The organism is Affinirhizobium straminoryzae (assembly GCF_007004135.1).
Classification (GTDB): Bacteria; Pseudomonadota; Alphaproteobacteria; order Rhizobiales; family Rhizobiaceae; genus Neorhizobium; species Neorhizobium straminoryzae.
The window spans coordinates 1-106,427 of the sequence record NZ_VJMG01000078.1; the positions used below are offsets into that span (position 1 = coordinate 1).

A 106,427-nucleotide genomic window follows, 5' to 3' on the forward strand; every position below is an offset into this window, starting at 1 on the left:
TCCGAGATCGAGGAAGACAGTGACGCGACGGTGCAACTCGGCGACAATGTGACGCTCGATGCCGCCGGGGTGTTGAATCTCCAGGCCGAAAACCTCGGCTGGTCGGTCTCCAACGTCGTCGGTATCGCGCTGGGCGCGGTCGCAGCCGGCTATGTCCATTCCTATGCCGAAAGCTATGGTGACGCGACGGTCAAGGCTGGCAACAATCATGTGCTGAAGGGCAGTGCGGTGGAAATCTCCGCGCTGATCGGTGAGCTGCAGTCCGTGGGTCGCCTGTCCGGCGCGGCAACGCTTGCGACTATTGCCGGCGACCGCGGTGCTGTTCGCACGGCGCTGGAATTCCTGGGGCTTGCGCGCACCACCTATCGCCGTGCCGAAAGCTTCGCCCTTGCCGCAGCGGGCGGTCTGGGCGCTGCCCAAGGCAGCAATATTGCCGCCAAAACCGGCAATGATGCCCTGATCGACTTCGGTTACGGTCAGATTGCGGCCCGCAACGGAGATGTGGACATCACCACCGAAAACCAGGTGGCGCTGCAGTCCAAGATTATCGGCATCACCGTCGGCGCCCTGTCGCTCGGCGCCCATGTGGCACAGTCGACAAACCGGAACAGCAGCCGAATCGCGCTTGGCTCCTCGATCAGCGCGCAGGACATCTCCATTCTCGCCAATAGCGACACCCGTGCGACCTCGCAGAGCTTCGCCGTTGCCGGTGGTGTCTACACGGCCGGCATTTCGATGGCCAAGGTCACTGATGTCGGTGCAACGACGATCGAACTGCGCGATCTCGGCGCGACGCCGACCGGCGACGACATCCGGGCGACCGGAACCATCGTCATCAAGGCCGATCACGAGCGCCACTTCGACGGCAAGATGAACTCCTTCGGCGTCGGCCTTATCGGTGGCGGCTCCGGCAGCAATGACTATGATGTCCGCGGCATTGCCACGGTCGATATCGGCGACAACAGAAAGATCGTCTCCAAGACCTATGACGACCAGAGCAACGGGGAAAAAATCCAGATCCTGGCGCGGAATGCGATTGCCAAGGACCTGTTCGGCGGCAGCAATGTCAATCTGAAGGCCTATGGCGCAATCGCGATTGCCGACGTGGATTCCGACGTGACGGTGAAGACGGACACCGGCGTTTCCATCGGCCGCAACACACAGATCTACTCGGCAGGCGATCTGACGATCAAGTCGATGGCCAATGTGAGCGGCGATGACGTGATCACCGTGGATGCAGCGGGCGCTGCGGCCGCTGCCACCGGCAAGACAAACTTCACCCATTCTGGCATCTCGGGAGATCGCGCGCAGTCTTATGTGAACGTCGGCAATGCGGCATCGCTGTTTGCCGGCGAGCGTCTGGAAGCCTCTGCCGTCACCGATACCAAGATGTCCACGTCTGGCGACGGTTCGGCCTATGGTGCCGGGGCGACATTGCGGGTGGATTCCGTTACCGCATCGACCTCCGACAACGTCGTGACGATTGGCGAAAATGCCCTCGTGAAAAGCTACGGGGACGTGTTCCTCGGGGCCGGCGAGGACTATGTGGACGCCAACGATACCTCTGCCCTGGCAGGGGACCGCCTGGTCGGCTACCGCATCAACAGCAATGATGTGGCCTCCTCGGTCATTTCCATCATCGGGGCTGCCATCGGCATTCCGCGTGACAATATCTCGCGCGCGACGAGCGACCAGAACAATATCCTGGCCATCGCCAGCGGTGGCAAGGTCCAGTCCGGCGAGGACATTCATGCCGCAGCGTCTGATGACAAGCGTGGCGGTGCCACCGCCTATATCGATGTCCGCAACTACTCGGCCACCAGCTTCCTGACAGCCTTCATGGACATCAAGGGTGTTGGCAAGACGAACAAGGCGGGTGTCGTCAATCTTGGCGGCACGCTGGAAACCGGCGTTGACCGGGTGCGGTGGGTTTCCATCGATGGCACGGACATGAATTCCGTGACCGGCAAGGGCTATAACTGGCGCAAGGCCGTCAGCAGGTCCGGCAATACGTGGAACGTCAATTACGAGGCACCGCTCGGCGATGTCGTCCTGCGCACCGGTGTGAACCGCGGCGGTCTCATCGGCGGCGGCAGCATCGTCACGCCGCGCGATGCGGATCTGCGGGTGGTCAATACCTCGTCCGATGCGCTGGCCATCACCGGCCTGTCCATCCCCTATCTGGTGGGCGGCAAGGTGTATGTGAACGGCACGCAGGTGAAGCAGAATGGTTCTGCGCTTCTCGGCGCGGTCCGCTACACCCTTCCGACTGCGGATGCAGTGCTGTCTGTGGTCAACACCAATGCAAGCGGACCTGATCTCACCGTCAAGGGCCAGATCAGCAACCTTGGCGGTTCTGTGACGCTCGCCAATGTCTATGGCTCGGTTGCACTGCAGTCGCGTGTCCAGGCGGCAGATCTGACCATTCTGGCCGGGCGCGATTTCCGGATCGACACCGACAAGGACATCAACCTCGGCAATGACCCGATCAGCGAATTCAGCGACCTCGCCAATTCCTACAACAACACCCAGACGGCTGATAATGCCAATGTGGCGCTGTCATCGGCAGGTACGCCGCAGGGTGCTGCCGGTTCGATCGAGGCGCTCGGCAACATCTATGTCAAGGCCGACGGGGTCAACATCAACGGGACAATCCGTTCCGGTGTGAGCGGCCGGGATACGACCGTGACGCAGGCGCAGGTGGACGCGGCCCTGGCGAGTGCCCAGAAGACCCGCTATGCCCAGACCAAGAGCGAATCCGACCGGTATTACCAGCTGACAGGTGGCTTGGGCTTTGATCCGCTGACGGCAACGCGCGACCAACTGGCCGGCATTTCGATCGATGACCTGTCCACCATCCCGCTGTTCTACGACTATGCGACCAACCGCATCGTTGCGAAGAACCTGCAGGCGGAAGGCGGCAGCATCATCATCGAGGGGCGCATTGCCAGCACCGGCCGCGGCAAGGTGGAGGCGCTGGACGGCTTCGCCCGCTTCGACATCACCAACCAGTCGACGAGCGCGCTGGAACTGCGTGACATCGATACCGGTAACGGCGTGGAAGGTACGATCGTCTTCAACGATCATAACTACCAGACCGCCAACAGCAGCTATCTGCAGACCCGCTGGGCACGCATCGGCAGCGACATCGTCAAGTACGAGAACACTTCGAACGAACTGACCAATGGCGTTGCCATGACCGTGGCAGATACCGGCGCTGCCGCGGCCACCTATGATCCGCTGGCCAACCAACGGTACAAGTGGACCGTGAAGGCCGACTACTACGATCTGCAGCAGTTCTACTCGCACCACGAGGACAAGAGCGACGGCGAAAGCGATGTGAACGGCATCATCAGCAACCAGAACGGAGCCCCCTGGACCTCTGCCGATTACGCTGCGATCCGAAAGACACTGACCACCCGGACGAGCGGCGATGGATGGGAGCGCTATGGCGATGATCACATTAGCTGGTCCACCCCGAACTTCGGGACAGCGCCGGTCGGTTCACTGACGATCGACAGTTCCGACACCTCTGATTTCCACTACACGCGCGAAGTAACTGAGACGGGGCGCGAGGTGCAGAACTTCAAGAGCGAGACGGTCTGTGAGACGCGGATTCTCGGCATCTGCGCCGACTGGGAAGTTCGTCCGAAGATGGACTATCGCATCTATTACCACAGCGATCAGACCTACTCGGTGAAGGCGGACAAGACGATCAATATCGGCTTCTTCGGCGAGAACACCGGTCGCATCGCAGTACAGAGCCAGGGTGATGTGCTGGTCGGAGGCAAAGTTCGCAACATCTCGGGCGAAACGTTGCTGACCAGTGAGCAGGGTGGCATCTACACGGCCAACAATGATGGCCAGAAGGGTGTTCTGCTTGCCAACAACATCACGCTCAATGCCAAGATCAGCATTGGCAGCTCAGCAACCGACACGTTCCAGATCGAACAGACGGGTGACAATGCCCTCGTGAATGCGAAGGCTCCGAACCTCTATCTCGAAGAGGTTGCTGGTAACCTGCGCCTCGGCCAGATCACTGTCGATGCGGCAAAGACCGCCAATGGTGGCGACCTGACGCTGGTATCCCGTGGCAATCTCGATTTCCGTGCCTCGAACATGGGCTCGGTGGTCAAGGGCGGCCGTATCGAACTCGAAAGCAAGACGGGCAAGATCCTCACCAATGTTGCCGATAATGGCCTTGACGTGGATACCGACGCGGCCGGCGGCGGCACCCTGTCCGTCAAGACGAAAGATGCTGATGCCGTCACTATCCGGGAAGTCTCGGGTGATCTGCGGGTCGATACGATCGACGTGGCCGGCGATCTCACGCTGCTGGTCAATGGCGATCTTCTGAACGGCCAGACAACGACCACTGACCTTGCCACGCGCGATGCTGCCTTTGCCGACTATCTCGACAGTCGCGGCATCGGCTCGGCCAGCTATACCCAGGCACAGACCGAACTGGTCAACGATGCCAAGGCCAAGCAGATGACCGATATGTATCAGGCCTACTGGAAGATGCGGGGTGCAGGCCGCACGACCAGTGCTACCAATGGCGCAAGCCTGATGCGGGTGGCCACCACAGAAGCAGTGAGCGCTGTTGCGCCCTATGATCCGGACTTCGTCTATCATGTCTCGGCGGAAGATCGCACGGCCTTGAAGTCCAACGGTCTTTCGGATGCCGATATCGCGTCCTATGAGGCAAAGCAGACAGCCTTCTATCACGACGCCCACGACAAGCTCGGGGCTGCGGCCGAAGGAACGTATGACCCCAACTTCGTCTACACGCTGACCGACGCCGAGCGCACCGCCAATACGGCTGGCCTCACCATCAACCGTGAGGCCGTTCTTTCTGCGGTCAATGCGGAAGTGGTCGGCGGTAATGCCAGTGGGTCGAACCAGAGCAGCAACATCCAGGCCGGCAGCCTCGATATCGATGTTTCCGGAACCATTGGTGAAGCGAGCAACGGTTTCAGTGTCAACGGCAGCGGCGACAAGACGGTTTCCGTGGCGGACATGCAGCGCATGCGTACGGCCGCGGTTGGGGACGTGCATTACAATGCTGATGGCTCGATCACCGTTACCAACCATGACGGCGTGTCGATCAACACTGACGGCACTGTCAACGTGAATGCCGGTCAGGACGCCTTCCTGCAGAGCCAGACTGATCTGAAGGTGAAGACAATCTCCGTCGGCAACACGTTGCAGCTCAACACCTCCGGCAGCCTGCTGAACGCCAACGACGACGGCACGGCCAACGTCACGGGTCGCAACCTGGTGCTGTCGAGTGCCGGCGAGAATCTCGGTACGTCCGACAAGCGCTTTGTGACCGACGCAACCGATGACGGCTATGTACAATTGCGGACCGATGGCTCGGCCTATCTTTCGGAAAAGACCGGCGACCTGCGCCTGCAGGATGCGGCCGGCCCGACGCTGGACCTTCAGGCCAATGACGGCCGCATCGTCGATGCCTTCAATGATAATGGGGTCGAAATCAACGGCGACAACGTCAAGCTTTACGCTCGCGATGGCATCGGCACGCAAGGGGCTGACCTCGACGTGACGACCCGCGCAAAGGGTTCGATCGAGGTGCAGACGCCCGGCGATTCCTACATGTACGCTCCGGATCTTCCGGTGCAGGTGAAGGAGGCGGTTGTTGGCGGTCTCTCCAAGATCGTATCGGCAAGCCAGATCCTGGTCGAGGCGGGCAAGACCTTCTCGGCGAGCGTCATCGACTGGTACGCGCCCGACGACGTGATCTTCGGCCAGAACAGCAAGATCGTTTCCCGCGATGGCACGGCGAAGATCCGCACCGATGCCGATCTGGTGATGGGCAAAGGCTCCACCATCGATGCTGCTGGCAATGCCATCGACATCGGCGCCGCAGGCAATGTGGTGCTGGGCAACCTTGTCAGCCAGAAGGGTGGCAACGACGTCATCGTCGTCAATGCCGGCGGCTCGATCAACGGCAATGGCGACGGCCTGAAGGATATCGATGTCTCCGACGATACGGCAGGCGTCACGCTTTCGGCCCATGGCGGCATTGGTGGCGACACGGCAGTATCGACCAATCTGGCCCGCCTGACCTTTACCAACACCGATGGCGGCGACGTCGCAATCGAAAACAGCCGCAGCATGACGCTGGAAGGCGGTACGGTCGGGGCTGGATCGTCGATGAGCGTCTCCACGGCCGGCAATCTGCTGACGCAATCCGCCACTGCGGTCGACGGTGACATCGCGCTCTCTGCCGATGCGACGCTGACGCAGGCTCAGAATGCCGTCATCGACGCTGGCGTCGGTTCGATCGCGATCACCGCCGGTACGGATGCCGTTCTCAATCGCATCCGTACCGCCGGGAACGGCAACATTGCCATCGCTGCCTTGACCGGCCAGATCAGCCTGAACAAGGAAGTCAGCACCGCCGAAGGCAATATCAGCGTCACTGCTGATACGGACCTGACGCTGGCAGATGCAGGCCATGTGACGGCCGCCGGTGCAGGCAACATCTCCCTGTCGGCAACGAATGGGGCGCTTACCCAGGGTGTGCTTGCCATTGTCAATGGCGGTACGGGATCAGTCTCGCTGGCAGCGGGTACGGATGCCGTCCTGAACCGGATTCTGACAGCCGGCAACGGCAATATCGACATTACCGCCCGGACGGGCCGCGTTGACCTGAACAAGGAGGTCAGCACCGCGGAGGGCGATATCGGCGTCACCGCCGATACGAATCTGACGCTGGCAGATGCTGCCCATGTGACTGCTAGCGGAGCCGGCGATATCGCGCTGTCGGCAACGAATGGCACGCTCACCCAGGGTGCCCTTGCCATCATCAACGGCGGCACGGGATCGGTCACACTTTCGGCCGGTACGGATGCCGTGCTGAACCGGATCCTGACAGCCGGCAACGGCAATATCGACATTGCCGCCCGGACGGGCCGCGTTGACCTGAACAAAGAGGTCAGCACCGCTGAAGGCGACATCGGCGTGACCGCCGATACGAACCTGACGCTGGCAGACGCTGCCAATGTAACGGCCGCCGGTGCAGGCAGCATCCGCCTGGACGCAACCACGGGGCAGTTCACCCAGGCGATCGGTGCGCTGATCGACGGCGGAACGGGCGATGTCGATATCCTCGCGGGCATTGATGCCCTCGTTCAGCGGGTCCGTACCGCCGGAAACGGTGATCTCGGCATCCGCAGCCGTCAGGGCAACGCCTATCTGCAGAACGATCTTGATACCGCCGAGGGATCGATCGGTGTGCTTGCCCAGCACAACGTGTTCATCGCGGCAACCTCGGATATCACGGCAGTTGGGGAAGGTGACATCAGGATCCGTGCGGTTGAAGACAACGTCATCCAGACGCAAGGGGCATGGATCGATGGCGGGCGTGGCCAGGTTCGTGTGGATGCAGGCTTCAACGTGGTGCTGCGTGATGTCCGCTCCACCTATCCGTCGCGCTATCGGATCATGGCGACGGCCGGCAACTACCTTGATGATGGCGGCAATGCTCATCGCAACGTGCTCGATACCGAGATGCGCAATGCCCGCATCGATGTCGCGGCGCTGCTGCCGGTGGTGCCGGACGCGGGCCTCTACCTGCGTGCGCTTCGCGCCCTGCAGGAGAGCCGGACCGGCATCGTCAATCTTGCCGAGAGCGTGATCGCCGATGCGGTTGAGCGCGACGAGAACGGAGCCATCATCCTGGCACCCGGGAACTAAACAACAGCGGGAGGCAGCAATCTGTGGAACCACAGCACTTGCCCTCCCGCAGCAATGACCTTCGTGCCACAAGCGAACCGAAGACTATTTCCAGAAGTGAGGATGTCGTGTCCAAGAATGCAATTCGTTTGAACTCTCTGATCTCCACCTTTGCCGCCTGCCTGGCGCTTGGCTTTGCTATGCCTCTGGTGGCAGAGGCCGCCGGCACCGGCGACAAGCCGAAGGCTCCGGAAGCCGCAGCACCGGCAACGCCTGCGGCAACTGCCGCTGCACAGCCTGCCGATGCCTCCCAGAAAGCGAAGGATGGCACCGCTGCTTCGGCGCAAAAGGGCAAGGATGGCGCCGCGGCTGCGCCGGGAGAGGTTCAGAGCGGACCAAAGGTGACCGTTCAGCAGCATGGCGACTGGCTGCTGGAATGCTATGACCCGGCGATCAACAATGTGAACTGCCAGATCAAGCAGCGGATCGCTCAGAAGGACACCGATCGCAACATTCTGGTGATGAGCATTGCCTTCGATCCGAAAGCCAAGAGCAATGTCATCCAGTACGTGCTGCCGCTGGACTTCCTGCTGACGCCGGGCGTCTCGGTCGAGGTCGGCAGCTATCAGACCACCGCCGGCGTCAACCGCTGCTCGGTACAGGGCTGCTTCGTTGAAGGCACCACCGACGACGGCTTCATCAAGGCCATGCAGGGCGCCAAGGACGGCGGTCGCGTCGTGATCGTGTCGCGCACCGGCCAAAAGGTCGGGATCGGTTTCTCGGTCATCGGCTTCTCCATGGCCTATGACGAGATGGTCAAGGAAAATACGCGCATGGCAGCGCAGCAGCCGAAGGGCTGAGGCCGTCGCGGGCGGCGTATGCCGCCTGTCGCCGGCAAGACAGACTGGGGAGGCCCGCGGTGGGTCTCCCCTGCGGAATTTCGGGGGTTCAGGTGCGGTCGGTTCGGGACATACAACGCGGCGGATATCGCGAGCGCAACAGGGGACAACAGATCGGGATAGCCACGGATGCCGGACAGGGCAGGGCCGTGCCCGCGCGTCTGATGCGGGCGGGCGCCATGCTTTTCGGCCTGTCCTGCGGTCTGGTGGCGGTTCCGGCCGGCGCGGCGCCGGCGCTTCCGACGGTGCCTGCCACCACCGATGCCGACATCAACAATCCGCGTGCCGTCAGCGATTTCGAGCAGCGTGAGCGCCAGCGCGCCCTGGAGCGCGCCACCGACCAGCAGCCGGTCGCCCCGAGCGCGCCAGGCCAGGAGGAGGTGGCCGTGCCGAAAGGCGCCGAGCGCGCCAGCTTCGTGCTGAAGGATGTCGCGTTCAACGACAGCCGCGTCTTCACCAAGACCGATCTCGACGCAATCGTCGCGCCCTATCTGAACCGCAAGATCTCCGTCGCGGACCTGTTCCGCCTGACGGCGAAGATCAACGCCACCTATCGCGAGCGGGGCTACATTACCGCCCAGGCTGTCTTGGTGCCGCAGCAGATCGCCGGCGGCCATGTCCGTATCCAGCTGGTGGAAGGCACGATCGGCGCCGTCGAGGTGTCGGGCAACAAGAAGGTTCGCTCCGACGTGGTGATCGACCATGTCGAGGTGCTGCCGGGCAGCATTCCCACCATCCAGCTGATCGAGCGGCGGCTGGCCGCGGTGAACCAGAACCGCAAGTTCCAGGTCACGGCCGGGCTGAAGCCCGGCAAGGAGACCGGCACCACGGATTTGCAATTGCAGGTGACGGGCGAGCCAAAACCGTTCAGCGGCACCGTCTATCTCAACAACCAGGGCACCCGCGACAGCGGTCGCTATACGCTCGGCGCCACCGCCAGCCTCTACTCGCCGTTCGGCTATGACGAGACGATTTCCGCCGGCCTGACCACGTCCGTCAGCGACATGAGCAACATGCTGCAGGATTTCGACGTCGGTTCCTATTTCTTCGACGCCGACCTGCCGATGCCGGTGGGCAATGGCGGGCTGCGCCTGCTCTATTCCCATTCGGATTCCAAGGTTCTGGAAGGCAGCTTCGCCTCGCTCGGCGTGCTGGGTCGCGGCGATCTCGTCAGCCTCACCTACACGCAGCCTTTCTACACCACGCCGACCTGGAACTTCTCGACCGTCAGCGGCGGCCAGTGGAGCAACACCCACAGCGAAGTCAGCACCGTCGATACCGACACGCTGTCGTTTCGCGTGTTCGGCGGTGTGAAGGGGCAGGCGACCTTCCCCACCACCGGCACCTATATCGAAACCGAACTCCGCCTCATCCAGTCCTGGGTCGATACGAAGGGGCTCAGCGGCCATGATCGCGATACGATCACCCGCATGGTCGGCAGCGCCACGCTGTTCCAGTCGATGGGCGACGGCCTCAGCCTGATGATGCGGGCCGGCGGCCAGTATACCCCGGAAAAGCGCCTGCCCTCCGGCGAACTCTGGTATCTTGGCGGCGTCAGCACGCTTCCCGCCTATGAGCTTTCGTCGCTATCGGGTGACAACGGCCTCTATCTTGCCAACCAGATCCGCTACAGTTCCGACTATTACAACAGCGGCATGCAGCAGGCGTTGGGCATTCCCTTCTCCTCCGGCATCCGTGCCTTCATCGACGTGGGTGCCGTGTTCGACGATTATCTGCGCGGCGAATCCAGCAGCTTCTATTCGGATGCGGGCTTTGGACTGGATTTCGACATTGGTGGACATCTGAGCGGCGACCTTTCGGTGGCCTGGGCAATCGATCCGAAGATGAACAGCAATATCAAGGTCGACAGCCCGCGCTTCCTCTTCACGCTCACCACCAGTTTCTGACGGACTGCCTGCCGTCCACAGGTGGTGGCACGATGCTCGATGTATCGATGTTGAGGGAGATGTTCGAAAAAGCGTCTGAACCCCGGATCAAGAAGGACTGCCGTGACGTTGGCCATGAAGGAAAACGGCTACTCGCGGCGCCGGCCTTGCGGGCTATATCGATCTGTGCGCTTTCCGCTATCGATCGACACGATGAGATTATGTCGCGCTCGGCTCTCGTGAAGTCGTAGGCGCTCTCGACAGTTTTTTCAGGGATTGCGCCTGCTTACTTCAATCCGGTTATGTTTCGGCGAAGCACTCCTGAAAAGTTCGTCAGTCCGCCTTGATGAAGCGCGTCGACGAACGCCTCAACCGATGGGATTGTCTTACGCAGATTATGCCTCGCACTTCTGACACTTGGTATTAGAGCGCGACTGGCGGATTAGCGGCCATAAGTCTCGATCAGGTCCTCTGTGTCCTCGGCTAGCGCTTCCATCGCCGTCTGCCGTTTGTCGAGCTTCGACTTCAACGCGAGCACCTCCTTGAGGAGGGCGCGGCGGTGTTTGCCGACGTAGCGGAATGGCAGGTCGCCCCGGTCCATGCGCAAGACCACGAGCAGGCGCGAGATGCCGAGAATGGGTGAGGCTTCGCTCGGGCTCAGTTCCTCGTCCTCGGCCAGCACGGCAACCCCCTCTCCGCTCAGCATGTGCGCCAGAAGGGCTTCAACAGCCGCGGCGGCCGAGGGTGGGATCGGGAACGTCTGCTCCTTGCCATCTGCATCACGAACCTGGAGTTCCAGACTGTCGCCGGCTACCAGCTTTGGTAGGGGTGGCTATCTGTCGGTCGCGATCTGACAGTCTGGCGATATGAACAATCTTGCGGGCCATGACGATTTCCTTCGTCGCAATATGGCGAACAAGGCCTTTAACTGCAATAACTGAAAGTGCGGATTGATTGCGATGGTGGTGATGAGGGCGATTCTTCGGAACGCTGGTTCGATTCCCATCAAAGGCAATGAAAAGTAAGCTATTAGTTCCTGGCACAAGGAAGTGCCACCGCGCCTTTGAAAAGCGCGGTGGTGTCGTTATTGCTCAGACCGGAATGGGGTTCTCGACCAGCGACTGATTGAAGCCGTGAACAAACGCATGTTCGCCGCTACCCGGATTGTCGCGAAGGGCCTGGATCTCGTCGACAATGACTTCCGGTGCGTCGGTGGCAAGCTTGGCCATCGTCTTCTCGATGAAGATATCGAGCGGCATGGCACGGGGATCGCCGCTCTTCTTGATGAGATCCGTGTCGACCCATGGCGGCGCGATTTCCTGGACGCGGACCGAGGTGTCGCGCAACTGGAAGCGCTGCGAGAGCGCATAGGAATGCAGCGCCGCCTTGCTGGCCGAATAGACAGCCGTCGATGCGAGCGGCACATAGGCGAGCACGGACGTGTTGTGGATGATCGTTGCGGCCGGCTGGCTCTTCAGATGGTCGATCAGCGCCGATGTCAGACGGATCGGCCCCAGCAGGTTGGTCTCGATGATCCGGCGGGAGACCTCGTCGTCGATCTTCGCTCCAGCGTCGTCGAACGGCATGATGCCGGCATTGTTGATCAGCACGTTCAGCGTCGGATAGTCCTTGACCAGGCGTGCAGCCACGCGCTCGATATCGGCGGCATCGGCAATATCCAGTTCGACACCATCAATGCCGGGATTGGCGGCAGAGACTTCGTCCAGCAGGGCCTTGCGACGGCCTGCGACGATCACCTTGTTGCCGCGGGCATGCAGGGCTTCCGCCAGCGCCCGGCCGATGCCGGATGTGCCGCCGGTAATGAAAATGGTGTTTCCGGTGATGTTCATGGTCATGACTCCTTGGTCGGGCGGGCATACGGGCCGCGCCGCGTTTCGTGGTGATTTCAGCGATGTTTGAAGGATTTCGCTGGGAGGATGCCGGCGGGAGAGCAGCCCTCCCGGCCGGTTGACGGCGTCAGGCGACGCGTTCGACCTTGGGGAAGTCGAGTGTCGTTCCGACGATGTTGTTCACGCTATTGGTCAGGATGTTGACGGCGACATGTGCCACCGTTTCCAGGATCTCGGCGTCTGACAGTCCATAGGCACGCGCGGCTTCCAGCGCCGGGGCGGAGGCCTGTCCATGTGTCGCGTTGATCGCAAGCGCGAGGTCGAGAATGGCCTGGATCCTGGGATCGGAGGTGCGTCCCGTCTGGGCGGAGGCGCGATCTTCGGCCGAGACGCCGGCAGCGCGGGCGCCGCCCGTATGGGCTGCGAGGCAATAGTCACAGCCGTTGGCCGCCGCAATCGCAATCGCGATCTGCTCCTGAGCCTGTGGCGTCAGCACGCCGCCGCTCAGGAAGCGCTTGCTTCCGGTGTAAACCTCAAGTGCTGCCGGCGCATGGGCGAGAACGCGGAACAGGTTTGGCACCTTGCCCATTACGGCTTTCGCTCCCGCGAAGATTTCGGCGACATGCGGTGTGACTTCGTCATCCGTCAGGGTGGTGATGGCAGACATGGTCAATCTCCATTCTTGGGTGATATTCGTTGAAAGGGTGGACAGAGGGATTGGCGGATCCGGCCTTTTGCCCGGATCAACCCTCGAGAAAGCGATCGATCTCCTGGGAGAAATCCTCGATCTCCTGGAAGAGAAAGGCGTGACCCGCATTGGGGTACAGCACCAGCTTGGCGTCCGGCGCCTGCTGCGAGAGCACATAGGAGCGGTAGGCCGGGATCATCACGTCATGGGCGCCATTGGCGACCAGGATCGGCAGCCGCAGTTCGTTCACGCGATGCAGCACGCCCGGCCAGCTTGAAATCGCCTTGGCCTGACCCATGAAAGCGAGCGCGGACGTCTTCGGTCCGTAATCCGGCTGCGCGTGGATGCGGGCCAGCGATGCCCGCCCTTGGGCAACGGCGCTTTCCGTTTCAGGATAGAACAGGAAGAGGAAGTCATCGTCGCCGTTCTCGCCCTTGGTCATCACCTGCGGTACCCGCGGATGCTGCTGCGGGCCATCCGTGATGCCTCCGGGGCTGGATCCGGCGACAATCAGGCGGCGCACCAGATGCGGATAATCCAGAGCGAACTGCTGCGCGACAATCCCGCCGAGCGACCAGCCGAGAACATCGACCTTCGAAAGACCAAGTGCTGCCAGAACCTCGACGACGACAGCCGCCATGCCGGCGATTGTTTCAGGAACCTTTCCCTCCGATCTGCCGATACCGGCGCTGTCGAAGCGGATTACCCGTCGATCCCTGGAGATGGCCTGAATGAAGGCCGGATCCCAATCATCCAAGGTGCCGCGAAAACGCTGAAGCAGAAGGAGAGTGATACCGCTCTCGGGGCCATCCTTGCGAACCGCAAGGCGGCCATGGGTGGTATCAATCCACTCCAGATTGGTTGCAGAAGACATGGGCCTTTCCTTCATTTGCCCGCCGGGCTTGTTTCGATGAAAGGAACATAGGCCGATTTTTCTGCGTCTCAAATGACATAAAAACGTCAAATAAGGACAAGCGTTGTCAGCCTGTGGCGATCTTGTCGTCTTCGCCTTCAATGAGCTTCAGGCTGCGACGCAGGCTCTGCGGGGGCTGGCCAAAGAAGCGCAGGAAGGCGCGCCGCATGCGGTCGCGGTCCGCAAAGCCGGTGTCACGGGCGACAATATCGAGGGGATGACGTCCTTCCTCCAGCATGACCTTGGCCGCCTCCAGGCGGAGCCGCTCCACCGCCTTGGCGGGCGATTGCCCGGTTTCCTCGTGAAAGAGGCGGCTGAACTGGCGCGGGCTGAGGCTTGCCACTTCTGCCAGTTCCTCTACCGTCAGCGGATTGCGCAAATGCTCCTTGGCATAAACCAGCGTACGCCGAACGCGATCCGAGCGAGGCTCCAGTTCCAGCAGGGCCGAAAACTGTGACTGTCCCCCGGGCCGCCGGTGATAGACCACAAGCTTGCGCGCGATCTGACGCGAAAGCTCCGCGCCATGATCATCCTCGATCAGCGCGAGCGTCAGGTCTATGGCGGAACTCATGCCGGCAGATGTCCAGATCGACCCGTCCTGAATGAAGATGCGATCCTCATCGACATCGATCTTCGGAAACCGCTCCTGCAGCGTGCGGGCATGTGCCCAATGGGTTGTCGCCTGGCGGCCATCCAGAAGCCCTGCCTCGGCCAGAAGAAAGGCCCCGGTGCAGACCCCGGCGACACGACGTGATTCAGCGCCCGCCGATTTGATATAGTTTCGCAGGGCGGACGATACCGGCTGTGGCATCAGTTCCCCCACCACCATCAGCGTATCCGGAAAGTCACCGAGCGGCTGTGTTTCGATTTTGATGCCCAGCGAGGAGCGGATCGCGCCGCCTTTTTCCGACATCACGGTCAGGCGATAGGCTTCGATCCCAAGCGTCTCATTGGCAAATTCGAAAGCGGTGAGCGCGGCCATGCCCATGACCTGGAAACCGTTTTCCATGATGAAGCCGATGTGACGCATGTCGGATCTCCGAAAAGAGGACGTGTCTTTTTTTGACGGATATATGGCATTTGAGCCGTGCTCGTCCAGCGCTAAGGTTCAGTCATCGAAACAGCAGGGCCGAACGTCCTGCCAGAAGAGGATAGAACAATGACTGACACCAAGGGCACCGTTCTGATCACCGGCGCATCGTCCGGCATCGGCGCCATCTATGCGGACCGCTTCGCAGCCCGCGGCCATGACCTTATTCTCGTGGCGCGCAATCTTGGCCGATTGGCTGATGTTGCAGCTTCGTTGAAGGAAAAGCACGGCGTTCAGGTGAAGACGATCGCCGCCGATCTCGGGTCCGAGCAAGGTCTCAGCGCCGTCGAAGCCGCACTTGCAGAGGACCAGACAATCACGCATCTGGTCAACAATGCCGGCTTCGGCAGCGCCGCCCCGCTGACGGCAGCCGACGTGGGAGACATGCAGGCCATGGTGGCGATCAATGTCACAGCGCCCCTGCGACTGACCTATGCGGCAGTCCCTCGCTTCATCGCCCGTGGCAAGGGCACGATCATCAACATTGCCTCGATCGTTGCCATCGGCCCGGAAATCCTTAACGGTGTCTATGGCGGCACCAAGTCCTTCCTGCTCGCATTCAGCCATTCGCTGCGCAAGGAACTGGTGGGCACGGGCGTCAATGTTCAGGTCGTGCTGCCCGGCGCCACGGGCACAGAGTTCTGGGATGTGGCTGGCCTGCCGGCCAGCAATCTGCCGACGGAATGGGTCATGTCCGCCGCTGACCTCGTCGACGCCGCCCTTCTGGGGCTGGATCGCGGCGAATTCGCCAGCATTCCTTCGCTGGCCGATGCTGCCGAATGGGATGCCTGGGAAGCCGCACGCGCGGTGATGCTGCCGCATCTCTCCAGCCGCACACCAGCTGCCCGTTATCAGCGCTGAACCCGCCATGCTGCATGGTTTCGCGGGATGTGACGCCCCGCGAGACCGTCTCAATATCGGGTTGGTTGCGCCCAAATGGATTCGATGTGGGGCACCGCGCGTCTGAAAGACAAGGGAATGTGAACCTGCATCATCCCACGTTGCCTAGCGTCGCCCGACGGCGTGTCTGTCGCGCCTTTCTCTCCATTTCACGCTGCTACAACTGCCTTTCACGGTTGTTGCGCAGACAGGAAAGTTCGCCCCATGTCCTCTGAACATTCGCCTCCCGCCGCACCTGTGCCGTCGCCCAACGCCGCGCCGGCAAGCGCCTCCATCCTGCCTTCCTATTTCCTGGCGCTCGGTACGTTTGCCATCGGAACCGAAGGCTTCATGATTGCCCCGCTGTTGCCGACCATTGCGCAGGATCTCGGCATGAGCCTGTCTGCCACAGCAACCCTGGTGGTGGTCTTCACGCTGGTGATGTCGCTCAGCTCACCCATCACCACGGTCATGACTGCCAGCCTCAAGCGTCGCAGCACGCTTTTGGCGGCCATGACGCTGTTTGCGGCCGGTAACCTGGTTGCAGCCTTCTCTTCCTCGTTCGCCACCTTGATGGTCGCGCGCATCCTGATGGCCGTGGCATCAGGGCTCTACGTGCCGGGTGCCAATTCGCTGGCCGGCGCCATCGTGCCGGCGGAAAAGCGGGGCAGGGCGCTCGCCATCGTCAGCGGCGGCATGACGATTGCCATTGCGCTTGGCCTGCCATTGGGCGCGCTGGTCGGCCACACCTTTGGTTGGCGCTCCACCTTTCTGGCGGTTGCCGCCATGGGACTTGTCGCGATCCCTGGCATTCTGTCCGGCGTTCAGCGTGATGCGGGATCCCAGATCGCAGTTGCCAAGCTGGCCCAGCGCGTCGGCGTTATCCGCCAGAGGCCTGTCCTGCGCCTGCTCGGCGTTACCCTGTTCTGGTCCATCGGCGCCTACACGGCCTATCCCTATATTGCACCCTATCTGACGCGGGTTCTGGGCTTTGGCCCGGCGGACATCGGCGCGACCGTTTCCATGTGGGGCATTGCGGCTGCGATAGGCGTGACCATTGGCGGCCGGCTGAATGACCGTTTCGGCTCGAACCGGGTGGTGCTGTGGTCGCTCATTTTTCTCGGCGCTTCTTTTGCAACGATGGCCGTCGCCCCGCGGCTCTCTGCGGACTTGGCGCTGGTGCCGGTGCTGGTGGCGATTGCCGTCTGGGGCTTCAGCGTCTGGTCCTTCTTTCCGGCGCAAATGGCCCGACTGATCGCGGCAGGCCCCGTTTCGCAGGCGTCTGTTTCCCTGGCGCTCAATACCTCCACCATGTATCTAGGCTTTTCCATCGGCTCGGCCATGGGGGCCGGTGTGATCGGAACCGGAACGGTCTGGGGCATCGGCGCCATTGCCGCCGTTTCCGAGGCCATCTCGATCTTTCTCGATCGCAGACATATCCGGAAGGGATAGGCCGCGCGCACGCCCTGAAGGAACATGAAAAAATTGAGTGGGAGAGACGACGCAGATTCTATGGCTCTGTTGAAAGAAAATTGCAAAGCCCTGAAATCAGGGAAAACGATACCGTCTCCCCACCATAACCAGCCCTGAACAATCGCCCGGCGACGGCCGCATGCAACCTTGGGCAGCAATGGTGGGGCTTTTCTCGTCAGGAAACGCAGACCGTCTGGAATTCCATTCTATCGCAAGAATTCTTTGCAACAGAGCCGGCGCAATGGCCTGACATAATTCCCAAAGGCAGAACGTTGCCCGTCAATCCGTATTCAGTGAAGGTGATATCGCCGTCACACGTGTTGCTAAGCACGTGTGACGTTTTCTCTCTGCCCAAATCCGATGGCAAGCACCGAAAAGATCAGAAGTCCGGTGCCGACCTGCTGCCAGTAGAAGTTCAGTCCGGACAGAAGCAGGCCATTGGCGACGATGCCGAGCAGCAGGACCCCGAGGGCAGTGCCGGGGATGTTCGGTCGACCGTGTCGATCAAAGGTGGTGCCGATGAAGGTTGCTCCGATGGCGTTCAGCAAGAAGGCATTGCCGGATGACGGGATGTAGACCGTAACCGTCGAGGTCAGAATGAGGCCGACCACGGCCGCGATCAGGGATACCAAGATGTATGTGACCGCGTTTATGCGCGGCAGGCTGAGGCCTGAATATCTCACGACGCTCGCCTGCATCCCAGCGGCGATAACGGAGCGGCCGAAGGCGGTGCGCGCCAGCACGATCCAGCTGGCTGCGAGGATCACGAGTGTGACCAAGATTGGCAAGGGAATATCGGCGATCGTTCCATGCCCCAGAACGCGGAATGCGTCCGGCACACTGTTCGGCGGTAGGTAGACCGGATTGCCGCCATTGGTCAGCAATTGCTGGACGCTGCGCCCGACAAACAGCGTGCCGAGGGTTGCCAGAAAAGGTGAAATGCCGATGCCCGCGATCAGAATTGCGTTGAACAGGCCGACCATGGCCCCGCCTGCCAGGCCACCGACGATGGCAAGCAGAACGGGCTGCCCGGCCAGGACCAGCGAGACGAATGCGAAGCTGGCGAAATCGATGGCGGTACCAACCGAGAGATCGATACCCCCGGCCGAAACGGCGAAGGTCATCGCCACGGCGGCGATCGCCAGAAGCGCGACATTGTTGACGAGCACGCTCAGCAGATTTGCACCCGACAGGAAGCCGGGCGCGATGCTTGCAAACAGGGCGAAGACGAGGACGAGCGCCGCGACAAGAGCGTAGCGACCGATGGTACCGGAGAGTTTTCGGGATGGCCCGACTGCATGGGTGGATTGGGCGGAAGCAGCCATGTCATGCCGCCTCCTTGCGGCCAAGCAGCGTGGTGGCGGAGACGACCAGCAGGATGAGAAGTCCCTGAACGCCGCTGACCAGCGTGCTCGGAATATTGAGCAACTGGAAACCGTTGATCAGGACGCCGACGAAAAGCGCGGAGAGCAGGGTTCCGGTGACGGTCGGAATGAGACGGTTCGAAAAGACGCTGCCGAGCAGGGCGGTCACGACGACCGGCAGCAGCATGTCGCCAGCGCCGGTGGTACTGCCGGAGAGATAGGAAACAGACAGGATGCCGGCGATACCACCGCTGAGCCCGCTTGCGAGGAACGAACCACCGATGAAGGTTTTCACCGGCAGGCCGGCGGCACGCGCCGCCTCGGGAAAGGCACCGACGGCATAGAGCCTCAGACCGAGCGGGGTGGCCTGCACGATCACTGCCACGCTGAGCGTGAAGCCGACGAGGATATAGGCCAGCACCGGAAGGCCGAGCGGACCGCTCGCCGAGAGTGCGGCAAGGAAATCCGTGGCAGCCGGAATGACGGTATTCTGCGTCAGCACCAGTTCAAGTCCCGCCACGACATTCATCACGGCCAGGGTTACCAGCAGCGGCACGATGCCGGCAAGCGTGACGGCTGCGGCATTGACCGCACCGATGGCAAGCCCCGTTGCCAGCGCCCCGGCCACGGCAACAGCATCGCCGTAGCCTGCCTGGATGATCGCGGCATAGACGGCGGCACTCAGGCCCATGTTTGCCGCCAGCGACAGGTCAATGCCCCCGGTCACCACATTGGAGCCGCCGGCAATGATGACAAGGGTCAGGCCTATCGCCAAAACACCCGTAATGGCGGATTGGCCGAGCACGTTGCCGATGTTGCCGATCGTCAGAAAATAAGGTGCCGTCACTGCAAAGATGAGGAAGACGCCGAGAAAGATCGCGAAAGCACCGGCACGCACGGCAAGCATGGCAAGGCTACGGCGCGCCGGCCGTGTCGTCTGCGGATCGGCGTCTGTCGTCTGCCAACGCTCGTACCCGCTCTCAGCTCCAGCGGTCTGGGACGTGGAGGCAGGCGGCACGGGGAAGGAGGGAATTTCAACCGACATGGCGAAGGCTTTCATGGGCGCCGGTCACGTCGGCAAGGATCTGTTCGGAGGAGACTTCTGCCGTTGCGACGGTGCGGGCGATGCGTCCGCGGAAGAAGACAAGCAGGCGATCGGTGATGCCCCGCAGTTCCTCAATGTCCGAGGACAGCACGATGATGCCTGCGCCGCGCTCGGCAAGCTCGCCGATGAGGTGGTAGATTTCGACCTTGGCCCCGATATCAACGCCAACGGTCGGTTCATCGAGCAGGTAGATTTCCGATTGCCGGCTCAGCCATTTCGCAATCGCCACCTTCTGCTGGTTGCCACCCGACAGCGTGCCGACCAGCGCATCGATGCCGTCCGTCTTGATCTGAAGGCGGCGAACGAGATCGTCTGCGCCATGCCGTTCCGCGCGACGGTTGATCAGCCCGCGGGAGAAGCGCTTCAGGCTTGCAAGTGTCGTGTTTTCCAGGACGGAAAGCGACAGGGCAACGCCGTCGCGGCGGCGATCTTCGGGCACGAGGGCAAGACCCCGCGACGCTGCGCCGACAGGATTGGCTGGTACGACGACATCTCCCTTCACGGCAATCGATCCGCCAGTGGCTGTTTCCAGGCCGAAGAGGGTGCGAACGACCTCCTTCGCACCGGATCCGACAAGTCCGGTCATGCCGAGCACCTCGCCGCGGCGCAGTGTGAAGGAGATATCCCGGTAGCTGCCGGCGAGTGTCAGATTCCTGGCCTCCAGGAGAACCTCTCCCGCGGACACCGTCGGCTTGGGATAAAGCTCGGCAATCTCGCGGTTGACCATGAGCGCGCCGATCTCGGCAGCGGATGTTTCGCTGACGGTCAGGGTCGCGACGTCGCGCCCGTTTCTGAGCACTGTCACGGTGTCGCAGAGATCGACAATCTCCCCGAGATAGTGGGAGATATAGAGGATGGTGATGCCTTCGGCGCTCAGGCGCCGGATAAGGCGGAAGAGAAGTTCGGCCTCGCGGCGCACGAGCGCGGCGGTCGGCTCATCGAAGACGAGCACCTTGGGATTGGCGATCAGCGCCCGGGTGATCTGCACGATCTGCTTTTCGGCGGCGGACAGTTCGGCGATCAGGGCGTCGCTCGGAAGACTGAGATCGAAATAGCGTCGCAACGTCTCCTCAGCCTGCCGGCGCATGGCGCGGCGATCGAGAAACGGGGTTCCGGCAATCCGTGGTTCATGTCCCAGAAAGAGCGCCTCGCCGACTGTGAAGCTCGGCACGAGCAGTCTGTCCTGGTGAATGAAGTGGATGCCGAGCGCTTCGGCCAGATGCGGCGTCAGCCGATCCTGCGCGACACCATCGATTTCGATCCGGCCCTCGTCTGCCTGATGCAGGCCGGCAAGCAGCTTGATGAGCGTCGACTTGCCGGCGCCGTTCTGGCCGACGAGGCCATGGACGCTGCCGCGGCGAACTGTAAGGTTCGCCTTCGACAGGGCCTCCGCGCCACCGAAGCGTTTGACGATGTTTTCTAACCGGAGCACCGGCTCTTTCTCTTGTCGGGCCTCTGGCATCGCATCATATCCCTCGAAACAGCATATATTCAGGCCGCCGCCCCTTGCCGGTTCGGCAAGGGGCGGCACGGTCGCTCGGGAGGAGCGGTTCCAGGGCTCAGCCGATGCCAAGCTTTTTCGAGATTTCCTTGACATTCTGCTTGTTGGCGAGGAGCGCCGGCACGTAGGTTTCGCGCGGCAGTTTCTCGCCGGCGAGATAGCGCGCAACGTTGCGGATCGCCACCCGGCCGAGTTCGGCGGGCTGCTGGGCAACGTCGGCCGCGGCCGGCGAAGCAGCATCGGCGACGAGCTGCAGCACTTCCGGGCTGCCATCGACGCCATAGGTCTTGATCTCCGTCCGGCCGGCGGCGACCAGCGCCTGGGTCGCGCCAAGCTGGGGAATGTCCCAGGCCGACCAGATCGCCTTGATCGAACCCTTTTCCGGATACTTCGCGAGGATGGCGGTGATTTGGGTAAATGCATCCTGCACGGTGTTCGGGATCACGTCGCGCAGTTCGGGCTGCACGATCTTCACCTTGGGGAAGTACTTCGTGACGTTGACCAGCTGGTCGTAGCGGATGGCGCAGGGCGTGACGCCATAAAAGCCGTTGAAGACGACGATATTGCCTTCGCCCCCGATATCGGAGACCAGCTGGAGGGCGAGGTCCTTGCCGATGCCCCAGTTGTCGGAGGTGGCATTGTTGATCGAGTTGGCCGAACCGACATCGATGGTGAACACCGGAATACCGGCGTCACGCGCCTTCTTGAGCCAAGGGTCGATCACGGTCAGAGTGCCGAGCAACTGCACAATGGCATCCGGCTTCTGGGCAATCAGTGTCTGCAACTGCGAGACCAGCTTGCCATCATTGCGGCCGGCATCCACAGCAATCGGTTCGCCACCCAGACGCTTCACTTCCTCGATCTGGGCATTGTAGGCATTGAGGTCGAAGAAGTGGTCGGTACCGGCGGTGCTGATGCCAATGCGCTTGCCTTTCAGCGACAGCGCTTCTTCTGCAACCGCGCCGCGCGCCGCCAGCAGATCTGCCGCACCTGCGACGACGCCCGCTGCCGCGGTCAGCTTCAGGAGATTACGGCGATTGACGCCGGTAAACGTGTCAGTGGTCATGATGTCCTCTCGAATTAATATTTTCCATAGAATAAATGGATTTCTTGAGGGCAGGAGGCCGTGTTTTCCAAATTTCGGGTACGAGAGAGAAAAGGGTTGGTGCCGGATGCGACGGGCGTAGTACACGTCGGCCCCCCGTTGGTTCGGACCCGATGGGAGCCGGCGGAACCGCTGATCCGGATCGCCAGGACACCGGGATGCCGTCGGTATGGCCGGGCCTGTTGATCCGCGGCCCAGTCCATCGGGGCTGTATCAACCAGAACGAGATGTTGCAAAATCAGGCCTGCAGGTGGAATGCGCAGAGCGGATTGCGCTCGGCCGGGGATATCATCGATAGCTTGGAGAGGGACGAGATGCGTATATCGGGCTGATCGCATGGCGCCAATTTGTCACTCCCATCATTTGATCACCAGATCCGCAGAATGCATGGCGCCAGGACAGAGATCGGCGGGACCAGTTTATGGCGTCGGGATTGCCCCGGTGAAATGCGGCACCTCATACCCCCGTCGGACCTGCGGTCTTGCGGCGAGGGCGAGATACCAGCGCATCACTTGCGGGAAATCGTTGAGATCGATCTTGTGGCGCTCGTAGCGCGAGACCCAGGGCCAGATGGCGATGTCGGCAATCGAGTATTCATCGACGATATGCTCCCGGCCCGTCAGGCGGGCATCGAGCGTCTCATAGAGGCGCCGGGTTTCCTTGGCGAACACCGCTTCTGCCATGGGTGACTGGCCCGCGTTGTAGGTCAGGAAATAGTGTGCGTGGCCGAGCGTCGGCCCGAAGCCGCCCATCTGCCACATCAGCCATTCGATCACCTCAAGCCGCGCCGGACCCGTTGGGGGCATGAGACGGCCGGTTTTTTCCGCGAGATAGAGAAGGATTGCGCCGGATTCCGAGAGTGTGACGCCCGTGTCGCGGTCGTGGATTGCCGGGATCTTCGATCCGGGATTGATCCTGCGGAATTCCGGCGAGAACTGATCGCCCCTGGTAATGTCTATGGTATGAGCGTGGTAGTCCAGCCCCAATTCTTCCAGCGCAATGGAGATCTTCAGACCGTTCGGGGTGATCCAGGTGTAGAGATCGATCATCGCTCAGTCGAACATCATCTCGTCGACGGGCAGCTTCTGCATCGTGAGGCGGCCTGTCACATCATCCAGACCCGCAAACAGCTCACGAAGCGTTTCAACGAGTGCCTGCACCCTCGCGTCGGTGACGCGATAGACGATCGCCTTGCCTTCCCGGCGCCCTTCGACAATGCCGGCTTCCCGCAATTCGGCCAGTTGCTGCGAGAGCGTCGGCTGGCGAATGCCGAGCTCTTCCTCAAGTGCAGATACCGAGGCTTCTGTTTCCATCAGATAACAGACAAGGGCGAGGCGATTGGCGTTGCCGATCAGCTTCAGGAGCTCGCTGGCCTCGCTGACGCTCCGACAAACCCGATTGGAGACCGGCTTGGTCACTTCACTGCTCCGCATTGATTTACGAAAAAAGTAAAATGTCGGCCGGGAAAATTCAATCAGTCGGAACGAAGCGAGCCACCAAATGCAGGATTTTTTCAAATTCCAGTTTTCCGATAGATTTCTAGTTTCGATTCCGGATCCCGACGAGCACGCTCTTGCTCGCATTCATTTTATAAAAAAGTAGATTGTCCTGCGAAATCGACAGGCAGGATTGATGATGCGCATTGGGGTCCATCCGAACAATTTACATCTAAGGCTCGCCAGTCTTTGGCCGGGCAGCTTTGCGGACTTCGATCCGGAATTCGTCCCCTATGGTGAAGGACGCGATACGGCTTCACTGCTGGAGGGTGGCCATATCCATTTTGGCGGAACCGGCTCCACGCCACCGATCGAAGCCGACGCCAGAGGCCTTGGCGTCTGCTATATTGCGGCATCTGCGCCCCGCCCCGCCAATGGCGCGATTTTTGCCCGGTCTGACAGCGACATCGGATCGGTTGCGGATCTTGTCGGCAAGCGCATCTCCCTGGTGGATGGTTCCTTTCACACATATCTGCTGGCCAGGAGCCTCGAAGGGGAAGGGTTCGGCCTGCCCGATGTTACGAGGGTGGAAAGCGGCGATCTGGATTCTCTCAAGGAGTTGCTGGAGGGGCGGGTCGATGCCTGGGTCGCCATGTCGCCGCGTCTCGAAAAAGTCATCGAGCGCAAGGACCTGCGCCTGATCGTGCGTTGCGGATCCACCATCCCGAACCGCTCGCTGTTCTGGACGCTGCAACGTCATGCGCTCTCGGCGGAGACGATACGCGCCCTCGTCCTTGAACTTGATCGTATCGGCCGCGAAGTGATGGGAGACACCCGCAAGGCTGCCGAATTGCTGGCCGCCGAGGCCGGCAGCGAAGGCGATGCCGCTGCATGGGATCGTGTGCTGCGCTCACGGGATTTCTCGGTGGTGCCGGCCGATGATCCCATCATTGCCGAACAACAGGCAGAGGCCGATACGCTTTATCGGCACGGCCATTTTTCCAATCCGGTCGCCCTGCAGCGGCAGGCAAAGCTGGCATGAGGTGCCTTAGATGAACGTGTTCTGGTATATGTGCGCACCCGATGGTGCCTATCCCTGGCAGCCGGAAGGTTCCCGCAAGGTCGACCTCGGCTATTACAAGCAGCTTGCTCAGGCCTATGATCATCTGGGCTATACGGGTGCTTTGTTTGCGACCGGCGCCCACGACGTATGGGTCCTGGCAGGCGCGCTGCTTTCCCAGACGGAGCGGATGAAGTTTCTCGTCGCGATCCATCCGGGCCTCGTCGCGCCGACATTGCTCGCCAAGATGGCCGCAACTCTGCAGGAGTTTTCACGCGGGCGGCTGCTGATCAACGTCGTGTCCGGCGATGCCAAGATGCTCGGCGCTTATGGCATGACCATGCCGCATGACGAGCGCTACGACATGGCGGATGAATATCTGCAGATCTGGCATCGCCTGTTTGCCGGGGAGAGTGTCTCCCATCAGGGCAAATACTTTCAGACGGATGGTGCCAAGCTGGCGCTGCCGGTTGGCGAAAGCATTGCGCCGCCGCCGCTCTGGTTCGGCGGTTCCTCCGACAAGGCGCTCGAGGTCGCGGCCAGGCATGTCGACACCTACCTTTCCTGGGGCGAGACGCCCGAGCAGATCAAGGCAAAGATTGATGCCGTGAAGGCGAAGGCGGATCGATATGGCCGAAAGCTGGAATACGGCATCCGTCTCTACGTGATCGTGCGTGACACCGACGCGAAGGCATGGGAAGCGGCGGCCGACCTTTACGACCGCATGGACGAAGCGGCGATCGCCGCGAACCAGCGCTTTGTCGGCAGAAGCGATTCCGTCGGCCAGCGGCGCATGACGGCAATGCATGGCGGCTTGAAGCCGGCAAATCTCAGGGATCTCGAGGTCGCGCCGAACCTTTGGGCCGGCATCGGCCTCGTGCGCCCGGGGCCCGGTACGGCGATCGTGGGCTCGCCCGACACCGTGATCCGGACTCTGGAGGCCTATCGCAAGGCCGGCGTCGAGACGTTCATCCTGTCCGGCATGCCGCTTCTGGAAGAAGCCTATCGTTTCGGGGAAAAGGTTCTCCCCCGGCTGGATGTGTCCCGTGATGTGTCGCCGGCCCGCCATTTCACATGGTCGACGCTGTTCGATCGCGATCTCTCTACGGTCAAGAGCGCGTAAGGGAGAGCGATATGAGCCAGCAGGCATCTGCCGCAGCATCCGGCCAGTCTTCCATTGTCGATGGCGCAACGGCAATTTCGTCCGGTGTGGCAGGGCGGCTGCTGACATTGATCGAGACTGTGCTCGGGGCCGTTTCCGCAGTCATCCTCGCTGTCCTGTTGACGGTGGTGCTGGTCAGCGTGACGCTCCGCTATTTCTTCTCGACCGGCTTTATCGGCGCGGAAGACCTCGGCATCTGGATGCATGTGGCGCTCATTGCGCTTGGTGCACCTCTCAGCCTCAACAGCGCACTCGCCATGCGGCTCGATGTCTTCGTCCGCATGCTGCCAGAGCGTTTCGCCCCGGTCACCCAGGCGCTCGGCGATGTGTTCAGCGTCGTGGCCGGGTTGATCATGCTCTTCGGTGGCGGCGAGATCATGCGGATGCTGGGCGGCATCTCGCCGACGCTTGGCATTCCCGAATGGATCCGGTTCGGATTCCTGGGGGCGGCCGGCGGTTTCGTTCTTCTTGTGCTTTTCCTGCGGCGTCTGACCGAAGGCCGTGTCGCAGGCGTGATAATGTCGATCCTGGTCGGTGCAGCGCTCTATTTCGGCGTTCCTGAGATCGGCATCGACACACACTATCCGCCAAGCCTCTTCCTGGCTCTCGTCGCGGCTCTCGGACTTGTTCTGGCCGCGCCCCTGGCGCATGCCTTTCTGGCGGCGGCCTATGTGGCGATCGCCTTCGGCAGCAGCCTGCCCGAGCCGGCGATCGTCTCCACGACCGTCACCGGAATGTCCAAGTTCCTGCTGCTTGCCATTCCCTTCTTCCTTCTGGTCGGCGGATTGCTGACCGCCTCCGGCGTCGCCAACCAGCTTGTGCGGTTTGCCGCCTCCATGGTGGGGCATCGCCGGGCAGGGCTGGCGCAGACGACGCTGCTGACCAGTGTTCTCTTCTCCGGCGCCTCCGGATCTTCTGTCGCGAATGCCGCGTTCGGTGCGTCGACCTTCCAGCCGGAATTGGTCCGGCACGGTTATCCCCCGGCGCAGGCGGGTGCAATCATTGCGGCAACCTCTGTGCTGGACAATGTGATCCCGCCTTCGATCGCCTTCCTGATCCTCGCCGCCGCGACCAATCTTTCCGTCGGTTCGCTGCTGGTCGGTGGATTCTTTGCCGGGGGGCTGATGGCTGTCTGCCTTGCCGTCGCCATCCATCTGACCGTTCGCGAGCAGGTGACGCAGCCGCGCGCCTCCGGGAGGGATCGATGGAAGGCCGCAGTATCCGCCATCCCGGCCTTCGGCCTCGGCGTCATCGTGGTCGTCGGCATTCGCATCGGTATTGTCACGACCACGGAAGCAGCGGCGTTGGCGGCATTCTATACCGTCGGTCTCGCGGTCTGGTCCCGGCTCGGCTTCGCCTCAATCTTCGTCGCATTCCGCCAGGCGGCGACCGAAGCTGCGGCGATCGGGCTGCTGATCGGCACTGCCGGACCCTTCGCTTTCCTCCTGGCGGTTGACGATGTCTCCGGCCTCGTCACGAATTTCGTGACGCTGCTGGGCGGCAGTGCGCTGGCGGTCATCGTTCTTTCGAACACAATCCTGCTTCTCGTCGGGCTCGTCCTGGATATTGGCGCTGCGATCCTGCTTTTCGGCCCGATCCTGCTGCCGGCAGCCGTTGCCGCAGGGATCGACCCGATCCACTTCGGCGTGATCCTGGTCGTCAACCTGATGATCCATGGCCTGACACCGCCGCTCGGCATGCTGATCTTCGTCGTCAGCGGCGTTACACGCATTCCGGCCACGGCCCTTTTCCGGGCCGTCGTGCCCTACCTCATCGCTCTGCTTGTATCCCTCGCGATCCTTTGCGCCTGGGCGATCCTATTCTAACGCTTCTTTTCGGGGACATCAGACATGACCAATCTCAATCGTCGCAGCCTTTTGAAGACTGCCGCCACCACCGGCCTCGCACTTGCCACACCCGCCTTTATCCGCACCGCATCCGCCCGCACGACGACGATTACCGTCGCCTCGCTTCTCGGGGACGACAAACCGGAAACCAAGGTCTGGGTGAAGATCGCCGAGTTGGTGGATGCCAGACTGCCTGGGCAGTTCAAGTTCAACATCGTCAAGAACGGTGCGCTCGGCGGCGAAAAGGAGGTGGCCGAAGGCACACGGCTGGGCTCGGTTCACGCCAGCCTTTCGACCGTTTCGTCGCTCTCCGGCTGGGTGCCGGAACTGCAGATCCTCGACCTGCCTTTCCTGTTCCGGGATGCGGCTCATGTGCGCCGGACGGTTGACGGTGACGTGGGCACGGATCTGAAGCAGAAGCTCGCGGCCCAGAATTTCGTGGTCGGCGACTTCATCAATTATGGTGCGCGTCATCTTCTCGCCAAGGAGGCGGTGACGCGGCCCGAGCAGTTGAAGGGCAAGAAGATACGTGTCATCCAGAGCCCCCTGCACACCAAGCTCTGGAGCGCCTTCGGCACCACGCCGGTCGGCATTCCCATTACCGAAACCTATAACGCACTCTCCACCGGCGTCGCCGACGCGATGGATCTGACGAAGTCCGCCTATGCCGGCTTCAAGCTCTATGAAGTCGTACCCTATATGACTGAAACCGGCCACATCTGGGCCTCCGGCGTCATCTTTTATGCGAGTGGATTCTGGAAGCAGTTGAATGATGAGCAGAAGACGGTCTTTCAGGACGCATCGCGTCAGGGGGCTGCCTACTTCAATCAACTGATCGTCGAGGATGAAGCGCGATCCGTCGAGCAGTCGCTGAAGAATGGCGGCAAGCTTCTCAAGCCGGAAGCCTTTGATGAATGGCAGAAGGGCGCGCAGGGTGTCTGGCAGGATTTCGCCGGCATCGTTGGCGGGATTGAGCGCATCAAGACGATCCAGACCGCCTGACCCTTTGCGGCGACGTTCCCATCGATCGCCACTTCTGTGGCGATCGAGCGTTCAATACGCGTTCACCGCCATGTCCGCCCCCCTGCCAAAGCTCGGCAGCATTCGGTGCAGGAGAGCCTTTCAGTGAATTTGTTGGAATATTTTTTCTGATGGTTTTTGCGAAAGAGCAGAGGATTCCTCTCCAAATCTATTTAATCTACTAGATTTATAGATATAAATTTGAAGGGGCTTCCATGAAACTTACTGCTCTGTTGTCCGCGCTGTTGCTTGCCGTCGCTGGTCCGGCGCTGGCTGAAACCGTGAAGATCGGCGTCGTTCCCGGCGTCTATGGTGATTCCGTTGCGGCACTCGTGCCGGAGGCCAAGGCCGCCGGCATTGATCTCCAGGTCATCGAGTTCAGCGACTGGACGACCCCGAACGAGGCGCTTCAGGCGGGCGATCTGGATCTCAACTACTTCCAGCACGTGCCCTTCCTCAACAATGCGATCAAGCAGAAGGGCTATAATATCACGCCGATCGGCGTCGGTACGCTTGCCAATATCGGCATCTATTCCCTGAAACATAAGGATTTCGCCAGCGTACCGCAGGGTGCGACGGTGGCCATTGCCAACGATCCGGTCAACCAGGGCCGCGGCCTGCTGCTGCTCGCCAAGGGCGGCCTGATCAAGCTGAAGGATGGCGTCGGCTTCCTCGGCACGCTGGATGATATCGTCGATAACCCGAAGAAGGTTACCTTCAAGGAAGTCGAAGGTCCGCAGCTTGCCCGCGTCACCGGGGATGTGGATCTGGCGCTGGGCTATCCGCACTTCATCATCGCCGCCAAGACCTTTGATCCCGGTTCGGCGTTGATCTTCTCCGGCATCGATGACAAGCAGTTCGCGATCGTGTTTGCCGCCAACAAGGCCAAGGCCGACAATCCGGCGCTTAAGAAGGTGGTCGAGCTTTACCAGACCTCCAAGACGGTGCGCGAGGCGATCGCCAAGGGTTTTGCCAATAACCCCAAGCTCTACACGATTGCGTGGGAAAAATGAGCGCCGCTCTTTTCGACGCAGCGGATGATGTTACACGCGTGGTGGGGGTGACTTCGCGCAGCGCCGAGGAATCGGCGCCGTCATCCGCGGGGAGACCGGCGGCGGTTGCCGCCGGCTCCATCCGTTTTCAGAAGGTTGAGAAGACCTATCTCTCCTCAGCAGGGCCCGTAAGGGCTCTGACCGATATCACCATTGATGTGCCGGCTGGTTCCGTCTTCGGGATTATCGGGCGCTCCGGTGCCGGCAAGTCGAGCCTGCTTCGCACGGTCAACCGGCTGGAGCGACCAACCGGCGGCCAGGTGCTGGTCGACGGCGAGGATATTTCCGCCTTCAACGAGGATCAGCTCGTGGCGCTGCGCCGCCGCGTCGGCATGATTTTCCAGCATTTCAACCTGCTCTCGGCCAAGACGGTGTTCGGCAATGTGGCGCTGCCGCTGGTGGTGGCTGGCGTGCCGGCGCAGGAAGTCCGGACAAGGGTTGCCGAGGTTCTGAAGCTTGTCGGACTTGAGGGCAAGGAGAACACCTATCCCTCGCGGCTCTCTGGTGGACAGAAGCAGCGCGTCGGCATTGCCCGCGCCCTCGTCAGCCGACCGGAAATACTGCTCTGCGATGAAGCCACTTCAGCGCTCGATCCGGAGACGACGCTCTCGATCCTGTCCCTGCTGAAGGATATCAACCGTCGCCTTGGCCTGACCATCGTTCTGATCACCCATGAGATGAGCGTCATCCGCGAAATCTGCGACCATGTTCTGGTGCTGGAGGCAGGGCGGATTGCCGAAACCGGCCGGGTCTGGGAAGTGTTCGGCAATCCCCGCCATGAGGCAACAAGGGCTCTCCTGAAACCGCTGGATCGCGGTCTGCCGGACGATCTGACGGAGCGTCTGACCTCGCTTTGGAATGGCGAGCCTGCGACGGCGCTGGTCGAATTCACCTATACCGGGGCAGGCGGCCTGCAGCCGGATCTCGCCCGTCTTCTGGCGGTTCTCGGTGACGGAACACGGATCATCCAGAGCAATCTGGACCGCATACAGAGCCATGTCAGCGGTCGTCTGATCGTCGCATCTCCCGCCCGCGCCGATCTGCAACATCTCATCGCCAATCCTGAACTGGCGCATGCAGCAAGGATCATCGGTTATGACGCCGCAGATGTATGACCGCCTCTGGCATGCCTTTCTCGATACGCTGACGATGGTCGGCGTCTCCGCCATCGTCGCGCTTCTGGCAGGCATTCCGCTGGCCGTATTTCTGGTGCTCTCCGCGCCCGGTGGGTTGATCCACGCTCCGCGTGCCAATCGTGTGCTGGGCGCTGTGATCAACGGCTTTCGGGCCACGCCCTTCATCGTGCTTCTGGTCGCGCTTCTGCCGTTCACCCGTCTGGTCACGGGAACGACGATCGGGGTCTGGGCGGCCATCGTCCCCTTGTCGATCAGCGCCACGCCGTTCTTTGCCCGCATCGCGGAAGTCAGCCTGCGTGAGGTGGAGCATGGTCTGATCGAGGCCGCGCAGGCCATCGGCTGCCGGCGCTGGCATATCATCCGGCATGTGCTGCTGCCGGAAGCACTGCCGGGCCTGATCGGCGGCTTCACGATTACGGTGGTGTCCATGATCGGCGCCTCCGCCATGGCTGGAGCGGTGGGCGCCGGCGGGCTTGGTGATATGGCAATCCGTTACGGCTACCAGCGCTTCGATACGACTGTCATGCTGGCCGTGATCGTGGTGCTGATTGCAACGGTCTGCATTGTGCAGTTCATCGGCGATACGGCCGTGCGACGCCTGCGCGCCCGGTGATCCGGCTCATTCCATGGAAGCAGGAGCTATGACCTTGCCCCAGACTAACTTTGCGCTTGAGAGCGATCCCGAGACGCAACAAAGGCCACGTCCTCCGAAGCCTGTTCATCGTATTCGCGATGACAGGGAGGCCATCGAGATTGCGCAAGCGCTTGCCGAAACATTCAAGGCGGGCGCGTCCGAACGAGACCGGGAGCGGCTCCTGCCCTGGGATGAAATCGAGGCCTACACGGCAAGCGGGCTCGGCGCGATCACCGTTCCACGCAGCCATTGCGGTGCTGGCGTGAGCTTTGAGACCTTGGTGAAGGTGTTCGAGATCCTCTGCGCGGCCGATCCGGCACTCGGGCAAATTCCACAGAACCATTTCGGGGTTCTGGCGCTGGTGCATGACATCGGTAGCGAAGCGCAGAAGGCGCGGGTTTACGCCGATGTTCTGGCCGGATATCGCATCGGCAATGCCGGGCCTGAGCGCAAGACGAAGCGCGTCAACATCGCGACCACGCGGGTGGAAAAGCATGGTGAGGCATTGCGACTCACCGGCGAGCGCTTCTATTCCACCGGCTCCATCTTTGCCCATTATATCCCGACGCGGGCCTTGGATGATGAGGGCAGGGCGGTCCAGGTCTGGGCGCGCCGCGATGATCCGGGTGTGACTGTTGTCGATGACTGGAATTCCTTCGGCCAGAGAACGACTGCCAGCGGCACGGTAAAGTTCGACAATGCGAACATCGATCCGCTGCTGGTCTTCCCGGTTTACGCTTTTGTTGACAGGCCGGGTCTGGCCGGTCCCATCTCGCAGATCATCCAGGCAGCGATCGATGCCGGCATCGCGCGTGCAGCACTGGAGGATGCGCTGGTGTTTGTACGTGAGAAAGCGCGTCCCTGGATGGATTCAGGACTTGAGCGGGCGGTGGACGATCCGACCATCATCCACGAAGTCGGGCATCTCGCGACCAACCTGCATGCGGCGCAGGAAATCCTTTACGAGGCGGGGCGTGTTCTCGATGCCGTTGCGGCAGAACCTGTAACGGCTGAAAGCAGCGGGCGCGCCTCCGTTGCCGTGGCGGAGGCGAAGATCCTGACCACTGAAATCGCGCTCGAAGCCAGCGAGAAACTTTTTGATCTCGCCGGTTCCGCCGCCACCCGGGCAGCCCACAATCTCGACCGTCACTGGCGAAACGCACGTGTGCATACGCTGCATGATCCGGTGCGCTGGAAATATCACCTCATCGGCAATTACGAACTGAACGGTATCTTGCCGGCCCGGCACCAGTGGAATTGAGCAATGACTGACCCCCGAATTGCCACGCCCGCCCCCGCGCCGCGCATCAGGCCGCACCTGATTACATCCGATCAGGAAGCGCTTGATGTCGCACAGGCCTTTGCGGATCGGTTGCGAACAGATGCTTCGACCCGTGATGCTGAGCGCCGTCTGCCCTGGCAGGAGCTGGATGAATTCGTCGCGACCGGCCTCTGGGGTATCACCGTCCCGAAGGCTTATGGAGGCGCTGGCGTATCTTCGGTCACGCTGGCGCGGGTCACCGCCATCATCGCCGCGGCAGACGGATCACTCTCGCAAATTCCGCAGAACCATTATTATTCGCTGGAGGTCCTGCGCGTTGGCGGCAGCGAGGCGCAAAAGCGATTTTTCTACGACCGCGTTCTTGCCGGCGAGCGCACCGGCAATGCCTTGGCGGAAACAGGCCACAAGGATTTCAAGCGGCGCACCCATTTGTCCCGTCAGGACGGACAATGGCGCGTCAGCGGCACCAAATATTACTGCACCGGTGCCATCTATGCCCACTGGATTCCAACGCTGGTATCGGCGGAAGAAGAGGGCGGCGTCAGAACCTATATCGTCTTCGTTCCACGCAATGCGGCGGGCGTGACCATTCTGGACGATTGGGATGGCTTCGGCCAGCGCGTCACCGGCAGCGGCACGGTGCGCTTCGAGGATGTCGCGGTGGAGCCGGAATGGATCGTGCCCTTTCAGTCCTCCTTCGAAACCGCAACCACCATCGGGCCGGTGGCGCAGATCATCCATGCGGCGATCGATCTCGGCATTGGCGAAGGTGCCTATCGGGATACGCTTGAATTCGTGCGCCAGCGCTCAAGACCCTGGATCGACGCCAAGGTGGAAACCGCTGCCGAAGACCCATTGACGCTGAGCGAGATCGGACAGGTACGGGTCAGGCTGCGTGCCGCCGATGCCTTGCTGCGCAAGGCGGGGCGTCTGGTGGACGAGGCGATTGGCAACCCCACGCAGGACACGGTCGCGGCAGCCTCGATTGCTGTTGCGGAAGCCAAGATCCTCTCGACGAAAGCCGGGTTGCTGGCCGCCAACAAGCTGTTTGAGCTATCCGGCACATCGTCAACGATGGCGCAAGACAATTACGATCGGCATTGGCGAAACGTGCGAACACACACGCTGCATGATCCCGTTCGCTGGAAGTATCAGGCCATTGGCCAGTACTATCTGAATGGTCGCCGTCCGCCACGCCACGGCGCGATCTGACGACATCCCTGTTTCTGGCCAAACTTCTGGAATCACCATGTCCTCGCGCAAACAGATTTTGCTCAATGCCTTCAGCATGAACTGCGTCGGCCATATCAACCATGGCCTGTGGACGCATCCGCGCGATCGCTCGCATGAATACAAGCGGCTGTCCTATTGGACGGATCTGGCAAAGACGCTGGAGCGCGGCCTGTTCGATGGCATTTTCCTCGCCGACATCGTCGGCGTCTACGACATCTACCAGTCTTCGGTGGATCTGACGCTGAAGGAGTCGATCCAGCTTCCGGTCAATGATCCGATCCTGCTGGTCTCGGCCATGGCGGCGGCCACGCAGCATCTCGGTTTCGGCGTCACCGTCAATACCAGCGTGGAAGCGCCCTACACGTTTGCGCGGCGTATTTCGACGCTTGACCATCTGACCGAAGGCAGGATCGGCTGGAACATCGTCACTGGCTATCTCGACAGTGCGGCCCGTGCGCTGGGCCAGACAAGCATGAACGAGCACGACACTCGCTACGACTGCGCCGACGATTATCTCGATGTGCTCTACAAGCTCTGGGAGGGCAGCTGGGCGGATGATGCCGTTGTTGTGGACAAGGCCCGCCGCGTCTTTACGGAACCGGGGCGCGTGCGGAAAATCCATCACAACGGCCCCTATTATCAAAGCGATGGCTATCATCTGACGGAGCCCTCGGCGCAGCGCACGCCGGTGCTCTATCAGGCAGGCACGTCGGGGCGTGGTCGCCGTTTTGCGGGTCGACATGCCGAATGCATTTTCATCAATGCAACCGATAAGGCATCCGCGGCCAGAACATCGCGCACCTTGCGGGAAGAGGCGGTTGCGGCGGGCCGACGGCCTGAAGACATCAAGATCTTCGTGGGCATGACTGTTGTGCCGGGGCGCACCGCATCCGAAGCGGAGGCCAAGCTGGCGGAATATCTGGATCATGCCAATCCGGAGGCGGGGCTTGCCCATTTTGCCGCAGGCAGCGGTATCGATTTCTCGCGCTTCGAACTTGATGAGACAATTGAATACGCGACAGGCAACGCCATTCAGTCCGTCACGCAACTGGCGCGGCAGAAGGGCTGGACAAAGCGGCAGCTTCTGAAGGAACTGGCGATCGGCGGACGCTATCCGGTCGTCGTCGGAGATGGCGCAAAGGTGGCGGAGGAACTGATGTCCTGGATCGACGAAGGCGAAATCGACGGCTTCAATCTGGCCCGCACCGTGGTGCCGGAAAGCTATGTCGATTTCATCGATATCGTGGTGCCTGAGCTACAGGCACGCGGTGCCTATAAGACTGCCTACAGCGATGGCACGCTTCGCAAGCGTTTGTTCGGTGCAGGCGACAGGCTGCCAGGCAACCATTACGGTAGCCAATTTCGTCAGTAGTCACGCCATTGTGCCTCACCAAACCGGCCGTTGATGCAGATCGCCGACGACCTCCTGTGTCCGAGACGATGCAAGGCCGTTCTGCCCCCCCCGGTGCGGGCCGCCTTGCAAGGTTGATGCGAGGATCGGAAGTCGTGGTGCAAACACTAGGAGTTGGAGAACTGCATAATTGGCTCCAAACGGAGCGGGCAAAGCTGTCGCGCAGTTCTCCTGACTCTGAGCCGATCGACTACATGTTGAAGCGCTGGAACGGCCTCACTTCCTTCCTCGAAGACGGCCGGATTTGCCTGACGAACAATGCCGCCGAGCGAGCCCTTCGGGACTTTGCGCTCGGACGGAAGTTATAGCTCTTCGCCGGATCGGATCGCTGTGCTGATCGTGCCGCCTTCATGGCGAGACTGATCATGAGCGCCAAGCTCAATGACATCGACCCGAAGGTCTGGCTCGCCGACGTTCTCGCCAACATTGCCGAAACGCCGATCACAAGACTCACGCAATTCCTGCAATGGAACTGGACACCCAAGACGCCGAGTGCTCAGGCGGCCTGACCTGCGGCCGTCGCCGGATGCTTACGCTATTCCGTCAGTTCGTCCGTCCATATATGCGATCAAGAACCTTGGCGCTGCTGATAAAGTGCTCGCAATCGGGATCATAGGAGGGATCTTGCGCCAGTTGCCTTACCCAGGCGGCGGCAGCCAATCCGCCCCAGTTATCCTGCGGTTCTGCAAGACAGTCGCGCGCAGTGCCTTGGAACCGCTGCGCCTTCAGCGTGTAGAAGGATCCGTCGACATTCTCCATGGACGCTGACCTGCCACGGAGAATTTCCTCCAGAATGGATTAGAGTCCGGCCCATTGAGGACGGACGAATGAAGAAGCAGAGATTTACAGAAGAGCAGATTATTGCAGTGCTGAAGGAGCAAGAAGCGGGGGCGAAAGCCGCCGACCTTTGCCGCAAGTACGGGATTTCTGAGGCGACATTTTACAACTGGAAGGCCAAATACGGCGGCATGGATGTCTCCGATGCAAAGCGGCTGAAGGCGCTTGAAGAAGAGAACGCGAAGCTGAAGAAGTTGCTCGCTGAGCAGATGCTGGATGTGGCGGCACTCCGTGAGCTTCTCTCAAAAAAATGGTAGGGCCTGCCGCCAAGCGTGACGCCGTCGCGCATCTGAGGGCCTTGATGGGCCTCTCGGAGCGTCGGGCCTGTCAGATCATTTCCGCCGACCGTAAGATGATCCGCTATCGGTCCTGCCGATCGCCGGAGGTCGAGTTGCGAATGAAGCTGCGCGAACTCGCCAACCAGCGACGGCGTTTCGGATACCGACGGCTGTTCATCGTGCTCAGACGGGAGGGAGAACGATCCGGCGTCAACCGCATCTACCGACTCTATCGCGAGGAAGGGCTATCCGTTCGCAAACGCAAAGCGCGACGACGTGCCGTCGGCACGCGTGCGCCGATCCTCGTCGAGGCGAAGGCCAATGCTCGCTGGTCGCTGGATTTCGTCCATGATCAGCTCGCCTGCGGCAGACGCTTTCGGGTGCTCAATGTCGTTGATGATGTCACGCGCGAATGCCTGGCAGCGATCCCGGACACGTCGATCTCCGGCCGTCGGGTTGCTCGCGAACTGACGACACTGGTCGAACGGCGCGGCAAACCCAGCATGATCGTCTCCGACAATGGCACCGCGTTCACGTCGAATGCGATCCTGACCTGGTCCAAAGACCACAAGGTCGAATGGCACTACATCGCGCCGGGCAAGCCTATGCAGAACGGCTATGTCGAGAGTTTCAACGGCCGCATGCGCGATGAATTGCTCAACGAAAGCCTGTTCTTCGGTCTTGATCATGCCAGCAGCGCCATTGCCGAATGGGCGAAGGACTACAACACCTTTCGTCCGCACTCGTCGCTCGGATACCAGACCCCGGCTGCCTATCCCGGAACCATCGCCGCAACCGGTTCCAACACTGCACAATGTGAAAGCTACGCGTTTCCACCGGTTGCTCCCACCGCGCCACTTGGCGTATCAAAAACCGCCGAGGCTCTAGTCGCTGCCGGATGAACGTTCAGTGGCCAGGTCACTCGATCTCTTTATGAATTCCCAGTTTCTTCAGCTGAGCATTTAGCCGTTTCGACGCCGCATCTGCAGGGCGCTTGACCTCATTTTTCCCATGGTGAAACGCCCACGGGAATATCCAACCGTCTTTCGGGAACGACTGGACGTACTCAATGAACCCCGCATCCACGATCGCTTGGTGGATGGCAATAATCCGTCGGCTAGAATTGTTCTTGATCCGACGAGCGACTGGAATGCCTTGGGCGTTTATCAAGTCTGTCGTAAGGTCCATCACCCAAATGCCGCCTTCGACTTTGTAGATATCCTTTTTCTGAAGCCAGATGAGTTCGCCAATACGAGCTCCCGTAACGGTTCCCAGAAGCGGCAGCCATTTACTGTCCCCGCGGCTTTCCTTCGCCGTCTGTTCGAACCACTTGTTGAGCTCCGGAACTTCAATTGGCAGCCGTTCGGTCGAGGCGCGCGCCTCATGAGAGATTCGAATGCTGACGTTGGCCAGCGGCGACGGAAAGCCATGATGGGCGCACATGTCGTGAAAAATCATGTTCAACGGCGAGAGGTAATTTGACTCGATAGTCTTTCCCGTCAGTGTTTTCTCACGCTTCCTTGGGGCTAGGCTCCGGTTGTGTGCCGCCGCCTCGAATTGTGTCATACCCTTGAACTCAGGTTTCATGCTGAATTTTGCGGGAACGTGCGCCAGAAGGTTCGCGAACTCCTGAAACTCAAGATAGCGATATCTGTTGATTGGTTTGTAACCAGCAAAGGAAATGAAATCCTTTACCCGGTTGTAGTCGGTGTCGACTTTCTTCTGGTCGAGACCGAGTCCGGACCGCACCTTGAACCAATGCTCAAGTGCTTCTGACAGCAGCGGACCTGGATGGCCGCCATCAAGCATGATTTCGACAGACTGGTTGAGACTTGCCATTTTCCTGGCGCGCGCCTCCAACTGATTTTGCACACTCTCGGGAGTGCCCGTTGCACTCGCCCTCCCACCTTGAAGCGTCTGGAGGACTGAGGTCTGCGTATCAATGAATGACGAGTAGACGGCGTTAACTTCGCGCTTGAAGGTATTCTCGCGCTCATGTGATTCCGCTCTTAGTCTGAGACACTGATTTTCGAGTTCGATCGCATGAAGGCGGTCTTGCTCTTCCATGACTTGGTCGGTGACGTCGGCCACCTCTTTCATCGTCCTCATGAGATAATCTACCTCGGCCTGCAGTTCGGCGATGATGATGTCTCTCGGGTCTTGTTTTTGGACCATCGTTTTTCCCTCTGTTCCGAGGGTATGAGCAAATAGCCGGTCAAGGCGGGCGGCTAAGAGCCGGCAGATTGTCGCAGCCTGTCGATTAGACACCCTGCCGAGATTTAGACGGATTGGAGACCTACCAAGGATAGGTACGAGATCATGCGGGATTCGGCGTTGAAATCTAAAGCCGTTGCCGTGACGTGTATGATACATGAAAAGCCCGGGTACATAGATGGGTACGGACCCAAACCGGGGCTTTTGAAAATCGCATGAAATCAATGGCGCGAATTTTGGCGGAGAGGGTGGGATTCGAACCCACGATACGGTTGCCCGTATGCCGCATTTCGAGTGCGGTGCTTTCGACCACTCAGCCACCTCTCCGGTCAATCTGGTCGGCACCTTGGCGGTGCGGTGCGCTACATAGCGATGAACGGGGCGGGTGGCAAGGGAGAAATCGCAGTCTTTCCAGTCTTTTTCCTTGACAGGTCAAGGGGGCTGAATTAATCCCCACGCATTCCGGTATGGGGTATTCCGTCCGGAGCCTTGTCCGGGCTCGCTTCAGGGTCCGGTTTCACCGGCAGACCGGTTCAAAAGAGTTCTTCTTTTGCAATCCTGCTCAAACGTGGACTGATAAAAAGACGGCCTTCCGTTTTGGCGGAAAGAGCCGGATCGAACATGAAAGGATAAAAAATGTTCGCAGTCATCAAGACCGGCGGTAAGCAGTACCGCGTTGCGGCTGACGATGTCGTCACCATCGAGAAGCTCGACGTCGCCGCAGGCGAAGTCATCGAATTCAACGAAGTCCTGGTTGTCGGCGAAGGCGCCGATGCCAAGATCGGCGCGCCCTTCGTGGCCGGCGCCGTCGTGAAGGCCGAAGTGGTCGAGCATAACCGTGGCAAGAAGGTTCTGTCCTTCAAGAAGCGTCGTCGCCAGAATTCCAAGCGGATTCGCGGCCATCGCCAGCATCACACGGTCGTTCGCATCACGGCGATCAGCGCCTGATCGGTCCCCAGGATTTTCGAGAGATTTAAAGGAGAACTCCCATGGCACATAAAAAAGCTGGCGGTTCCTCGCGCAACGGTCGCGATTCCAATTCCAAGCGCCTTGGCGTGAAGAAGTTCGGCGGCGAATCGGTCGTTGCCGGCAACATCATCGTGCGTCAGCGCGGCACGCAGTGGCATCCGGGCGCCAATGTCGGCCTCGGCAAGGACTACACCATTTTTGCGCTCACCGCCGGTAACGTCGACTACCGTACCAAGGCCAATGGCCGCGTGTACGTGTCTGTGATGCCGAAAGCGGAAGCCGCGGAATAAAAGCCGGTAGCGCGTTAAAACAGCCGGCGTCTCATCGACCCGGCTGACACCCGCAAAAGGTTCAGTCCAGAAAACAGGGGAGATGGGGCGCCACCCACCTTCCCTTTTTCTTTGTCCAAAAGGAGGACTGAACCATGCAAGGCGAAATGTTAAGGAGCGACCGGAGCCGGTCGCCCGAGGAGCGGTTGAGGCCGCAACGGTTAAGGAGCGATTGCCCCGTCTTACTGTCGCAGAGACTGGTTCTGCGCGCCCCGCACGAAGAAGACATCGACGCCCTTTCCCATCTCGCCAACAACGCCAATATCGCGACCATGGTGTCGCGCATGCCGCACCCATACACGGCAAAAGACGCCGCCGATTTCGTACGACGTACGAAAGCCGGCGAGATTGGCAAGTGCGTCTATGCCATTACCCGAGCCGATAACGGCGCTTTCCTTGGTTGCTGCGCGCTGGAGCCGCATGTCAACGATGCGTTGACACTGGAGATCGGATACTGGCTGGGCGAACCCTACTGGAACCAGGGCTATGCCACGGAAGCGGCGCATGCGCTGATCGACATGGCGTTTCGCACCCGTGACATCGAGCAGATCGATGCGCGCTGCCGGGTCACCAATGTCGCCTCGCGCCGGGTCATTCAGAAGTGCGGCTTCCAGTTCCAGGGGTCCGGCATGGTCGGCTCGCTGGCACTCGGCGGCATGGTGCCCGTGGAGTGGTTCCGGCTCGACCGCAAGACCTGGATGTCGCTGAAGAGCTGGGGGGAGATGCGATGACCGCGACCCTTCTCGCACGGCCGCCCCGCACCATGGGGGCGCTCGGCCCCTGCCCGATCATCGAAACGCGCCATCTGGTGCTGCGTGCGCACCGGACGAGCGATGCCGATGCCATCGCAAACTCGCTCGGCGACTGGCAGGTCACTCGCATGCTGTCGCGGGTGCCCGCGCCCTACAGCCGCAGCGATGCGGTGGACTGGCTGAACGCCAACCGCACCAGCACGGACTGGCATTTCGCCATCACCGAGGGCGATGGCGTGCATATCGGCTGCGTTGCGGTGGAACTGCGGCATGGCCGGTGGCATCTCGGCTACTGGCTGAACCGTTTCTACTGGGGCCAGGGGCTCATGACGGAAGCCGCGGGCGCGGTCGTGGAGCGCTTCTTCCGGCGCATGCCGGAGACGGTCCTGCATTCCGGTGCCTTTGCCGATAATGCCGCCTCGCTGCGCATCCAGGAAAAGCTCGGCTTCTCCATCCTGCGCTGCGCGGACCTGTTCAGCATGGCGCGCAATGCCATGGCGCCGCATCTGGAAACCAGCCTGACGGCGGAGGCCTTTCGCCAGCCGTGAGCCTTGGAATGGCCGGTCCGTGGGAGAAATTCCCTCTGCGGGCCGGCCGAACGGCTGCCGGAGGGCCCGGCAACCACGATAGGCTTTGACGTGACAGCAAAGCGACGATAACGAAAAGCCCGGAAAACAATCCGGTTATCGTCTCGATCAACCGCATGACGAACGGGCAGAACCCATGAAATTCCTCGACGAGGCCAAAGTCTATATTCGTTCCGGAGATGGTGGCGCCGGCGCCGTTTCCTTCCGCCGCGAGAAGTTCATCGAGTTCGGTGGCCCGGATGGCGGCGATGGCGGCCGTGGCGGCGATGTGTGGATCGAGGCGGTCAACGGCCTCAACACCCTGATCGATTATCGCTACCAGCAGCATTACAAGGCCGGCACCGGCATTCACGGCATGGGCCGCAACCGCACCGGCGCCAATGGCGCCAGTGTCACCATGAAGGTGCCGGTCGGTACTCAGGTGTTCGAGGAAGACAACGAGACGCTGATCGTCGATCTCACGGAAGAGGGGCAGCGCTTCCGTCTTGCCGCCGGCGGCAATGGCGGCTTCGGCAATGCCTATTTCAAGTCCTCCACCAATCAGGCGCCGGATTGGGCCAATCCCGGCCTGCCGGGAGACGAGAAGACCATCTGGCTGCGGCTGAAGCTGATTGCCGATGCGGGTCTGGTCGGCCTGCCGAATGCCGGCAAGTCCACCTTCCTTGCCACCGTCACCCGTGCGCGGCCGAAGATTGCCAATTACCCCTTCACCACGCTGCATCCCAATCTCGGTGTCGCCACCATCGATGGCCGCGAATTCGTGCTGGCCGATATTCCGGGCCTGATCGAAGGCGCGCATGAAGGCGTTGGCATAGGCGACCGCTTCCTTGGCCATGTGGAGCGCACGCGCGTGCTGCTGCATCTGGTCTCCGCGCAGGAAGAACATGTCGGCAAGGCCTACAAGACCGTCAAGCACGAGCTGGAAGCCTATGGCGGCGGTCTGGAGGACAAGGCGGAAATCGTGGCGCTGTCGCAGATCGACGTCCTGGACGAAAAGGAACTGAAGAAGAAGGCGAAGGAGTTGCAGAAGGCCTGCGGTTCGCCGCCGCTGCTTCTCTCGGCCGCCGCGCATATGGGCGTTACGGAGGCGCTGCGGGCGCTCCGCGACGTCATCGTGGCCTCCAGCGAAAAGACGGCGCTGCCCGACCGCAGCCTTCCGGTCGCGGATGCGGACGATCTCGACGATGCCGGGGACGAGGACTGATCGTCATGTCGCGCAAGCCCCTGAATGCTCATCGCCGCATCGTCATCAAGATCGGTTCCGCCCTGCTGGTGGACCGCAAGACGGGCCTGAAATCCGGCTGGCTCGATTCGGTCTGCGCCGATATCGCGGCGCTGCGGGCGAACAACATCGAGGTGCTGGTGGTGTCCTCCGGCGCCATCGCGCTCGGCCGAACCGTGCTGGGGCTGGCGCCCGGCGCGCTGAAGCTTGAGGAAAGCCAGGCGGCGGCGGCGGTCGGCCAGATCGCGCTTGCGCGTGCCTGGTCGGAAAGCCTGTCGCGGGATGGGATCGTCGCCGGCCAGATCCTGCTGACGCTCGGCGATACGGAAGAGCGTCGCCGGTATCTCAACGGCCGCGCCACCATCAACCAGCTGCTGAAGCTTGGTGCCGTGCCGATCATCAACGAGAATGACACGGTGGCGACCACCGAAATCCGCTATGGCGACAATGACCGGCTGGCGGCCCGTGTCGCCACCATGACCGGTGCGGACCTGTTGATCCTGCTCTCTGATATCGACGGCCTTTATACAGCGCCGCCGCATCTCGATCCGGATGCGAAGTTCCTCGATACGATCCCGTCGATCACGCCGGAGATCGAGGCCATGGCGGGCGGCGCTGCCTCCGAACTGTCGCGCGGCGGCATGCGCACCAAGATCGATGCCGGCAAGATCGCCACCAGCGCCGGCTGCGGCATGATCATCGCTTCGGGCAAGACCGATCATCCGCTAAGGGCGATCGAAAGCGGTGCCCGCTCCTCCTGGTTTGCGCCCTCCGGCACGCCCGTTACGGCGCGCAAGACCTGGATTGCCGGCCAGCTGCAGCCGGCGGGCACGCTGACGGTCGATGCGGGTGCTGAAAGGGCGCTTGCCTCCGGCAAGAGCCTGCTGCCCGCCGGCGTACGCGCCGTTATCGGCCCCTTCAGCCGCGGCGATACGGTTGCCATCATCGGCACGCAGGGCCGCGAGATCGCCCGCGGCCTGGTCGGCTATGATGCCGACGAGGCGCGCGCCATTGCCGGACGCAAGTCCGGCGAGATCGAATCCATTCTCGGCTATGCCGGCCGCGCCGCCATGGTGCATCGCGATGATCTCGTGATCACCGGCCTGCTGGTGGCTGAAACCAAGGGCACTGTTGAGGAGGATGCCGCCCATGCTGGATAAGATTGCCGTTTCCGACATCGAACAGCTGATGCAGGCGATCGGCCGCAACGCGAAGGCGGCAGCGCGCCGGCTGGCTACGGCCTCGACGGACGCGAAGAACACGGCGCTGACCGCCGCCGCCGATGCCATCATCGCCGCGACGCCGGACATTCTCGCCGCCAATGCGCAGGATCTGGCTGCGGTCGCCGACAAGGGTCTGCAGCCTTCCTTCATCGACCGGCTGACGCTCAACGAAAAGCGTGTCGCCGAAATGGCCGAGGGACTGAGAGCGATTGCCGCCCTTCCCGATCCGGTCGGCAGTGTGATTGCCGCCTGGGAACGCCCCAACGGCCTGAAGATCGAGCGCGTGCGCACGCCGCTCGGCGTGATCGGTGTGATCTATGAAAGCCGCCCGAACGTGACGGCCGATGCAGGCGCGCTGTGTCTGAAAGCCGGCAATGCGGTGATCTTGCGCGGCGGCTCTGACTCCCTCCATTCATCGCAGGCAATCCATCGCTGCCTGTCGAAGGGCCTGGCCCTTGCCGGCCTGCCGGAAGAGGCGATCCAGATCGTCCCGGTCGCCGATCGTTCGGCCGTCGGCGCCATGTTGTCCGGTCTCGATGGCGCAATTGACGTCATCGTGCCGCGCGGCGGCAAAAGCCTTGTGGCCCGCGTCCAGACGGAAGCCCGCGTGCCAGTCTTTGCGCATCTGGAAGGCCTCTGCCACATCTATGTCGATGCCTCTGCCGATCTGGAAATGGCCGTCAATGTGGTGGTCAATGCGAAAATGCGCCGCACCGGCATCTGCGGAGCCGCCGAAACGCTGCTGGTCGATCAGGCCGCGGCCGACACGCACCTGAAACCGATCCTTGAGGCGCTGGCGACCAGGGGCTGCGAGATCCGCGCCTCCGAAGAGGTGCGCGCACGCGTGCCGGGTCTCATCCCCGCGACCGCAGAGGACTGGTGCACGGAATATCTGGAGGCGATCATTTCGGTGACGCTGGTGGATGGCATCGAGGGGGCGATCCGCCACATCAACACCTATTCCTCGAACCACACGGAGGCGGTGCTGGCGGAGGATCCGGCGGTTGTGGCACGCTTCTTCAACGAGATCGATTCGGCGATCCTCCTGCACAATGCCTCCACCCAGTTTGCCGATGGCGGCGAATTCGGCATGGGCGGCGAGATCGGCATTTCCACCGGCAAGATGCATGCGCGCGGCCCGGTCGGTGTCGAGCAGCTGACCTCGTTCAAGTACCGGGTGCACGGCACCGGCCAGACGCGGCCCTGACGCGCGTGGCGGAGGGGGAACGCCTGACACCTTATCTTTCCATGCCGCATGTGGAGCGCGGCATGGTGGTCGGCCTGTTCGGCGGGTCGTTCAATCCGCCGCATCCCGGCCATCGGCTGGTGGCCGAGATCGCGCTGAAGCGGCTCGGCCTCGATCAGCTCTGGTGGATGGTGACGCCCGGCAATCCGCTGAAAAGCCGGTCCATTCTCTTGCCGCTGGCAGAGCGCATCGCGCTCAGTCGTGATCTGGCGCGCAATCCGCGCATCAAGATCACCGCCTTCGAGGAGCGGCTGAAGACGAGTTTCACTGCTCATACGCTCGCCCATGTGGTGGCGCGCCATCCGGGCGTGCGCTTTGTCTGGATCATGGGCGCCGACAGCCTGAAGACCTTTCACCGCTGGCAGAAATGGCGCGAGATCGCCGCTCTGGTGCCGATCGTCGTGGTGGACAGGCCGGGCGCCACGCTCTCCTTCCTCTCCTCGCCCGCGGCGCGTGCGCTCTCCTTTGCGCGAGTGGATGAAAATGCGGCGCGTTCGCTTGGCCTGCGCCGACCGCCGGCCTGGACCTTCATTCACGGCCCGCGCTCCACGCTGAGTTCCACGGAAATCCGGCAGGCTGCCCGCCCGGTCCCGATGCCGGGCTTGCGCGAGGCTTCCGGCGGACTGCGCCGCGCCTTGAAAGATTAACCATTCGATGCCACCTTCATGATCGTGGATCTTCCGTCGGAAGATTCGCGTCGTGCCTGTTCTGTTCGTGACGAAAGGAAGACCTCTGACAACAGTACACGCCAAGGGGAGAACGCTCAGCGTTATCCCGAAGAGCCTGGAACGTGGCGCCGATGCCGCCGCCCGCGCTCTCGAAGTGGTCCTCGCCAGCCTCGAGGACTCCAAGGCCGAAGACATCGTCACCATCAACATTGCCGGAAAATCCGCGCTGGGCGACTACATGGTCGTGGTCACCGGGCGCTCGAACCGGCATGTCTCGGCAATCTCGGAACATCTGTTGACCGACCTTAAGGACGAGGGCTTTGGCAGCGCCCGCGTCGAAGGCATGGACACGGGTGACTGGGTGCTGATTGACACCGGTGACGTCATCATCCATGTGTTCCGCCCGGAAATCAGGGAGTTCTACAACATCGAAAAGATGTGGGCGGCTCCCGATGAGGAAGGAACGCTGCACTAGCGCCCGATCAGCCAGAGCTGACCGCCGCAGGTGCGATGAGCCGCAACGGGCGGCTGGGCAGTGGCTCAGCCGAAAGCTCTTCTTGCGGCACCAGAATATGCGGTGGCAGACATGCGGATTGGCCTTTTTGCCGTGGGACGGCTCAAAGCCGGACCTGAGAAGGAACTTGCGTCACGCTATCTCGACCGCTTCGCCAAGGCTGGCCCGGCGGTGAGCCTTGAGTTTGCGCGCGTGACAGAAGTGAACGAAAGCCGCGCCTCCGCGGCGGACACCCGCAAGCGCGAGGAGGCCGGGCTTCTGGAAAAGAGCCTGCCCGAGGGGGCCGTGCTGATCCTGCTCGACGAGCGCGGCAAAGCACTGGATAGCCCCGCCTTCGCAAGTCTCGTCGGAAGATATCGCGATCAGGGCAAGCGGGAGATGATGATTGCCATCGGCGGCGCCGATGGGCTTGATCCTGTGCTCTACGATCGCGCGGATGTCGTCATCAATCTCGGCTCCATGACCTGGCCGCACCAGCTGGTGCGCATTTTGATCGCTGAACAGTTGTACCGTGCCGTCACCATCCTCTCCGGCCATCCCTATCACCGCGTCTGATGTGGAAGCGTGGCGGACCGGGGCCTCAGATTTTGCCTACACGATCTTGTTTCTGGTGCTGGCCGGCAAAAGGCCTTAGCTTGCTTCGATCAGGGCTGACGCAAAGAGTGGGAATGCGCAAGGGACAAGACAGCATGCGCCTGGCGCCGCCGCTGGTTGCGGTGGTGCTGCTTGTCTTGGCAGGCGCTGGGCAGCTTCATGCGCAGGATGCTCAGGCTGTTGATATCGGAACGCCCGCCGATCAGCCGGCGGATGGTACGCCAGCCTCCTCTCCCACCGTCGATGCGCTTGAGCAGAAACGTGACCAGACGCGTGCCGAACTGGAGGAGCTGTCGAAGACGTTGAGCCTGTCCGGCGACAAGGCGAAATCGATCGGCGAGGCAATTGCCGCGCTCGACAAGAGCAGCGCCTCGATCCGTCAGGCACTGATCGAATCGGCTGCGCGGCGCAAGCAGCTGGAAGCGACGATCCGCAAGAGCGAGAACCGGATGGCGGAGCTGCGCGTCAGGCAGGATGGCATTCGCGCCTCGCTGCACGAACGGCGCGGCGTTCTGGCGGAGGTTCTGGCCGCGCTGCAGCGCATGGGGCGCAATCCGCCGCCGGCGCTGCTCGTCACGCCCGAAGATGCGCTGGGATCGGTGCGGAGCGCCATCCTTCTTGGTGCCGTCGTTCCCGGCATGCGCGCCGAGGCGGAGCGGTTGATGACCGATCTGCAGTCCCTCTCCGATCTGGAAAGGGATGCTGCGGCCGAGAAGGACAAGGCTGCCGGCGCGATGAGCGCCAGCCTGGAGGAAGACCGGCGGATGGATCTGCTGCTTGCGGAAAACGACAAGCAGAGCCGCCAGAGCGCCGCCGAACTCGATGCCGAACGGCGCCGTTCCGAAGAGCTGGCCAGCCGGGCGACCAGCCTGCAGGGACTGATCCAGTCGCTGGAGGGCGAGATTTCTTCCGTGCGTGATGCGATGGCGCAGGCGCGCCAGGAGGAGGAGCGCCGCAAGCAGCTGACGGCGGAGCAGCGCGAGAAGGCCGAGCAGCTGGCCGAAGGCGGCGTGCCCGACAAAAACCGTATTGCGCCCGCATATCCGTTTGCGAGCCTCAAGCAAAAGTTGACCTATCCGGTCGAAGGCGATGTGCTGAGGGCCTATGGCGATCCCGACGGCACCGGCCATCCGGCCAAGGGTGTGACCCTTGCCTCAGGCCCCGGTGCCGTGGTCACGGCACCCGCCGACGGTCTTGTCGTCTTTGCCGGCGCCTTCCGAAGCTATGGGCAGATGATCATTCTCAATGCAGGCGATGGGTATCACCTGGTCCTGACAGGCATGGAAAAGGTCAATGTGCGGCAGGGAAAGTTCGTTTTCGCGGGCGAACCGATAGCCGTCATGGGCGAGAAAAGAGTGGCGAGCGCAACGGCGTTGGCGCTGGAAACAGATCGTCCAACGCTTTACATTGAATTCAGAAAGGACGGCACTCCGGTCGATTCGAAGCCGTGGTGGTCCACAAAGGAAACTGGAAGGGCACGAAATGATTCGTAGGGCTTCTCTTGTCATCGTTGGGGCGCTGCTCGGCGCCACAGCCATGAGTGTCGTGTATTCCGCGGGCGTGCCGGCCCAGGCTGCGGGATCGTCGACCTATCGTGAGCTGTCGATTTTCGGGGACGTGTTCGAACGTGTCCGTGCCCAGTATGTCACGCCTCCGGATGAACAGAAGCTGATCGAAAATGCCATCAATGGCATGCTGTCGTCGCTTGATCCGCATTCCAGCTACATGAATGCCAAGGACGCGGCCGACATGCGCACCCAGACGAAGGGTGAGTTCGGCGGCCTCGGCATCGAAGTGACGATGGAAAACGAGCTGGTAAAGGTCATCACCCCGATCGACGATACGCCTGCGGCAAAGGCAGGCGTTCTCTCGGGCGATTACATCTCCGAGATTGACGGCAAGCCGGTGCGCGGCATGAAGCTCGAGGACGCGGTCGAAAAGATGCGTGGTCCGGTCAAGACGCCGATCAAGCTGACCATCCTGCGCAAGGGCGCCGACAAGCCGATCGAACTCACCGTCGTGCGTGACGTGATTGCCGTGCGCGCCGTGAAATCGCGCGTCGAGCAGGGTGACATCGGCTATCTGCGCGTCATCTCCTTCACCGAAAAGACCTATGACGATCTCGAAAAGGCGATCAAGAAGATCAAGGCCGATGTTCCGGCCGACAAGCTGAAGGGCTATGTGCTCGATTTGCGTCTCAACCCGGGCGGTCTGCTCGACCAGGCGATCAACGTTTCCGACGCCTTCCTGGAGCGCGGCGAGGTGGTCTCCACCCGCGGTCGCAATCCGGAGGAAACCCGCCGCTTCAATGCCGGTCCGGGCGACCTGACGGATGGCAAGCCTGTGATCGTGCTGATCAACGGCGGCTCCGCATCCGCCTCGGAAATCGTGGCCGGTGCGCTGCAGGATCTGAAGCGCGCCACGGTGCTCGGCACGCGTTCCTTCGGCAAGGGGTCGGTCCAGACGATCATCCCGCTCGGCGAGGCGGGTGCTTTGCGTCTGACCACGGCGCTCTATTACACGCCGTCCGGCAAGTCGATCCAAGGCACCGGCATCCAGCCGGACATCAAGGTCGAGCAGCCGCTGCCGGCCGACCTGCAGGGCAAGATCCGCCCCGAAGGCGAATCCAGCCTGCGCGGCCATATCCAGGGTCAGAACGAGACCGAGGAAGGGTCCGGCTCCAGCGCCTATGTGCCGCCGGAAGCCAAGGACGATGTGCAGCTGAACTACGCGCTGGACCTGTTGCACGGCACGAAGACGGACCCGTCCTTCCCGCCGCATCAGGACAGCCCGACGGCCTCGGCGACCAAGCCCTGACCTGACTTTGTTTTGCAGCCCGCCCTGCCCTTCCGGCCGGGCGGGTTTTCCATGAGCGTGTTGACGTTCTGACGCTTGTGTCTTCCCGAGAAGCAAGCGTTTCCGCTCTGGCGCGCTTGGCAATGAGAATGACTTTGGGGGCAGGCGGAACCCGTGGGGACAGATCTTCGAGCGCCGCTCAAGGGCAAGGACGGGCGCCGGCGTGCGACCGGGTCCCGCCTGACGCTGGCGACCGTTCTGACGGGCCTCGGCGCTGCTGCCCTGCTCGGCGTTTCCTTCTATCTGATGCGCACCGCCGGATTGCCGCCCGGCGAACCCGTCGCAGTGACGCTTGCCGTGCCGCCGGCAGCGCCTGCGGCCCCGGCCCCGCTCCGTGCCACCTCTCCTCCGACTCCGTCAGTTTCTCCCGTTTCCGGCCAGTCCAGCGCGACTGTGGCACGCTCGGTGCCGGAGGATGGTTCCGTCGTGACCACCGTCTCGCCGCGTCTGCGCGATGGCAGCGGGCCAAAGCTGATCGATGCGCGTCTGGCGGGGCAGGACCCGCGCATGGCCGCCCAGCCGAATGAGGACCTGCTGGAAGAGACGCCCTTCGGCCGCCTGCCCGTGCGGGCGCCGGACGGATTGCGGCCGATGGACCAGTATGCACGGCCCTGGTCCGGAGCGCGCGGCAACCGCATCGCCATCGTCATCGGCGGGCTCGGCATCAGCCAGACCAGCACGCAGCGCGCCATCCGCACCTTGCCCGGCAGCGTGACCTTGGCCTTTGCGGCAAGCGGCAACAGCCTGCAGCGCTGGATGCAGGAGGCGCGCACCGGCGGCCACGAAATCCTGCTGCAGGTGCCGATGGAGCCTTTTGATTACCCGGCAAACGATCCCGGCCCCCTGACGCTGGTGACGGGCAAGCCTGCCGCGCAGAACCTGAAGGCGCTGCATCAGGCCATGGCGCGGATCACCAATTATACCGGCATCGTGAACTTTCTCGGCGGCCGCTATCTGGCCGATGCGGGCGCGCTCGAACCCGTTCTGAAGGATATTGCCGCACGTGGCCTGCTGTTTCTCGATGACGGCGCCTTTGCGCAGTCGAAGACGGAAACGCTTGCCCGCACCCTCGATCTGCCGCATGGCTTTGCCGATCTGACGCTGGATGGCGAATTGCGGCGCGATGCGATCCTGCGCAAGCTGGACGATCTGCAGCGGATTGCGGAGCGCCGGGGCAACGCCATTGGCATCGGCTCTGCCTTCGATGAGACAGTCGATGCCGTGGCCGAATGGATGAAACAGGCAGAGGGCAGGGGTATCGAGGTGGTCGGCGTGTCCGCCCTCGTCTCCGCGCCGCAACAACAGCAGTGAGGACTGGATGAGCCACGACAAACACCGCACGGCAGATGAACTGTCCTATCGCCCCTGTGTCGGCATCATGGTGCTGAACCGGCAGGGACTGGTCTGGGTCGGCAGGCGGCTCTCGGAAAACAACAGCGAGTCGGATGGCTCGCCGCAGCTCTGGCAGATGCCGCAGGGCGGCATCGACAAAGGCGAGGACCCGTTGAAGGCCGCCTATCGCGAACTGTTCGAGGAAACCGGCATGAAGACGGTTTCTCTGCTGGCCGAGGCGAAGGACTGGATCAATTACGATCTGCCGGCCCATCTGATCGGCATCGGTCTCAAGGGCAAGTTCCGGGGCCAGACCCAGCGCTGGTTCGCCTTCCGTTTCGAAGGCGAGGAGAGCGAGATCAACATCGAGAACCCGCCGAGCGGCCAGCACCAGGAATTCGACGCCTGGGACTGGAAGCCGATGGCGGACCTTCCTGGGCTGATCGTCTCCTTCAAGCGTCCGGCCTATGAGAAGGTCGTGGCAGAGTTTTCGCATCTGGCCGGTGTGCCGGGCTGAGGGCCAGCCCCTCGGCCGGACATCCGGTGAGGATTTTTCGGACGGGAGATGATCGGTTTCACGGCGCGTTATGCCGTGTCCGCTCAGGGGGATGTACGGCGCTCTGTGGCGTCAGGGCGAACCGCTGCCTTGCCGCAGCACCGCCCGGATCGCCACGGTGAGATGATCGATCACGGTTCTGACGGCCGGGGCATGGGTGAGGTCGCTGTGAACGACCAGCCAGGCCTCACGCATCAAGGGCGCGGCCTCCGGAAAGGCCAGCGCCAGCCCTTGGCGCTCCGGCTGCAGGAAATCCGGCAGCATGGCAATGCCGGCGCCGTGGCAGGCGAGCGCCATCTGCATCGCAACCTCGCCGGACCAGATGGCAAAGCGGCGCCCGGCGGCAAGCCTTTCCAGTTCGCGCTGCTGCGGCGACTGTCGCACCTCGCCATCCGAGCCGATGAACAGCCAGTCCTGTGGCTCGTTGGCCGCCAGATGCGCCGGGTCGGCATAGGCGCAAAAGGCAAGCGTTCCAAGCTTCGTCAGCGTCAGGTCGCCCTCGCCCGGTCGGCTGAGCCGGATGGCGATGTCCGCCTCGCGCCGGTTGAGGGCTGCGGTGCGGGCCTCGCCGAACAGCCGGATTGTCAGGCGCGGGTGATGCTGGCTGAGGCCGGCCAGCGCCGGTGCCACCACGATGCTGCCGAAGGCGGGCGGTGCCGAGATCGTCACCTCGCCCGAGACATCCTCCGCAGCCCCCCGCACGATCCGGGCGATTGCCTCGGCCTCCCCCTCCATCCGGCGGGCGATCGCGACGATCCGCTCTCCCTCGGGCGTCAGCCGCAGCTTGCGGCCGCGCCGGTCGACGAGTTTCAGCGAAAGGCTGCGCTCCAGCGCTTCGATGCGGCGGGAAATCGTGGCATGTTCCACGTGAAGCGCGCGGGCCGCAGACAGCAGGCTGCCCTGTTCGGCAAAGGCGGCAAAGTGCCGAAGATCGTCCCAGTCCATCCTCTTGCCGGCCTCGTCCGTTGTGCGTTTCTTCCCATGTGCTGGGCAATATAGAGGAATTTCGCACAGAGGGCACACATCGTACAGTCTGCCGTAAAGGAGATCAGCCATGACCCATGCAACGCCTTATTCCATGCAGGTGTCCGCCGTCGGCGGCCCCGAGGTTCTGCACGCCGTTCAGCTTCCGCGCCTGTTGCCCGGTCCGGGCGAGGTTCTGATCGCGCAGCGGGCGATCGGGCTCAACTTCGTGGACGTCTATCACCGCAGCGGCGCCTATCCGCTGCCTCTGCCGGGCATTCCCGGCGTGGAGGGTGCCGGTATCGTCGAGGCCGTCGGCGAAGGCGTCGATCATTTCGCGGTCGGTGAGCGGGTTGTCTATGCCGGGGCGGTTGGCGCCTATGCCACGCATCGCCTTCTGCCGGCCTGGCGGACGATCCCGCTTCCCGAGGCAGTGGCCTTCGAGCAGGCCGGCAGCAATTTGCTGCGCGGTCTGACCGCCCATATGCTGCTCTCGCATGTGTATCCGCTGCGGGCCGGCATGCGGGTGCTCGTGCATGCCGCGGCCGGCGGTCTGGGCTCGATCCTCGTGCGGCTGGCAAAGCGGCTCGGCGCAGAGGTCATCGCCACCGTCGGCAGCCCGGAAAAGGAAGCGCTGGCCCGCGGACATGGCGCCGATCACGTGGTCGTCGGACGCGACGTCGATTTCGCCGCCGAGGTGGCGGCGCTGACGGCGGGTGACGGCGTGCATCTGGCGATCGACGGCATCGGCGGCGGCACGCTTGCCGGGACGATCGCCTGCGTGCGCCCCTTCGGCATGACCGCCAGCATCGGTCAGGTGGCGGGCGTCGCGCCGCCGGTGCCGCTTGCCGCGCTGCGCTCCAATGCCCTGTCGCGCCCCAGCGTCATGGTCTTCAGCGCAAACCGGGAGGTCTATGGACCGGCGGTCGATGCCGTGCTGTCGCTGATGCAGGAGAACCTGTTCGAGGCGCCGCAGCAGGCCTATCCGCTCACGGAGGCTGCGCGGGCGCATGCCGATCTGGAGGCGGGCCGCATCACTGGCAGCGCCTGGCTCCGCCCCTGATTCAGCGGTGAGAGGAGGGCCGCGGACTATCCCTCCGGCCGACAGCGCTGGCATGCGGGCATGAAAAAAAGCCGGCTACACTCGATAGCCGGCTTTCGATGTGGCAAGAGAAAACCTTATTCGGCAGCGTCGGCGGATTCGGCGTTCAGCAGGCCGTAGCGCTCTTCGCCGAGCTTGTTGAGCAGCTCGATCTGGGTTTCGAGGAAGTCGATGTGGCCTTCCTCATCGATCAGCAGTTCCTCGAACAGCTTCATGGTGACATAGTCACCGGCCTCGTAACAGATGTCGCGCGAGGTCTTGTAGGAGGTGCGGGCGTCGTATTCGCCGGCGAGATCGGCTTCGAGCACTTCGCGCACGTTCTGGCCGATGCGCAGCGGTGCTAGCGTCTGCAGGTTCGGATGGCCTTCCAGGAAGATGATGCGTGCCACCAGCTTGTCGGCGTGCTGCATTTCCTCGATGGATTCGGCGCGTTCCTTCTTGGCGAGCTTGGTGTAGCCCCAGTCTTCGAGCAGACGGTAGTGCAGCCAGTACTGGTTCACTGCGCCGAGTTCGAGAAAAAGGGCCTCGTTAAGCCGCTCGATGACTCTTTTGTCGCCTTTCAATGTCCGCTCTCCTGTTGTCTTCATGGAACTTTCTGAGGCGAGACATATAATCGACAACCTCGGCTTCCGTCGAGTGGCGGCGCGCGTGATATTCTTCCGTGGCGCGGATGATCAGGTCGACGACATTGGGGAAACAGCCGCAGCAACGGCCGCGTTTCTGCATGGCGTGATACACCTTGGAAGGCACGATCAGCTGCCAACAGTCCTCATCGAGGAGGCCGTTGATCACGTCCCTGATCTCCCGATCGGTAATGTAATTGCAACTGCAGACGAGCATGCGTATTAGCCATCAAACATGATGTTGGATGTCCCCTTTTTGATAAACAGGACGGCAGATGTCAAGAAAAATGAATCGGCCCGCCGGCCTCGACGGGGCTGCCCGTCGGCTCTTGCCGCTCACAAGGGCGTGACGGGCGTTCGAGCAGGAGGCCGGAATTGGCGGAGGCCGTGGTTCTTCCGCCTTTTCAATGAAAATTGCGGCCCTTCGGCAGAACCCGCGCGCTCTCGTCGAGCGGGCCTTGCGCAGAGGCTGCGCGTTGCGCACTGGCCGCCTTGCGGGCCATCCTTTCCCGATGGTCGAGCGTGGCGCGCAGCACCTCGTCAGCGCGCTCGCAGACGCCGAAGCGGCGCTTCTCTGCCTGCAACAGCCCCAGCATCGGGGTGAGGTCCTCGATCTGGTCGGCGATCACGTGGATCACGTCGCTTTCCCGCTGCAAAAGTCCGCGAATGCGCACCAGCCGGGCCGCCATCACCACGGCGCGGTAACGGGCAAAGATCTTTGGCCGTACGATGATGTTGGCGGTGCCCGTCTCGTCCTCCAGCGTCATGAAGATCACCTTGGCCGTGCCGGGTCGCTGGCGGATCAGCACCAGCCCTGCCACCTCCACCCGGCGGTTCTTCTCGGCGGTTCTGAGGGTGGCCGTCGTTACCATCGCCCGCCCCGCAAGCTCCCCGCGCAGGAAGGAAACGGGATGCGCCTTCAGCGACAGAGTGAGGCTGCGGTAATCCTCGATCACCTGTTCGCCGGGTGGCATCTCCGGCAGGTCCATTGCCGGCTCCTGCTGCAGGTCCTCGTGGCCGGCCCGTTCGAACAGCGGCAGGCTGTCGCGGGCGCTTGCGGTATCGAGCGCCCGCACCGCCCAGAGCGCCTGGCGCCGGTCGAGCCCCATCGAGCGGAAGGCATCCGCCTCCGCCAGCTTTTCGATGGCGGCGCGGTTGAGGCCGGAGCGCTGCCACAGATCGCGGACCGAGCGATAGCCCTCGCCGCGCGCCGCCACCAGCTTTCCACGGATCTCGGTTTCCGACAGGCCCTTGACCAGCCGGAAGCCCAGCCGCACGGATTTTCGCGCCTGAATGACGGTGCTCATCTCCCGGTGCTGCGGCGCCATATGGCGGGCGTCGAACCGCTTGCCGTCTTCCAGGCTCGCGTCCCAGTCGGAAAGGTTCACATCGACCGGCAGCACCTCGATCCCGTGCTCGCGCGCATCGCGCACCAGCTGGGCGGGGGCATAAAAACCCATCGGCTGCGCGTTCAGGATCGCGGCGAGAAACACATCCGGATAGAGCGCCTTGAACCAGCAGGAGACATAGACCAGCAGCGCGAAGGAAGCGGCATGGCTTTCCGGAAAGCCGTATTCGCCAAAACCCTCGATCTGGCTGAAACAGCGCCTTGCAAAATCCGGGTCGTAGCCGCGGCGGATCATGTTGCCCACCATCTTCTCGCGGAAGTGATGAATGGTGCCGGTGCGGCGGAAGGTGGCCATGGCGCGGCGCAGCTGGTCGGCCTCGCTCGGCTTGAACTCGGCGGCGACGATGGCGATCTGCATGGCCTGTTCCTGGAACAGCGGCACGCCCAGCGTGCGCGCCAGCACGGCCTTCAGTTCCTCGCTGGGATAGGGAATGTCGCGGCCCCTCCGCTCATCCTCGCGGCGCTTCAGGTAAGGGTGCACCATGTCGCCCTGGATCGGGCCGGGGCGCACGATCGCCACCTCGATGACGAGATCGTAGAAAATGCGGGGGCGCAGGCGCGGCAGCATGCTCATTTGCGCCCGGCTCTCGATCTGGAAGACGCCCACCGTATCCGCCCGGCAGATCATGTCATAGACCGCGTCGTTCTGGTCGGCGAGGATCGAAGGCAGGCTTTCCGGCCGCCTGTAATGGCTTTCCAGCAGCCGGAAGGCTTTGGCGAGGCAGGTCAGCATGCCGAGTGCGAGAATATCGACCTTCAGGATGCCGAGTGTGTCGAGATCGTCCTTGTTCCATTCGATCATGTAGCGGCCGGGCATCGCCGTCGGCATGATCGGCACCACCTCGTCCAGCCGGTCGCGGGTGATCACGAAGCCGCCCACATGCTGGGTCAGGTGGCGGGGAAAATCCATCAGCTGGCGGGCATAGGTCAGCACGCGCTGTGTCGTCGCATCCTCCGTGTCGAGCCCTGCATTCTTCGCCTCCCGCTCCGACAGGCCGTCGGTCGACCAGCCCCAGACAGTGCTGGAAAGGGCCGATTGCACGTCTTCCGACAGGCCGAAGGCCTTTGCGACCTCACGGCCGGAGGAACGGGTGCGGTAGCTGGTGACGGCCGCCGCCAGCCCCGCATGCTCCCGCCCATAGGTGCGGTAGATGAACTGGATCACCTCCTCGCGCCGCTCGTGCTCGAAATCCACGTCGATGTCGGGCGGCTCGTCCCGCTCGGTCGAGAGGAAGCGGGCAAACAGCAGCGAGGATCTGCGCGGATCGACATCGGTGATGCCAAGACAATAGCAGACGATGGAGTTGGCGGCCGAGCCGCGCCCCTGGCAGAGAATGTCCTGCGAGCGGGCATAGTCCATGATGTTGCGCACGGTGAGGAAATAGGGCGCATATTGCTTCTCGCGGATCAGGTCCAGCTCCTCGCGGATCTGCCGGCGGATCGTGTCGGTGATTTCGTGTCCGAACCGTCTTTCCGCGCCGGCCTGCACCAACCGCTCCAGCGTTTCGGAGGGTGTTTCGCCGGCAATGCGTTCCTCCGGATAGTTGTGGCGCAGCTCGCGCAGCGAAAACTGCAGCCGCTCGAAGAAGCGGGTGGTTTCGGCCAGTGCCTGCGGATAGCGCCGGAAGATGCCGGCCATGCGGGAGGCAGGCTTCAGGAAACGTTCCGCATTGGCGGCAAAGCGGAAGCCTGCCTCTTCCACCGTCACATGCGCGCGGATGGCGGTCACCACATCGCAAAGCGGCCGCCGGCCCGGGTGGTGATAGAGCGGCTGGTTGGTGGCGATCAGCGGCAGCCGCGCCGCTTCGGCCCACTGGGCCACGCTGGCAAAGGCCAGCGAATCGCGCCCGTCATATTCGGCCGAAAGCCCCACGCTGAGATGCGTGCCAAAGCGTTCGCGCAGCCTGGCAAGCAGCTGCGCAAAGGCCTCGCCCGCTGCCGCATCATCAAGCAGATGGCGGCCCGGCAGCACGGCCAGCATCAGTCCATCGCCCCAGGTCAGGAGGTCGTCGAGAAACAGCCGGCAGTCGCCCTTGTCGCTGCGCAGGTTGCCGGCGCTCAGCAGCCGGCAGAGATGGCCCCAGCCGGTGCGGTTGCAGGCAAAGGCCAGCACGTCGGGCGTTGCGTCGGCAAAGACCAGGCGGGCGCCCGGCTGCACTTTCAGGTTCACGTCGTCCGGCAGATCGCGCAGCTTCGCATGGGCGCGCACCACGCCAGCCACCGTGTTGCGGTCGGCAATGCCAAGCCCGCAAAGCTCGCCGCATCTCGCCAGTTCGGCGGCGGCCTGCACCATTTCCTCCGGATGCGAGGCACCCTCCAGGAAGGAGAAATTGGTGCGCGCGCCGATCTCGCAGAAGGCCGGGGGCATCGTCATGCAAAGATCCCGTGCATGAACCAGCGCGGATGCGCCACCTCGTCATAGAGGCCCTGGCGATAGACCCAGAAGCGCTGGCCGCTGTCGGATTCCAGCCGGAAATAATCCCGCGTCAGGGCCTCCTCGCCGTCCCGCCACCATTCCGCCGCCAGCCGCTCCGGTCCTTCGGCCCTCAGCACCCGGTGGGTCAGCCGGCGCCAGCGAAAGCGCATCGGCGGGCCGTCCGGCACCTCCACCGCAAAGGTTTCCAGGAGCTCCGGCCGGGCAAACAGCCGAAGCGGCCGCTCCGCCCGCGACACGGTCACGCCCAGCGGCGGCGCCTCCCGCAGCGGAATGCGGGCCGGTGCCTGCCGCAAGGCGGGTTCCATGCGAAACGCCCGTTCCGGCACATGGCTTTCGCGCAGCTGGCAGGTCTGCAGGGCCTCCGGTCCCAGCCGGGCCGAGACCTGATCGACGAAATCGGACAGCGACAGGCTCCGGCGGTCATCGCCCTCGAAATCGCCCTGGGTGCTGTCGAACACCTCGTGGTGCAGCACATTGATGCGCAGGATCTCGAAACCGAAGCCGGCATCCAGATCGTCATGCAATCCCTTGAGCCGCTCGGCAAACAGCTTTGCGATGCGCGGCGGATCGCGCAAGGGCCGCGAGGCGCCGGCGCTCAGGCGAAACACCTGGCCATCCACGCGAAACAGCACCAGTTCGAACACGCGCCCGCCCGCCCCGCGCGCTTCCAGCCCCGGTTTCAGTCCTTCGGCGACGGTGGCGGCAAGGGCCAGGATGTCGTCTTGCGCCCGGATCGGTTCCGCCAGCCGCCGCTCCGCCGACAGATGCGCAACCGGCCGGCGCGGCGAGATCGGTTCCTCGTCGGCACCGGTCGCCTGGTCGAGCCGCAGCATCAGGTCCGCGCCGAAGCGGCGGGCGAGCGGCGCCCGCGGCGCCTCCAGGAGATCGCCCACCTGCCGGAGGCCCACCTTGTGGAGCGCCTGCACCAGCGTGTCGTCGAGGCGCAGCGCCGCGACTGGCAGCGGCGCCAGCACGCCCTCCTGTTCGTCCTCGGCGACGATCCGGTTGCCATCGAAACGGGCAAGCGCCCAGGAGAGGCCGGGGGCCGAGGATATCGCGCCGCGCACCGCAAGGCCCATCTGCGTCAGCCGGGTCAGGATCTCCTGCAGCATCGCCGCCTCGCCGCCGAACAGATGCGTGCAGCCGGTGATGTCGAGGAAGAGGCCGTCGGTGCCGTCCAGCCCGACCAGCGGGGTGAAGCGGTCGCACCAGTCGGCGAGCGCCTCCAGCAGGCGCCGGTCGGCGGCCGCATCCTCCTCGATGACGATCAGGTTCGGACAGATGGCGCGCGCTTCCGCCAGCCCCTGCCCCATGCGCAGCCCGGCGGTCTCTGCGGTTTCGTCGAGTGCCAGAAGACGCATGCCATTGTCACGCCGGCCGGCCACCACGACGGGTGTGTCGTCATGACGCCCGTTCGAACGCCCGTTCAAACGCCAGGACAGACCCCAGCGCCGGCGCAGGATCCGGTCGGTCGGCAGACGCGGAAAATGAAGCGCCAGAATGCGCGGCCTTCGGTTCGAAAGCCTGAGCCTGTCTTGCGGGGTCGAGAGCCAGGAAACGGCGGTCATGGGGGTTCCACTCCAGAAAGAAAGAGAGGGGAGCCGGGTTGCGGCTCTTCTCCAGGGTGAGACGGAAGACGGGATGGCCGATGCTGCCGCCGAGCATCGATCCGTCGGGAAGGCGCCGCGCAAGCGCCGGCGCCGGTTCGGCGAGGATGCGGAAGGCAGCACTCGATGCCTCCTCCTCGCCCGCCTGGCGCAGAAGCAGAAGCGGCCGCCCCGCCGCCTTTGCCCGAAGGCTCAGCCGGCGGCTTTCCGTCAGCCCGAAGGCGGCCGGATTGCCGCGTAGCTCGAGAAGCGTCGCGGCAAACAATCCGCTGTCCAGCGCCGCCTCCGCCAGCCACAGGGCATCCTCCAGCCGCTGCGGCAGCGCCTGGAAAAAGCGGCTGATGTCGAGCCCGAAAGCCTTCAGCCCGGGCGGATAGGGCAGGCCCGCCTCGCCTCTCCCCATCCGCTCGCCGATCCACAGGACGGGGCTGCCTGTCCCATCCGGCTCCGCAGCCTGCAGAAGGGCCGCGAGCGACAGCGCAAAACCGCTTGCCGCGCCGGCATGGCGAAAGCCGAGGCTGCGGATCTCGGTCAGTGCATCGCGCGGCAGGCCGCCCTCCAGCGCCTGATCGAAGGCCGCGACATCGGTTTTCAGCCGCGCCTCTTCTGCCCGCCCCTGCGGCGCGACCGCGCGATCCGGACATTCCGCCAGCCGTTCGGCCAGCAGCCCGGCCTCTGCGGCCGCCTGTTCCGGAAGAGCGCGGCCTTCCAGGCGGGCAATCGTTTCGCGCAGGGCAAAAACCCTCTCCTGCGCCAGGGCAGGTCGTGCCATGACGTCGGCTCCATTCGAAATGTTCACTTTATGTTCTTATGGATTCCAGAGGCCGGCGGAAGAGTCAACAGGGCGGCGCGCGAGATTCATTTACGCTGTGCGCCTGCTGCTTGAATCCGCTCTCGAAAAAAATTCTCAAAAACCTTATATGGCTCCCAAAAAGGAGCACACATGGCCCGTGTCGACCAGACCGATGATTGGCGGGATCGCCACGCCCCGACCATCAGCACGTTCGAATCGCTGGCAATCGAGGCCTATGGGAATCTGCCGCAGGAATTCCGCGCGCTGACCCAGGACCTCACCATCGAGATCGAGGATTTTCCGGATGACGACGTGTTCGAGGACATGGCGCTGGAAACCCCCTTCGATCTGCTCGGCCTGTTCGAAGGCCGCGGCATTTCCGAGCGCTTTACCGTGGAAACCGGCGAATTGCCGAACCGCATCCGCCTCTATCGCCGCCCGATCCTGGATTACTGGGCGGAGAACGAGGAGACGCTGGGCGATATCATCACCCACGTGCTGATCCACGAGATCGGCCATCACTTCGGCCTGTCCGATGACGACATGGAGCGCATCGAGGAAAGCGCCGAAGAGGCGGCCGACCGCACGGGCTGAGCGGGGCCAGCGCATCCCCTTCGCAAAGAGTGCCCCGGATCGGTCGTCATGTCCGGTCCGGGGCGGCACGTTCAAGGGGTCTTACTGTTCGCCGAGCTTCATGCTCGGGTCGTAGTCCTTGCCGTGAACGGTCTTTACCACGGCCTGGCCGCAATACATCCTGTTTTCGGCGTGGTTGAAGGAAAGGCTCGGCGCGCCGTGCAGTTCCCAGCCCTTGTTGAGGGCGTCGGTCACGCGGTGGCAGAAACTGGACTCATCGGGTCCGGTGAGGAAGCGGTAGACTTTCATGGCATTGTCTTTCTGTTTTCAAGGACCTGCACCAGAGCGAGCAGCCGTTCGGCCTCCTCCAGATGCAGGCGTTCGATCATGCGGCCGTCAAGGGTGATGACGTTCCGGTCTTCCGCCTCCTGCCGGGCAAAGGCGGCGGCGATGGCCTTCGCATCGGCGATCTCCTCGGCCGAGGGGGCAAAGGCCCGGTTGGCGGCGTCGATCTGGACCGGGTGGATCAGCATCTTGCCGTCGAACCCCATCTCGCGGCCCTGCCGGCATTCGGCCTCGAAGCCGTCTTCGTCGCGGAAATCGTTGAACACGCTGTCGATGACGCAAAGCCCGTGTGCGCGCGCTGCCAGCACCACCTGCATCAGCCAGGGGACCAGAAAGGCGCGACCGGGCCGCGGCAGCACGCGGCTTTCCTTGCGCAGGTCGTTGAGGCCGATCACGAAGGCTTGAAGGCGCCCTGCCCTGTCGCCTGTCGCGGCAATTGCCCCGGCCTCCAGGATGCCGCGAGCCGTTTCCATCATGGCCCAGATCGCCACCTCCGGCGGGCAGCCGGCGGTATCGAGCCTCTCCTGGACGAAGAGAATATCCTGCGGGCGCTCCACCTTCGGCAAAAGCACCGCATCCGGCCGGACCGCCAGCACCAGGTCAAGATCGGCGGCCGCAAAGGGGGAGGACAGGTCGTTGATGCGGATGATGCGGGTCCTGCCGTCGCGGGCAAGAGCGGGAAGACGCTCGCGCAGAGCCTCGCGCGCCTCGTCTTTCCGCTCGGGAAACACCGAATCCTCCAGGTCGAAGATCACGCCGTCGCAGGCAAGCTGCGGAACCTTGTCCAGGGCCCGCGGGTTGATGGCGGGGACGCTGAGCAGGGAGCGATAGGGACGCGGCGTGAGAGAAAGGGTGCTGGGCATCGCGACTTTGTGACAAGCTTCGGGATGAGACGCAAGAGCGCACAGCTGCCAAGGCACTTGCAAGTGGAAACGGAAAGGCCCACATTCACGCAAGAAGAAAGGTTCATAAAACCATGCAGAACATCCGCGCAGTTTTCCTCGGTCTCATCGGCATTGCGGCGATTGGTAGCCTTGTGGTGCTGACGGCTTCCATCACCCTCGCCTTTGCCGGCATGCTGGCCGTCTTCACCGTTGTGCGTGCGCTGACCCCGCGCCTGAAGCCGGCACCGGTGCGCGCCCGCGCCAAGGGCGCCCGCCCCGACATGCGCGTCTGGAACGACGGTCGCGGCACGATCATCGATCTCTGATCCACGGTCTTCGGCGGTCTTCCGCGAATCACCGTGTTTCCGCTGGCCGACCGGCCAGCGTGGCGTTTGACAGGTCACAGTACCGTTTGACAGGAATGTGACCTTCAAATTGTCCGGGAATTGGTCTATGGCAGCATCCGCATCAAACGTCTCGCGGAGGCAGGTCATGGAAAAATTCGTCAAGCTCACCGGCGTTGCTGCGCCGCTTCCGGTCGTCAACATCGACACGGACATGATCATCCCGAAGGATTATCTGAAGACCATCAAGCGCACCGGCCTCGGCAAGGGCCTGTTTGCCGAGGCGCGCTATCGCGACGACGGCTCGCTGAACCCCGATTTCGTGTTGAACAAGCCGCAATACCAGAGCGCCAAGATCCTGGTCGCCGGCGATAATTTCGGCTGCGGCTCCTCGCGCGAGCATGCGCCCTGGGCGCTTCTCGACTTCGGCATCCGCTGCGTCATCTCCACCTCGTTTGCCGATATCTTCTACAACAACTGTTTCAAGAACGGCATCCTGCCGATCGTCGTCTCCCCGGATGACCTCGACAAGCTGATGGACGATGCCTCGCGCGGCTCGAACGCGGTTCTGACGGTGGATCTGGAAGCCCAGGAAATTTCGGGTCCCGATGGCGGCAAGATCACCTTCGACATCGACCCGGCCCGCAAGCACATCATGCTGGAAGGTCTCGACGATATCGCCACCACGCTGAAGAGCGATGCGGCGATCGCGTCCTTCGAAACGAAGGTCCAGTCGGAGCGTCCCTGGCTCTGAGCCGGCCTCCGCGCCCTCGGTCTTCGGGGGCGTCCGGACGGTCTGAAACACTCTGCGCCTCGTCCTGCGGCAGGCTCGGTCGGGGTTTGGGGGAGCGTGCCCCTGAAGGCGCGTCATGGTGAGCCTGCCCAGTTCAAGGACACCGGATTTATGTCTCACTCGCTCTTCCTTCTTCCCGGCGACGGCATCGGCCCCGAGGCCATGGCCGAGGTTCGCAAGATCGTCGCCCACATGAACGAAGCCCTCGGCACCGGCTTCACCACCGATGAGGGCCTGGTCGGCGGCTCGGCCTATGATGCGCACGGCGTTGCCATTTCCGAAGAGGACATGGCCAAGGCCATGGCGGCCGATGCGGTTCTGTTCGGCGCCGTCGGCGGTCCGAAGTGGGATCACGTGCCCTATGAGGTGCGCCCGGAAGCCGGCCTCCTGCGCCTGCGCAAGGATCTCGAACTGTTTGCCAACCTGCGCCCGGCCATCTGCTATCCGGCGCTGGCCAGTGCCTCATCGCTGAAGCCCGAGCTGGTCGAAGGCCTCGACATCCTGATCGTGCGCGAGCTGACCGGCGGCGTCTATTTCGGCGAGCCGAAGACCATCACCGATCTCGGCAACGGCCAGAAGCGGGCCATCGACACGCAGGTCTACGACACCTACGAGATCGAGCGCATCGCCTCCGTCGCCTTCGAGCTGGCGCGCACCCGCAACAATACCGTCTGCTCCATGGAAAAGCGCAACGTCATGAAGTCGGGCGTGCTCTGGAACCAGGTGGTCACCGAAACCCACAAGGCGAAGTTTTCCGACGTGAAGCTCGAGCACATGCTGGCCGATGCCGGCGGCATGCAGCTGGTGCGCGCGCCAAAACAGTTCGACGTGATCGTCACCGACAACCTGTTCGGCGACATGCTGTCCGACGTTGCCGCCATGCTGACCGGCTCGCTCGGTATGCTGCCGTCGGCCTCGCTCGGCGCTCCGGATGCCAAGACCGGCAAGCGCAAGGCGCTCTACGAGCCGGTGCACGGTTCGGCGCCGGATATTGCCGGCAAGGGCATCGCCAACCCGATCGCCATGATCGCCTCGTTCGCCATGTGCCTGCGCTATTCGTTCAACATGGTGGCCGAAGCCGACCGCCTGGAAAAGGCGATCGCCAACGTGCTCGACAAGGGCATCCGCACCGGCGACATCATGAGCGAAGGCGCAACCCGCGTCGGCACCTCCGAGATGGGCGATGCCATCCTCGCAGAGTTCAAGGCGCTGTCTGCCTGATCAGGCAGGGTTCGGCGCTCTCTTGCGCCCTCTCATCGATCACATGCCCCGCCGTCGTGCGGGGCATTTTCATGTGTGCCGCAAGTCCGCCAAGGTCCTCGCATAGGAGCAGTCTCGTCCGTCGTGTGGATCAAGAGGGGCGGTCCATGGTTGCGTCGCCGTTGCGGCGCCCTATAACCCCTTCCGGGTGCGTTGCGGGATGCGCCCGGCCGCAAGAACATCGAGTGTGGCAGGCGGGACATTTCGTCCTTGATGTCCGGCTGATATGAAGCGCCGGGTGGCGGCCGGAAAGAAGGAATGGTAATGCGATCAAGCAGCAATTTCGGGCGTGCCATTGAGGATATCGCAGGCGGCTTGTCGCGCCGCGAGCTGTGGCTCTATCTCGGCTGGCAGGATGTGCGCAAGCATTACCGCCGTTCGGTCATCGGCCCCTTCTGGCTGACGCTTTCGATGGGTATCATGGTGCTTGGCATCGGTATTCTCTACTCGCAGATCTTCCGCATCGACGTACAGGTCTATCTGCCCTACATGGCGGTCGGCATCATCCTGTGGGGACTGATCGGCCGCCTGATCACCGATGCCTGCACCGTCTTCACGCAGGCCGGTGATGCGCTGCGCCAGATCAAGGTACCCCTCAGTGTGTATATCTTCCAGTTCGTCTGGAGTCAGATCCTCACCTTCGCCCACAATTTCGTCATCTACATCATCGTCGCCATCGTCTTTGCCGTGCCGCTTGGCTGGGATGCGCTGCTGGTCTTTCCGGGACTTGTCCTGATCGTCCTGAACGGCATCTTTGCCACGATGATCCTGGGGCCCGTCTGTGCCCGCTTTCGCGACGTGCCGATGATGATTGGCAGCCTGATGCAGCTCCTGTTCTACATGACGCCCATTGTCTGGCATGGCGAGCAGCTGTCGAAAGGGCTTTGGCTTCTGATGCTGAACCCCTTCTACCATTTCATCGAGATCGTCCGCCGGCCGTTGATGGGGCAGCCGAGCGTGCTGGAAAACTGGCTGGTCTGTGGCGTCATCACCGTCGTCATGGGCGCTGTCGCCGTGCTGTTCTTTGCCCGCTACCGGGCGCGTATCGTGTATTGGAGCTGATCCTTGGCCAGCATCACCCTTTCCGGGGTTGTCGTCGATATTCCGATCTATGACAACGGCAGCCGTTCGATCAAGAATAGCGTCCTGTCGGTGGCAACCGGCGGTCAGATCCGTCCGCGGGACGGCACCAACCGCATTGTCGTGCGTGCGCTCGATGCGCTGGATCTGCATGTCGCGCATGGTGACCGGGTCGGGCTGATCGGTCACAATGGCGCGGGAAAATCGACAATCCTGCGCGTTATGTCCGGCATCTATGAACCGACGGCCGGTTCGGTCTCCATCGACGGCGAGGTGGCCTCGATGTTCAACATCGGCTTTGGCATGGACCCGGATGCCACGGGCTGGGACAACATCATCCTGCGCGGCATGTATCTCGGTTTCAGTCGCCGCGAGATCGAGGCCCGCTCCCAGGAGATCGGCGAACTGACCGGACTTGGCGAGTTTCTCGACATGCCGCTCCGGACCTACAGCGCCGGCATGTCCACCCGCCTTGCCTTTGCCATTTCCACCGCCATCAGCCCGGAGATCCTTTTGATCGACGAGGGGATCGGCGCTGGCGATGCCGCCTTCCTCAGCCAGGCGCAGGAGCGCATGCGCAAGTTCATCGGCAAGGCCGGCATTCTCGTGATGGCCTCGCATTCCAACGATCTGCTGCTCTCCTGGTGCACCAAGGGCATCTGGATGGAGCATGGCCGCATCCGGATGCAGGGCAGGATTGACGAGGTCATCAAGGCTTACAAGGAATCACTGGCGGGTTAGAGGCGTGTGGCCGCACGGGGAGAAGAGCGGCCTTTTCGCCCCTGTGCATGGTTTTGGCTTCCGAATTGGCCTAAGAGGATTTGCGTGCCGCAAATCGCGGTTGTGGAACGGCTTGGAGAGACGGGACGGCATGACGATACTGGTGACGGGTGGGGCAGGCTTCATCGGAAGCAATTTCGTGCTGGACTGGCTGTCCGGCAGCGACGAGGCGGTCGTCAATGTCGACAAGTTGACCTATGCCGGTAACCTGCAGAACCTGGAATTGCTTGCCGGCGACGACCGGCACGTCTTCGTGCGCGCCGATATCGGTGACAGCCAGGTCATCGCCGATCTCCTGGCCCGTCATCAGCCGCGCGCAATCGTCAATTTTGCCGCTGAATCGCATGTGGACCGCTCCATTCACGGGCCGGCCGATTTCATCGAGACCAATGTGGTCGGCACGTTTCGCCTGCTGGAGGCGGTGCGGGTCGACTGGGCGGCGCGCTCGCCCGAGGCCCGCCAGGGCTTTCGCTTCCTGCATGTCTCGACCGATGAGGTCTACGGCTCTCTCGCCGCAGAGGATGCGCCGTTCCGGGAAACCAATCGCTACGAGCCCAACAGCCCCTATTCGGCCAGCAAGGCGGCCTCGGATCATCTGGTGCGCGCCTATCACCACACCTACGGCCTGCCGGTGCTGACCACCAATTGCTCCAACAATTACGGCCCCTACCATTTCCCGGAAAAGCTCATCCCGCTGTGCATCCACAATGCGCTGGCGGGCAAGCCGCTGCCGATCTATGGTGACGGTCAGCAGATCCGCGACTGGCTCTACGTGACGGACCATTGCTCTGCCATTCGTGCGGTGCTCGAAAAGGGGCGCCTTGGCGAAACCTACAATATCGGTGGCTGGAACGAGAAGGCCAATCTGGACGTGGTGCGCACGCTCTGCGCCGTTCTGGATGAGCTGAAGCCGCGCGCCGATGGCCTCTCCTATGCCGAGCAGATCCGCTTCGTGACCGATCGGCCTGGTCATGACCGCCGCTATGCGATCGATGCCACGAAGATCGAGCGTGAGCTCGGCTGGCGGCCGGCAGAGACCTTCGAGACCGGCATCGCCAAGACGGTACGGTGGTATCTCGATCATCAGGACTGGGTCGAGAACGTCACCAGTGGTGCCTATCAGCGCTGGATCGGCCAGCAATACGGAGCCTGAGCCATGCGCATTCTTCTGACGGGCCGCAATGGTCAGGTGGGGTTCGAGCTGCAGCGCGCGCTGGCGCCGCTCGGAGAGGTCCTTGCCTTCGATCGCGCCGGTCTCGACCTTGCCGACGAGACGGCGATCCGTGCGCGGCTGCGTGACCTGCGGCCGGATGCGATCGTCAATCCGGCCGCCTATACTGCTGTCGACCGGGCGGAAACCGACAGCGAAACGGCCGAGGCGATCAATGCGGTCGCACCGGGCGTTCTCGGCGAAGAGGCGGAGCGGCTCGGGGCGCTCGTCATTCATTATTCCACCGATTACGTGTTCGATGGGCAGGCAACCGGTTTCCAGCGTGAGGCGGACCCGACCGGCCCGCAGGGCGTCTACGGCCGCACCAAACTTGCCGGAGAACAGGCGCTGGCCCGGACCGGCGCGCGCCACCTGATTTTTCGCACCAGCTGGGTGTTCGGTGCGCATGGGGCCAATTTCCTGAAGACCATGCTGCGGCTTGCCGCAGAGCGCGAGGCTCTGTCGGTTGTGGCAGACCAGATCGGCGCACCGACTGCAGCCAGCCTGATTGCCGATGTCACCGCACATGCGCTGCGCCAGGCGCTGCGGGAGCCTGCCTCCGTGCCGGATGGCGTCTATCATCTGGCGGCTGCCGGCGAAACCAGCTGGCATGCCTATGCATCCCACGTGATTGCCGGGGCGAGAGCCGCCGGCCGGCCCATTCGCGTCGCCGAGGATGCCATCCGGCCGATCCCCGCTGCCGACTATCCGACACCCGCCCGGCGGCCGGCCAATTCACGGCTCGATACGGAAAAACTCCGCAACACCTTCGGTCTCGTCCTGCCCCACTGGCGGGATGGCGTCGATCACGTTCTCCAGCAGATACTCTAGGGCAGCCATGACATCACGCAGAGGTATCATTCTCGCAGGCGGGGCCGGCACACGCCTTCATCCTGCAACACTGGCCATCTCCAAGCAGCTGCTGCCGGTCTACGACAAGCCGATGATCTATTATCCGCTGACCACGCTGATGCTGGCGGGGATCCGCGAGATCCTCATCATCTCGACGCCGCAGGATACGCCCCGCTTCGAGTCCCTGCTGGGCGATGGCTCGCAATGGGGCATCAGCATCGACTATTGCGTGCAGCCGAGTCCCGATGGGCTCGCGCAGGCGTTCATCCTCGGTCGGGATTTTCTGGGCGATCGGCCAAGCGCGCTCGTGCTCGGCGACAACATCTTCTACGGTCACGATTTCCAGAAGCTGCTGCGCAATGCCGCAGCCGGGGAGGCGGGAGCCACTGTGTTCGCCTACCACGTGAAGGATCCGGAGCGGTATGGTGTCGTAGCATTCGATGCCGAACGCCGGGCGCTCTCGATCGAGGAGAAGCCGCAGGTTCCGAAATCGAACTATGCAGTGACGGGGCTCTATTTCTATGACAATCAGGTCTGTGACATCGCCGCCAGCATCCGTCCGTCCGCGCGGGGCGAGCTGGAGATCACCGATCTCAACAATGTCTACCTCGCGCGCGGCCAGCTGAATGTCGAAATCATGGGGCGCGGCTATGCCTGGCTCGATACCGGCACTCATGATTCGCTGCTGGAAGCCGGCTATTTCATCGCCACCATCGAGAAGCGTCAGGGGCTGCGCGTCGCCTGCCCCGAGGAAATTGCCTACCGCGCCGGCTGGATCGATGCAGCGCAGCTGGAGGCGCTGGCAAAGCCGCTGCTGAAAAGCGGCTACGGCGCCTATCTGCAGACCATTCTGAAAGAGGACGTGTTCTGATGCAGGCTGTGAGAACCGCCATTCCCGATGTCGTGATCCTCGAGCCGAAGGTGTTCGGCGACGAGCGCGGCTTCTTCTTCGAAAGCTTCAATGCACGGCAGTTTCGCGAGGCGACCGGCCTTGAGCGTAGCTTCGTGCAGGACAATCATTCGAAATCGGCCAAAAACGTGCTGCGCGGCCTGCATTATCAGCTGCACCAGCCGCAGGGCAAGCTGGTGCGCGTGGTGCAGGGTGCCGTCTTCGATGTCGCCGTCGATCTGCGCCGGTCGTCATCGACCTTCGGCCACTGGGTGGGCGTCATGCTTAGCGCTGAAAACCGCCGGCAGCTCTGGGTGCCGGAAGGCTTTGCCCACGGCTTTCTGGTGGTGAGCGACAGCGCGGAGTTCCTCTACAAGACCACCGATTTCTATGCGCCCGAACATGAGCGCAGCATCCTCTGGAATGATCCCGCCATTGGCATCGAGTGGCCGGTCGAGGCAGCGCCGACGCTGTCGGCCAAGGACGCGGCGGCCGTCACGCTGGAGCGTGCCGAAACCTATCCGTAATCGTCGTTTGCGCAGGCTGCGGCCTCAGACGATCCGCCAGCCGAACTTGCGATAGAAGGTCAGGGCGGATCGGGCGAATTGCCGGATGTGCCAGAACCCCTTGGCCCCCGCATTGCCGCCGCCATGCACGATCCGCACCTGCGGGACATAGGCAATGCGGGTCATCCGGCCCGCCCGCAGCGACAGGTCGAAATCCTCGAAATAGAGGAAATAGTCCGGATCGAAACCCTTGAGTGCCCTCAGCACCTCGCTGCGGAAGAGCATGAAGCAGCCGCTGACGATCGGCGGATCCCAAGACACCGCGTCTGGCGACATGTCCGCCATCTGGTAGTGGTCGAGCCTGCGGCGAAACAGCCGACGCAGACCGGCCGGTGCAAATCCCCGCAGTGCGAGATCGACCAGTGCCGGATAGCGCTTGCAGAGAAACTGCCGCTGCCCGTCGCGCCCTTCGGCGAAGGGTGTCAGAAGCCCGCAGTCCGGATGGGCCTCCATGAAATGGAGTGCTTGCGCCAGTGCGTCCGGTGCCATCTCCACATCGGGGTTCAACACCAGATGGAAGCGGCCGAGACGGTCCAGGACCAGATTGTTGGCGCGGCCATACCCAACATTGCCCTGTCCGGCGATGACGCTGACCGGCAGGCCGGCAAAGCCTTGCGCGATGCGGGGGGCGAGATCGGAGGGCGACGAATTGTCGATGATGGTAATGGCGACAGGGCCGGCGAGGTGGCTGGCCGCAAGGGCGAGGCTTGTCAGCGTTCGCTCCAGCTCCGTCCGGTCGGGTCGGTAGGTGACGATCGATACCGAAAGGCTGGGGGGTGCCATGGTGTCTCTTTCCACCGTGCCTGTCATCGAGCCGACCATGGCTGCAGAAACCTTGCTGTCCGCCACCTGTGCGTCTTCCTTCCTGTTGCGCATCCTGTGGTCTAGGGGCCAACCGTTGGCGCATCAATGCCTATCATGATCCGGATAGTCGCTTCCCGGCGTGGATATGGCAGCGAACTGTGGCAAGGCGAGGGGGAGCGGTCAAATGCAGCGGGAATGTTCCGCCTGGCGTCCGTCTCCTGCGTCAAGTGTGCATGGCACAGTTCTGCATCCACCGGTGTGAGATGCGATCGATCCCAGCGGAAAAAATTCATCAAACACGTTCAAAAAATCCGATTTCGTGAAACGGCTGTCACAGAAGGCGGCCACACTCACGCTCCATTGTGGGAGAGCGGGCCGAATGATCGCGAAGCTGAAAAGGCGTCAGCAACGTTACTGCACGGGAAGTCGGGCAAATTGCCATTTTGCTTTCCTTCTTCTTGCGGTCAACTTTATTCTGCTTGCTGTCTTTCTGCTGGATGCGCCGGTGTCGGCCTATGTCCGCCAGTCGCCGTCTTTCCTGAAGCCGATCAGCAATGCCATCACGGATTTCGGCACCTCTGGCTGGATTCTGCTGGCCAGCTCTGTCCTGTTTTTCGAAGCTCTCACCAGCGCACGGCTGGCGCGCCACTGCAAGGCCCGCTTCGAGGCCTTGTTCATCGGGCACGTGGCGGCCTATGTCTTTCTCTCCATTGCTCTTTCCGGCCTGCTTGCCAACCTTGCCAAGCGGCTGATCGGCCGGGCCCGCCCGCTGTTCCAGACGGATGGTAGCGTTCTGGACCTCTCGCCGCTGCACGGCAGCTACCGGTTCGAAAGCTTCCCTTCCGGTCATGCCACCACGATCGGCGCCATCATGATGGCCGTGGCGCTGATGGCGCCGCGCTATCGGGTTCCCTGCCTGGTGCTGGCGCTCTGGCTCGGCTTTTCCCGCGTCATCATCGGCGCGCATTTCCCGAGCGACGTGATGGCAGGCCTGCTGTTCGGCGCCTGGTTTTCCGTCTTCATGGCCAGCCAGTTCGCCCGCCACGGCCTGCTGTTCGATGTGCCTGCCGAAGGCCTGCCCCGCCTGATGCGCCGGCTTCCCTTCCGTCGCCTGCCGCGGCGGGCCGGCTGGCGCTGGCCGGGAGCGATCACCCTTCCGAGCCCCGTGCGGCTTTTGCGGATCGGCTGATCCGGTTGCATCTTCCCCGGACAAACTCCAAGGCCTGTGCCCGGATGAAGGCGTGTCAGGACGTGGCCTGGTCGAGAGCCTGGGGCTGTGAGACCGCATCCATGCCGATGGTGCAGAACAGGATCTCGCGGGCGCGATTCTCATCCTGGCGCTGCACGGCCGCCCGCAGGGCCTGCAGGCTTTCCGGCAGGTCGTTCTGGGCTGCGGCCCGCGCATTGGCGCGCATGATTTTCGGATGCTGGGTCGCAAGCGCATTGGCGATATCGTAGAACAGCTCCTCGCACTTCTTCTCGCCCGGCCGGCTGCCGGTGACGCGGATCTCGATGCCATTCGGGTTGCCGGCGTCACGCACTGTGAAGCCGGCAAGACGGATCATGTTTTCCGCGAGGTCGCCAATACGCACTGGCTCACCCATGTCGAGGAGGAAGATGTCGCCGCCTTCCGACAGTGCGCTCGACTGCACGATCAGTTCAACGGCCTCCGGGATCGACATGAAATAACGCTGCATGTCCGGATCGGTCACCGTCACCGGGCCGCCCTGGGCGATCTGCTGCTTGAAGAGCGGCACTACCGAGCCGTTCGAACCCAGCACATTGCCGAAGCGCACCGCGCAGAACCGCTGGCCGCGGCCAGACGCTTCTGCCGTCACCGCCATATGCCGCATGATCAGCTCGGCCCAGCGCTTCGTGGCACCCATCACATTGGTCGGGCGGACGGCCTTGTCGGACGAGATCAGCACGAAATGGCCGACACCGGTCTCAAGCGCCACCCTCATCACGGTCTGCGTCCCGAACACGTTGTTCTCGATGCCTTCCAGCACATTGGCCTCCACCAGCGGCACGTGCTTGTGGGCTGCGGCATGGTAAAGCACTTCGACGCCATGCGTCTCGATGGCTGCCCGGATGCGGGCCTCATGCGTGATGGAGCCGAGAACGGGCACGACCTCGCACCGTGCCTGCGCGGCAAGCTCCCTGTCGATCTGGTAGAGAGCGAACTCGTTGGCTTCGAACAGCACCAGCTTCCTGGGCTGCCATTGCACGATCAGCCGGCACAGTTCGGAGCCAATGGAGCCGCCGGCCCCGGTGACCATGATGACCCGGTCCTTCAGCATGCCTGCGATGAGGGCGCGATCTGGCGGCACGAAGGAACGGCCGAGCAGCTCGTCGATGCGGATCTCGCGGATCTGGTTGGCAAGATAGCGGCCATCGACCAGGTCGGTAATGTCGGGCACGGTGCGGATCTTCACCCCGAGCCCGCTCAGTCGACCGATCACGCTGCGGCGCCGATCGGCGGGCAGGGTGGAAAGCGACAGGATGATTTCCTGGATGCCGTAGAGCCGGATCAGCCTTGGCAACTGGTTCGGATCATAGACCCGGTAACCGCCGACATCGCGACCGTGATGGGTCGGATCCTCGTCGAGGAAGCCGACGATGAAACGGTTGCTGGTTCCCCTCAGCGCGGCGGCGAGCTGCACCGAGGAGGTGCTGGCACCGTAAATGAAGATCGGCTGATCCTCCCGTCGCATGCCCGTTCCGTGACTGAGGATGATCTTGGCGGAAAAGCGCGAGCCGCCGATCAGCGCCGAACCGATCGCGAAATAGAAGAAGGGGATCGAGCGCGGCACGATATCGCGCCCCGCCATTTCCAGCACGAAGACCAGCATCACCCACAGGATCGTCGCAAGGCCCATGGCGCGCACGATGGTCCACATGGCGCTGTCGGGCAGGTAGCGGATCACCGCACGGTAGAGACCGAGACGGATGAAGACCGGGATGGCCACGGCCGGTGCCATCACCGCAAGAGCAATGCGTTCGAACGTGAGTTCGGGCATCCAGTCGGCGTAGCGCAACGCGTAGCTCGCCCATAGCGCAAGCAGCAGTGTCATCACGTCGAAGCCGACCAGCAGGATCCGCTTCCAGAGACGTGGTGTCGTTTCCATCACGTGGCGGAGCAGGCCCGTCATCATGGTGCAGGCACCGCCGCCCGACACTGGAAGGGACCGAACCCGTTCTCTCCACCCACATGCGATCTCATCGAGGTGTCCTTGCGTGTGTCACGGTCCGCTGAAGCCCTGTGGCCAGAGAATAGGGCGGGAGCCAGTCGAGACGAGCCTTGGTCTGGCCTATATCCACCTGAAGACTGCTAAGCAAGCGATCGCTCATGCTTCGTTTGCCTGCAAGGGTTGCGATCGTCCGCAACAAGGAAACGGGTACGGGCAGCGCCAGGGCGCGCCGCCCCTGCAGTGTTGCCAGCCGGGCGAACAGCTCGCGCGTGGAGACATCCTCGTCATCGCTCACCATCAGGATCTCGCCTGCCGCCGCCGGATGGCCTGCGGCACGGACCAGAAGATCGCAGAGCGTTTCGACATAGACCAGCGAGCGACGGTTGTCCAAGGCGCCGAAGGGGCAGGGCAGGCCGCTGCCGGCCCAGCGCATCAGCAGGCTGAAATTGGCGCCGACGCCCGCACCATAGACGAGCGGAGGGCGCACCACAGTCAACTCCATGCCGCTTTGTGCGGCGAGCGCGACGAGGGCAGCTTCCGCGTCTGCCTTGGAGCGGCCGTAGGCATCCTGCGGGGCAGGGGGATCGGTCGGCGTGAAGGGGCGGCCGGGCTCGGTGTGTTCCCCGTTCACCTTGATCGAGCTGAGGAAGACGAAACGGCGGATGCCGGCATGGGCGGCCTGATGCGCAAGGGCGAGCGTACCCTCGACGTTGACGGCGCGAAAGGCAGCCTCGGCATCGGCGGCTGTTTCCCTCAGCACATGGGCGCGGCCGGCAAGATGGATGACGGTGTCCACACCCGCAAGCGCCGGGCCCCAGTCCGTCCCGGCCGACAGGGGACCGGTCGTGATGCAGCCCGGGGCAGAGCGCCGGCTTGCGGCGCGGAAGTCCATCTGGCGTTCCCGCAGGATACGGCAGAGATGCCCGCCGACAAAACCGGTGGCACCGGTCACCAGGATCATCGGCGCTCTCCGACGGGCGGGCGACCGAGCAGCCGACGATAGGCGCCAAGGCTCGCCGGCTGATCGTCCGGAAGGCCGGCGCCGGCGACCAGAGCACCGGTTGCGGCCAGAGCATAGACGCAGACCACGATCACCCAGCCGATAACGCCGTGGCCTGCCAGGAGGGCAAGCGGCAGCAGCACAAGCATATTGAGGCCGGCCGCCGCGAGCGTCACGGGCCGTGCGCCACCGAACCGGCGCGACAGGCGCTGATAGGCATGCGAACGGTGGCCTTCGGTCAGTTGCTCGCGGCGGAGGAACCGCACGATAAGCGTCACCGTCGCATCCGCCGCAAACACCACTGCCAGCAGCAGCCATTGCGGCAGGCTCACCCAGCCCGCGGCCAGGCTTGCCATGGCGATCGCGGCAATCGAGAAGCCGAGAAACAGGCTGCCGGCATCGCCCATGAAGATCCGGGCCGGCGGAAGATTGAAGGCGAGGAAGCCGAGTGTCGCGGCCGCGAGGGCCGCCATGTACCACCACAGCCAGCTTTGGCCGGCGCCGTCCGTCGTCAGCAGGGCGATTGTCATGGCCGAGGCCATCATCGCCGCCGCCTGCTGGCCGGCAATGCCATCTATGCCGTCCATGAAATTGAAGAGGTTGATCCACCAGACGCCGCCGACCAGCAGGAGCACGGCCAGCAGGGCCGCCGCGACGGTTCCTGCTTCGCCGGCAAGCGCGGCTGCGCCGCCCGTCGCCCAGATCGCGGCAGCCACCAACAGCGCCTGCGCCGGCAGGCGTATCCGTGGCGACAGAGGCCAGCGGTCATCGATGAGGCCGATCGCCGCCATGGCCAGACCGCAGAACAGAAGGGTGGAGGCCGGCTGCAGGGCGTGATCGGTGCCCTTCAGCAGCAGAAGGCCGGCCGCGGTCGTCCCCGCCACGATGCCGGTTCCGCCGCCGGTGGGCGTCGGTCGCACATGTGAGGAGCGCGCGCCTGGCACCTGGACAAGACCAAGCTGGCCTGCCTTGCGGATCAGCAGGAGAACGACGCATGCGCTGAGGGTGATGGCGAGGATAATGCTTGCAAGGCTGAGCGCGTTCATGCCGCTCTGTCCTGTCGCGGACCGGTTGCAGCGCTTGCGGATGTCGCAGTCCCGTCCTCCAGGGTTTTCATGGATTCTCCCTGCTCTTGGCGCGGATTTTCCGGACGATGCCGCACCGCTTCGGCCGCCGGACCGCTTGACTCGTTCGTGAAATCTTCTAAGGAGTTGGCACGAAGGGAAGCAAGAATGTATCGCGCCGACATGCACATCGCCGATTCATTTGGTCCGGCACCTGTTGCCGGAGCGCAGCTTCTCGCATGCGCATCCTCCAAAACCAAGGCCAAAACGACGACGAAAACCGTCTGACGTCTCTGGCCTACCGCTCTCTCCCCGGTTCGGCCGGGGACAAGGAACAGCACGCGCGCTGCGTCGTGGTTCCCCTCCCAGACCCGAGGAGAGAAGAGAAAGAGAGCAGTGAAATGGGTTTCAAGATTGCAGTTGTGGGCGCGACCGGAAATGTCGGCCGGGAAATGCTGAACATCCTGTCGGAACGCGGTTTTCCGGCCGATGAAGTGGTGGCGCTGGCGTCCGCCCGCAGCCAGGGCACGGAAGTCTCCTTCGGCGACAAGACGCTGAAGGTGTCCAACCTCGAGCACTATGATTTCTCCGATACCGATATCTGCCTGATGTCGGCCGGCGGCACCATTTCCCAGAAGTGGTCGCCGAAGATCGGTGCGCAGGGCTGCGTCGTCATCGACAACTCGTCCGCCTGGCGCTACGATTCCGAGGTGCCGCTGATCGTTCCGGAAGTGAATGCCGATGCTGTCACCGGCTTTTCCAAGAAGAACATCATCGCCAACCCGAATTGCTCGACCGCCCAGCTCGTCGTGGCGCTGAAGCCGCTGCATGATTTTGCCAAGATCAAGCGCGTCGTCGTCTCCACCTACCAGTCGGTCTCCGGCGCCGGCAAGGAAGGCATGGACGAACTGTTCTCGCAGACGCGCGCCGTCTTCGTCGCCGATCCGGTCGAATCCAAGAAGTTCACCAAGCGCATCGCCTTCAACGTGATCCCGCACATCGATAGCTTCATGGAAGACGGCTATACCAAGGAAGAGTGGAAGGTGCTGGCCGAAACCAAGAAGATGCTGGATCCGAAGATCAAGGTTACCTGCACGGCCGTGCGCGTGCCGGTCTTCATCGGCCATTCGGAATCGGTCAATATCGAGTTCGAGAACGAGATCACCGCCGATCAGGCCCGCGACATCCTGCGTGAGGCTCCCGGTTGCCTCGTTGTCGACAAGCGGGAAAACGGCGGCTACGTGACCCCGGTCGAATGCGCCGGCGAGGATGCCACCTACATCTCGCGCATCCGCGAGGATGCGACCGTCGAGAACGGCCTCAACATGTGGGTCGTCTCCGACAACCTGCGCAAGGGTGCCGCGCTGAACGCCGTGCAGATTGCCGAGCTTCTCGTCAATCGCGGCCTCATCAAGCCGCGCAAGCAGGCTGCCTGAGCCTTCACACGGTGAGGGTGACGGCCTCGGGGCCCGCCCCGGATGTCTTCGGCCCGACAGTCGAAAGTGGCTGTCGGGCGCTTTCCGCGAGGAATGATTGCCTCCCTCCCTCACCTTCACGATATTTTCAGGTTTCACGATATTGTCGCAGGCGGCGGCGCGACCCATAACGCCGTCACGACATCGGGATCGGCGGCAGGGGCTGTGCGACCCGACGCAAGCGAGGTAGGCATGACGAAGATTTTGCGGGCGGCAGCCCTGGTTCTGGCGATGGCAACGGGTGCCACCGCGGCCGAGGCCGCCACATGTGGCAATGACAGCACCGGTTTCGAGGCCTGGGTGCAGTCCTTCAAGGGCGAGGCGGTGCGTCAGGGCATCTCCTCCTCGGTGCTCGACAAGGCCTTCGCCAATGTCGTCTATAACCGCCCGACGATCCGTGCCGACCGTGGCCAGAAGAGCTTCAAGCTGTCGTTCGACGAGTTTCTGAAGAAGCGTGGCGCCACCACCATCATTGCTCGCGGCAAGACGATGAAATCGGCCAACGCCGCCCTGTTTGCCTCCATCGAGCGGCGCTTCGGCGTCCCTGCCGGTCCGATTCTGGCGATCTGGGGCATGGAAACCGGCTTTGGCAGCTACATGGGCGACCAGCACACGCTGTCGGCCGTCGCGACGCTCGCCTATGACTGCCGCCGCTCGCAGTATTTCACCGAACAACTCTATGCCGCCCTTCAGCTCGTCGCGCGCGGGGACCTGAGCACGGATGCCCGCGGTGCCGCGCATGGCGAGATCGGCCAGACGCAGTTCCTGCCGCTCAACGTGATCCGCTACGGTGCCGATGGCGATGGGGATGGCCATATCGACATGGTGCGCTCGCGCGCCGATGCGCTGGCCTCCACGGCGAATTTCCTCGTCGGCCATGGCTGGAAGCCGGGTCTTGGCTATCAGGAAGGCGAGCCGAATTTCGTTGCCATCCAGGGCTGGAATGCCGCCACCGTCTACCAGCAGGCGATCGCCTATATGGGCGCTCAAATCGACGGTCGCTGACCACACGGGTGTCCAGGCAGGCCTTCAACGAGGGCCTGCCACAGCGGGCCTCAGGCCGACAGAGCCGGCTCGGCAATCTCGGGGCGTATGAAATCCCCGGTCTTGGCGTCCATCACCCAGAGTTCGCCGGTCGAGATGTCGAACCAGGCGCCATGCAGGCGCATGCTGCCGCGCTCTTCCAGGATGCGCACGCAAGGGAAGGTGCGAAGATTGGCGATCGAGTTGCGGATCGAGACCCTCTCCAGCGCCGTCTGGCGTTCGGCCTGGGTCATGATGGCGGTGCTCGGGATCTGCTCGGCGGTCGAGCGCAGCATGCCCATCCACTTGCCGATGAAGTCGCCCGGCGACAGGGGTTCGTCCAGCGGATCGAGCGCCGTCTGGATGCCGCCGCAGCGGCCATGGCCCATCACCACGATGTCGCGGATCTTCAAGGCCTGTACCGCATATTCGAGTGCTGCCGAGGTGGCGTGGAACTGGCCGTCCGGCTCGTAGGGCGGAACAAGGTTTGCCACGTTGCGCACCACGAAGAGTTCGCCCGGTCCGCAATTGAAGATGGTTTCCGGTGCCGCACGGGAATCGCAGCAGGCAATCATCATCGTGTGCGGCTGCTGGCCGGTTTCGGCTAGCATGCGGTAGCGCTCGCGCTCCTCCAGATAGCGCCCGCTCATGAAATCGCGGTAGCCGAGGAGGAGAGAAGCTGGAAATTCCGTCATGCGCGTTGTGTCCTTCGGCCGAGCCTGTTCTCCCCGCTTAAACCGGTGAAGGCCATGGCTCAACCCTTTTCGTGTGCGGTGCAGGCATCGCGCCTTGCCGCATGGCACGGAAACGCCAATCCTTGCGCGCTTCCGCGAACCTTTGCTCTCAACGCTTGCGCCCGCGCGAGGGATGCATCAGGTGGCGCATCTGCACCATGGCCATCGGCGTCGAGAGGCTGGATGCGTCCGTCTCCAGCGTCAACTCGTCGCCGCCGCGCTTGGCGGTGCGGGCCAGCACTTCATAGACGCTGGCGGTCGCCAGCTGCAGCGCCTTCTCCTCCTCCAGGCCGGAGAGAAGGCGCGCCAGGAAGACGGCCGACAGCAGGTCGCCAAGCCCGTTTGGCGGGTTGTCGATCAACCGGTGTTCGGCGAGCAGCGCATGGCTGCCGGTGAGATAGAGATTGCCGGTGCCGCCCGCCATCATCGGCACGGCCGAGGTGACCAGCATGCGCGGAGGCCCGAGCGAGAGCGCCGCATCCATCACCGCCGCATTGCTGTCCAGGCTGGCGCCCGACAGCCAGGCCAGTTCGTAGCGGTTGGGGGTCGCAAGCGAGGCGAGCGGGATCAGATGGTCGCGGATTGCCTCTGCGGTCGCTTCCGGCACGTAGAGGCCGCCCTTGTCGCCCATCACGGGATCGCAGACATAGAGGAGATCCGGATTCTTCTCCTTCAGCGCGGCAACCAGCCGTGCCACCTGGGCCGGCTGCGAGGCATGGCCGAAATAGCCGGTCAGCACCGCCTTCACCTCGCCGAGCCAGGGCGCGCGGATCAGGTCGTCGATGACCGCCTCGAACTCAGCCTCCGGAATGACGACGCGGGTCGAGGGGCCATGGCCCGGATGCCAGGGCAGGATCACGGTTGGCAGCGCCCAGACGGGCAGGCCGAGCGTCTCCAGCGCGAAGACGGCGGCCCGGTTGCCCACGGAGCCACGCACCACATGGCTCGAAATCACGATGACGGCACTGCCTTCGGACATAAAACACCCCTGTTTTGCCGCTGTTGATCGATTTTTCACGGCTCCATGTCAATAAATCTCATGAAAATGCGCCAAACTGTGTCTGAGAACTGCCATAAAGCAGGTCGAGATGGTTGTTCAGACAAAAACAGCACAACGGGAGGAAAGCATGCCGGGCAAGAAGAATCCGAAGCGGGAGAAACAGATCGAGCTGGCAAGGGCAGCGCTGCCGGAAGGGGGCGGGTTGGCGCTCGATCCGGAGATCCTGTTCGGCCGGGCGAGCCCCGATGACATCCTTGCCTACACGCCAGAGATGCTCGTCGCCTCCGCCCTGCATGCGGGGCGGGAACTGGAAGCCTGGGCGGGCGATGCCCCCCGCATCACGATCGTGCCCGTCGAAGGCGTGGCGCCGAATGGCGTTGCCGTTTCGGTACTGACGGTCATCGACCGCGACATGCCCTTCCTTTTCGATTCGATCATGGGCGAGGTGACGGCCTCCCATCGCGACATCACGCTCGCCGTCCATCCCATTCTCGACGTGCAGGCCGGACGCCGCCCCAGCCTCTATTCGCATGAGCGCAGCGATGCCGGCAGCCGGCATGTCAGCTTTGTCCAGATTCACCTGAACCCCCTCGGCGAAGAGCAGGCCGGTGCGCTGATCGAGCGGCTGCGCCAGGTGCTCGACCGGGTGCATTCGGCGATCAGCGACTGGCGCCCGATGCTGGACCTTCTGGATGCCGCCGTCTCCGAACTGCCCGCCAATGGCGGCGGCCGCCGCAAGGGAGACCGCGAGGAGGCCGTCTCCTTCCTCACCTGGCTGCGCAACGGCAACTTCATCTTCCTCGGCATGCGCGAATATGTCTATTCGGGGGAGGGAGCCGGCGCCACCGTGGAGCGCGGCAAGGGCCGCGGCCTCGGCATTCTCTCCGATCCCGATGTGCTGGTGCTCCGCCAGGGCAAGGACCAGGTGACGACGACGCCGGAAATCCTGCAGTTCCTGCAGGGGCCGGATCTTCTGATCGTCACCAAGGCCAATGTGAAATCCGTCGTCCATCGCCGCGCCTACATGGATTATGTCGGCGTCAAGCGTTTCGATGCCGACGGCCGGGTGACCGGCGAGTTGCGCATCGTCGGTCTGTTCACCGCCACGGCCTATACCCATTCCGTGACGGAAATTCCGCTGCTGCGGGCCAAGGTCGAGCGCGTCGAGGATCATTTCGGCTTCGATCCCGTCAGCCATTCGGGCCGCATGCTGCGCAACACGCTGGAATCCTATCCGCGTGATGATCTGTTCCAGATCGATGCGGAGCTTCTGGCGCGCTATTGCGAGCAGATCATGGAGCTGGCCGAGCGGCCGCGCGTGCGGGCGCTCGCCCGCATCGACCATTTCGACCGCTTCGTCTCCATCCTCGTCTACGTGCCCCGCGAAAACTACAATTCGGCGGTCCGCGAAAAGATCGGCGCCTATCTGGCCGCCACGTTCCAGGGCCATGTCTCTGCCTATTATCCGGCCTTCCCGGAGGGCGGCACGGCGCGGGTGCACTTCATCATCGGCCGGCGCGACGGCAAGACGCCGCGTATCGCCCAGCCGAAGCTCGAAGAGGCAATCCGCGAGATCGCGACCCCCTGGCAGGATCGCTTCGCCGGCCTTGCCGGCCCCGACAGCCCGGCGCTCGACACCAGCTTCGCCTTCCAGGAGGCGTTTTCACCGGAAGAGACGCTTGCCGACCTGCCCGACATTCTCGCCTGCACCCGTGGCGAGCCGATCCGGATCTCGCTCTATGAGCGCCAGGACGAGGCGCGGCGCATCCTTGCGCTGAAGATCTTCCATGCTGGCGGCCATCTGGCATTGTCGCGCCGCGTGCCGCTTCTCGAAAATCTGGGCTTCCAGGTGGTCAGCGAACGGACCTTCGATCTGGGGCTGGCGGGAACCGGCACCCGCGTCGTGCTGCACGACATGGAACTGGAGCTTCCGGAGGGCCGCGCGGTCGATTTGGAGCGGGAGGCGCCGCTGCTGGAGGAAGCCTTCCTCGCCGCTTTCGCCGGTGCCGTCGACAATGACAGTTTCAACCGGCTGGTGCTCCTGACCGGGCTGTCCGTGCGCGAGGTCACCGTGCTGCGCGCCTATGCCCGCTATCTGCGCCAGACGGGCATCGTCTATTCGCAGGCCCATATCGCCGATACGCTTTCCCGCTATCCGGACATCAGCCGCCGCCTGTTTGCCCTGTTCCGCGACGGTTTCGATCCCGCGCTTGGCGAGCGCCAGCGCGAGCGCAAGCTGTCTGACCATCACGAGGCGATCGAGACGGCGCTTGCCGCCGTTCCGAACCTCGATGACGACCGGACGCTCCGCCGCTTCGTCAACGCCATCGATTCCACGCTGCGCACCAACTATTTCCAGACCGGTGCCGATGGAAAGCCGAAGCCGGTCCTGGCCTTCAAGCTCGATCCCAAGCTGCTCGACGGCCTGCCGCAGCCGCGCCCCTTCCGCGAGATCTTCGTCTACGGCACGGAAGTGGAAGGCGTGCACCTGCGCTTCGGCAAGGTGGCGCGCGGCGGTCTGCGCTGGTCGGATCGCGGCGAGGATTACCGCACCGAGGTGCTCGGTCTCGTCAAGGCGCAGCAGGTGAAGAACGCCGTCATCGTGCCGGTCGGCGCCAAGGGCGGCTTTTTCCCGAAGAAGCTGCCGTCGCCTGCCCAGCGCGATGCCTTTTTCAACGCCGGCAAGGAGGCCTACAAGACCTTCATCCGCACGCTGCTGTCGATCACCGACAACATTTCCGGCGGCGAGGTCGTCGGCCCTGCCGATACGCTGCGGCTGGATGGCGACGATCCCTATTTCGTGGTCGCCGCCGACAAGGGTACCGCGACCTTCTCCGATACCGCCAACGGGCTTGCGCAGGAGGCCGGCTTCTGGCTGGACGATGCGTTTGCCTCCGGCGGTTCGGCCGGCTATGACCACAAGAAGATGGGCATCACTGCCCGCGGCGCCTGGGAAGCGGTCAAGCGTCATTTCCGCGAAATGAACGTCGATATCCAGGCAACGCCGTTCACGGTGGCGGGCGTCGGCGACATGTCCGGCGACGTGTTCGGCAACGGTATGCTGTTGTCGCGCCACATCCGCCTGATCGCCGCCTTCGACCATCGCGACATCTTCATCGACCCGAACCCGGACGTGAAGAAGAGCTTTGCCGAGCGCAACCGCATGTTCAAGCTGCCGCGCTCCAGCTGGCAGGATTATGACCGCGCGGTGATGTCCGAGGGCGGCATGATCATCGCCCGCTCGGAGAAATCCGTGAAGCTGACGCCGCAGGCGAAGGCGGCGATCGGCCTCGACAAGGATGTCGCAACCCCCTTCGAGATCATGACGGCGATCCTGAAGAGCCCGGTCGATCTCCTGTGGTTCGGCGGCATCGGCACCTATATCAAGGCCCAGTCGGAAACCGATGCGGAAGTAGGCGACCGCGCCAATGACCCGATCCGCGTCACCGCCTCCGAGGTGCAGGCGAAGGTGATCGGCGAGGGCGCCAATCTCGGCGTCACGCAGAAGGGCCGCATCGCCTATGCGCTGGGGGGCGGCCGCATCAATTCCGATGCGATCGACAATTCGGCGGGCGTCAACTCCTCCGACGTCGAGGTCAACATCAAGATTGCGCTGAGCCCCGCCATGCAGGACGGGCGTCTGCCGCGCGACAAGCGCAACAAGCTGCTGGTCTCGATGACCGAGGAGGTGGGCAACCTCGTGCTGCGCAACAACTACCTGCAGACGCTGGCGATTTCGCTGACGACGCGGCGGGGAAGCCGCAACCGCGAGGAACTGGCCCGGCTGATGTCGGCGCTGGAGGCGCGCGGCGAGCTGAACCGCAAGGTCGAAACCCTGCCGGACGATGCGGAACTGGCCGATCGCTATGCGGCCGGCAAGCCGCTGACGCGGCCGGAAGTGGGGGTGTTGCTCTCCTATGCCAAGATCGTGCTGTTCGATGCGCTGGCGGCAAGCGATCTGCCGGATGATCCCTATTTCGGCGCGGTGCTGAGCGGCTACTTCCCCCGCCAGATGCAGAAGCCCTATGCGGTCGATATCGCGCATCATCGCCTGCACCGGGAAATCATCGCCACCGTTCTCGCCAACGAGGTGATCAACCGCGGCGGTCCGGGCTTTGCCCAGATGCTGAGCGATATCAGCGGACGCAGCCCGGTGGAGGTGGTCAAGGCCGCCTTCATCGCTCGCGATGCCTATGACCTGCCAAAACTCTGGGCGGCGGTCGACGGGCTGGACGGCCAGCTGGACGGCGAGACGCAGAACGATCTCTACGAACAGATCGGCGAGATCTTCGTCGGCGCCACCATCTTCATCCTGCAGACGGGGTTGACCGCCGGTCCGGTGGAGGCGGCGGTGGCTCGCATCCGCACCGGCATCCGCAGCCTGCGCGGCGCCATCTCCAAGACCTCGCCGCGGGCAGAAAACCTCTCGGACGAGCTGCCGGAGGAATTGACGGAAGAGCTGAACATCCTGCCCAATCTGGTTCTGGTGCCAGAAATCATGCTGATCTCGGAGCGCAGCGGCGCGCCGCTCTCGCGGGCGACGGAAGTCTATTTCCATGCGACCGATACCTTCCGCGTCAACCGCTTCCTGGAGGCGGGCGAACGTTTCAATACGGCGGATCACTATGAGAACCTTGCCCTCATCCGCAGCCTGCAGCAGATCGCGGCGGCGCGCCGCGACATCGTGACGGTTGCGCTCTCCACCCACGGCAAGGATCGCAAGCCGCTAGAGGCCTGGCTTGCCAGCGACCGGCTGCGGCTCAACCGCATCAGCAGCGAACTGCTGGCGCTCAGCGAAAGCGGCGATACCTCGCTGGCGCGCATGATCGTGGCGGCAAGCCTGTTCAACGACCTTGCCCAGAGCGGCCATCGGTGATCCAATGCCTCCCCGAGGTTCAAGGGGAGGCGCGCCGTGACGAAGACGGAAACTGGGACGGCGCCGCGCGCGCCCTCTCGCGGGATCTGGGGCTGGATGCTGTTCGACTGGGCAGCCCAGCCCTTTTTCACGGTGGTCACCACCTTCGTCTTCGGACCCTATTTCGTCGCACGACTGACGGCCGATCCCGTCTCGGCCCAGGCCATGTGGAGCAACATGGCGACGATCTCCTCCATCGTGATTGCCATCCTGTCGCCGGTGCTCGGCGCGATTGCCGATCAGTCCGGGCCACGCAAGCCGTGGATCGCGTTTTTCGCGGTGATCAAGATCGCATCGCTGTCCATGCTCTGGTTCGCGGCACCCGGCTCGCCGCTCATCTGGCCGGTCACCTTCATGATCCTCGCCTCGATCGCGGCGGAATTTTCCGTGGTTTTCAACGATTCGATGATGCCGCGGCTGGTGCCGGCAAGCGAGGTGGGCCGGATTTCCAACACTGCCTGGGGCCTCGGCTATCTCGGCGGCATGCTGGTGCTGATCTTCGTCGTCGGCTTCCTCGCTGCCGACCCCGCTTCGGGGAAAACGCTGCTTGGGCTTCCCGCATTGTTCGGGCTCGATCCGAAAACCGGCGAGGATGCCCGCATCACCGGGCCGCTCTCGGCGCTCTGGTATCTTGTCTTCATCCTGCCGATGTTCGCCTTCACCCCGGATGCAAGGCGCGGCGAGCCGATGGGCCCCGCCATCCGCTCCGGCCTGCGGGAATTGCGCGGCACCTTTGCCGATCTTCTCGGCCGGCGCCGGCTGATCCTGCGCTTCCTGATTGCCCGCATGCTTTATCAGGATGGCGTCAACGGGCTGCTCATCCTCGGCGGCGCCTTCGCGGCCGGCATGTTCGGCTGGGTCACGCTGGAAATCGGCCTGTTTGGCATCCTGCTCAATGTCGTCGCCATCGTCAGCTGCCTGGTGGCCGGGCGTCTCGACCGGCTGTTCGGTTCCAAGGTGGTGGTGATCGCAAGCCTTATCCTGCTTCTTGCCGCAACGATCGGCATCATCTCAACCGGGCCCGGCTATGTCTTCTTCGGGCTGGTGCCGCTCTCCGGCGTCGATGCCGGCGGCCTGTTCGGCACAGTGGCGGAAAAGGTCTATCTCGGCTTCGGCCTCTTGATCGGCATGGCCTTCGGGCCGGTGCAAGCCTCTTCCCGCTCCTTCCTCTCCCGCAGCGTCCATCCGGACGAGGCCGGCCGCTATTTCGGGATCTATGCGCTGTCCGGCCGTGCCACCAGCTTCATGGCGACACTCTCGTTTTCGCTCGTCACCTATGCCAGCGGCTCCTCGCGGCTCGGCATGGCGACGCTCATCGTCTTTCTGGCGGCCGGCTTCCTGCTGCTGCTGAGAACGCCCTATCCGGCGGGCGAGGGTGCGCGCTGAGAATTCTGGTGTGTTCCCAGGGCGGGGCTGCGGGCGGGACGGAAAACCCCTCTGGCTGCCGCCCTCTCCCCCACAAGGGGGGAGATACTTTGCGGCACCCGCCCTGGCTGCGATCGGCTTCGGCGGGTCGGCTGGGTTAAAGCCCTCCCCCTTGTGGGGAGGGTTGGGAGGGGTCTTTATCTGGACGACGTCGGGGTGATGGGCTGCACTCCCTTCCTCAATGGCGGAAGTGGCGCATACCGGTGAAGACCATGGCGACGCCGTGTTCGTCGGCGGCGGCAATCACCTCCTCGTCGCGCATCGAGCCGCCCGGCTGGATCACGGCTTTGGCGCCGGCGGCAATCATCGACAGCAGGCCGTCGGCAAAGGGCAGGAAGGCTTCGGAGGCAACGGCCGAGCCCCTGGTCATCGGTTCGGCCCAGCCCATGGCCTTTGCTGCTTCTTCGGCCTTCAGGCCAGCGATGCGGGCGGAATCGACGCGGCTCATCTGGCCGGCGCCGATGGCGGCCGTCTGGCCGTCCTTGGCATAGACCACCGCATTCGACTTGACATGTTTCGCCACCTTGTAGGCGAACTTCATGTCGATCAGTTCCTGCTCGGTCGGGGCGCGCTTCGTGACGACCCGGAGGTCGAGATCTTCCACCATCGCGTTGTCGCGGGTCTGCACCAGAAGGCCGCCGGAAACGGTCTTGGCAGTGAAGCCGCGCGAGCGCGGGTCGGGCAGGCCACCGGTCACCAGCAGGCGAAGGTTCTTCTTGGCGGCAATGATCGCCTGCGCCTCGTCGGTGACGTCAGGTGCGATGATGACCTCGGTGAAGATCTTGACGATTTCCGTCGCGGTTTCCGCGTCGAGCAGCGTGTTCAGCGCCACGATGCCGCCGAAGGCCGAAACGCTGTCGCAGGCGAGCGCCCGCTTGTAGGCATCCGTCAGGCTCGTGCCAATCGCCACGCCGCAGGGGTTGGCATGCTTGATGATGGCGCAGGCCGGCGCGTTTTCCGGGAAGAATTCGCTGACCAGTTCGAAGGCGGCATCGGTATCGTTGATGTTGTTGTAGGAGAGCTGCTTGCCCTGCAGCAGTCTGGCCGTGGCAACGCCCGGACGCTTCTCGCCGGTCAGGTAGAAGCCGGCTGCCTGGTGCGGGTTCTCGCCATAGCGCATTTCCTGCGACAGCGCGCCGCCGAGCGTACGGTAGCGCGGGATCTCGATGTCGAGCGCCTCGGTGAACCAGTTGGAAATCATCGCGTCATAGGCGGCGGTGCGGGCATAGGCGCGTGCCGCAAGCTTCTGGCGGAAGGCGTAAGCCGTCTGGCCGTCATTGCTGGCCAGCGTCTGGATCAGCTGCGGATAATCCTGCGGATCGACGACCACGGTGACATAGGCGTGGTTCTTGGCTGCGGCGCGGATCATGGCGGGGCCGCCGATATCGATGTTTTCCACCGTCGTCGGATAGTCGCCGCCCGCGGCGCGCACTTCCTCGAAGGGATAGAGGTTGATGACGGCGAGATCGATCGCGCCGATCTTGTGCTCTTCCATCGCCTTCACATGCTCCGCATCGTCACGGATGGCGAGCAGGCCGCCATGCACGCCGGGATGCAGCGTCTTCACCCGGCCATCCATGATTTCCGGAAATCCGGTGACGTCGGAGACGTCGGTGACGGGAAGGCCTGCATCGCGGATCGCCTTGAAGGTGCCGCCGGTGGAGAGCAGGCGCACGCCGTGCTCGCTGAGCGCCTTTGCCAGTTCCACAATGCCGGTCTTGTCAGAAACCGAGAGAAGGGCGGTGCGGATTTTTACCTGGTCGGGGGCGGGGATCATTTTCGAGACGACGGCCATCGGGATACTCCGTGCTGGTGCGCGCCCCTCGGACAGCGATCGGGCGCCTTCATGGCTCGCGCGTTAGCACAGCTTGGCGCCGGAGGAAACGGGCTGCCGGCGCCAGAGGCCGCTCAATGCTGCTGCTTCAGCATCCAGCGCAGGTCTGCGGTTTCCGGCAGGGAGAAGGCGATCACCAGCTGGCGACTTGCCCGCATGCCGGAGACATCGGCGAAGAAGACGTCTTCCTCGATCTCCACCCGCTGGCCGGGGGCGGAAAACAGCCAGGTGTCGCCGCCGGGCGTTGCCATGGCGATCAGATCGTCGTGGATGCGCTTCAGGGCCACATTGGGATGGATGTGGAAGCGGGCGGTGCCCGCCACCCTTCGGCCGGGCCTTGGCTTGCCGCCCTCGTCCGGCATGAAGAAATGATCGTGCCCCTTGATCTTGTCGCCCTTGGCCGACAGCCCGATCTCGCGCTGGTGGACATAGCCGAAGGCCTCCACATAGCCGTCATGGCTCGCCTTCAGCCAGTCATTGCCATAGGCATCCTCCCAGCGGGTCGATGTCACTTCATCGATGCCGGAGGCCATCAGCGGGCCAAGGAAGGTCGATTGCAGGATGCGCTGCGAGGAGGTTTCGCCCAGCGTGACGGTGGAATGGGTGGCGGTGGCGCGTGACAGAAGCCGGAGTTTCGCATCGGCGAATTTCGGGGCGCCGGCATTCACGATGAAGCGGCTGCGGCCGGCTGACATCTCGAAGGACAGGCAGCCCGCATGGGCACCGGCCGACAGATCCGCCGAGTGCGGCGTGCCGGTATCGACGAGGATCGTCGTCTCGCCGGCGGTCAGGCGATGGTACTGGCTGTGCGGCAGCGCCTTGAAGGGCTTGCCCGCCGTCTCGTCATAGCGCAGCACCGACATGAGTTCCGTGGCCGGCGTAGCGGTTGCGCCGTTGAACAGGGCGAGATCGCCGTCCTGGTGACGGAAGAAACGCAGCGCCGGATAGATGCGGTCGATCGCCGGGATGAGCCTTGCCGGTACGTCATGGCCGAGATTGATATAGGTCTGGCGCAGCGGCAGAAGATCGAGCAGCAGTTCCAGCATGCTGCGCGGATTGCGCGACACATGCCCGCCATCGGCGAGGATCTGCCGCTCCAGTTCCAGATCGAGATTGACGCCTTCGCGGCGGATCAGCTTGTCGCTGGAAGGCATGGCGAGCGAGGCCATGGCGAGCGCGATGCGGATGCGCAACCGCGTTTCCCCCTCCGGCAGCGTGGAAAAGACCTTGCGCAGATAAAGCCGCTGCACCGCCAGGCTCTTCATGAAGCGGCGATAGAAATGGCCTTCGGCGCCCTGCAGCATCACCGGCGAATGGGACAGCCAGGCGATCATGCGCTCGGCAGCCACATGCGGCTGCCAGGCGGTGCCGGACAGCCGTTTCTGGTGGTGATTCATCCAGGATATGGCGATCAGGCGGGCTCGCGCCCTGGCTTCCACACTGCGCAGCGCCCGCATGTGACGTAGCCAGGCGAAAGAATGCAGCCTTTCTGCGAAGGCACGCGAAGGTGCTGGCACGAGAAAGGGGGATTCGCCCTCTGTCTCCAGCAACTTGCCGGCCAGCGGAAAGCGCCCCGCGAGAATTTCCTCGGCAATGAAGGGGTCTATGGCCCGCAGGTCCGTCGGTGCCACGATCAGCCGCTCCGGAACATCGAGGCCAAGGCGGCAGCGCTGCATGGCAAGCGTCGTCATCCGGCGACCCAGACGACGGCGCGCCTCGGTCATCCCCAACGCAAGATGTCTGCGGCGCTCGGCGAACAGCATGACCAATACCGGAAATCCCTGATGGACCCCTCCCGCACCCGGGCAGCGGGCACGATCCATTCCTGTGCCCGACTGTGGTCGTTTATGGTGAAGAAAGTCTTACCGCCGACGCAGCCTGCAGGCGAAAAAGCCATCCATGCCGCCCGCATAGCCCTCGCCTGGCGCAATCATGGCCGGCGTGGTGCGGAAATCGCCGGCGGGTGAGATCGCCTCTTCCAGCCCCGGCCAGTCCTCGCGGCGCACGGCCACGCGCTCCACGCCCGGATTGTCCCGGAGAAGCGCCGCCACCAGATCCTCGCCTTCCAGCGGGTCGAGCGAGCAGTTGGAAAAGACGACGAGGCCACCCGGCTTCACCAGCGTCAGCGCGTGGCGCAGCATGCGCGCCTGCAACTCCGCCAGCTTCTCGATGTCCTTCATGCTCTTGGTCCACAGCACGTCCGGGTGCCGGCGCGTGGTGCCGGTGGAAGAACAGGGCGCATCGAGCAGCACGCCGTCCAGCAGTTCGTCGGGCTTGTAGGCGAAGAGATCGATGTTCAGCACCTCCGCCGACAGCGAGAGACGTGCGAGGTTCTCCTTCAGCCGCTCGGCCCGGTTGGCGGATTGCTCGATGGCGATCACCTCGGCGCCAAGCGCGGCCAGCTGTGCGGTCTTGCCGCCGGGCGCGGCGCAGAGATCGGCAATGCGCTTGCCGGCAAGCGGGCCGAACAGGCGCGCGGGCAGGCTGGCGGCCGCATCCTGCACCCACCAGACCCCTTCGGAAAAGCCGGGAAGGGCCGCAACGCTGCCCTCGAAGGCGGCAAGCCGCAGGCTTCCCGTCGGCAGAAGCCTGGCGTTCAGCCGCTCGGCCCAAAGCGCGGGCTCGGCCTTGACCGTGAGGTCGATCGGTGCCGGCGTCAGCTGCGCCTCGGCGATCCGCCGCGCCTCCGCCTCGCCATAGGCCTTCACCAGCCGTGCATGGAACCAGCCCGGCACCGGCAGAATGGTGTGGCTTGCGGCGAGAATCGCGTCGCGCTCGCGCACCATGCGCCGCAGCAGCGCGTTCACCAGCTTGGCAAAGCGGCGGTTGCGCGGATCGCGATTGGCCTGCTCGACGGCAAGGTCGACGGCGGCATGCGAGGGCACGTCGAGATAGAGGATCTGCGCGGCGGCGGTGGTCAGAACGTGCTGCAGCGCGCGCGCGCCTTCCGGCAGCGGCTTGTCCAGCATCAGGGACAGGCTCTTTTCGATGCGCGGCAGGTGGCGGAGCGTGGTGTTGAGGATGGCGCGCACCAGGGCGCGGTCAGCATCGCTCAGCGCCTTGTAGGCCGGGTTGCCGTGCACGGCATCGAGCATGCCGTCGAGCGGCGTCTTCTTGTCGATGACGGCGGCAAGGATCTTGGCGGCGGCCATGCGCACGTCGAGGCCGGGCTTGTCGGGCGCCGCTGCCTGTTTCGGGGCGGACGTGCCGGCCGGTTTCGACGGGCGTTTTTCAGGCTTGCGTGTCTTCGGGGACGTGTCGTCTGCGGTCAAGACCAGGGACCCTTGCGCGGTTCATCGGGGCGACGCACCGGACCGGTGGTCGGCACGGAACGCGATTTGCGCGTGGGTCTATCAGTCCAGGCACCGCGCGTCGAGGCAGCGGCACCGAAATCGGCCGCGCGGGTGTCCATAGAGGCGGGGCCTGCCTGGCCATAACCGCCGGAGCCGCCTGCAAAGCCCTCGGCCGCCATGGCCTGAAGCGCGGCGATGCGGTTTCCGGTGTCCGGATGGGTAGAGAACAGATTGTCCATCCGCTCGCCGGACAGGGGATTGATGATGAACATGTGGGCGGTTGCCGGATTGCGCTCGGCCTCGTTGTTGGGGATGACATGTGCAGCGCCCGCGATCTTGGCGAGCGCCGAGGCGAGCCAGAGCGGATTGCCGCAGATTTCCGCGCCGCGGCGGTCGGCGGAATATTCGCGCGTGCGGCTGATCGCCATCTGCACCAGCATCGCGGCAAAGGGCGCGACGATCATCGCCACCAGCACGCCGACGAAGCCGAGCGGATTGTTGTTCTCGCGGTTGCCGCCGAAGAAGAAGGCGAAATTGCCGAGCATGGAAATGGCGCCCGCCAGTGTGGCGGTGATCGTCATGGTCAGCGTGTCGCGGTTCTGGATATGCGCCAGTTCATGCGCCATCACGCCCGCCACCTCCTCGGGGCTCAGCTGTTCGAGCAGGCCGGTTGAGGCGGCGACTGCGGCATTTTCCGGATTGCGGCCCGTGGCGAAGGCATTCGGCTGCGGGTTCTGGTAGATGTAGACGCGCGGCATCGGCAGGCCGGCGCGGGCCGCGAGATCGCGGATCATGTGATAGAACTCCGGCGCGTTGTGCGCATCCACCTCCTGCGCGCCATAGGCGGACAGCACCATGCGGTCGGAATTCCAGTAGGAAAACAGGTTCATGCCGGCGGCGATCAGGAGGGCGATCATCATGCCGCCGCGCCCGCCGATCAGGAAGCCGACGCCCATGAACAATGCGGTCATGAAGGCCAGCAGCATGGCAGTGCGGATCATGTTCATCGTCACGTCTCCGGGCAAAATCGTCTGAGCGCTTCAAGCGCGCCGCCTTTTGCCGTAGGATGTGGTCATTCGGGACGCCATTTCAATATTGCGACCCAGCCAGACCGCTTTCGGCCAGACCGCCTTCAGGATGACGAGACAGACCATGCAGACGCCGGACAACGACAATCGCGACACGGACGCTCACACCGAGGCGGCGCCGAAGGTGCTGTCGCCGGCCGCGCAACGGGCGTTGAAGGAAGCAGAGGAACGCCGCGCCCGCGAAAAGCCGCTCGACCTGCCGCCGGAACTGGGCGGTCGTGGTGGTGCCGATCCCGCCCGCTTCGGCGACTGGGAAATCAACGGCCGCGCTATCGATTTCTGAGTCTGGCCACCTCAGGATCGGAAACTTGCTCCGCCGCGTCCTCGCCGCCGGAGCAGATCGACCGGGGGCTCTCTCCGGAGGTTTCTGTGGTGGGAAGAGGGTCTGTTTCCGGAAGGGCGGACGATGGCTCGGCTTCGTTCTCTCGCAGCCAGTCGCGGAGGGCCGCAATGACTGCGAGGCGCAGGCTGGCCTGACGGATCAACGCGCGCGTCAGCACCGCACCATCCCCGGCAAAGCCCGCCTCGCGCATGACATCGACCGGCGTGATGCGGCGACGGATCATGATCGCCTCGATCCGCGCCACCGTCAGCGGCAGCAGGTAGCGGCCATTGGCAATCAACCCGTTGGCCCCATCGATCCCGCAGCCTGGCTGCCGGTCAGGGGACGTCTGCATGCCATCCGTCTCGTCGCCAGCCAGAAAACCCTCCTGCCGCAGCTGCGCGACGAAGGCCTGGCGGTCTGCCGCATCCGCCCGTTGCCAATGCTTGCGAAGCTTGTCGAGAGGGCTGCGCTTGTCTTTTCTGGACATGCCGTTTCCCGTGTGGTGGCGAGGATGGGGAGGGCGAATCAGGCTGGTTGGCCTCTGGCCGTGCGGCAGCGGTAAGTCGCTGGTTTCAGGCTGACAAGCGGCCTGGCGGCAAAAGGGCGAGAAAGGCGGTGGGTCGTGACGGCGGCTCTGGTCAGGGGGATGGGTGGGTCAGAGGCAGCGGATCCAGCATGTCCTTCAACTGCTGGGGATGGCGGATGCCGAACAGGTACCAGTCGATGAGTGCCCGGGCCATGCTGGAGGCTTCCTCGCTGTCCAAGGCAATGGCGCGCTCCCGGCAGACCTCTTCCAGCACCTTGCGCAGCAGGGACAGATCGCTCGCCTCCAGTGCATCATAGGATGAAAACGACATCTCACCCTCCCTGATCCGTTTCCGGGCGGGAGGTTAGGTCGTATATTAGACATCGTCAAAGGAATGCGCCGGGCGCCGGTTTGGCCCGTCCGATCCGGGCCTCGGGTGTGGTTGTTATGCCACATTTGTTCTCCCTGAAATGCGGGGGGTAAAATCTGTCTCCCGATCGCATCAGAACGGCCCCGTTTTAATGTTTGCGGTATCGAACTGTTAACGCTTTGCCTCCTAACGTCTGGATGACGTGCCGGGAAAGGCATGAAAACCTTGCGCGGCAGTCCCGGGTCTGCCGCCGATTCGCCTGACACCGAGATGCCATCGGAACGCTACATGCCCCTCATCGCGATTCTTGACGACCAGGAAACAAATCGCCGCATCTTCGAGAGGCTTGCGTCCTCCATCGAGGAGGGGGTGGAGATCCGCTGCTACGCAGATCCCGCAATGGCGCTGGCAGCCTTCGAGGCCGGAACGGTTCCGGACCTGATCGTCACGGATTTCAAGATGCCGGTCATGGATGGCGCTGCCTTCATCCGTGCGCTGCGTGCCCTGCCCGGCTTCGCGGAAATTCCTGTCATCGTCATCACCGTCTATGAGGAACGCAGCTTTCGCATGCGTGCGCTGGAGGCGGGTGCCACGGATTTCCTGCAAAGTCCGGTCGATCACCAGGAATTCACCACGCGCGCGCGCAATCTCCTGAAACTGCGCAAGCAGCAGCTTCTGCTCGAAAGCCGGGCGCGCAACCTGGCTGTCGAACTTGCCACCAGTGAAGAATCGCGCGCGGCGGTTCTTCGTGATTCCAGCGAGCGGCTGGCGCAGGTCATCGATACGGTGCCGGCCATGGTCAGTGCCTGCGATGCCAACGGTAACATTCTCTTTGTCAATGCGCTCGCCGGTGCTTTCCTTGACCGCGACCCGGCAAGCCTGGTCGGTCGCAGCAGCGACACGCTGGTCGATCCGGAACTGGCCGGGCCAAACCGTATGCTGGACCGCAAGGTGCTGCGTACCGGCCAGCCGCTGCAGAGCTTCGAGCGCGAACTGACGAGTGCCGCCGGTGAGAAGCGCGTCCTTCTCACCACCAAGTCGCCGCTGCGCGACAGCAATGACATCGTCGTCGGCGTCGTCACCAGTGCGCTGGACATCACGGACCGCAAGCGGGGCGAACAGCATCTGCTGCATGTCGCCCGCCATGATGCGCTGACCAATCTGCCCAACCGCAACTACATGCTCGACCGACTGCGCCGCGAGGTGGCAAGGGCACGGCGCGGCGATCGCGCCTTCGCGCTCCACTGCGTTGATATCGACGAGTTCAAGAGCGTCAACGAACTGCTCGGGCACGATGCGGGCGACGAGTTTCTCAAGGAGGTGGCGCGCCGCCTCCGGACGCTTGTCGAGGCGGATGACATGGTGGCGCGCGTCGGGGGGGACCAGTTCGCTGTGCTGCAGACGATTTCGCAGGGCAGCATCAGCGCCATCCAGTTTGCCGAGCAGGTCATGGATGTGGTGGCGCAGCCCTTCATCAGCGAGGGCAAGCGCTTCTGCTGCAGCGTCAGCATCGGCACCACGATGCATCCCGCCGATGGCACCGATGTCAACCGGCTGGTGAAAAATGCAGAGCTGGCGATGTATCAGGCCAAGGAAACCGGCGGCAACCAGGTGCGCTTCTTCGAGACCAATATGGCCGAAAGGATGCGCAACAATGCGGTGCTGGACGGCAAGCTGCGCACGGCCATCCAGGAGCGGCAGTTCGTCGTCTATTTTCAACCGCAGATTTCGTCTGCCACCGGCTGCGTGGTGGGGGCCGAGGCGCTGCTGCGCTGGAACCATCCGGAGCAGGGGGTTCTGGCGCCCGGCCTGTTCCTGTCGCGTGCCGAGGAAAACGGCCTGATCGTGCCGATCAACGAATGGGTTCTGCTGGAAGCTTGCCGCGAGGCGAAATCCTGGCAGCGCATGGGACTGAATGACTTGCGCATCAGCGTTAATCTCTCGCCCGTCCAGTTCCGCCGGGTCAACGTGGCGCAACTCGTGGAGCGCGCGCTCACGCTGTCGCAGCTTGAGCCGCGCTATCTTGACGTGGAAATCACCGAGAACATCGTGATCGAGAATACCGATACCGTGGTTTCGGCGCTGAAGCAGATTGCCAATCTTGGTGTAAGCATCTCGATCGACGATTTCGGCACCGGCTATTCCTCGCTGAACTACATCCGCCAGTTCCCGATCGACCGGATCAAGATCGACCAGAGCTTCGTGCGCAACATGGTGGAAGATCCGAGCGACCACACGATCGTGCGCACGGTGGCCAATCTCGGCCATAGCCTTGGCCTCAGCGTGGTGGCCGAGGGGGTCGAGACCCGCGCCCAGGCGGAGCTCCTGAAGGCCGATGGCTGCGACGTGATGCAGGGTTATCTGTACGGGCGCCCCATGCCGGCGGAACAGTTCGTCGCCTTCCTGCAGTCCGGGCAGCGGGCAGAGGTCGACGCATGAGCGTGACGCGCCCCGTGCGGCCGGCGCAGCGGTGGCGGCTGCCCGCAAGCCTTCGCGATCTGCGCACGCTGCTGCGCAACCGCCCCGATACCGAACACGAACTGACGACGAACCGCCTGCTGCTGGCCTCCGGCATCATCATCTATCTGGTCGTGGCCAGCGCCTTCGGTTCCGATGCCGCAGTGGCGGCGCTCGATGTCGCGGCCCTGCCGGTCTCCATTTTCGCCCTCTTCGCCGCCTGTCTTTTCGTGCACATTCTTCTGGTGCCTGATGTCTGCCATTATCGCCGGGTGGCCGGCATCGTGGCGGATGTCGGCACCTTCTCCTATGGCCTGCATGTGAGCGGCGAAGCCGGTGCCGGCCTGTTCCTCGTCTATTTCTGGGCGGTTCTCGGCAACGGCTTCCGCTTCGGCGTCGTTTATCTCGCCCTTGCCGCAGTGGCGGCTGTCTCGGGCTTCGTCGCGGTCATTCTCAGCACGACCTACTGGCAGGAGGAGACCAATCTCTCCATTGGTCTGATTGGCGCACTGATCGTCATTCCCGCCTATACGGCCAAGCTTATCCGCAAGCTCTCGCAGGCCAAGCGCGAGGCCGAACAGGCAAGCCAGGCGAAAAGCCTGTTTCTGGCCAGCATGAGCCATGAACTGCGTACGCCGTTGAACGCCATCATCGGCCTCAGCGATCTCCTGCTCGGCATGTCGCTGAAGGGAGAGCACAAGGACATGGTGCGCACCATCAGCCGGTCCGGTCGGTCGCTGCTATCCCTGATCGAGGCGGTGCTCGACCTGTCGCGTATCGAGGCCGGGCAGGTGAAGATCCAGCTGGAGCGGGTTGACCTGCCAAGCCTGCTGAAGGATGTGCGCGCGATTGCGGGCGTTGCCGCCCATGCCAAGGGTCTGCGGCTGGCCCTGCATATGAGTGGCGAGACACCACGGTTCATTCTGGCCGACCGCCGGCATCTGGAAGAGATCCTGCTGAACCTTGCCAGCAATGCGGTGAAGTTCACTGCGCATGGCCATGTGCGCATCGATGTCGGCTTCTGTGAGACCGAGCGGGGCACTGCGCTTCAGGTGGAGGTTTCCGACACCGGCATCGGCATCGATCCCGCCGCGCATGGCCGGATCTTCGAGCGGTTCACCCAGGCAGACGGCACGATCCTCGACAGGTTCGGCGGAACCGGCCTCGGGCTTGCGATTGTCCGCCAGCTGGTGCGCGCCATGGGCGGCGAGATCGGCGTGGTGAGCGCGCCCGGTGAGGGCAGCACCTTCCACTTCAGCCTGCCGGTGGAGGCTGTGGCAGTCGACGAGGTCGATGTGGCGCTGCCTTCCTTTGTCCATTTCGGCGCAGGTTCCCTTCCGGCGCCAGCCTTTGCCGCAGCAGAGCAGGTGGACAGTCTCGAGGACGGGCTTGCCTGTCTCGCGCGCCTGCGCCGTTGCGGGGTTGGCCAGCCGCTTGTCCTGATCGATGCGCAGATGCGCGACCCCTCGCCGGCCCGTCTGGCTGCCCGTCTCCTGGATGCGGTACCGCCCGAGGATGCGCCGCTTCTGGTGCTGGTCGCGCCGCACAGCGAGACGGTGCGTCTGACGCCCGCCATGCGTGATCTGTTCTTTACCGCGATCGATCCAGAGGCCCCCGCCAATCTGTCGGTGCTGGCCGCGATGGCCGACGGGCCGGGCGACCGCGCCTCCGAGGCCATGGCGCCCCGCGGCACGATGCGCCGGCTGAAGCTTCTGATCGCTGACGACAACAAGACCAACCAGATGGTGCTGGGCAAGATCCTGGAAACCGGCGGCCATGCCTATGAGGTGGTGGAAAACGGCGAGGCGGCCGTGGAGCGCATGCTGCAAGGCGATCTCGATCTGGTGCTGATGGATGTCAACATGCCCGTCATGAACGGTATCGAGGCCACCAAGTTCTACCGCTTTGCCGCGCTCGGCATGAAGGAGATCCCGATCATTGCCGTCACCGCCGATGCCACTGGCGAAGCCCGCGAGCGCTGCCTGGAGGCCGGCATGGCCGAATGCCTGACAAAGCCGCTCGAACCGCGCCGGCTGCTGGAGGCGATCGAAGCCGTGCTTGGCGAAACCGAGGCCGAGGAGGCGTCGCCTGCCGTCCCCGCAGAGCTTTCGGCGCCGGCCATCGCGGACCGGCCGGTGATCGACATGGCCACCTGCGAGGCGCTGGAGCAACTGGGCGGTGCCGATTTCGTCGATCAGCTTCTGGAGCAGTTCGTCAATGATTCCGTCGAAGCGCTGAAGGCACTGTCGCATGCGGTGGCCGAGGAGAACGTACAGGGCTTCCGAAATTCGGCCCATGCGCTGCGCAGCGCCGCAGCCAATGTGGGGGCTGCCCGCATCTACCAGTTGTGCCTGGAGTGGCGGGAAATCAACGATCCAGAACTTGCCCAGCAGGGCGAACTTCACCTGCAGACGCTGACGAGCGAATTCGAGCGCCTGCAGCAGGAGGTCCGAACCCGGCTCGCCTCCTGAGGATGCGGCGTGCGCCGTTGAGGCCTGCTGGCCGGTTTCTGGCGTTGGTGCGCCGCTTGGCCGATGCGAAAGCATCGCCCTTTGCGCCGCGCCTAGCCAGAAGCCATCCTATGGGTTCCGATCATCGACACCTGGTATAAGTCTCAGAGGCTCGCTTCGATGCGCTTGGCCTGGGCGCCGCGCAGGCGGTCGATCTTGCGCAGGTCCGCATCTTCAAGCGCCATGGCGGCATCCACCCACAGATCCACCACGTCGATCAGTTCCTGGTGGGTGATCGGGTTCACGCGGCGGCGCACATCGCGCATCGTGCGCTGGATGGCATGCTTGCGGCTGTTGCGGACGATATAGTCACGCACGCCCTCTTCGCCGCGCCCGTTGTCCACCACCACATCCACCAGACCCATTTCGTGCAGTTCGTCGGCGGTGTAGATGCGCCCGCTCATGATCATCTTCGTGGCGCGCGTCGGATCGAGCCGCCGTGACAGGAAGGAATAGGCGCCCATGCCGGGAAACAGGTTGAAGAGGATTTCCGGCAATCCGAATTTCGCCTTGCGCTCGGCAATGATGATGTCTGACGCAAGGGCTGCCTCGAAGCCGCCACCCAGCGCGTCGCCCTGTACCAGCGAGATGAGGAAGATCGGCAGGTCAAGGCTCTGGGAGGAGGAATAGACCAGATCGACGCAGTCGAGCGCATAGCGGCGCAGGCCGTCGCGGTCGCGGGCTCGTATATGATCGGCGAAATAACCGAGATCACCGCCGAGATTGAAGATGTTCGGCTGCTTGGAGCCGTTGACCAGATAGAGCAGAGGCGGTTCGTCAGTCGGTCGCTCGAAGAGCTTCTGGATACGGCTTCTAAGGGCGGAGAGGTCGCGCAGCAGATCGGGCGTGTAGCTCGGCGCTTCCGTCGGCTTCATGAAGTACCACAGCGTCTTCAGTGCCGGGTCGAGACGCACTTCCAGCTGTTCATAGCTGGCCGTGGCAAAGCTGAGTTCGATCGGCAGCGTGTCCGCGAAGGCTGCCAAGCGTCCCTCCGGAGGCTTGCGTGCTGCGGATTGCTGTCGCGGTTCCAGGGCGATGTTAGCGCTGTCTACGGCTGTTGAAGCCTGCTCAGCCTGCCGCTGTCGTTCAGACACATCCGTCATCAAGTCACCCCGTCATTCGATAGCCGACAGTCTATCAGACCATGCTGCGACGCAAGAGGGCGCCTTAACCGATTTTAAACTTTGATTAAAAAATCTGGTTAATCGAATAGATCGAGCTTGTCATACCGGAAAAATCAGGAGTGGAGCGGCCTTTCACGCCGCTCCATCAAGGCAAATTCAGTTATACGATGCCGCCCGAACCACCCTTCACCGCCGGGCGTTCGGAAGCAACGCGCGCGCGGTAACCGCTCGAACGATAGGTGGCGATGGGATCGATCGCGCCGCCCGCCCGGCGACGAGCCTCGGCGAGGATCGGTTCGACATCGGTGCGGTAAGCGCGCTTCAGCGTCTCGGTCGCCATCAGCGCATCATTGCTCTCCTGGAATCCCTCCAGCGCAACCCGGTCGACCAGCAGCGCCTGGGCATAGGCGCGGCGGATCTCGTTGGCGGACGCAATGAGGCTCTCGATCGGATCGGTCACGTTATGGCTCTGGTCGATCATGTGGGCGGGGTGGAAGCCCTTGACCCCGCGATGCTCGGCATCCACCAGTTCGTTGAAGACGAGGAACAGGCGGTAGGGTTCGACGGAGCCGGCGTCGAGATCGTCGTCGCCGTATTTCGAATCGTTGAAATGGAAGCCGCCCAGCTTGGCGAACTGGATGAGGCGGGCGACGATCATTTCGATATTCGTATTCGGCGCGTGGTGACCGAGATCCACGAGGCAGAAGGCCTTGTCACCCAGCGTCTGCGCGATCAGGTAGTTGGTGCCCCAGTCCTGCACCACCGTCGAGTAGAAGGCGGGCTCGTACATCTTGTGTTCGGAAAACAGGCGCCAGTCATCCGGCAGCGCCTTGTAGATGGCGCGCATCGAATCGAGATAGCGCTCGAACTGGCGGGTGAAGTTCGACTGGCCGGGGAAGTTGGAGCCGTCACCGATCCACACCGTCAGCGCCTTCGAGCCGATGGCGTTGCCGATCTCGATGCATTCCAGATTGTGCTCCACCGCCTGGGCGCGGGTTGCCGCATCCACGTGGCTGAGCGAGCCGTATTTATAGGAATGCGCCTGATCGGCCGCATCGGAGAAGGTGTTCGAGTTCATCGCGTCGAAACCGAGGCCGAGCGAATCGCCCTTCGCCTTCAGCTCCTTCGGGTCTGCCTTGTCCCACGGGATGTGCAGGGAAACGGTCGGTGTTGCCCGTGTCAGCTGCTGGATGACGCTGCAATCCTCCAGCTTGTCGAAGATATGGCGCGGCTCTCCGAGACCCGGAAAGCGGGCAAAACGGGTGCCGCCGGTGCCGACACCCCAGGAGGGGACGGCGACGAAGAATTCGGCGACCTTCTCAGTGAGTGCGTCGATGTCGATATTGCTGCGGGCCAGTTTCTCGCCGAGTGCCGCATAATCGGTGGTGAGCGCGGCGGCGCGCTTTTCGTTTTCAGCGGCGATCACATCGCCTGCAATCTTCAGATCTGTCATTGGTTCCTCCCGTACAGACCGTTCACGTTTATGACGTTCCACTTTTGGGCTTCGTCGTGGGGCATATCCCCCTCTGTCCTGCCCGACATCTTCCCCTTGGGGGGAGATGCCTGGCAAGTCAGAGAGGGGAACCAGGCCACCCAGCGGAGACGTTCTTTTATCGCGTAAAGCTCTGGGCGTTGCCGGCGTCCACGTTGATGATGTTGCCGGTCGACTTGGCCGAAAGATCCGAGGCCAGGAAATAGATGGCTTCGGCGATATCCTCCGGGAACACGTTCAGCTTGAGCATGGAGCGCTTGCGGTAATGTTCCTCCAGGTCGCTCACCTCGATCTTGGAAGAGGCGGCGCGCTGTTCGCGCCATTCGCCGTTCCAGATCTTGGAGCCGCGCAGCACCGCATCCGGGTTAACCGTGTTGACGCGAATGCCGGCTTCCGCGCCTTCCAGCGCCAGGCAGCGGGCCAGATGGATCTCGGCGGCCTTGGCTGTGCAATAGGCCGAGGCATTGGGAGAGGAGGCAAGACCGTTCTTGGAGGCGACGAACACCACGTTGCCGCCGAGGTTCTGGCGGCGGAACAGGCGGAACGCTTCACGTGAAACAAGGAAGTAGCCGGTGGCGAGAATGCTGATGTTCTTGTCCCACATGGCAAGCGTCGTCTCTTCCACCGGAGCGGAGGAGGCAATGCCGGCATTGGAGACGAGAATGTCGACGCCGCCGAACTCCACGCTGGCGTCCGCGAAAGCGGCGGTCACGGCCTCTTCCTTCGTCACGTCAAGCTGAACGGCGCGCACGCTATCTGCGCTGTAGCGCTTGGCAAAATCGGCTTTGGCAGCATCCAGCGCCTCGGCATCGATATCGGCCAGCACCACGCAGGCGCCCTCCGCCATCAGCCGCTCCGCCGTTGCCCGGCCGATGCCGCCGGCACCGCCGGTGACGAGGGCGACACGGCCGGCCAGGCTCTTCGGCTTCGGCATGCGCTGCAGCTTTGCCTCTTCCAGCAGCCAGTATTCGATGTCGAAGGCCTCCTGTTCGGGCAGGCCCTGATACTTGGAGACGGTGGAGGCGCCGCGCATCACGTTGATGGCGTTGACATAGAACTCGCCCGCGATGCGGGCGGTCGCCTTGTCCTTGGCAAAGGACAGCATGCCGACGCCCGGAACAAGGAAGATGACCGGGTTCGGGTCACGCATGGCAGGCGAATTGTCGTGTTTGCAGCTTTCGTAATAGCGGGTGTAATCGGCGCGGTAATCCTCCAGCGCCTTGTCGAGGCCCGCGATCACGACGTCGACATCCGGATGGGCCGGATCGAAATCGAGGATCAGCGGGCGGATCTTGGTGCGCAGGAAATGGTCCGGGCAGGAGGTGCCGAGCGCGCCGAGCGGCTTCAGATGTTTCGAATTGACGAATTCCAGCACGGCATCCTGATCGTCGAAATCGCCCAGCTTGCGCTCCGCCTTGCCGATGCGGCCACGGATTTCCGGCATCAGCTTGGCGGCAATGGCGCGGCGCTCGGCGGCCGACAGGCTTTCGGTGGCAGCGCCGCCGAAGATGACCTTGCCTTCGGTCTGAGCAGCGAACCACTCGATCGCCTTGTTGATGATCTCGAGCGTCAGCAGGTAGCATTCCTTGGCATCATTGGCCCAGGTGAACAGGCCATGGCTTTCCAGCACGACGCCCTTGGCCGTCGGGTTGGCCTTCACGAAGGCTTCGAGGTCGAGACCCAACTGGAAACCGGGGCGGCGCCAGGGCAGCCAGCCGATATCCGAACCGAAGATCTGGCTCGTCAGGTCCTTGGAATTCTTGGAAGCAGCGATCGCGATGATCGCATCCGGATGCATGTGATCGACATGGGTAAAGGGCACGAAACCGTGGAGCGGCGTGTCGATGGAAGCGGCGCGCGGGTTCAGGTTGAAGGTGCAGTGCGGCAGGAAACCCACCATGCGGTCTTCGTCGTGAACGCCCTGATAGATGCCCTTCAGTGCTTCGAGCTTCTCCTGGTAGAGTGTGGCGAAACCGTCGAGCTTGATGGTGCCGACATCGCCGCCGGATCCCTTCACCCAGAGAACCTGTACTTTTTCCCCTGTCAGGGGGTCGGTTTCCATCACCTTTGCGGAGGTGTTGCCGCCGCCGTAATTGGTGATGCGCTTGTCGGCGCCGAGCAGGTTCGAGCGATAAAGCAGCTTGCCGGGCTCATCCAGAGTCGCCGCGTAAGCATCATCCCAACGGTTTTCGAGAAGGCGGGTTTGGCCCGACATGGAAAGTCCTCCCAGGTGTTCATGTCGCTTGCCCGGCGGGCGAAGCATCTCCTTTGGCTGCAGGATATCGCGCAGGCCGGGGGCGCTTGTCAATCATAAACGATCATAAATGCGCATTGTGCGCTGCAATATAATCTTTTTTGATCGTTTATGATTGACAGGGTAAAGGTCTTGCGACTAGATCGAAGCAAGGAGGACACCCATGCACGAACGCGAGCGTCATCGCATCATTCTGAGCGCCATCCAGGAGAAGCCTGTGGTGACGGTGCAGGATATTGCCGAGTTGACCGAGGCTTCAGAAGCCACGATCCGGCGCGACATTGCGGCGTTGCATGTGCAAGGCAGGCTTCGGCGTGTGCGGGGCGGGGCGGAAGCCGTGCATCCGCCGCAGCAGGGCAATCTGGCGGCGCGTCCGTTCCGGGTGTCTGAATCGGTCAATATCGACAAGAAACGCGCAATTGCGCGCGCCGCCGCTGAGCTGTGCGACGAAGGGGATTCCGTCATCATCAATGGCGGCACCACCACCTTCCAGATGGTCCACTTCATGTCGGCCAGGCGTCTGCAGGTGATGACGAATTCCTTCGCTATTGCCGAGCATCTGCTCAAGCATTCCAAGTGCACGGTCTCGGTGCCCGGGGGCGCGATCTATCGCGACCAGAGCCTGATCCTGTCGCCCTTCGAGAATGACGCGATCCGCAATTTCTATGCACGCCGCATGTTCATCGGCGCGCAGGGCATTTCCGCGCATGGCGTGATGGAGCCGGATGCGCTCGTGATCCAGAGTGAACAGCGGCTGATGCGCCAGGCGGACGAACTGATCGTCATGGTGGATTCCAGCAAGTTTGCCCGCCGGTCCAGCATGATTCTCTGCCCGCTCGACAATGTCTCGACCATCATCACCGATGATGGCGTGCCCGACGAGGCGGTCGCCATGCTGGAAGCGGCGGGCGTGACGGTTCTGACGGTCAAGCCCATGGCTTCGACCGGCAAAGAGGATGCTTCCTCGGTCGCTTGAGAGGCAACGACCGGGGAAGGGGAGATCAACCAGCTTATCTTTTGGGAGGATGGACTATGAAACTGACAAGACGGCATTTCGGTGCGGCAACGCTGGCGCTCGCAGCATCGGTCTCGATGGCCGGAATGGCTTCCGCCGCTGACGTGAAGATCGCGCTGGTCGTGAAGTCGCTCGGCAACGGCTTCTTCGAAGCTGCCAACAAGGGCGCGGAAGAGGCTGCCAAGGAACTGGGCGGCGTGAAGATCATCTATACCGGCCCGACCTCGACGACGGCCGAAGGCCAGATCGAAGTGATCAACTCGCTGATCGCGCAAGGCGTGGATGCCATCGCGATCTCCGCCAACGATCCGGATGCGGTCGTGCCGGCACTCAAGAAGGCCGCCCAGCGCGGCATCAAGGTCATCTCCTGGGATTCGGGTGTCGCACCGGCAGGCCGCATCATGCACCTCAACCCCTCGTCCAACGAGCTGATCGGCAAGATGTGCCTGACGCTTGCCAAGGACCATCTGCCGGGCGGCAAGGGCGATTTCGCGATCCTGTCCGCCACCACCACCTCCACGAACCAGAACATCTGGATCGGGGAAATGAAGAAGCAGCTCAAGGACTTTCCGGGCCTCAACCTGGTCACCACCGTCTATGGCGACGACCTGGCCGACAAGAGCTACCGCGAAGCGCAGGGCCTGCTCACCTCGCAGCCGAATGTGAAGGTCATCGTCGCTCCGACCACGGTCGGCGTTCTTGCGGCCTCGCAGGCCGTGAAGGATGCGGGCAAGATCGGCCAGGTCTATGTCACGGGTCTCGGCCTTCCCTCCGAAATGGCCGGCGCCATCAAGTCCGGTGCCACCAAGGAATTCGCGATCTGGAACCCGATCGACCTTGGCTATTCGGCAACCCAGATCGCCTATCACCTCGTCAAGGGTGACGCGACCGGCAAGCCGGGCACCGAGGTGAAGGCCGGCCGCATGGGCACGATCAAGATCGGCGACAACGGCGAAGCCGCCATGGCCGATCCGTTCGTCTACGACGCCAAGAACATCGACCAGTTCTCGAAGATCTTCTGATCCGCATGTTGTGAAAATTCCCCCTCTGGCCTGCCGGCCATCTCCCCCACAAGGGGGGAGATGGCCGGCAGGC

The 106,427-nt window shown here is 63.0% G+C and carries 87 protein-coding genes, 1 tRNA gene and 2 pseudogenes; 52 read left to right on the top strand and 38 right to left on the bottom strand.

Annotated elements, in window-relative coordinates:
• Positions 1-30 precede the first annotated feature (30 nt).
• The 3 genes from FNA46_RS26215 to FNA46_RS22590 all read left to right on the top strand — a co-directional run bounded on the left by FNA46_RS26215 (position 31) and on the right by FNA46_RS22590 (position 10,507).
• Complete coding sequence (locus FNA46_RS26215; protein ID WP_210245914.1) at positions 31-7,722, top strand: beta strand repeat-containing protein; 7,692 nt, start codon at positions 31-33, stop codon at positions 7,720-7,722.
• Positions 7,723-7,829: 107 nt separating this feature from the next.
• On the top strand, positions 7,830-8,561 hold the full coding sequence (locus tag FNA46_RS22585; protein WP_185969963.1) for an invasion associated locus B family protein: 732 nt from the start codon (positions 7,830-7,832) through the stop codon (positions 8,559-8,561).
• A gap of 188 nt (positions 8,562-8,749) precedes the next feature.
• The gene (locus tag FNA46_RS22590) at positions 8,750-10,507 is read left to right on the top strand and encodes a ShlB/FhaC/HecB family hemolysin secretion/activation protein (protein ID WP_143127480.1); all 1,758 of its coding nucleotides are present in this window, start codon (positions 8,750-8,752) and stop codon (positions 10,505-10,507) included.
• A gap of 421 nt (positions 10,508-10,928) precedes the next feature.
• On the opposite strand, the gene FNA46_RS26675 is transcribed toward FNA46_RS22590, so the two are convergent.
• From FNA46_RS26675 to FNA46_RS22620, 5 genes are all read right to left on the bottom strand, one after another.
• Positions 10,929-11,168 (bottom strand): MerR family transcriptional regulator, encoded by a 240-nt coding sequence (locus FNA46_RS26675; RefSeq protein ID WP_425468797.1) that lies wholly within the window; start codon positions 11,166-11,168, stop codon positions 10,929-10,931.
• A gap of 409 nt (positions 11,169-11,577) precedes the next feature.
• Positions 11,578-12,336, bottom strand: coding sequence for an SDR family oxidoreductase (locus FNA46_RS22605; RefSeq protein ID WP_143127481.1), 759 nt, complete (start codon positions 12,334-12,336; stop codon positions 11,578-11,580).
• Between the two features lie 127 nt (positions 12,337-12,463).
• The gene (locus FNA46_RS22610; RefSeq protein ID WP_143127482.1) at positions 12,464-13,003 is read right to left on the bottom strand and encodes a carboxymuconolactone decarboxylase family protein; all 540 of its coding nucleotides are present in this window, start codon (positions 13,001-13,003) and stop codon (positions 12,464-12,466) included.
• A 76-nt stretch (positions 13,004-13,079) separates the two neighbouring features.
• Complete coding sequence (locus FNA46_RS22615) at positions 13,080-13,898, bottom strand: alpha/beta fold hydrolase (RefSeq protein ID WP_143127483.1); 819 nt, start codon at positions 13,896-13,898, stop codon at positions 13,080-13,082.
• A 106-nt stretch (positions 13,899-14,004) separates the two neighbouring features.
• Positions 14,005-14,967, bottom strand: a complete 963-nt coding sequence (locus tag FNA46_RS22620) for a GlxA family transcriptional regulator (RefSeq protein ID WP_143127484.1) — start codon at positions 14,965-14,967, stop codon at positions 14,005-14,007.
• Between the two features lie 129 nt (positions 14,968-15,096).
• Here FNA46_RS22620 and FNA46_RS22625 point away from each other — a divergent pair, with 129 nt between their 5' ends.
• Both FNA46_RS22625 and FNA46_RS22630 read left to right on the top strand, forming a co-directional pair.
• Entirely contained in the window at positions 15,097-15,888 is a 792-nt protein-coding gene (locus FNA46_RS22625; protein WP_143127485.1) for an SDR family NAD(P)-dependent oxidoreductase, read from the top strand.
• Between the two features lie 243 nt (positions 15,889-16,131).
• Positions 16,132-17,358 carry an MFS transporter gene (locus tag FNA46_RS22630; protein ID WP_143127486.1) on the top strand — a complete coding sequence of 409 codons (1,227 nt, stop codon included), beginning with the start codon at positions 16,132-16,134 and terminating at the stop codon, positions 17,356-17,358.
• Positions 17,359-17,702: 344 nt separating this feature from the next.
• On the opposite strand, the gene FNA46_RS22635 is transcribed toward FNA46_RS22630, so the two are convergent.
• The 6 genes from FNA46_RS22635 to FNA46_RS22660 all read right to left on the bottom strand — a co-directional run bounded on the left by FNA46_RS22635 (position 17,703) and on the right by FNA46_RS22660 (position 23,872).
• On the bottom strand, positions 17,703-18,704 hold the full coding sequence (locus FNA46_RS22635; RefSeq protein ID WP_143127487.1) for an ABC transporter permease: 1,002 nt from the start codon (positions 18,702-18,704) through the stop codon (positions 17,703-17,705).
• A gap of 1 nt (position 18,705) precedes the next feature.
• On the bottom strand, positions 18,706-19,650 hold the full coding sequence (locus FNA46_RS22640) for an ABC transporter permease (RefSeq protein WP_185969967.1): 945 nt from the start codon (positions 19,648-19,650) through the stop codon (positions 18,706-18,708).
• 127 nt (positions 19,651-19,777) lie between these two features.
• Positions 19,778-21,310, bottom strand: coding sequence for a sugar ABC transporter ATP-binding protein (locus tag FNA46_RS22645; protein WP_246103304.1), 1,533 nt, complete (start codon positions 21,308-21,310; stop codon positions 19,778-19,780).
• 97 nt (positions 21,311-21,407) lie between these two features.
• Positions 21,408-22,415, bottom strand: a complete 1,008-nt coding sequence (locus tag FNA46_RS22650) for a sugar ABC transporter substrate-binding protein (RefSeq protein WP_143127490.1) — start codon at positions 22,413-22,415, stop codon at positions 21,408-21,410.
• A 458-nt stretch (positions 22,416-22,873) separates the two neighbouring features.
• On the bottom strand, positions 22,874-23,503 hold the full coding sequence (locus FNA46_RS22655; protein ID WP_143127491.1) for a glutathione S-transferase family protein: 630 nt from the start codon (positions 23,501-23,503) through the stop codon (positions 22,874-22,876).
• A gap of 3 nt (positions 23,504-23,506) precedes the next feature.
• The gene (locus FNA46_RS22660) at positions 23,507-23,872 is read right to left on the bottom strand and encodes an ArsR/SmtB family transcription factor (protein WP_143127492.1); all 366 of its coding nucleotides are present in this window, start codon (positions 23,870-23,872) and stop codon (positions 23,507-23,509) included.
• A gap of 217 nt (positions 23,873-24,089) precedes the next feature.
• Between FNA46_RS22660 and FNA46_RS22665 the strand changes: the two genes are divergently transcribed.
• The 11 genes and pseudogenes from FNA46_RS22665 to FNA46_RS22715 all read left to right on the top strand — a co-directional run.
• Positions 24,090-24,932, top strand: a complete 843-nt coding sequence (locus tag FNA46_RS22665; RefSeq protein ID WP_143127493.1) for an ABC transporter substrate-binding protein — start codon at positions 24,090-24,092, stop codon at positions 24,930-24,932.
• 10 nt (positions 24,933-24,942) lie between these two features.
• Positions 24,943-26,073: an LLM class flavin-dependent oxidoreductase gene (locus FNA46_RS22670; RefSeq protein ID WP_143127494.1), complete on the top strand. Its 1,131-nt coding sequence runs from the start codon at positions 24,943-24,945 to the stop codon at positions 26,071-26,073.
• Between the two features lie 11 nt (positions 26,074-26,084).
• A complete protein-coding gene (locus FNA46_RS22675) occupies positions 26,085-27,938 on the top strand; it encodes a TRAP transporter large permease (RefSeq protein ID WP_143127495.1) in 1,854 nt (617 codons plus the stop codon).
• A gap of 24 nt (positions 27,939-27,962) precedes the next feature.
• On the top strand, positions 27,963-28,961 hold the full coding sequence (locus tag FNA46_RS22680) for a TRAP transporter substrate-binding protein (protein ID WP_143127496.1): 999 nt from the start codon (positions 27,963-27,965) through the stop codon (positions 28,959-28,961).
• Positions 28,962-29,194: 233 nt separating this feature from the next.
• Positions 29,195-29,992, top strand: a complete 798-nt coding sequence (locus tag FNA46_RS22685) for a MetQ/NlpA family ABC transporter substrate-binding protein (RefSeq protein WP_143127497.1) — start codon at positions 29,195-29,197, stop codon at positions 29,990-29,992.
• Entirely contained in the window at positions 29,989-31,146 is a 1,158-nt protein-coding gene (locus tag FNA46_RS22690) for a methionine ABC transporter ATP-binding protein (protein ID WP_143127498.1), read from the top strand. The genes FNA46_RS22685 and FNA46_RS22690 overlap by 4 nt, the downstream gene beginning before the upstream one ends.
• A complete protein-coding gene (locus tag FNA46_RS22695; RefSeq protein ID WP_143127499.1) occupies positions 31,127-31,780 on the top strand; it encodes a methionine ABC transporter permease in 654 nt (217 codons plus the stop codon). Before FNA46_RS22690 ends, FNA46_RS22695 begins: the two co-directional genes overlap by 20 nt.
• A 28-nt stretch (positions 31,781-31,808) precedes the next feature.
• Complete coding sequence (locus FNA46_RS22700; RefSeq protein WP_143127500.1) at positions 31,809-33,062, top strand: SfnB family sulfur acquisition oxidoreductase; 1,254 nt, start codon at positions 31,809-31,811, stop codon at positions 33,060-33,062.
• A gap of 3 nt (positions 33,063-33,065) precedes the next feature.
• Positions 33,066-34,295, top strand: a complete 1,230-nt coding sequence (locus FNA46_RS22705) for an SfnB family sulfur acquisition oxidoreductase (protein WP_143127501.1) — start codon at positions 33,066-33,068, stop codon at positions 34,293-34,295.
• A gap of 37 nt (positions 34,296-34,332) precedes the next feature.
• Complete coding sequence (locus FNA46_RS22710; RefSeq protein WP_143127502.1) at positions 34,333-35,688, top strand: LLM class flavin-dependent oxidoreductase; 1,356 nt, start codon at positions 34,333-34,335, stop codon at positions 35,686-35,688.
• A gap of 158 nt (positions 35,689-35,846) precedes the next feature.
• Positions 35,847-36,236: pseudogene (locus FNA46_RS22715) on the top strand (IS66 family transposase); the annotation flags it as partial.
• 34 nt (positions 36,237-36,270) lie between these two features.
• Here FNA46_RS22715 and FNA46_RS22720 read toward each other — a convergent pair.
• The gene (locus FNA46_RS22720) at positions 36,271-36,486 is read right to left on the bottom strand and encodes a hypothetical protein (RefSeq protein WP_143127503.1); all 216 of its coding nucleotides are present in this window, start codon (positions 36,484-36,486) and stop codon (positions 36,271-36,273) included.
• A 68-nt stretch (positions 36,487-36,554) separates the two neighbouring features.
• Between FNA46_RS22720 and FNA46_RS22725 the strand changes: the two genes are divergently transcribed.
• Positions 36,555-37,744 (top strand): IS3 family transposase gene (locus tag FNA46_RS22725; protein WP_143127504.1). Its coding sequence is split into 2 segments (ribosomal slippage): positions 36,555-36,807 and positions 36,807-37,744, totalling 1,191 coding nucleotides; the frame shifts between segments, so codons are not numbered across the junction.
• 16 nt (positions 37,745-37,760) lie between these two features.
• Here the strand turns inward: FNA46_RS22725 and FNA46_RS22730 are convergent.
• The 3 genes and pseudogenes from FNA46_RS22730 to FNA46_RS22735 form a co-directional block, all read right to left on the bottom strand.
• Complete coding sequence (locus FNA46_RS22730; protein ID WP_143127505.1) at positions 37,761-39,017, bottom strand: site-specific integrase; 1,257 nt, start codon at positions 39,015-39,017, stop codon at positions 37,761-37,763.
• 39 nt (positions 39,018-39,056) lie between these two features.
• Positions 39,057-39,215 (bottom strand): annotated as a pseudogene (locus tag FNA46_RS26680) (DUF6538 domain-containing protein); the annotation flags it as partial.
• A gap of 78 nt (positions 39,216-39,293) precedes the next feature.
• Positions 39,294-39,383 (bottom strand) — tRNA-Ser (locus tag FNA46_RS22735).
• A gap of 309 nt (positions 39,384-39,692) precedes the next feature.
• On the opposite strand from FNA46_RS22735, the gene rplU reads away from it, so the two are divergent.
• The 14 genes from rplU (at position 39,693) to FNA46_RS22805 (ending at position 51,865) form a co-directional block, all read left to right on the top strand.
• Complete coding sequence (gene rplU, locus FNA46_RS22740) at positions 39,693-40,004, top strand: 50S ribosomal protein L21 (RefSeq protein ID WP_143127506.1); 312 nt, start codon at positions 39,693-39,695, stop codon at positions 40,002-40,004.
• Between the two features lie 41 nt (positions 40,005-40,045).
• Complete coding sequence (rpmA, locus tag FNA46_RS22745; protein ID WP_143127507.1) at positions 40,046-40,315, top strand: 50S ribosomal protein L27; 270 nt, start codon at positions 40,046-40,048, stop codon at positions 40,313-40,315.
• A 134-nt stretch (positions 40,316-40,449) separates the two neighbouring features.
• Positions 40,450-41,085 (top strand): GNAT family N-acetyltransferase, encoded by a 636-nt coding sequence (locus FNA46_RS22750; RefSeq protein ID WP_143127508.1) that lies wholly within the window; start codon positions 40,450-40,452, stop codon positions 41,083-41,085.
• Entirely contained in the window at positions 41,082-41,654 is a 573-nt protein-coding gene (locus FNA46_RS22755; protein WP_143127509.1) for a GNAT family N-acetyltransferase, read from the top strand. The genes FNA46_RS22750 and FNA46_RS22755 overlap by 4 nt, the downstream gene beginning before the upstream one ends.
• A gap of 175 nt (positions 41,655-41,829) precedes the next feature.
• Entirely contained in the window at positions 41,830-42,897 is a 1,068-nt protein-coding gene (gene obgE, locus FNA46_RS22760; protein ID WP_143127510.1) for a GTPase ObgE, read from the top strand.
• A gap of 5 nt (positions 42,898-42,902) precedes the next feature.
• Complete coding sequence (proB, locus tag FNA46_RS22765) at positions 42,903-44,075, top strand: glutamate 5-kinase (protein WP_185969964.1); 1,173 nt, start codon at positions 42,903-42,905, stop codon at positions 44,073-44,075.
• Complete coding sequence (locus FNA46_RS22770; protein ID WP_143127512.1) at positions 44,065-45,345, top strand: glutamate-5-semialdehyde dehydrogenase; 1,281 nt, start codon at positions 44,065-44,067, stop codon at positions 45,343-45,345. Before proB ends, FNA46_RS22770 begins: the two co-directional genes overlap by 11 nt.
• 41 nt (positions 45,346-45,386) lie before the next feature.
• The gene (locus FNA46_RS22775) at positions 45,387-46,031 is read left to right on the top strand and encodes a nicotinate-nucleotide adenylyltransferase (protein ID WP_143127555.1); all 645 of its coding nucleotides are present in this window, start codon (positions 45,387-45,389) and stop codon (positions 46,029-46,031) included.
• A 52-nt stretch (positions 46,032-46,083) separates the two neighbouring features.
• Complete coding sequence (rsfS, locus tag FNA46_RS22780) at positions 46,084-46,527, top strand: ribosome silencing factor (RefSeq protein ID WP_143127513.1); 444 nt, start codon at positions 46,084-46,086, stop codon at positions 46,525-46,527.
• 111 nt (positions 46,528-46,638) lie between these two features.
• The gene (gene rlmH, locus FNA46_RS22785; RefSeq protein WP_143127514.1) at positions 46,639-47,121 is read left to right on the top strand and encodes a 23S rRNA (pseudouridine(1915)-N(3))-methyltransferase RlmH; all 483 of its coding nucleotides are present in this window, start codon (positions 46,639-46,641) and stop codon (positions 47,119-47,121) included.
• A 113-nt stretch (positions 47,122-47,234) separates the two neighbouring features.
• Positions 47,235-48,653 carry a murein hydrolase activator EnvC family protein gene (locus FNA46_RS22790; RefSeq protein WP_425468798.1) on the top strand — a complete coding sequence of 473 codons (1,419 nt, stop codon included), beginning with the start codon at positions 47,235-47,237 and terminating at the stop codon, positions 48,651-48,653.
• A complete protein-coding gene (locus FNA46_RS22795) occupies positions 48,643-49,977 on the top strand; it encodes a S41 family peptidase (protein ID WP_143127515.1) in 1,335 nt (444 codons plus the stop codon). The genes FNA46_RS22790 and FNA46_RS22795 overlap by 11 nt, the downstream gene beginning before the upstream one ends.
• A gap of 153 nt (positions 49,978-50,130) precedes the next feature.
• Positions 50,131-51,327, top strand: coding sequence for a divergent polysaccharide deacetylase family protein (locus tag FNA46_RS22800; RefSeq protein WP_246103308.1), 1,197 nt, complete (start codon positions 50,131-50,133; stop codon positions 51,325-51,327).
• A 7-nt stretch (positions 51,328-51,334) separates the two neighbouring features.
• The gene (locus tag FNA46_RS22805) at positions 51,335-51,865 is read left to right on the top strand and encodes an RNA pyrophosphohydrolase (protein ID WP_143127516.1); all 531 of its coding nucleotides are present in this window, start codon (positions 51,335-51,337) and stop codon (positions 51,863-51,865) included.
• Between the two features lie 111 nt (positions 51,866-51,976).
• On the opposite strand, the gene FNA46_RS22810 is transcribed toward FNA46_RS22805, so the two are convergent.
• The gene (locus tag FNA46_RS22810; RefSeq protein WP_143127517.1) at positions 51,977-52,849 is read right to left on the bottom strand and encodes a LysR family transcriptional regulator; all 873 of its coding nucleotides are present in this window, start codon (positions 52,847-52,849) and stop codon (positions 51,977-51,979) included.
• Between the two features lie 109 nt (positions 52,850-52,958).
• On the opposite strand from FNA46_RS22810, the gene FNA46_RS22815 reads away from it, so the two are divergent.
• Positions 52,959-53,930, top strand: coding sequence for a quinone oxidoreductase family protein (locus FNA46_RS22815; RefSeq protein ID WP_210245915.1), 972 nt, complete (start codon positions 52,959-52,961; stop codon positions 53,928-53,930).
• 116 nt (positions 53,931-54,046) lie between these two features.
• Here FNA46_RS22815 and bfr read toward each other — a convergent pair whose 3' ends face one another.
• From bfr to FNA46_RS26465, 5 genes are all read right to left on the bottom strand, one after another.
• Positions 54,047-54,532 (bottom strand): bacterioferritin, encoded by a 486-nt coding sequence (bfr, locus tag FNA46_RS22820; RefSeq protein ID WP_143127518.1) that lies wholly within the window; start codon positions 54,530-54,532, stop codon positions 54,047-54,049.
• Positions 54,498-54,809, bottom strand: a complete 312-nt coding sequence (locus tag FNA46_RS22825) for a (2Fe-2S)-binding protein (protein WP_143127519.1) — start codon at positions 54,807-54,809, stop codon at positions 54,498-54,500. The genes bfr and FNA46_RS22825 overlap by 35 nt, the downstream gene beginning before the upstream one ends.
• 187 nt (positions 54,810-54,996) lie before the next feature.
• Positions 54,997-58,374, bottom strand: coding sequence for an error-prone DNA polymerase (locus tag FNA46_RS22830; RefSeq protein WP_143127520.1), 3,378 nt, complete (start codon positions 58,372-58,374; stop codon positions 54,997-54,999).
• Positions 58,371-59,798: a Y-family DNA polymerase gene (locus tag FNA46_RS22835; protein WP_246103318.1), complete on the bottom strand. Its 1,428-nt coding sequence runs from the start codon at positions 59,796-59,798 to the stop codon at positions 58,371-58,373. Before FNA46_RS22835 ends, FNA46_RS22830 begins: the two co-directional genes overlap by 4 nt.
• 40 nt (positions 59,799-59,838) lie before the next feature.
• On the bottom strand, positions 59,839-60,816 hold the full coding sequence (locus FNA46_RS26465; protein ID WP_246103312.1) for an ImuA family protein: 978 nt from the start codon (positions 60,814-60,816) through the stop codon (positions 59,839-59,841).
• A gap of 171 nt (positions 60,817-60,987) precedes the next feature.
• Between FNA46_RS26465 and FNA46_RS22840 the strand changes: the two genes are divergently transcribed.
• Entirely contained in the window at positions 60,988-61,431 is a 444-nt protein-coding gene (locus tag FNA46_RS22840; protein ID WP_143127522.1) for a metallopeptidase family protein, read from the top strand.
• Between the two features lie 81 nt (positions 61,432-61,512).
• On the opposite strand, the gene FNA46_RS22845 is transcribed toward FNA46_RS22840, so the two are convergent.
• Together FNA46_RS22845 and FNA46_RS22850 are read right to left on the bottom strand one after the other, a co-directional pair.
• Positions 61,513-61,719: a DUF1737 domain-containing protein gene (locus tag FNA46_RS22845; protein WP_143127523.1), complete on the bottom strand. Its 207-nt coding sequence runs from the start codon at positions 61,717-61,719 to the stop codon at positions 61,513-61,515.
• Positions 61,716-62,618 (bottom strand): HpcH/HpaI aldolase/citrate lyase family protein, encoded by a 903-nt coding sequence (locus FNA46_RS22850; RefSeq protein ID WP_143127524.1) that lies wholly within the window; start codon positions 62,616-62,618, stop codon positions 61,716-61,718. The genes FNA46_RS22845 and FNA46_RS22850 overlap by 4 nt, the downstream gene beginning before the upstream one ends.
• A gap of 113 nt (positions 62,619-62,731) precedes the next feature.
• Here FNA46_RS22850 and FNA46_RS22855 point away from each other — a divergent pair, with 113 nt between their 5' ends.
• The 9 genes from FNA46_RS22855 (at position 62,732) to rfbC (ending at position 70,374) form a co-directional block, all read left to right on the top strand.
• Positions 62,732-62,965: a hypothetical protein gene (locus tag FNA46_RS22855; RefSeq protein ID WP_143127525.1), complete on the top strand. Its 234-nt coding sequence runs from the start codon at positions 62,732-62,734 to the stop codon at positions 62,963-62,965.
• A gap of 166 nt (positions 62,966-63,131) precedes the next feature.
• Entirely contained in the window at positions 63,132-63,737 is a 606-nt protein-coding gene (gene leuD, locus FNA46_RS22860) for a 3-isopropylmalate dehydratase small subunit (protein ID WP_143127526.1), read from the top strand.
• 150 nt (positions 63,738-63,887) lie between these two features.
• Positions 63,888-64,997: a 3-isopropylmalate dehydrogenase gene (leuB, locus tag FNA46_RS22865; RefSeq protein WP_143127527.1), complete on the top strand. Its 1,110-nt coding sequence runs from the start codon at positions 63,888-63,890 to the stop codon at positions 64,995-64,997.
• Between the two features lie 297 nt (positions 64,998-65,294).
• Positions 65,295-66,098, top strand: a complete 804-nt coding sequence (locus FNA46_RS22870; RefSeq protein WP_143127528.1) for an ABC transporter permease — start codon at positions 65,295-65,297, stop codon at positions 66,096-66,098.
• Between the two features lie 3 nt (positions 66,099-66,101).
• Positions 66,102-66,857 carry an ABC transporter ATP-binding protein gene (locus tag FNA46_RS22875; protein ID WP_143127529.1) on the top strand — a complete coding sequence of 252 codons (756 nt, stop codon included), beginning with the start codon at positions 66,102-66,104 and terminating at the stop codon, positions 66,855-66,857.
• Between the two features lie 130 nt (positions 66,858-66,987).
• Positions 66,988-68,049, top strand: a complete 1,062-nt coding sequence (rfbB, locus tag FNA46_RS22880; RefSeq protein ID WP_143127530.1) for a dTDP-glucose 4,6-dehydratase — start codon at positions 66,988-66,990, stop codon at positions 68,047-68,049.
• Between the two features lie 3 nt (positions 68,050-68,052).
• The gene (gene rfbD, locus FNA46_RS22885; protein ID WP_143127531.1) at positions 68,053-68,937 is read left to right on the top strand and encodes a dTDP-4-dehydrorhamnose reductase; all 885 of its coding nucleotides are present in this window, start codon (positions 68,053-68,055) and stop codon (positions 68,935-68,937) included.
• Positions 68,938-68,944: 7 nt separating this feature from the next.
• Positions 68,945-69,829 (top strand): glucose-1-phosphate thymidylyltransferase RfbA, encoded by an 885-nt coding sequence (gene rfbA / locus FNA46_RS22890; RefSeq protein ID WP_143127532.1) that lies wholly within the window; start codon positions 68,945-68,947, stop codon positions 69,827-69,829.
• Positions 69,829-70,374: a dTDP-4-dehydrorhamnose 3,5-epimerase gene (gene rfbC, locus FNA46_RS22895; RefSeq protein WP_143127533.1), complete on the top strand. Its 546-nt coding sequence runs from the start codon at positions 69,829-69,831 to the stop codon at positions 70,372-70,374. Before rfbA ends, rfbC begins: the two co-directional genes overlap by 1 nt.
• A gap of 24 nt (positions 70,375-70,398) precedes the next feature.
• Here the strand turns inward: rfbC and FNA46_RS22900 are convergent, their stop codons facing one another.
• Positions 70,399-71,262 carry a glycosyltransferase family 2 protein gene (locus tag FNA46_RS22900; RefSeq protein ID WP_246103314.1) on the bottom strand — a complete coding sequence of 288 codons (864 nt, stop codon included), beginning with the start codon at positions 71,260-71,262 and terminating at the stop codon, positions 70,399-70,401.
• A 460-nt stretch (positions 71,263-71,722) separates the two neighbouring features.
• Between FNA46_RS22900 and FNA46_RS22905 the strand changes: the two genes are divergently transcribed.
• Complete coding sequence (locus tag FNA46_RS22905) at positions 71,723-72,406, top strand: phosphatase PAP2 family protein (protein ID WP_185969965.1); 684 nt, start codon at positions 71,723-71,725, stop codon at positions 72,404-72,406.
• A gap of 55 nt (positions 72,407-72,461) precedes the next feature.
• Here FNA46_RS22905 and FNA46_RS22910 read toward each other — a convergent pair whose 3' ends face one another.
• The 3 genes from FNA46_RS22910 to FNA46_RS22920 all read right to left on the bottom strand — a co-directional run bounded on the left by FNA46_RS22910 (position 72,462) and on the right by FNA46_RS22920 (position 76,454).
• Positions 72,462-74,369, bottom strand: a complete 1,908-nt coding sequence (locus FNA46_RS22910) for a polysaccharide biosynthesis protein (protein WP_244618117.1) — start codon at positions 74,367-74,369, stop codon at positions 72,462-72,464.
• A gap of 67 nt (positions 74,370-74,436) precedes the next feature.
• The gene (locus FNA46_RS22915) at positions 74,437-75,369 is read right to left on the bottom strand and encodes an NAD-dependent epimerase/dehydratase family protein (RefSeq protein WP_143127535.1); all 933 of its coding nucleotides are present in this window, start codon (positions 75,367-75,369) and stop codon (positions 74,437-74,439) included.
• The gene (locus FNA46_RS22920; protein ID WP_143127536.1) at positions 75,366-76,454 is read right to left on the bottom strand and encodes an MraY family glycosyltransferase; all 1,089 of its coding nucleotides are present in this window, start codon (positions 76,452-76,454) and stop codon (positions 75,366-75,368) included. Before FNA46_RS22920 ends, FNA46_RS22915 begins: the two co-directional genes overlap by 4 nt.
• Before the next feature lie 419 nt (positions 76,455-76,873).
• Here FNA46_RS22920 and FNA46_RS22925 point away from each other — a divergent pair, with 419 nt between their 5' ends.
• Together FNA46_RS22925 and FNA46_RS22930 are read left to right on the top strand one after the other, a co-directional pair.
• On the top strand, positions 76,874-77,908 hold the full coding sequence (locus FNA46_RS22925; protein WP_143127537.1) for an aspartate-semialdehyde dehydrogenase: 1,035 nt from the start codon (positions 76,874-76,876) through the stop codon (positions 77,906-77,908).
• Positions 77,909-78,139: 231 nt separating this feature from the next.
• A complete protein-coding gene (locus tag FNA46_RS22930; RefSeq protein WP_143127538.1) occupies positions 78,140-78,952 on the top strand; it encodes a lytic murein transglycosylase in 813 nt (270 codons plus the stop codon).
• A gap of 50 nt (positions 78,953-79,002) precedes the next feature.
• Here FNA46_RS22930 and FNA46_RS22935 read toward each other — a convergent pair whose 3' ends face one another.
• The gene (locus tag FNA46_RS22935) at positions 79,003-79,665 is read right to left on the bottom strand and encodes a carbonic anhydrase (protein ID WP_143127539.1); all 663 of its coding nucleotides are present in this window, start codon (positions 79,663-79,665) and stop codon (positions 79,003-79,005) included.
• A 148-nt stretch (positions 79,666-79,813) separates the two neighbouring features.
• Complete coding sequence (gene pdxY / locus FNA46_RS22940) at positions 79,814-80,683, bottom strand: pyridoxal kinase PdxY (RefSeq protein WP_143127540.1); 870 nt, start codon at positions 80,681-80,683, stop codon at positions 79,814-79,816.
• Between the two features lie 148 nt (positions 80,684-80,831).
• On the opposite strand from pdxY, the gene FNA46_RS22945 reads away from it, so the two are divergent.
• Together FNA46_RS22945 and FNA46_RS22950 are read left to right on the top strand one after the other, a co-directional pair.
• Positions 80,832-85,580, top strand: a complete 4,749-nt coding sequence (locus tag FNA46_RS22945) for an NAD-glutamate dehydrogenase (protein ID WP_143127541.1) — start codon at positions 80,832-80,834, stop codon at positions 85,578-85,580.
• Between the two features lie 36 nt (positions 85,581-85,616).
• The gene (locus FNA46_RS22950) at positions 85,617-87,005 is read left to right on the top strand and encodes an MFS transporter (protein ID WP_425468799.1); all 1,389 of its coding nucleotides are present in this window, start codon (positions 85,617-85,619) and stop codon (positions 87,003-87,005) included.
• 217 nt (positions 87,006-87,222) lie between these two features.
• On the opposite strand, the gene purH is transcribed toward FNA46_RS22950, so the two are convergent.
• The 4 genes from purH to htpX all read right to left on the bottom strand — a co-directional run bounded on the left by purH (position 87,223) and on the right by htpX (position 93,178).
• A complete protein-coding gene (gene purH / locus FNA46_RS22960; RefSeq protein WP_143127543.1) occupies positions 87,223-88,839 on the bottom strand; it encodes a bifunctional phosphoribosylaminoimidazolecarboxamide formyltransferase/IMP cyclohydrolase in 1,617 nt (538 codons plus the stop codon).
• 113 nt (positions 88,840-88,952) lie between these two features.
• Positions 88,953-90,641 (bottom strand): heparinase II/III family protein, encoded by a 1,689-nt coding sequence (locus FNA46_RS22965; protein ID WP_143127562.1) that lies wholly within the window; start codon positions 90,639-90,641, stop codon positions 88,953-88,955.
• Positions 90,642-90,740: 99 nt separating this feature from the next.
• Positions 90,741-92,156 (bottom strand): RsmB/NOP family class I SAM-dependent RNA methyltransferase, encoded by a 1,416-nt coding sequence (locus FNA46_RS22970; protein WP_425468800.1) that lies wholly within the window; start codon positions 92,154-92,156, stop codon positions 90,741-90,743.
• A complete protein-coding gene (gene htpX / locus FNA46_RS22975) occupies positions 92,147-93,178 on the bottom strand; it encodes a zinc metalloprotease HtpX (protein ID WP_143127544.1) in 1,032 nt (343 codons plus the stop codon). The genes FNA46_RS22970 and htpX overlap by 10 nt, the downstream gene beginning before the upstream one ends.
• A 145-nt stretch (positions 93,179-93,323) precedes the next feature.
• On the opposite strand from htpX, the gene FNA46_RS22980 reads away from it, so the two are divergent.
• Complete coding sequence (locus FNA46_RS22980) at positions 93,324-93,542, top strand: DUF1674 domain-containing protein (protein ID WP_143127545.1); 219 nt, start codon at positions 93,324-93,326, stop codon at positions 93,540-93,542.
• On the opposite strand, the gene FNA46_RS22985 is transcribed toward FNA46_RS22980, so the two are convergent.
• The gene (locus FNA46_RS22985; protein ID WP_143127546.1) at positions 93,529-94,071 is read right to left on the bottom strand and encodes a hypothetical protein; all 543 of its coding nucleotides are present in this window, start codon (positions 94,069-94,071) and stop codon (positions 93,529-93,531) included. The two genes, FNA46_RS22980 and FNA46_RS22985, sit on opposite strands and share 14 nt — an antisense overlap.
• Positions 94,072-94,222: 151 nt before the next feature.
• Positions 94,223-94,441 (bottom strand): hypothetical protein, encoded by a 219-nt coding sequence (locus tag FNA46_RS22990; RefSeq protein ID WP_143127547.1) that lies wholly within the window; start codon positions 94,439-94,441, stop codon positions 94,223-94,225.
• Between the two features lie 327 nt (positions 94,442-94,768).
• Here FNA46_RS22990 and FNA46_RS22995 point away from each other — a divergent pair, with 327 nt between their 5' ends.
• Positions 94,769-96,919: an EAL domain-containing response regulator gene (locus tag FNA46_RS22995; protein ID WP_143127548.1), complete on the top strand. Its 2,151-nt coding sequence runs from the start codon at positions 94,769-94,771 to the stop codon at positions 96,917-96,919.
• A complete protein-coding gene (locus FNA46_RS23000) occupies positions 96,916-99,408 on the top strand; it encodes an ATP-binding protein (RefSeq protein WP_143127549.1) in 2,493 nt (830 codons plus the stop codon). The genes FNA46_RS22995 and FNA46_RS23000 overlap by 4 nt, the downstream gene beginning before the upstream one ends.
• Before the next feature lie 143 nt (positions 99,409-99,551).
• Here the strand turns inward: FNA46_RS23000 and FNA46_RS23005 are convergent, their stop codons facing one another.
• The 3 genes from FNA46_RS23005 to FNA46_RS23015 form a co-directional block, all read right to left on the bottom strand.
• Positions 99,552-100,430: a crotonase/enoyl-CoA hydratase family protein gene (locus FNA46_RS23005; protein WP_185969966.1), complete on the bottom strand. Its 879-nt coding sequence runs from the start codon at positions 100,428-100,430 to the stop codon at positions 99,552-99,554.
• A gap of 301 nt (positions 100,431-100,731) precedes the next feature.
• The gene (gene rhaI, locus FNA46_RS23010) at positions 100,732-102,024 is read right to left on the bottom strand and encodes an L-rhamnose catabolism isomerase (RefSeq protein ID WP_143127551.1); all 1,293 of its coding nucleotides are present in this window, start codon (positions 102,022-102,024) and stop codon (positions 100,732-100,734) included.
• Positions 102,025-102,181: 157 nt separating this feature from the next.
• Positions 102,182-104,278 (bottom strand): bifunctional rhamnulose-1-phosphate aldolase/short-chain dehydrogenase, encoded by a 2,097-nt coding sequence (locus FNA46_RS23015; RefSeq protein WP_143127552.1) that lies wholly within the window; start codon positions 104,276-104,278, stop codon positions 102,182-102,184.
• A gap of 202 nt (positions 104,279-104,480) precedes the next feature.
• Here FNA46_RS23015 and FNA46_RS23020 point away from each other — a divergent pair, with 202 nt between their 5' ends.
• Positions 104,481-105,293 (top strand): DeoR/GlpR family DNA-binding transcription regulator, encoded by an 813-nt coding sequence (locus tag FNA46_RS23020; RefSeq protein WP_143127553.1) that lies wholly within the window; start codon positions 104,481-104,483, stop codon positions 105,291-105,293.
• A 56-nt stretch (positions 105,294-105,349) separates the two neighbouring features.
• Positions 105,350-106,354, top strand: coding sequence for a rhamnose ABC transporter substrate-binding protein (rhaS, locus tag FNA46_RS23025; RefSeq protein ID WP_143127554.1), 1,005 nt, complete (start codon positions 105,350-105,352; stop codon positions 106,352-106,354).
• Positions 106,355-106,427: the final 73 nt, after the last annotated feature.

Excerpts from the sequence above, each read along its gene's own strand:
- FNA46_RS22680 (WP_143127496.1), top strand. The coding sequence starts at position 27,963 with ATGACCAATCTCAATCGTCGCAGCCTTTTGAAGACTGCCGCCACCACC.
- FNA46_RS22720 (WP_143127503.1), bottom strand. The coding sequence starts at position 36,486 with ATGGAGAATGTCGACGGATCCTTCTACACGCTGAAGGCGCAGCGGTTC.
- rpmA (WP_143127507.1), top strand. The coding sequence starts at position 40,046 with ATGGCACATAAAAAAGCTGGCGGTTCCTCGCGCAACGGTCGCGATTCC.
- proB (WP_185969964.1), top strand. The coding sequence starts at position 42,903 with ATGTCGCGCAAGCCCCTGAATGCTCATCGCCGCATCGTCATCAAGATC.
- pdxY (WP_143127540.1), bottom strand. The coding sequence starts at position 80,683 with ATGTCCGAAGGCAGTGCCGTCATCGTGATTTCGAGCCATGTGGTGCGT.
- FNA46_RS22635 (WP_143127487.1), bottom strand. The coding sequence starts at position 18,704 with ATGGCTGCTTCCGCCCAATCCACCCATGCAGTCGGGCCATCCCGAAAA.
- FNA46_RS22810 (WP_143127517.1), bottom strand. The coding sequence starts at position 52,849 with ATGGACTGGGACGATCTTCGGCACTTTGCCGCCTTTGCCGAACAGGGC.
- FNA46_RS22995 (WP_143127548.1), top strand. The coding sequence starts at position 94,769 with ATGCCCCTCATCGCGATTCTTGACGACCAGGAAACAAATCGCCGCATC.
- rplU (WP_143127506.1), top strand. The coding sequence starts at position 39,693 with ATGTTCGCAGTCATCAAGACCGGCGGTAAGCAGTACCGCGTTGCGGCT.
- FNA46_RS22850 (WP_143127524.1), bottom strand. The coding sequence starts at position 62,618 with ATGCCCAGCACCCTTTCTCTCACGCCGCGTCCCTATCGCTCCCTGCTC.
- FNA46_RS22795 (WP_143127515.1), top strand. The coding sequence starts at position 48,643 with ATGATTCGTAGGGCTTCTCTTGTCATCGTTGGGGCGCTGCTCGGCGCC.
- FNA46_RS22650 (WP_143127490.1), bottom strand. The coding sequence starts at position 22,415 with ATGACCACTGACACGTTTACCGGCGTCAATCGCCGTAATCTCCTGAAG.
- obgE (WP_143127510.1), top strand. The coding sequence starts at position 41,830 with ATGAAATTCCTCGACGAGGCCAAAGTCTATATTCGTTCCGGAGATGGT.
- FNA46_RS22645 (WP_246103304.1), bottom strand. The coding sequence starts at position 21,310 with ATGCCAGAGGCCCGACAAGAGAAAGAGCCGGTGCTCCGGTTAGAAAAC.
- FNA46_RS22690 (WP_143127498.1), top strand. The coding sequence starts at position 29,989 with ATGAGCGCCGCTCTTTTCGACGCAGCGGATGATGTTACACGCGTGGTG.
- FNA46_RS22705 (WP_143127501.1), top strand. The coding sequence starts at position 33,066 with ATGACTGACCCCCGAATTGCCACGCCCGCCCCCGCGCCGCGCATCAGG.
- FNA46_RS22945 (WP_143127541.1), top strand. The coding sequence starts at position 80,832 with ATGCCGGGCAAGAAGAATCCGAAGCGGGAGAAACAGATCGAGCTGGCA.
- FNA46_RS22710 (WP_143127502.1), top strand. The coding sequence starts at position 34,333 with ATGTCCTCGCGCAAACAGATTTTGCTCAATGCCTTCAGCATGAACTGC.
- FNA46_RS22730 (WP_143127505.1), bottom strand. The coding sequence starts at position 39,017 with ATGGTCCAAAAACAAGACCCGAGAGACATCATCATCGCCGAACTGCAG.
- FNA46_RS22825 (WP_143127519.1), bottom strand. The coding sequence starts at position 54,809 with ATGCTCGTCTGCAGTTGCAATTACATTACCGATCGGGAGATCAGGGAC.
- FNA46_RS22965 (WP_143127562.1), bottom strand. The coding sequence starts at position 90,641 with ATGCTGTTCGCCGAGCGCCGCAGACATCTTGCGTTGGGGATGACCGAG.
- FNA46_RS22700 (WP_143127500.1), top strand. The coding sequence starts at position 31,809 with ATGACCTTGCCCCAGACTAACTTTGCGCTTGAGAGCGATCCCGAGACG.
- rhaS (WP_143127554.1), top strand. The coding sequence starts at position 105,350 with ATGAAACTGACAAGACGGCATTTCGGTGCGGCAACGCTGGCGCTCGCA.
- FNA46_RS22990 (WP_143127547.1), bottom strand. The coding sequence starts at position 94,441 with ATGTCGTTTTCATCCTATGATGCACTGGAGGCGAGCGATCTGTCCCTG.
- FNA46_RS22630 (WP_143127486.1), top strand. The coding sequence starts at position 16,132 with ATGTCCTCTGAACATTCGCCTCCCGCCGCACCTGTGCCGTCGCCCAAC.
- FNA46_RS22665 (WP_143127493.1), top strand. The coding sequence starts at position 24,090 with ATGCGCATTGGGGTCCATCCGAACAATTTACATCTAAGGCTCGCCAGT.
- FNA46_RS22775 (WP_143127555.1), top strand. The coding sequence starts at position 45,387 with ATGCCGCATGTGGAGCGCGGCATGGTGGTCGGCCTGTTCGGCGGGTCG.
- FNA46_RS22920 (WP_143127536.1), bottom strand. The coding sequence starts at position 76,454 with ATGAACGCGCTCAGCCTTGCAAGCATTATCCTCGCCATCACCCTCAGC.
- FNA46_RS22655 (WP_143127491.1), bottom strand. The coding sequence starts at position 23,503 with ATGATCGATCTCTACACCTGGATCACCCCGAACGGTCTGAAGATCTCC.
- FNA46_RS23020 (WP_143127553.1), top strand. The coding sequence starts at position 104,481 with ATGCACGAACGCGAGCGTCATCGCATCATTCTGAGCGCCATCCAGGAG.
- rlmH (WP_143127514.1), top strand. The coding sequence starts at position 46,639 with ATGCGGATTGGCCTTTTTGCCGTGGGACGGCTCAAAGCCGGACCTGAG.
- FNA46_RS22835 (WP_246103318.1), bottom strand. The coding sequence starts at position 59,798 with ATGCGTCTTCTGGCACTCGACGAAACCGCAGAGACCGCCGGGCTGCGC.
- FNA46_RS22605 (WP_143127481.1), bottom strand. The coding sequence starts at position 12,336 with ATGAACATCACCGGAAACACCATTTTCATTACCGGCGGCACATCCGGC.
- FNA46_RS22805 (WP_143127516.1), top strand. The coding sequence starts at position 51,335 with ATGAGCCACGACAAACACCGCACGGCAGATGAACTGTCCTATCGCCCC.
- leuB (WP_143127527.1), top strand. The coding sequence starts at position 63,888 with ATGTCTCACTCGCTCTTCCTTCTTCCCGGCGACGGCATCGGCCCCGAG.
- rfbA (WP_143127532.1), top strand. The coding sequence starts at position 68,945 with ATGACATCACGCAGAGGTATCATTCTCGCAGGCGGGGCCGGCACACGC.
- FNA46_RS22840 (WP_143127522.1), top strand. The coding sequence starts at position 60,988 with ATGGCCCGTGTCGACCAGACCGATGATTGGCGGGATCGCCACGCCCCG.
- FNA46_RS23015 (WP_143127552.1), bottom strand. The coding sequence starts at position 104,278 with ATGTCGGGCCAAACCCGCCTTCTCGAAAACCGTTGGGATGATGCTTAC.
- FNA46_RS22675 (WP_143127495.1), top strand. The coding sequence starts at position 26,085 with ATGAGCCAGCAGGCATCTGCCGCAGCATCCGGCCAGTCTTCCATTGTC.
- FNA46_RS22910 (WP_244618117.1), bottom strand. The coding sequence starts at position 74,369 with ATGACGGGCCTGCTCCGCCACGTGATGGAAACGACACCACGTCTCTGG.
- FNA46_RS22925 (WP_143127537.1), top strand. The coding sequence starts at position 76,874 with ATGGGTTTCAAGATTGCAGTTGTGGGCGCGACCGGAAATGTCGGCCGG.
- FNA46_RS22615 (WP_143127483.1), bottom strand. The coding sequence starts at position 13,898 with ATGTCTTCTGCAACCAATCTGGAGTGGATTGATACCACCCATGGCCGC.
- FNA46_RS22625 (WP_143127485.1), top strand. The coding sequence starts at position 15,097 with ATGACTGACACCAAGGGCACCGTTCTGATCACCGGCGCATCGTCCGGC.
- FNA46_RS22870 (WP_143127528.1), top strand. The coding sequence starts at position 65,295 with ATGGTAATGCGATCAAGCAGCAATTTCGGGCGTGCCATTGAGGATATC.
- FNA46_RS22935 (WP_143127539.1), bottom strand. The coding sequence starts at position 79,665 with ATGACGGAATTTCCAGCTTCTCTCCTCCTCGGCTACCGCGATTTCATG.
- FNA46_RS23000 (WP_143127549.1), top strand. The coding sequence starts at position 96,916 with ATGAGCGTGACGCGCCCCGTGCGGCCGGCGCAGCGGTGGCGGCTGCCC.
- FNA46_RS22815 (WP_210245915.1), top strand. The coding sequence starts at position 52,959 with ATGACCCATGCAACGCCTTATTCCATGCAGGTGTCCGCCGTCGGCGGC.
- FNA46_RS22755 (WP_143127509.1), top strand. The coding sequence starts at position 41,082 with ATGACCGCGACCCTTCTCGCACGGCCGCCCCGCACCATGGGGGCGCTC.
- FNA46_RS26465 (WP_246103312.1), bottom strand. The coding sequence starts at position 60,816 with ATGGCACGACCTGCCCTGGCGCAGGAGAGGGTTTTTGCCCTGCGCGAA.
- FNA46_RS22980 (WP_143127545.1), top strand. The coding sequence starts at position 93,324 with ATGCAGACGCCGGACAACGACAATCGCGACACGGACGCTCACACCGAG.
- purH (WP_143127543.1), bottom strand. The coding sequence starts at position 88,839 with ATGGCCGTCGTCTCGAAAATGATCCCCGCCCCCGACCAGGTAAAAATC.
- FNA46_RS22845 (WP_143127523.1), bottom strand. The coding sequence starts at position 61,719 with ATGAAAGTCTACCGCTTCCTCACCGGACCCGATGAGTCCAGTTTCTGC.
- FNA46_RS22640 (WP_185969967.1), bottom strand. The coding sequence starts at position 19,650 with ATGCTTGCCGTGCGTGCCGGTGCTTTCGCGATCTTTCTCGGCGTCTTC.
- FNA46_RS22790 (WP_425468798.1), top strand. The coding sequence starts at position 47,235 with ATGCGCAAGGGACAAGACAGCATGCGCCTGGCGCCGCCGCTGGTTGCG.
- FNA46_RS22670 (WP_143127494.1), top strand. The coding sequence starts at position 24,943 with ATGAACGTGTTCTGGTATATGTGCGCACCCGATGGTGCCTATCCCTGG.
- FNA46_RS22620 (WP_143127484.1), bottom strand. The coding sequence starts at position 14,967 with ATGCGTCACATCGGCTTCATCATGGAAAACGGTTTCCAGGTCATGGGC.
- FNA46_RS22770 (WP_143127512.1), top strand. The coding sequence starts at position 44,065 with ATGCTGGATAAGATTGCCGTTTCCGACATCGAACAGCTGATGCAGGCG.
- FNA46_RS22610 (WP_143127482.1), bottom strand. The coding sequence starts at position 13,003 with ATGTCTGCCATCACCACCCTGACGGATGACGAAGTCACACCGCATGTC.
- FNA46_RS22915 (WP_143127535.1), bottom strand. The coding sequence starts at position 75,369 with ATGATCCTGGTGACCGGTGCCACCGGTTTTGTCGGCGGGCATCTCTGC.
- FNA46_RS22830 (WP_143127520.1), bottom strand. The coding sequence starts at position 58,374 with ATGACGATGCCCCCGGCCTTCTGCGAGATCGGCGCGCGCACCAATTTC.
- FNA46_RS22985 (WP_143127546.1), bottom strand. The coding sequence starts at position 94,071 with ATGTCCAGAAAAGACAAGCGCAGCCCTCTCGACAAGCTTCGCAAGCAT.
- FNA46_RS22695 (WP_143127499.1), top strand. The coding sequence starts at position 31,127 with ATGACGCCGCAGATGTATGACCGCCTCTGGCATGCCTTTCTCGATACG.
- FNA46_RS22930 (WP_143127538.1), top strand. The coding sequence starts at position 78,140 with ATGACGAAGATTTTGCGGGCGGCAGCCCTGGTTCTGGCGATGGCAACG.
- rfbC (WP_143127533.1), top strand. The coding sequence starts at position 69,829 with ATGCAGGCTGTGAGAACCGCCATTCCCGATGTCGTGATCCTCGAGCCG.
- FNA46_RS22750 (WP_143127508.1), top strand. The coding sequence starts at position 40,450 with ATGCAAGGCGAAATGTTAAGGAGCGACCGGAGCCGGTCGCCCGAGGAG.
- rfbD (WP_143127531.1), top strand. The coding sequence starts at position 68,053 with ATGCGCATTCTTCTGACGGGCCGCAATGGTCAGGTGGGGTTCGAGCTG.
- htpX (WP_143127544.1), bottom strand. The coding sequence starts at position 93,178 with ATGAACATGATCCGCACTGCCATGCTGCTGGCCTTCATGACCGCATTG.
- FNA46_RS22855 (WP_143127525.1), top strand. The coding sequence starts at position 62,732 with ATGCAGAACATCCGCGCAGTTTTCCTCGGTCTCATCGGCATTGCGGCG.
- leuD (WP_143127526.1), top strand. The coding sequence starts at position 63,132 with ATGGAAAAATTCGTCAAGCTCACCGGCGTTGCTGCGCCGCTTCCGGTC.
- rhaI (WP_143127551.1), bottom strand. The coding sequence starts at position 102,024 with ATGACAGATCTGAAGATTGCAGGCGATGTGATCGCCGCTGAAAACGAA.
- FNA46_RS22685 (WP_143127497.1), top strand. The coding sequence starts at position 29,195 with ATGAAACTTACTGCTCTGTTGTCCGCGCTGTTGCTTGCCGTCGCTGGT.
- rfbB (WP_143127530.1), top strand. The coding sequence starts at position 66,988 with ATGACGATACTGGTGACGGGTGGGGCAGGCTTCATCGGAAGCAATTTC.